The sequence below is a fragment of the Cellvibrio chitinivorans genome (assembly GCF_035117775.1).
In the GTDB taxonomy this organism is placed as follows: domain Bacteria; phylum Pseudomonadota; class Gammaproteobacteria; order Pseudomonadales; family Cellvibrionaceae; genus Cellvibrio; species Cellvibrio chitinivorans.
The window spans coordinates 1326444-1441786 of record NZ_JAYKKN010000001.1 but is presented as its reverse complement, the minus strand read 5'-3'; the positions used below and the strand labels follow the sequence as shown (position 1 = coordinate 1441786).

The following is a 115343-nucleotide window of genomic DNA, read 5'->3' as shown; positions in this document are numbered from 1 at the left end:
ACAGAGCATTCCATCAATAAAAAACGCCCGTGTGATTAGCACGGGCGCTTCGTTAAGCAATGCACACCTTATCGATTAGGGCAGACTGTTCATTAAGGCAGACCATCCATTAAGGCAAACTGTCCAGATGGTTGCCAACCGGAACCGAGAAGATGCGGCCATCTTTCACATCCCAGTTGATTGACCAGGTCATCACCCCGCGGAAATCCGCATAGGCGGTGAGCGGTACGCTGCTGCCGCAGTTAGTGCGCTTCACCAAACAATCCACCGCATTGTTGATATTCGCGGTAGTTGCCTGACCAGAACTTGCTGCGCGTGGGCCAGAAGGCAAACCAAGCGCCACTTGATCCGGGCGCAAACCGGCAAAGTTACCCGCAGTGCCACCCGCCAATGGGAAGCCTTCGATCAACATACGCGCTGAAGCTACCATCATGTCCACAGTACCGGCTTGATACGGCTGAGCCGCATAAGGTGTCGCCAGCGCGCCGTTGTTGTACAACTGCACGTGGAGCAAATCCAACTCATTGCGCAATTGATCGATCATCGGCAAATAAGCGCCCCAAATACCGGTGTAGGCCACAAAACCACCCTGCACATAGGGATGCTCAGGCGCCATAGAGACGTACAAATCCGGGAACATTGAGTGCAGTTGTTTGATCGCAGACACCATATTGGTGATCACCGGTGCGCCGTGCATTACACCCGCGCCAGATTCCAGATCAATATCCACACCATCAAACCCGTACTCATTCACAATCGCCGCCGTGCTGGTGACGAAGTTGGCCAGATTGGTGGAGTTATTCAGCGTCACAGTGCCTTTTTCACCGCCGTAAGACAGCACTATGTTTTTGCCCTGCGCGCGCTTGGCGGCGACATCGGCAATAAATTGCGCTTTATCCAAAGCAGGATCCAAACGGAATTCCACACTGCCATTACCCGCATCATCTACGAAGGCGATAACAATCACATCCCACGCCGGATCAACATCCGCCAAGCGAATCAGGCCGCTGCCGTTATCAAAGTTGTGCCAGTAACCTACCAATGCATGTTTTGGCAGAGGTGCCGCATCACCCGCCACACGCTCATTACCCGGCGCAGAACTGCTAGATGATGATTTGCTGGACGATGAAAGGCTGCTGACCACAGAAGATGAAGAAACCGATGAGACCACAGAGGATGCAACAGAAGAAGCGCTGGAAGAAACAACAGAAGAACTTGAAGCCACACTGGAGCTGCTAACAGAACTGGCCACTGCGCCACAGGCACCTGCCAACGTCCAAGCTTGCTGCCAATGCGCGCCAGTGCCGGGCGCATAAGCCCATGCCGCGGTTGAACCACACCAGCCCGCAATTGTGCAGCGATATTCACTGCCCGCATTTTGCACCAACTGCCCTGCGCTATAGGCCGTGCCCGCAACATATTGTGGTGATGTACAGCTGCCACCTGTCGCTACCGACGAGCTGGATGCAACAACAGATGAAACAACCGAGCTGGATGCAACACTGCTCGGCACCGACGATGCCACTGAGCTGACCGATGAAGAGGCAGTAACACCATCACAAGCCCCCAACAGCGACCACTCCTGCCACTGGCCGGAATAATTGGCCGGGCTGTGACCCGCATCAGACCACCAATTCGCTTTATACGCCTTACCAGCCTCCTGAACCTGCGAACCACCAGGATAGGCAGAACTGCTGTTCCACACTTGAACCCCTGAACAATTTACGGCAAACGCACTGGTTGATACGCCGCTTAGACACAAGGCGGCAAGTGCAATCATTGAATTTTTCATAGACCCGTCACTCTCTTTGTAATTTTTGGACAAAAGGGTGCCGTAAAGAAATCAGGTAATTTCTTTCGACGCGAACTTTCGATAATGGAGATAGTTGTTGGGCGCCCCGTGGATCAGTACATGGCTATTTTTTTATCGTCCGCTCAGGTAAGTGAGCGATTCAAATAACACGCCGTACTTTGGGAAACACACCAGTCCCGGTCACTCATTGCGAGTTCCTTCTGGGTACTGACATAGCGCTAGTCCGAGCACTACGGGTTGTTAAGTTGCTTTAATAACAAATGACAACGTTGCCATATATATCACTGGTTTTAGGAGCTGACAATCACCGATATGACAAAAAAATAAAAAGCTCCCAAATTTTTTACTTTATTAGAATAAAAAAGTTGGGATTTGGCAAAAAAGACTTGGGTGATAGATGATTGGGAAATAAAGGCAATTTATGCGCTACACAATACTGCAAGTATTGTTAAACCCCGATGAGCCATTATTGACTAGCAACTAGTTTTATTAAGTGATCGGCTAAATGATCATAAACCGCCCGAATCCGGGGATTAGTGCGCAACTCCAAAGGAGCGGTCAGCCAGATATCGGAATCCTTAATCCAGTCTTCCGGCAACACCCGCACCAGCTGGGGATATTGTTTGGCTAAAACAACAAACCCAAAACCAATTCCCATGCCGCTGAGCATGGCTTGCCAGCACACCATTTGGTCATCGCTGCGCACCGCAAAAGATTCACGCGTCAGCTCAATTCCCAATGCACGACAGCTATTTAAAATCGCGGGATTTTTGTCGTAACCAATCCAGTCAAATTCGCCCATAGTGACAGGGGAGAATGGAAGATTTTTTTGCTCAAGATAAGCTTTGCTCGCGAAGCCACCCACTTTTAACGCACCCAAATGGCGAGCGACTAAAGAATCCTGCTCAGGCTTGCGCATGCGAATCGCGATATCGGCTTCGCGCTCCAACAAGTTATCCACCGCATTACTGGCAACAATTTCCAATTGGATGTCAGGATATTTCCAGCGCAGACTGGCCAATATTGGCGGCAACAAAAATACGCTGGTTAACTCGCTGGCAGTGATACGAACTGTGCCGCGCAATGACTGACTTTGCCCCGATGCTGCCAATTGCAGCGCGTGGGCAGCATTTTGCATTTGTCGCGCGGGTTCAACCAAAGCAGCTCCCGCAACCGTAAGCACACTACCGCGCGCACCGCGGGTAAATAATGCAGCCCCTATTTCTGTCTCCAAAGCGGCTATCTGTCGGCTCAGCGTTGGCTGGGTCGTGCCTATGGCTTCTGCTGCGCGCGCCACAGCACCATGATCCACCACCGCTAAAAATGCCTGAATCAAACTCCAATCAAAATTCAACCGATTCGCATTATCCAATTTTGCCTTCCTCCTTTTGTCATCCCAGCCTTGCTATTCAATTTTGAATAACGCCTATACATATATCGATATTGTGGCGAGTCTCTGCGTCGCAGAAAATCCTCTCACCCGATGCATCGCAAACAACTCAATGATTACTCAACAAGGACTCGAGCCATGAGCAAACTCTACAGCTATTTATTGCACTCACCCAGCACACTAACACTGAGTCTATTAATGCCACTGCTTTATGCATTTAATTATTGGGCGTCATCAGCGCTGACCGCCAGCTATGCTGCATCTAAATTCCCAGTACCCTACTATGTAGCGCAACTGTCATTCAGTGCCGAAAAATTAAAGGCTTGGTACAGCGCCCTGATGGATTCAGGAACCTTTGATGTGTACCTGCAAACGCAGCATCTGGATTCATTATTTATATTATCGGTGCTGCTGTTACATCCGCTGGTATTGGTATTGATATCGCGTTTATTTTTAGTTGATAGCAAAGCAAGAAAGTTTATAGTTTTCTGTGCCCTCGCCTCTGCTATAGCGCCGATTAGCGATCAACTTGAAAATCTGGTGTCTTATATTATGCTCGCCAACCCGCAGAGCTTTGCAGGTGGTCTCGCCTATATTTACTCAAGTTTCGCCGCTATCAAATTTGGCTTTTTTATATTTGCCTACATTGTAGCCCCACTGGGCATTTTGTTCGGATTAGTGAGTCGGTTAGTTTATTGCTACAAAAATAAAGCGCATATGAAATCGGATATTTACCCATCGCCAAACTCTTATTAAACGAACCACGTAAAATTCAAATTCAACTCGCGCAGTAAAAAAATAAAAAAAGCGGAGCTGCAAATTTTGCAGCTCCGCTTTTTACTAATAAATCAAACTGTTATTACTTTGCTTGTCGCTGACGCACCGCCTCAAACAAACACACACCTGTTGCAACAGACACATTCAAACTACTCACTGTGCCCGCCATAGGAATATTCATTAGATGGTCGCAAGTATCTTGCGTTAAGCGGCGCAAACCATCACCTTCAGCGCCCATTAGAATACCAATCGGGCCGGTAAGGTTGGATTGGTAAACAGATTGAGTGGCCTCACCCGCTGCGCCAAACAACCAAATTCCCTGTTCTTGTAATTTTTTAAGCGTGCGCGCGAGGTTGGTGACCGGCACAAATGGCAGGACCTCCGCTGCGCCACAAGCTACCTTGCGCGCGACAGGGGTTAAACCGGTGGATTTATCTTTAGGCGCAATTACCGCATGCACACCCGCCGCTTCCGCTGAACGCATACAGGCACCTAGATTATGCGGATCGGTAACGCCATCGAGGATTAACAAAAACGCCGGCTCGCGCAGATTTTCCAGAAAATTAAAGAGCCAGGTTTCATCGTAAGTTTCACCGGGCGTACAGATTGCGACAACACCTTGATGATTTTCATCGCTCACCAAATCATCAAGCTTGTTACGCCCTACTTGCTGGCAGTGAATGCCATTGATCTCAGCTGCATTCACAATTTTTTGCAAACGCTGATCGCTGCGCCCTTGCAGCAAATAGATTTCAATTACGCGTTGGGGCGCACTTTTCAGCAGTGCCTGCACCGCGTGCAGGCCATAAATAATTTCTCGTTTCACACACTTACCTGATTAGTCATTAACGCTCGGAGATGCGCGTTTCACGTTCGCGCAACAGCCGGTCTTTCACTACAAAGAGTTCGCGATTTTCACGCTCATCGCTCACAAAATTATCGCTACGCAACCAGCGATCAAGTCTTTGTCTTAGCCTTAGCCACCGGCTTTTTAGCAGTTGCCTTCTTTGCCCCAGCGACAGCCTTGCTCTTTGTTGCCTTTGGCGCTGGCGATTGAACTGCTGCTGGTGATGCCTTGCTTGCAGCTTTCGCAGTTTTACGGCCATTTTCTACCTCATCTTTGGATTTCACACTTGCCGGTTTACTCGCAGCTGTTTTTTTCACTACTACTTTTTTTGCCGGTGCCGCTTTCGCGGTTTTTGGTTTGGCGCTAGCAGATTTTTTAGTCACTGCTTTTTTAGCAGATGTTGTTTTTACAGTTGCAGTTTTTGTAGCTGTGGTTTTTTTCTTGGCAGTTGTCGTTTTTTTCGCAGGTTTTTCAGCTGCTTTGGTTTTTGATGCGGTTCCTTTGGATTTGCTCGCTTTGCGTTTTTCTACTTTGGGTTTAATCGCTGATTTAGGGCGACGCACAGCGTTATCTGATTCCAGCTCAAAATCGATTTTGCGATTATCCAAATCGACGCGCACTACACGCACTACCAACTCATCGCCCAAGCCAAACACTTTGCGCGAGCGCTCACCTACCAAACGGTGTTGCGCTGGCTCAAAGCGATAATAATCGTGCGGCAGTGAAGTGATGTGAATCAAACCTTCGATATATAAATCATTTAATTCAACAAATAAACCGAAGCTCGTCACTGCACTCACATGGCCGCCGTAAACGGCACCCACCTGATCGCGCAGATATTCACACTTCAACCAACTCACCACATCGCGCGTGGCTTCATCGGCACGGCGTTCAGTACGCGAACATTGCTCACCAAAAACCAGCATGTCGCTTGCGCTGTAGGGATAGATAAATTTTTTGGGGATGGCTTTAGCAGTTTCAATGCGGCGCACATGGGTTGTAGGTTCTGTGCTGCGAATAACCGAACGAATTGCACGATGCACAAGCAAATCCGGATAGCGACGAATCGGCGAGGTAAAGTGGGTATAGGCTTCATAACCCAAACCAAAATGGCCGTGATTTTCCACCTGATACATCGCCTGACGCAAACTGCGCAGCATGACGGTCTGAATCAAATTCGCATCGCTGCGCCCCTGAATCATTTGCAACAATTGTTGGTAGTCACCGGGCGATGGCTTGTCACCACCAGCAAGTCCTAATCCCAATTCCGATAAATACGCGCGCAGATTGGTGAGCTTAGCTTCGGTCGGGCCTTCGTGCACACGAAACAAACCGAGCAGATTATGTTTCTCGATAAACGTCGCTGCGCAGACGTTGGCGCAGAGCATGCACTCTTCAATTAATTTGTGCGCATCATTGCGCTTGATGGGAACAATGCGTTCGATTTTACGCTCTTCATTAAATTGAATACGCGTCTCTACTGTTTCAAAATCAATTGCACCGCGTTCATCGCGCGCCGCGCGCAAACATTGATAAAGTTTGTGCAGCAATTCCAAATGCGGCACTACCGCTTTGTACTCGTCGCGCAGGGATTTACTCAGCTCGCCATCGCCTTCCAGAATTTCACCTACTTTGGTGTAGGTGAGGCGCGCATGCGAATGCATCACGCCTTCATAAAATTCATAACCGGTAATGCGCCCCGCTGTGCTGATCGTCATTTCACAGATCATGCACAAACGATCTACATGCGGATTCAGCGAGCACAGACCGTTGGAAATTGCCTCGGGCAGCATAGGCACAACATAATCGGGGAAATACACCGAGTTGCCACGCGCGCGCGCTTCCACATCCAAGGCGCTATCCACCGGAACATAGTGGGATACATCAGCAATCGCCACATACAAACGCCAGCCACCACGGCGACGCTCGCATAAAACCGCATCGTCAAAATCGCGCGCGTCTTCACCATCGATGGTGACAAACGGCAAATGGCGCACATCAACGCGATGCAGCTTATCCTTCTCTTCCACTTCATGGGATAAAGCCGCCGCCTCGGCCAGTGCCGCACTCGGCCACACATTGGGGATACCGTGCGCCTGAATCGCCAGTTCGATTTCCATGCCCGGCGCCATATGGTCGCCCAGCACCTGAATCACGCGGCCGGTTGGCAGGCGATTTTTGTCCGGCTGCATGGTGATTTCAGCTACCACGATCTGCCCGTGTTTAGCGCCGCCATAGGCACCAAAGGGGATCATGATGTCGTGAGTGATGCGCGGGTTTTCCGGGCGCACAAACTGTACACCTTCTTCATTAAAGAAACGCCCCGCCAATTGCGTGGTATTGCGGATGAGCACATCAACAATCGCACCCTCCTCTTTCCCGCGATACTGCTCGCCCGACAGCCGCACCAGCACCTCATCGCCATCGAACACCTTGCGCATCTGGCGATTGTGGAGATAGATGTCCTCGCCGCCATCGGCGCGAATCACAAACCCGTATCCATCGCGATGCCCCTGCACACGGCCACGCACCACATCGATCTTGTCGATGCGCACATAGGCATCGCGGCGATTACTGATCAACTGACCATCGCGCGCCATGGCAATCAAGCGGCGGCGCAAAGCTTCAATCTGATCGTCATCGGTCAGTTTCAGCATCACGCACATTTGTTCATGGGTCACAGGCTGATCAGCGCTGTCGAGAAGGTCGAGAATATACTCGCGGCTGGGGATAGGGTTTTCGTACTTTTCGGCTTCGCGCGCGGCGAAAGCATCGCGGGGCGGGGCTTTACGTTTAGTCAATTGGACATCCTATAGGCAATATTGGCGGTTTTTAAACGTTCCTGGCGCTATGAATTGGATTATAGGTCAGCAAAGATGACAAACCTACAAATAAAATTGAAACCAGCGTTGACAACCTGAAGTCGGATAATTATAGTGCGCGGCCTCAGCTAGCTGAGTATGCCCAGATGGTGAAATTGGTAGACACGCCAGCTTCAGGTGTTGGTGACGCAAGTCGTGGAGGTTCAAGTCCTCTTCTGGGCACCAAACATAAGATTCATAAAAAATTGAATCGAACCAAAAACCCGCTAAAACAGCGGGTTTTTGCGTTTTTAGCGTCCGAGATTGTCCGGCTAGCATCCTGCCAAATCCCCCTATCGAAATTATTTGTTGGTATCTGTGTTGATATCTGGGCTGGTACCGGTGTTGGCACTTTATAAACACTCTGCCGACAAACAGGGTGCGACTCAAAAACGACAGACTCGCTTTTAAGTTCGGCATCCGTCTTTCAATAAGTGCCCAACTTGAGCTTCATTTACCCCCAGCATAATTAATATTTGTTTTTGCGCAGCGTGTAGAATTTTTTGCTGCTCTTCTTCTTGCGAAATACTTTTAGCCAGCGTTACTGCACCTACCAGCGACGCAATAATTGTGCGCGCACTGTCAGCGATTTGATCTTTATCGAAAGGAAGTTTGTCCAGTCGTCGCAGCGCGGCAATACGTCTTTCCAACATTTTTTTCAGTTGGATATAGGACGCCTCAAGCAATTTTTTCACTTCAACATTGTCGGTACCGATTTCGTTAAATAAAACAGCTTCCGGCACGGAGATTGGATCTTGTTTCAACTCGCGCAGGCTTAAATAGTCGGTAACTAGCGCGGTTAAATGGCCGATAGCAAACGGCTTTTTGACCAGACGCGCAGCACGACTATTTTTTAGCGTGTCAATAAACGAGGCTTTAAATAAAGCCTCTTTCGACTCAAAGTGCGCATAAAACGCGCCGTGGGTGAGCTGGGCCAATTTCATAATCTGCCCGATGGACACTTTTTCAAATCCGTAGCGGGCAAATAAGTCGGCAGCTGATTTCAGAATGCGATCTTTGGATTGCAGCTTATGATGTTTTGGGTAAGGCATATGGTTCTTTCCGGCAGGCAGAATATTGTCTTGATCATAAATAGCTGGGTGCTAGGATTTTTCGCCTCAAGTCAGCTTTTGGAGAAATCATGAATTCACCCATCGTCATCACTGGAATGGGCATCATCAGCCCTTTAGGTTGCGGCGTCAAACCAGTGTGGAAGCGGCTTACCGCAGGCCAATCAGGTATCGGCTTTATTGACCGTTTCGATACCGATGATATGCCAATTAAGATTGCAGGTTTGGTACCAGACATCGAAAAAGATCCAGACGCAGGATTTGATATAGACCAATTGGTCGAGCCCAAAGAGCGCAAAAAACTCGATTTATTTACCATTTATGCACTCGCTGCCGCACAGGAAGCCTTAACCCAGGCGCAATGGTTTCCGCAAACAGAAGAAGATCAACAAGGCACAGCAACGATTATTGCCACCGGTATTGGCGGTTTTACCACTATCACCGAAGCGCAAAAAAAACTGGATGATCAAGGCTACAAGCGTATTTCGCCATTTACCGTGCCGGCCTTTTTGGCCAACTTGGCGGCTGGAAACGTCTCCATTAAATACGGTTTCAAAGGCCCCTTAGGTTGCCCGGTAACTGCCTGTGCGGCAGGAATTCAGGCTATTGGGGACGGCATGCGCATGATCCGCAGTGGCGAGGCAAAGGTCGCGTTGGTCGGCGGCGCCGAAGCCTGTGTCGATCCGCTGTCGCTCGCGGGTTTTAATGCGCTTAAAGCACTTTCAACCGAAGCAACCAATCCATCCAGCGCATCCCGCCCTTTCGACGCAGCCCGCTCAGGCTTTGTCATGGGTGAAGGCGCAGGATTATTGGTGATTGAAACACTGGAACACGCCCAAGCGCGCGGCGCTACACCGCTCGCCGTGTTATGTGGTTATGGCACCAGCGCCGATGCGTATCACCTTACCTCTGGCCCCAAAGACGGTGCGGGTGCAGCGGCGGCAATTACGACGGCACTGCGCATGGCAGGACTCCAACCAGACGATATTGATTACGTAAATGCGCACGCAACATCCACGCCTGTCGGTGACAGCGCCGAGGCTGCATCCCTACGCAAAGTATTTGGCGAACAGCTGACAAATATTCCCGTGTCATCCACCAAATCAGCGATTGGACATTTGTTAGGTGCGGCCGGTGGAGTCGAAACTATTTTCAGTGCGATGGCCGTGATCGAAGATTTGCTGCCACCTACGCTGAACTTCCAGAGTGCCGATGAAAATATGCAGGATTTGGATTTTATTCCGAACATCGCGCGCCAGCAGAAAACACATTATGCACTTTGCAATGGTTTTGGATTTGGCGGCGTGAATGCGGCACTGATTGTGGGTAAACCAACAAAACAAAACGCCCGATGAAGAACATCGGGCGTTTTGATAAATCATTTAGATTGAAGGTTAGCGCGCAATTAACACACGCTCTCCCGTCAGCATATCCAGTGCAAATAATTGATCGACGCCCGCATCCATAATCAGAGCAATATCATTGGGTACCAAGACTATGCCCGTTGGTTGATCAATTGCGGGGCCGCTGCCAGTATTCGCGCCTGAAAATTCCGTTCTATCGCCTGTTGTTAAATCGACGGCGATAATGGCGTGAGCTAATTGATCAGCAACCAGCAGGCGATTGTTAGCAATATCCAACACCATGGATGATGGCACTGAAAAATCAATTCCACTTCCTACACCTGCGCCAGAAAAAATGGTTCTGTTTCCTGTTGCAAAATCCACAGAGAAAATGAAATCACCACCAAATTCATCGTTAGCGGCCAATAAGCGGTTGTTATCTTTATCCACCACTATGGCTCTGACAGTTCTGAGTGTGGGGCCGGTACCTTTTGTACTGTCAGATAACAGAGTGCGGTTACCTGTTGTCATATCCACCGCAAACAACTTGGCATTGGTTTGCGTGGTGCCAACATAGGCAAGATTTTCTTCGCTATCGATTGCAATGGAAGTGGCTGCCGTTAATGTTGGACCAGTGCCTGCCCCCGCGCCCGACAACAGGGTGCGATTCCTGGTGATGTCGATTACAGACAGATCAACGGATAACACGCCTTTTGATCCATCAGCCACCAGCACGCGGTTATTGTTTTGGTCCAGGGCAAGATCAAAGGGTATGCCGAAATCGACAATGCCGGACGTAAATGCGTTGGACGATACAAAACTCGTTTGTGCTGAACTGTTCACGCTATACATCGCGCCACGTATATCATCCACGGTCAAGACACGTTGACCATCGAGCGCCAAACCTCTCGGCGATTCAAACTTCGTGCTATTGGTTTGGTTGCTAATGTTGGTGCGATTTCCGTTAGTCAAACTAACGTTGATAATCACATCGCTCGTTGTCTTAAGCACCAAGGCTCTGCCATCGATACTGTTGAGCGACACAGCAATAGCATCCGCTAACGACGCGGTGCTTCCTGTAGAACCGCCACCGGTGCGAGGGCCAGACAGCACACTGCGGAAACCGGTTGTCAGATCAACACCAAACACCGCGCCTTTATCGTCAATATTTTCATCCAATACGATAACGCGATTGTTGGCGGCATCCATGCTGAGCGACACGGGATTGGAAAACACATTTTGACCTGCACCTATAGTTCTGGTGCCATCCTTACCAGAGAGAACCGTTATCTGACCGGTAGCAAAATCAACCGCAACAATTCGCGGAGAGTTCTGCTCCACACCGCCGACGATAACAATCTGGCCAAAGTCAGCCAGTAGCGCGCGATTATTTTGGCTATCCACGACAATGGATGTCAGGTTATCGATTCGCTTGCCGCCGGTGTCCAAACGGCTGCGCTCACCGGTAGTTAGATCAATAGCGGCAACCGCTGCTTGAGAACCAAAACAATCAATCGCCAGCGCGCGATTGTTGGCCTCGTCTATAGCAACCGCCAGCGGGACTTTGTCTTTGATTCCACCCAGCGAACAGCTTGGGCTTGCAGAAAATGTACTTCTGTTTCCTGTTGCCAAATCAACGGCGATAATTTCTTTGCGGCCGATGTCCGTTACCAGTGCGCGATTGTTTGTGCGATCAAGCGCAACGGATGTAGGCGAGCTGAATGCGGGGCCAGTTCCGGTTGTATCGCCAGATAAAATAATTCTGCCGCGCGTTTCAAGGTCTACCGACACCAATACTTTCGCTGTTTGATCGACCACCAGTGCGCGATTATTTTCTGCATCAAATTCAATGCCGCGCGCCTGTTGGAAATCTTCCATCACCACGCCCGTGGTCACTGCAAAACTGGCCGCGTTAGCATCAATATTTCCATCCGCATCTTGAGTGCTGACCTTCAGAATTGTTTTGCCCAACGACAGCGGAACCTGCGCCTGCCAAGTTGCAAAACCATCGTTACTGGTAGCGGCAACACCCTCGATAGTGACTGAAGTAATTGGCGTATTTTCATCGTCCTGCGCTTCGCCACGGACCAAAAGTGTATTGCTTGAGGTCATGCTCACAGGAAATGGAAAACGTACGAGTGCGCGTGGAGCCTGAGTGTCTTTAATCGTGGTGACTTTAAAGTCCGCACTGGCATCGCCAACTATCAAAGTCGCTGTGGTAGTCGTACCGAAAGTGCTAGCCGATGTCGCTCGCACGCGAACACTTTCGCCGGCTTCTATCACGCCTTCTTCCGGCGTAAAACCTGCACCACCAATACTGTATTCACCGCCGGTGATACTGATGGCCACAGGCTCATCTATGCCGCTAATGGTTACGCTGTTTGATTCTATAAGCGTCGCAAAAGCCACATCGGTTTGTGCATCAAATGCAAACTCATCGGGCGTGATGTCGGCGTGAGTGGTCACGACAAAATCACTGCTGATATCGCCGATAGTTAAAGTCGCGCGAGTTGTGGTTAAGCCTGCACTTGCGGCCAAAACACGTACGCGCACGCTTTGTCCATCAGTGATATTGCCCGCAGCATCGGTGAATACAGCATCATCAATTGAATACTCACCACCAACTATCGAGACAGGAGCAAGTGTATTTATTCCGCTGATAGAGATGACTTCCGAGGTGATAAAAGCGCCCGGCGCTACATCATGTTGAGTCACAAAACTGAATAGATTGGGCGATGTGTCTGCAGGCGCACTGCTTGAACTGCTACTGATTGCAGAGCTGCTTGCTTCAGAACTACTTGCAACTGAGCTACTAACTTCAGAACTACTCGCTTCGCTGCTACTAGAGAGAGAACTGCTTGTCTCTGAGCTACTTGCCTCTGAACTACTTGTCTCTGAGCTATTCGCAACCGAACTGCTGGTTTCAGCGCTACTTGCTTCACTGCTGCTAACTTGAGAACTGCTAATAGCTGAACTCGCACTACTTACTACTGAACTGCTTGCTTCACTGCTACTGATAAGCGAGCTGCTTGCAGCTGAGCTTGCTGGTGCAGAACTTATGCTGCTAGAAGAAATTGGATTGCTGGACACAGAGGAGCTGCTCTGACTAATTACCGAGCTTGCACTACTGCTGGAAACTGGAGGAATACCGCCGCCAGTCGTCACATCAAATACTGCAGTAACATCACCCGCAAGTAGAGTTGCGCGAGTCATCGTTAATGGTAAGGCCGATGCTAACACCCGAATGCGGATCTGCTGGCCAGCTTCCACACTGCCTGCGGCACTGGTGAAATCACCATCATCAATCGAGTACTCACCGCCGGTGATAGAGATGGCAGTTGGTGCATCTATCCCGCTCAGGGTAATTGCCTCGGATACCACTGGCACGCCCAGTGCCACATTGAACTGTGCGGTGAAAGTAAATGCGTCCGGTGTGGTATCTACAATTGGCGCACTGCTTGAGCTGCTGCTGATCGCAGAGCTGCTCGCAACCGAACTGCTGCTGATTACTGAGCTGCTTGCTTCACTGCTGCTCGCTACAGAACTGCTCACGGATGAACTGGAAGAACTGCTAACAATCGAGCTAACTGAGCTGCTACTCACCGCAGAGCTGCTTAGAGCTGAACTCGCGCTGCTTGCGACTGAGCTACTTACTACCGAGCTACTCGCAACCGAACTTGCTGGTGCTGAACTTGTGCTGCTAGAAGAATTTGGGCTGCTGGATACTGAAGAGCTGCTTGCGACAGAGTTGGCAACACTGGAGCTGCTCACGCTCGCCAAACTGCTGGCTACTCCGCCACCGATCACTGAGCTTTGTACGCTGCTTGCGGTGCTATTAACGGAGCTACTGGTGCTACTGATTTGATCGACGCTACTTGCCTCGCTGCTGCTAGTGCCATCGCTACTTACGGATATAGCACTGCTGGCGATGTCGGAACTGCTGGCACTACTGATGGGCGTTTCACTGCTGGCAATGGAACTACTGGATGAAGTCGTAGTGGTGCTGCTTGGTGTAGTTCCGCCTCCACCACCTCCTCCGCCACCACAAGCCGACAGCACAGCTGCGAGAGATAAAACATATAAATGAGCCGAGAGCCTTCCGTATTTCATGTACTGAACCCAATTTTTAATGGATGAAAAATTGGGGATGTCAGTATAGAACCCCCAAGCTAAAGGGGGGCATATTACGAACGATTATCAAACGGTAGTACCCGACAAATGGAGGGGGCGCGGTAAATAGAGAGGGCGCGGCAAATATCACCAGAGATTCAGATGTATTTATCGCAATTAGAAACCAAGAATAAACCCGAGGCTGCGCGCTTTTAACACGGTTTGAGTGCGGTTCTCGCAGGAGAATATCAAGAGAAGGTCAGAGACATATTCGCGCACAGTGGCGGGCGAAATATGCAATTGCGCAGCAATTTCTTTATTGGATAACCCGAGCGCCATCAGCTCCAGAATCGTCACCTGCCGTGGCGAGAGCGAGAGCACATCGGTCGCTGCCTGTTCGCCCACAATGACTTTTTCACCGTTTAACACATCCTGCAGTGCTTTCAGCATGGTGGCTTTGGAGCAGCTTTTGGCGATAAACCCATCGGCGCCCAGATTCAACATTTGCTGGATGCTGGCGTAGTGATTCACCGATGAGACCACCACCAGCGGCAGCGCGGGATAGGCGTTTTTGATCGCCTCCAACCCCTCAAGGCCAGTGGTGCCGGGTATTTGAATGTCGAGCAGAATCAGGGCGATATCGGCGTGACTTGCCAGTGCAATACGCGCGCTGGGGAAGTCAGCAGCGGTGACCAGTTGTACGCCGGGAATGACCTCTTTCAGCAGGAGTTCCAACCCCTCGCGATAGAGTTCGTGATCCTCGATCACCAGTACTTTAAGCGTCATAGCCCACTCCGGTTATTGGCGCCGTCGCTGGCATGATGCGCCATTTGCTTGCGGCGCGCGGCGGCATTTAATAACGCACGAGTTTGCGATGGCAAGGCGTGAATCGACAGCGCTGACCAGTGTTCGGGCAGCGGCGTTGCCGGTTTACAAATGCAGGCGGTGATTATGCCGCGGGCGGGATAGTTCAGGCTTTCTGGTGAGCGATCACTGGCGATAAGTGCTTGATGGTCGCAGATCAGCAGCGCCGGTTTTAGCTCGCCCTGTTGTATGTAGGGCAGTGCTGCGGCGCAGTGCACTAGGCATTTCCAGTTGGTTAAGCGCTCAATCATCTCTTGCTCAAGTTGCTTATCGCTTAATACCAACAGCACTTGGGGTTCGGATTTATTCAGTGTCGCCACACGGGTAGTGTCATCGCACACACGCGGCAGTAGCAGGCTAAAGCGGCTGCCTTTGCCGGGGGTGGAATCCAGTCTGATGGGAATCTGTAGCAAGTCTGCGATGTGTTTAACAATCGACAAACCAATCCCCGCACCGTCTTTTTGTTCCGATTGTTCGGTCGAGCGCTGGTAGATATCAAAGATATGCTGGCGGGCATCTTCTTCAATACCGCATCCGGTATCAAACACCTCTATGGCGACCTGATGTTTGCGGCGCCGGCACACCACCAGTACGCGTCCTTCATCGGTGTATTTGATCGCGTTGGAGAGCAGATTGCGCAGCATACGCTCCAGTAGCATAGGGTCACTCATTACTTGCAATGAGCCGGGGTGAAATGCCAAACCTATGCCTTTGTCATTGGCCAGCATACGGTACTCCGGCTGCAGGCGTATAAACAGCTCACTGAGAATGATAGGTTTGATTTCCGGTTGGATGCGCCCTGCTTCCAGCTGGCTTAAATCCATCATGGCGTGAAAAGATTCATGCATCTGGCGATGGGTTTGCTTCAAGCGGCGGAAAATTTTATCGCCCGCAGGTTCCTGAATATAGGGCTGCAAATGTTCCAGAAATAGCTTCATGGAATTAAGCGGTTGGCTCAGGTCATGACTGCTTTGGGCGATGAAACGGGATTTGGATTCACTCATAAATTCCGCGCGCAGTTTTTGCTCGCGCAAGGCGCGAACCCGCAGGATCATCGCCATTGCATGCAGCAGCATATGGTTAATCTGGATATACAAGGCCCAAATCATTTTGTAAGACTCATCGACTACATGGTCTGACTGATACACACCCTGAGTGACTATCACCACCTCGATAACCGACAGAGCTACAGGCAACCAGCCCAAAATATAAATAATGTAGTAGCTGCCTTCGCTGCGCACTTTGGCGATACCCGAGCAGAGAATGATGGCTGTAGCCAGTAGATAATTGATGGCAAACAACATCATGTTTATCCGAAACGGCAGTATTGGGCTAAGCGCTCCCAACAACAGCGTCATTGCGACTACACCGGCGAACGCATAAAACCAAAAACCGGAATGGCGATTGATACTAAGAAAACTGGCGGCAAACGCGAGTTGAAAAAAAACGGTTCCCGCTGAAAGCATCCAAAAAAGTGCGCCTTTTTCATAATCCCACAACCAAAAAAGCGCGGGCAAACTGCTGTGCTCCAGATAGAACAGCAGCATCACAACCGCCGCCCCTGCCGCCCAGAAAAAAGTGGGCTCACGAATAATAAGCCAGCAGGCTACTCCGAGCAGAGCCATCCCCAGAATCATGCCAATGGCCATCTTGTAGATAAGGTCCATTGCCGTTTTCCATTGCATGTACTCAGTGCTGCTCATTAAACCTATGTAGGGGTGCCAGGTCGCATGATCGGCCTTTAACTCCACGATCAGCCAATAGGACTCCCCCGCGTGCAACTGCAGTCTGATGGCCCTACCAATGGTGTTGATGTCGGCATCGTCGGGTGAGCCATCATTGTGAAAATGGATAATTTTCTGGCCTGTTACTCCCTTAATCAGCACCGCCGGTTGGCGATAACCAAAGTTGCTAATGTGCAGCATCCAGTCGCTGGTATTGGTTTTGTTATCCACTTGAGTGAACAGCCAATAGCGGCTGTGTTTGCGAAAGTTTGGGCTCAGGTCGCCGGTATTGGATGCGAGAAAATCTGCAGCATCGACCAGCGCCATTCCTTCAGGTGCAGGTACAAATCCTGATGAGTGATCAATGGATGCCAGTGCATAGCGGGTGTCAGTGCGCACCAGCGAAGTGGGTGTGAGAGTTGTCATCGCTGCAATTGGCGCTGACCTTAAGGTGCTATCAAACAGCAGCGCCAGAATGCTCACCAACACGAGGATTCCGACCCCAAGGCAAGACCAAAGGCGGACGCTAGATCCGTGTGCAAACAGGGGTTTTGTATCCATTAAATGCCCGAGCAGAATATAGGGGGGTGGGGCAACATGCCTTCCGATGATAGCTGTGTCAATCATGCCTTATTTCCTTTTCCTCACTTAACCCGACATTTGTCGGGTACGCGGGCCAACACAAAAATTGTATTGTTGGTCAGTTTTTTGTGCCCATTTGAGCGGCACCCTCTCATGTTTGCTTGCGCATACTCGCGCCAAAATTCTCTAATAGGACACATTTGATATGGCATTTCTATACCCTCTCGCGCGCATTATTTGCGCCCTTAGTTACAAAACACTTCGATTATGGTGGCTAATCGCATCAGTAGGATTGCTGGTCGCTTGTGGCGGAGGTGGCGGCGGAGGTGGTGGCGGCGGCACCACACCAAGCAGCACCACTACGATTTCATCCAGTAGCTCCATTACCAGCAGTGAAACGCCCATCAGTAGTGCCAGCAGTTCCGACATCGCCAGCAGTGCTATATCCGTAAGTAGCGATGGCACTAGCAGTGAGGCGAGTAGCGTCGATCAAATCAGTAGCGCCAGTAGCTCCGTTAATAGCACCGCAAGCAGCGTACAAAGCTCAGTGATCGGTGGCGGAGTAACCAGTAGTTTGGCGAGCGTGAGTAGCTCCAGTGTTGCCAACTCTGTCGCAAGCAGCTCTTCAGTATCCAGCAGCCCAAATTCTTCTAGCAGCACAAGTTCAGCACCAGCAAGTTCGGTTGCGAGTAGCTCGGTAGTAAGTAGCTCAGTCGCAAGCAGCGCGAGTTCAGCTCTAAGCAGCTCTGCGGTGAGCAGCAGTTCAGTTAGCTCGATTGTTAGCAGTTCTTCCAGTTCATCCGTGAGCAGTTCTGTAGCGAGCAGCAGTGAAGCAAGCAGTTCAGTAATCAGCAGCAGTTCGGTTGCGAGCAGCTCTGCAATCAGCAGTAGCTCAAGCAGTGCGCCAATTGTAGATACCACACCGGATGCATTTACTTTCACCGCACAGTTCAATGTGGCACTGGGCGTGCCAGTGGTATCCGAGGCAATTACCCTGAGCGGGATAGATGCACCAGCTGCTATCTCCATCACCGGCGGTGAGTACTCGATTGATGATGGTGATTTCACCAGTGCCGCAGGCAGTGTGGAAGCTGGTCAGCAGATCCGCATTCGGGTGTTAGCATCGGCCTTACCTTTAACGATGACTCGCGCAACTCTACTTGCGGGTGATGTTACTGCAGTATTTGATGTGACGACTGGCGGCGGTATCCCTCCAGTTTCCAGCAGCAGTGCAAGCTCGGTAATTAATCAGAGCAGCTCCTCTGTATCCAGCAATCCAATTTCTTCTAGCAGCATAAGTTCTGCACCAACAAGTTCGGTTGCGAGTAGTTCAGAGGCAAGCAGTTCCGCAATCAGCAGTAGTTCAAGCAGCAGTTCAAGCCAACCGATATTTACTGCACCGGATTTGGTGGACGTAACTACCCTGAACTTAATTCAAGATCAACTCATCAACATAAGATTGGATAACATCGGCGGCGAAGACCTTACCGAGTGTTCGTCCGATTTGCCGGACAGTTTCACTGTTGCAGTATCAGCTGATGCAACCACCTGTGAAATCAGCGGCGATGCAAGCGAGCTGATCGGCCTCACCCAATTCACCGTGACGGCAGTTAACATTGATGGCAGTGACAGCGCACAAGTCTCGTTTCAAATTCAGGCTGCAACCCCTTTTGTAACCACGTGGAAAACCGATAACGAAGGCTTAAGTGACGACAACCAAATCACCATTGCCACCTCGCCGAATTTTGAATACAACTACAACATCGATTGGGGCGATGGCAGCATCGATGAAAATATTACCGGTGATATCACCCACACCTACGCCACGCCCGGCGAATATCAAATTTCAATAACTGGCCGTTTCCCTCAAACCTTTTTCGACTTTTTTAGTGAAAGCGACAATGATGCCAATAAACTCTTATCGGTAGATGCTTGGGGCAATCGGATTTGGCTGTCGATGGAATTTGCCTTTGCAGGCGCAGCGAATCTGGTAATTAACGACAACCAAGCACCGAATTTATCCCGCGTTACCAGTATGCTCGGCACCTTCGCCAGCGCTGCTAATTTTACTGGCGATGTCAGTCACTGGGATGTTTCAAATGTAACGGACATGACCGGATTGTTTTTTTCTGTAGAAAATTTCAACGGTGATTTGAGCAGCTGGGACGTATCCAATGTAACCAGTATGGAATTTATGTTCAATGAAGCAACTGCGTTTAACAGCGATATCACTCAATGGGACGTTTCTAGCGTAACGAACATGGCAAGCATGTTCTCAAATGCAACAGCATTTAATCAGGACATTAGTCAGTGGAATGTTTCCAATGTGACGGACATGTCAGATATGTTCTCAAACGCAACTACATTCAATCAGGACATCAGCAACTGGAACGTCGCCAATGTCACTGATTTTGAAGCCATGTTTGAAAGTGCAGAATCGTTTAATCAAAACCTTGGCAGCTGGAATGTCTCGAACGCGACAAGCATGAGGGACTTCGCGGAAGAATCGGGGTTAACGATACAGAATTATGATGCCTTGTTGATCGGCTGGTCGCTGTTACCCTTGCAAGAAGGGTTGTCTTTCAGTGTTTACCCCACTCCCTACAGTTCAGCCGCAGAAGCCGCCCGTTTTATTTTGACCGATACCTTTGATTGGGAAATATCTGATGGTGGCCTGTTAGCGCTTCCGGATCTACAAGATCAGTCCATCAATGCGCAAACCAATGACCAAGTTCTTATCAGCATTAAAAACAATGGTGGCTCACCCGATAGCTGTACAGCGGATACATTACCGGAAGGGCTTAGCCTTCAAGTAGCGGGCAGCACCTGCGAAATTATTGGCACAATCGCTACCGCACAAACAACATCATTCACCATCACCGCAACCAATGCAGTGGGCAACAGCTCTGCGCTTATTGAGCTAAGTGTCATAGAACAAACCCCGTTTATTACGCGCTGGAAAACCGATAATCCTGGCATGAGTGATGACAATCAAATCACTATCCTCACTTCACCCAACTTTGCTTATAACTTTCGAATTGAGTGGGGCGATGGTTCAGTGAATGAAAATGTGACTGGTGATATTACCCACACCTATGCATCATCTGGTGAATACAATGTCTCGATTACCGGTACCTTCCCTCAACCGTTTTTCAAATCAACAAGCGACTCAACACAAACCGATTCGCAAAAATTAATAGCGGTCGAGCAGTGGGGCAACAGAACCTGGCTTTCAATGAGTCAGGCATTTTTTAATTGTCGCGATCTAACAATTAATGACATCAATGCACCTGATTTATCACAAGTGCTTAGCATGGCGAACATGTTCGCTAATGCTGACAATCTAAGCGGCAATATCAGTAACTGGGATGTCTCTAATGTCATTTTTATGCAAAACATATTTAATGGTGCAGACAATTTTAATCTGGACATCAGCAGCTGGAATGTCGCCAATGTAACCAATATGACCAGCATGTTCAGGGCCACAAAATTCAATCACGCTATTGGCAATTGGGATGTTTCCAATGTCAACAATATGTCGAGCATGTTCAGGGAGGCTAGAGAGTTTAACCAACCCATTGGCAACTGGAACGTCGGCAATGTCACGAATATGAACGCCATGTTCAGAGAGGCCGATGTGTTTGATCAACCTATAGGAAATTGGAATGTCGCCAATGTCAGGAATATGGTCGATATGTTTTTTGGAACCAATGTGTTCAACGCTGACATTAGCAATTGGGATGTTTCCAACGTCACCGATATGGGCAACATGTTCAGAGAGACCGGCGCGTTTAATCAGCCTATTGGCAATTGGAATGTCGCCAATGTCAGGAGTATGCGCGAGATGTTTTTCCGCACCCCATTTAATCAGGACATTAGCCAGTGGAACACGTCCAAGGTTACCGATATGGGCAATATGTTCAGAGAAGCCAAAGCCTTCAATCAACCTATTGGTAATTGGGATGTCGCCAATGTCACTGCCATGAATCAAATGTTCAGAGAGGCTCTGGCATTTAATCAAGATATTGGCAATTGGAACGTCGCCAATGTAACCAATATGAGCGATATGTTTTTTGCGGCCAATGTTTTTAATGCGGACATCAGTAATTGGGATGTTGCCAACCTCACCAACATGTCACGTATGTTCAGAGGTGCAATAGCCTTTGATCAAAATCTCGGTTCCTGGAATGTTTCCAATGTTACAAACATGAGCGATCTGTTTGTAGCTGGTGCACTTTCCCGGGAAAATTACGATGAAATGTTACAGGGTTGGAGCCAACTACCCAGTCTTAAAAATGCGGTGGATCTCAATGTTGGTACAACAAGATTCTCCTCAGATGCACAAGCCGCGCGCGATACCTTGGTCAATAACTTTGGCTGGATTATTACCGATGGAGGCTTATTGCCCCCACCCTAATACAATAAAGCCCGGTTTGCTTAAGCTCACATGTAAAGCAAACCTGAAATATTGATCAATCAATGGCAGAAAAAAACGCCCACACAGACGCTCTGTGCTGGGCGTTTTTATTTAATTAAACGCTCCCGCCTTCACCAACCACGCTTTTAATTGCTGTAACGGCATAGCACCTGAAACCCGATCAACTTCTTTACCGCCCTTGAATAAAATCAGCGTAGGGATACTGCGAATTCCCCAGCGTTGGGCAATTGATGGCACAGCTTCGGTATTGAGTTTAGCGCAGCGCATATAAGGTTCTGACTCTGCCGCCAATTGTTCAAATACAGGCGCAAAACTCTGGCAGGGGCCACACCAGGGCGCCCAGCAATCTACCAACACTGGAATATCATTTTTTTCGATGGTACTCGCGACATTGCCCGGATTTAATTCCAAGGGCTTTCCGATAAATAAAGTGCGTTTGCATTTACCGCAACTCGGTTTATCGGTTAACCGCTCAGCAGGCAGGCGGTTAGTGGCAAAACAACTCGGGCAATTAATTTGCACTGCACTCATAACAACTCCAGATATTCAATAAATATGTAACGTTTGAATCTATTGTGAGATTCCAAGCGCCTGGATTTCAACCACTTGGATCGAAATGGTCCGACCTTAGCTATATCGATACATCAAATACAAAAAAGCCCACCATTGTAAAGGGGACAATGGCAGGCAAAAACAAATCAACCTCAGGTCAATGATAGGGTGCTATCGCCTGGCTACTGTTTGGCTACTTACTGTTTAGCTACTTACTGTTTAGCTACTACAGAAGGAGCAGCCAATTCCCAGCCTCCACCTAGCGATTTATAAACAGCAATCAAGTTCATCAACACTTGCATATCGCTCTGCGCTAATTCTGCACTGACAACCAACTGTGAACGCTGCGCATCCAATACTGCCAGAAAATCACCGCTACCTACTTCATACTTTTTGCTGGCAATTTCAGCTGCCTGATTGCTCGCACTCAGCGCCCGCTGCAATCCTGTGCGACGCTCTTCTTCACGCGAAAAATTTTGCAGGGCGTTATCGGTTTCTTCCAGCGCAACTAAAACCTGTTGTTCAAACTCAGCAATGCGTATTTGAGTGCGCGCATCGGCAGCATCGATTTGCGCATTAACACGGCCAAGATTAAATGCTGCCCATTGAATCCGTGGCGAAAATGAAAAGGTATCGGTTTCACTATTTCCCAAACGCGTCCAATCCGTTGATAAGTAGCCCAAGCCACCAGTAAAGGTTACGCTCGGATAAATATCAGCTACGCGAATATTGTATTCGGCGACCGCACCGGCCAGCGCCTGCTCTGCACGGCGAATGTCAGGCCTGCGCTTTAATAAATCCGCAGGATTTCCAACTGCAAATGATGCGGGAATTTCAGGTAGCGATTTCACCTGCGCCAATTCCTGCTTTAGCGCATCAGTTGGTTTTCCGGTCAGCACTCCTATACGATTCAACGCTACATTAACTCGTGCACTTAATGCTGGAATAGTTGAGCGAGTTAATTCCAATTGCGATTCAGCACGTGCAACATCCAATTGATCACCCCGCCCTACCTCTTCAAAACGCTGCGTGAGCTGCAAGGTTTCTTGCTGATTGAGTACATTGCGCAACGCTACATCGAGCAGATATTGATTGCCGCGCAAGCTGATATAAGCGCTGGCCACTTCGGCAGCAATAGTTACATGCGCCGCTTGCAAATCTGCTTCGCGCGCAGCCAATTGTGCTTGCGATAACTTCACACCGTTGCGCACTCGACCAAAAATATCCAGCTCCCAACTTGCATCAAAATCCGCCGCATAAGTTTCGCTAATGCGCGAACCTGTAGCGCCAACAACATCTGCACTTTGCTTTTGACGAACACCTGTTGCGCTAGCTTCAACTGTTGGATAGCGATCCAATTTACTATCGCGCAACAATGCGCGTGACTCCGTCAGTGACGCTTGCGCTATGCGAATCGAGTGGTTTTGCTGCAATGCGTCGGCAATTAATTGATTCAACTGCTCATCATTTAATTGTGACCACCAGGCAGCCACTGGCTGCTCTTGGGTCATTCCCTGCTGCAAAGCAAATGCAGCGGGAGCTTCCGATACATTTGCCAATTCACTGGCACGCTCAACGGATTTAAATCCACTACAGGCACTGATCGCCAGCGGCAACAATGCCAGCGCAAACAGTTTCATTAATTGTGCTTGTTTCATACTTGCACCTCTTTATGCTCTGCACTTTTATCTTCCAGTACAGGGACAGAATTATCTTCAACTTTATAGCTGCGCGAGCCTTCAAGTTTGCGCAGCAACACATAGAACATAGGCGTGAAAAACAAACCGAAGAAGGTCACACCCAACATGCCCGAGAACACGGCGATACCCATCACGCTGCGCATTTCGGCACCGGCACCGGTAGAGAACACCATCGGCAATACCCCCATGATGAATGCGAAAGAGGTCATCAAAATCGGGCGCAAACGCATACGGCTTGCGGTGATCGCCGCTTGATAGGTTTCCATACCGCGCATTTCCAATTCACGCGCAAATTCCACAATCAAAATTGCGTTTTTACTTGCCAACCCCGCGAGTACAAACAAGCTGATCTGAGTAAAAATGTTGTTGTCGCCGTTGCTGATCCACACACCAAAAAGTGCAGACAAAATCGACAGCGGAACAATCGTCACCACCACCAATGGCAAGGCCAAACTTTCGTACTGCGCCGCCAACACCAAAAACACCAGCAACAAACACAGCGGCAAAATATAAATTGCCGTATTGCCCGCAAGCACTTCCTGATAGGTCAAGTCGGTCCACTCATACACAATGCCGCTGGGCAAAACCTCATCCAGAATTTCCGCAATCGCATCCTGCGCTTGCCCACTGGAATAACCCGGTGCCGCGTTGCCATTAATATCAGCAGCCAAGTAGCCGTTGTAATGCGCCGCGCTCTCTGGGCCGTAACTTTCTTGCATGCTGAGCACAGCGCCGAGCGGCACCATATCGCCCTGCGCGTTGCGCACTTTTAATTGCAGCGCATCGTCTGGTGTGTTGCGATATTCAGCATCTGCCTGTGCAATTACTTGATAGGTGCGACCAAATTGATTGAAATCATTGATGTAGAGCGAGCCCAAATACACCTGCATAGTGTCGAAAATTTCTTTGACATTCAGGCCAAGCTGTTTGGCTTTAGTGCGATCCACATCGGCATACAATTGCGGCACATTAATTTTGTAATTGGAAAACACACTTGCAAGCTCAGGGCGCTGCATGGCTTTTTGCTGCACTTGCGCCACAACTTCCGCCAGCTTCTCGTAACCCAAACCAGCGCGATCTTCAATTTGCAATTTAAATCCGCCCGTTGTTCCCAAGCCGCGCACTGGTGGCGGCGGGAAAATCGCAATAAAAGCTTCTTCGATTCCGGCAAATTTCATTTGCAATTTGTGTGCGATAGCACCTGCCGATAACTCATCACTGGTGCGCTCGTTAAAATCTTTTAACGGGAAGAACACAATCCCCGCGCTGGAGCTATTGGTAAAACCATTGATGCTCAAACCGGGAAATTGCACCGCATTTTCCACACCAGCTTCCGCCAAACCTATCTCACCCATTTCGCGAATAACCTGCTCGGTACGCTTCAAGGTTGCACCGTCGGGCAATTGTGCAAAGGCGATGAGATACTGTTTATCCTGCGCGGGCACAAAGCCTTTGGGGATAATATTGAAACCCACCGCAGCGATTCCCAATAAAATCGCATAAACACCCACCGCTGCCATTTTGCGCCCGAGAATTTTTCCGACGCGGGTCGAATAATTACCTGAAGCGCGCGTAAAACTGCGATTAAACCACGCAAAAAATCCTCCAAATGCTTTATCCATTCCGCGTGTTAAAACGTCTTTTGGTTCATGGTGCCCTTTCAATAAGAGTGCGGCTAACGCAGGGCTTAAAGTTAAAGAGTTGATAGCGGAGATAACGGTAGAAATAGCAATCGTCAGCGCAAACTGCTTATAAAATTGTCCGGTCAAACCACTCACAAATGCGATAGGCACAAACACCGCAATCAATGTTAGCGAGATAGCGATAATCGGCCCACTCACCTCCTGCATGGCTTTATAGGTTGCAGCAATCGGCGTTAAACCTTCTTCGATATTTCGCTCAACGTTTTCTACCACTACGATGGCATCATCCACCACGATACCGATAGCCAATACCAAACCAAAAAGCGAGAGAGTATTAATTGAAAAACCAAACGCCCACATCAACGCAAATGTACCCACAATTGAAACGGGAACGGCAAGTAGCGGAATAATTGACGCGCGCCAGGTTTGCAAAAACAGAATCACAACCACTACAACTAATGCCAATGCTTCCAGCAAGGTTTTAATCACCGCTTTAATAGAGCTTTTTACAAACACCGTTGGGTCGTAAACAACTTGATAATCAACACCAACAGGAAAACGCTCTTTCAGCTGCGCCATAGTGGCACGCACATTGTCAGAAATTTGAATGGCGTTAGCGCCGGGCGCTTGAAAGATTGGAATAGCAACTGCGGGTTGGCTATCAAGCATGGAGTTCAATGCAAATTCCGATGCACCCATCTCCACGCGAGCGACATCTTTCAAGCGAGTGATCTCACCATTGCTGCCGGCGCGAATAATAATTTCACCGAACTCTTCCGGATTATCCAAACGGCCTTTGGCATTCACGGGCAATTGCACATCCACCAAATCAGTTACTGGCGCACCGCCGATAATACCGGCTGCGACCTGCACATTTTGTTCGCGCACTGCACTTACCACATCATTAGCGGTGAGATTTCGCTCTGCAATTTTTTCCGGGTTCAACCAGATGCGCATGGCGTAATCGCCCGAGCCAAACAAGCGCACCATGCCCACACCGGGAACCTTGGCCAACTCATCTTTAACATTCATCAATGCATAGTTGCGCAGATAGAGCTCGTCGTAACTTTTGTCCGGCGAAATCAAATGCACCACCATGGTTAAATCCGGCGAGCTTTTTACTACTGTCACACCTTGCTGACGGGTAACTTCCGGCAACCGCGGCAGCGCTTGTGAGATACGGTTTTGCACCATTTGCTGCGCAAGGTCAGCATCGGTACCAATTTTAAAAGTGACGGTGAGTGTTAAGCGGCCATCGGTAGTCGCTTGCGAAAACATGTACAACATATTTTCCGTACCCGCCAACTGCTCCTCCAATGGAGTCGCAACCGTTTCTGCAATCACCTTCGGGTTTGCACCTGGGTAAGACGCATTTACCACCACCGATGGTGGAGATACTTCCGGGTATTCCGAAATCGGCAACTGAAACATGGCGATGGCGCCCGCGATAAAAATCAGCAGTGAAATCACTCCGGCAAAAATGGGGCGATCCACAAAAAATTTGGATATGTTCATACTGAACCTGCCTGCTTGGCTGCAATAAAAAATAAAATAAATATCAAAATGTGGAGATGAGTTTGGAGACTGTTGGTGCGTTGCACCAACAGGACTCCTTAATCAATAACTCAGAAAAAACGAGAAAACTAAAAAGAGAAAACTAAAAAGAAATTGAAACGATGATTAGCTAGTGGGTGGATGCAACTGCCGCTGTCGAACCCTCTTGCGTTACATTCGGATTCACCACAGTGCTAGGTCGCACATGGGATAAACCATTGACGATAATTTTATCGCCCGCATTAACACCCGCGACCACTACTCGCTGACCTTGATAGTGATCACCCAAAGTGATTTCGTGATAGTTGGCAGTGTTGTTTTCATCCACCACCAATACATATTTTTTACTTTGGTTGGTGCCGATTGCACGCTCCGGAATTAACAGCGCCTGCATTTCCTCAGCCGAGCCCAAACGCACATTGGCAAACATACCGGCGGTTAGTGCACCGTCGCTATTGTCAAAAATAGCGCGGGCGCGAATGGTGCCGCTGGCGGTATCCAAGCGATTATCAAACGCAGAAATATGGCCTTTATAAGTAACACTCGCATCGCTCGCGAGTGTTAATTCCACCGGCATCTGCTGCGTATTTTGCGTATTGCGCACAAACTGAATGTAAGTCGCTTCATCCACATTGAACTCTGCATAGAGCTTGTCGTTAGCAACAATCTGCGTGAGCAGCGGCGCATTAGCTCCTGCTTCCACGACGTTTCCTGCAGTTAATTCAGCGCGACCGACACGGCCGGAAATAGGCGCACTGATGTGAGCATATTCCAGATCCAGTTTGGATTGACTCAGCGCCGCTTCAGCTTGTTTTACATCCGCCTGCGCGACCTGATGCGCACTCAAGGCAGAGTCGTAGACACTTTGCGACACCAACTTGGCTGCGATCAATTGTTGGGCGCGATTCAATTCATCCTTTGCTAGTTTTGCGCGGGATTGCGCCGTCGCCAGCTGTGCCTGCGCACGCTGAACCGATGCCTGATGCGGGCGCGGATCTATCACAAACAATGGCTGACCTTTTTTCACCTGCTGCCCCTCAGTGAACAGCACTTGCTGAATGGTGCCGCTGACCAGAGGTTTGATGGCAGCGCTTTCAACTGGAGCAAGTCGGCCGGAAAAACTGGCCCAAGCGCGAATGGCCTGCGGCTGCAAAATAACCACATCCACCGCTGGCGCAGGTGGTATGGCCGATGGGGTAGCTGCTGTTACAGTAGTAAGATGATGGAACCCGACAATACCTGTCAGTATGGTTAAAACACTAAGAGTGATTAGTTTGCGAGAAAGTAATTTGTGCGGATGAATTTTGTGACTCATGATGGTCTCCTGTTGCTCTTTAGCAAATCAATGACGTGTAACACTCCCTTAAAGGGAAAAACAGAGAGGCTTTACCAGATATTTCGGCAAACTATACATACCGGTCGGTATGTAGGTCAACAAAATTTTACACAGGAAGATTGAGCAGTCCGTTCGGCTGTGCGAGCAAATACGGAAAAACCAATAAAATCAGTGACTTTAGAGCTGCAGTCCCTTTTTGCATCACAGCAAATATCGATCATACCGGGGTTTGATGGGGCTATACGTGATTGAAAAACATACCGCCCGGTATCATAATAACCATAACGCATGATAGAGAAACCCGCTTATGAGCACCCCCGACACCCGCACACTGTTACTGGAAACCGCCTTAGGGCTGATCTGGAAAAGCAATTACGACTCAGTCGGCGTAAATGAAATCTGCAAAGAAGCAGGCGTCACCAAGGGCAGCTTTTATCATCACTTTGAGTCCAAGGCAGAACTGTTTTGCGAAGCGACTAATCATTACTGGGAAGAAATTCGGCAGGATCTGGATTGCATTTTTTCGCCCATTAACAGCCCACTTGAGCAACTGGAAAACTGGCTGCAATTTATTTTTATTAACAAGATTGGCGAAGACAAAGACAACGTACCCGGCTGCGCGTTTTTTACCGCTGGAATGCAGGCTGGCTGTGGCGAAAATCGCATTAGCAGCACCCTACAACTTATGACTGAGCGCAGCGCCAAATACAATTTGGCACTGGTGCGCAGCTTGCTGAGCAACAATTATTTACAAGAAGCCAAAGACCCGGAACAGCTCGCGCGCCTTATGCAGCAATATGTGCAAGGGGCAATTATGCACGCACGCGTCACACGCAATATCAGCAACATTAAACGCGATTTGCCAGAGGGGATTTATCGTATTCTCGGTTTAAAACCGGAATTTTGGTTTAGTGCAAAACCTACATGGCCGTGCACTGCAGAAAATTAAATTGCTATTATTTTTTTTATAATTTTTAGCGGCGATTAAAACGAGCAATTGATTTTTCAATCGCCGATGTGCTCACTCACATAATCCAAAAAACACGAAATACGCGATGAAAGCGCAGTATTTCGGTAGTAAACCGCATTGACCGGCTGCAAGACTTCCACCGTATCTGCCACTAAAACCTGCACCAAATTTCCAGTTTGTCGATCAATTCGCGTCATAAAATCGGACAGACAAACAATTCCCTCGCCAATCAACGCCAATTGCCGCAGCGTTTCTCCGCTTGACGCCCACACACTCGGCGCAATTACAAATCTATCGCCCTGTACGTTGCGCAATGGCCATGCATTGAGCGATTCCGGGCGCGTAAAACCCAGTAGGCGATGCCGGGATAATTCCTCCACCGATTGCGGCTCGCCGTACTCGCGTAAATAAGCGGGACTTGCAAGCACACGCAAACGATTCGTCATTAATGGGCGCGCATGCAGACTCGAATCATTCAAGGCGCCGTGGCGAATCGCGATGTCGGTGCGATGCTCCAACAGATCAATAATCTGATCGTTAGTATTTAATTCCAATTCGATATCGGGATAGCGCTCGCGAAAGCCACGCACCAGTGGCACCAATACATGCAACATAAACGGCGATGCCGCATTCACACGCAACAATCCCGATGGCTGATTGCGGCGAATTTGCATTTGCTCTTCCGCATCTTCAACCGCATTAATGATCTTGCATGCCTGCGCAAGAAACACCTGCCCTTCTTCGGTCAACTCCAAGCGTCGGGTCGTGCGGCGCAATAGCGTCACCTCTAACTTTTCTTCCAAGCGCCCAAGCGCACGGCTAATCGCCGAGACGGTTTGCCCAAGGCTATCGGCTGCGGCGGTGATGGAACCGCTATCCACCACAGCCACAAATACCTGCATTTCATCGAGAGTTGTTTTCATTATTGAATTTTATTCAAAAATCTTATGCAGATACACCTGTTTTTCTGCAAAGGTCACTTGGGGACAATAGCGCCATCATCTACTGAGGACTTATTTATGCGTATCCCCATAGCCTTACTGGCGCTAACCGTTAGCGCCTTTGCCATAGGCACTACTGAGTTTGTCATTGTCGGCCTGATACCAACTATCGCCAGTGATTTGAACGTGAGCCTGCCTTCTGCCGGTTTGCTCGTCAGCCTCTACGCACTCGGTGTCGCTGTAGGCGCGCCGCTACTGACTGCACTTACCGGCAAATTGCTGCGCAAATTATTGCTACTTGGCCTGATGCTGTTATTCACGCTGGGTAACCTTGTCGCATGGCAGGCGCCGGGTTATGAATCGCTAGTGCTTGCGCGGATTTTAACGGGGCTTGCTCACGGCGTTTTCTTTTCGATTGGCGCAACCATTGCGACTAATTTGGTCGCAAAAGATAAAGCCGCAAGCGCCATTGCGATTATGTTTTCCGGTTTGACTGTCGCCTTGGTGACTGGCGTTCCGCTGGGCACTTTTATCGGCCAACACTTTGGCTGGCGCGCAACATTTTTAGCGGTCGCGGCACTTGGAGTAATCGCTTTTTTTGCCAGCTTGCTTTTTATTCCGCGCAATTTGCAGCACTCGCAACCTGCATCGGTCTTGCAACAACTGCAGGTATTAAAACAACCGCGTTTGCTGTTGGTATATGCGATGACTGCCGTAGGTTATGGCGGCAGTTTTATCGCATTTACTTTTCTCGCGCCGATTTTGGAACAGATTACCGGTTTGAATTCCGGCAGCATTGCTCTTGTACTTTTGGTGTACGGCGTCTCAGTAGTTGCTGGCAATATTTGGGGTGGAAAACTGGCTGATAAAAAAGGCCCGATTGCAGCGCTACAAATTATTTTTGCGGGTCTTGCATTAGTGCTACTGATATTTACGTTTACTTCATCAACGCCTTGGCTTGCGATTGCAACAGTGTTGATTTGGGGCGCATTTGCGTTTGGCAATGTGCCCGGCTTGCAGGTGTATGTTGTGCAACAAGCGGGGCATCACGCACCACGCGCCATTGATGTTGCATCTGGCTTAAACATAGCCGCGTTTAATCTGGGGATTGCTTTAGGTGCATGGGGTGGCGGTTTAATTGTCGATAACTGGGGCTTGCAACATACACCCTGGGTAGGTGCACTTATTGTTGTGATTGCGATATTACTGACACGCTGGAGCGGCAAACTTGATCGCACCAATCCTATTTCCACCACGCTGCCAAACGACGCGATTATCAGCACGCATTAACATCAATCCACTTTTTTACTGGAGATACTTATGAACAACTCAACATCAAAAATTCCTGCGCTTGGTTTGGGAACTTTTCGCCTGAAAGAACAGCAAGCATTCGATGCAGTTTTCAACGGAATTGAACTTGGCTATCGCCATATTGATACCGCACAAATCTATGACAACGAAGCCGATGTAGGTCGTGCAATTGCTGCAAGCAAAGTCTCGGCTAGCGAATTATTTGCCACCACCAAAATTTGGACTGAACATTTAGCCGCAGGAAAACTCATTGCCAGCCTGAAAGAAAGCCTGCACAAACTACAGCTGGAAAAAGTAAATCTGACACTGATTCACTGGCCATCGCCCAACGACGACATTCCAGTTGCGGTTTATATGGAGCAGTTGCTGGAAGCGAAAAAACAGGGATTAACCGAGTTGATTGGAATATCCAACTTCACCATCAAACATACGCAAGAAGCGATAGCAGCGATTGGTGCTGAACATATCTCCACCAACCAAATTGAAATCCATCCGTTTTTGCAAAACCGCAAATTGGTTGAATTTTTACAACGGCAAAATATTCACATCACCGCCTATATGCCGCTTGCCTATGGCAAGGTCATGCAGGAACCGGTGATTCAAAAAATCGCTGAAACCCACAATGCCACTGCCGCGCAAATCGCCTTGGCTTGGTCATTACAACAAGGGTTTGCGGTAATTCCGTCATCAACCAAACGCGAAAATTTACAGAGCAATTTATTTGCAGCAAACATCAAATTAAGCGATGAAGAAATGCACGCGATTGCAGGATTAGACAACGGAGAGAGAATTGCAAACCCGGGCTTTGCGCCTGAGTGGGACTAAAAATTCTCGCAGCGCGCACTATGTAAGCTTTCCATTAATGCATTTGTTTCGAAACGCTTGAGCCATGGATGGCGAATGCGAACCCCATGGATGGGTTTATGTGGTTTCGAAATAAATGCATTAATGGAAGGCGCGCTACGCAGCAAGATGAACTTCGTAGCGTGCAAAAAAATTACAACTTAACTCGCAACCCTATACGCGTAAGCAAAGCACCAATTCCCATAATCACGCAGGCGAAAAATAAACTCCACAGAATCCCCAACACCCCCACATTAAACATTTCCGGGCGCAGTGAGAAACCGAAAATTCCGCACAGCGCCAAAATTATGTAGGGCAGGATATAAACCAGCAGCGGGTTAGTCGCTGAAGGCTCAAAAAATTTGGTCCAGGCGCGCTGTTGTTTTACATCCACCAACCAATACACCAAACCAAAAATCAGACAACAAAAGAACACGCTGAATAGTGCCCAACTCGGTGTCGCCCAAATCTTGGATATGGGTGATATCTGCCAACTGGCAAATGCCAAGACACCAACAATTCCAGTGAAGATAAGATAGTTTTTGAATTTACTCGCAGCAAAATTCGGCTGGTAAAACAATTGCGAGAGAATCACGCCCGCCAACACTATCGCCGCATGGGTGTAGTTGCAATTCAACTCAAAGACTTTGGTCATAAACAGACCCGCTGAGAAGTTGCCCTTTATCGCATCCATCGCAAAAAAAATTGCTATTAATGCCAACGCCGAAATCGCCAAGGTAAAAAATTGCGTCACAGGCGATACACATTGGCGCGTGATCAAAAACAAAGTGCCCGCAATTAAATACGCCCAACCGATCAGCCCGAGGATGCCCCACCACTGAGTGGTCATGCCCGTATCGTTCGGGCCTTTGTACAACCACCAGAGCGCAACCAAGCCAGCGACACCTATCAGCTTCGCCCCCAATGCAATGTTCGGGGAAATAGTGCGCGGGTAATTCGACCAGATCAACAGCACCGAAATAAACATCAGCAATGTCCACAAGGGCATGGAGATACTCATCGCCGCCGCGTCAAAACCGTATTCGGTATTCACCATAAATACGCCGATCACCATCAAGCCAAAACTGCGCAGGGCGATGTGTTTAAAAATCGCCAACGCGGAATCACCTTTATTTGCGCGCGCTTGAACAGCAAAGGGAATAGACATGCCAACGATAAATAAAAATGCAGGGAAAACCAGATCGACAAAGGTCATGCCATCAACATCGGCTGGAAGATGTTTCATCCATTGAGGGATATTGGCAACACCCGCCAATTCGTTCACAAACACCATGGTAAAAATAATGATGCCGCGAAAGACATCGATAGATAAAACGCGGTTAGCGCCAAGTGCAGGATTGTTCATCGTGTATGCCTGTTGGATATGTTGTTTTAATTTGAGCACCGAAATTCCACGATAACCGAGTGACGCCTTAAGCCGCAATTCAAATCTGACAACGTTGCCTTCCGATTTACAATTCCCTACACAGCTCGCGCCTGACACGCGCCCAATAAAAAGCCCGCAACTAAGTGCGGGCTTTTTAAGGGCAGAACCGGTTCGATATTAATCGTGGTGATGACCACCAACGCCGTGGGCGTGGCCGTGAGCGATTTCTTCATCAGTCGCATCGCGCACATCTACTACTTCCAATTCGAAGTCGAGGTTCTTGCCAGCCAATGGATGGTTGCTGTCGATATCGACATTGAATTTACCCACTTTCAATACGATGGCATCCCAAGGGCCGTGCTGGGTATTCACCGCGACTTTCATGCCCGGCTTGATTTTGCCTTTCAGTTTTTCATGACCGTGCAGGTGCTTGATTGGAATACGCTGCACCGCACCTTCCTGACGCTGGCCGTAGCCTTGCTCGGGGGTGATGCTGACGCTGACTTTGTCACCCGCTTGCTTGCCTTCCAGCGCAGCCTCTAGCGCCGCCAACAAACCATTGTGGCCGTGCAAGTAAAGGGTTGGATCGGTTTCGTAGGATGATTCCAGCAGCTCGCCGCCGGTTTCGCTTAAACGGTAATGAAAACTGACAACTTTGTCGGCAGCGATTTGCATAACAACTCCAAAATAGACGATTGTTTTACTAAAAATGGTTTTTTCGAGGGCGCGAATTGTCGCTGATTTGTCACAGGGGCGCAAAACAAAAACTCAACAGCGTATGATGCGCAAATTCATCTGCCGACCGATCTCATTTTATGTCGATATCTCTCCCCCCTCTGCCAACACCGATTTTTTCTGTCGCTATCGAATCCGCACAGAAAGAAATGGCTACAGGTACTGAGGCGCACCTGTGGCTGCTGGACACCAACCAGTTCACCGCCGCCCATTTTGCCGAGGCGGCGCAGATCATGAGCAGCCATGAGCAGGAGCGCGCGCAAAAAATGGTACGCGGCAAAGAAACTTACATCGCCAGCCGCTGGTTGCTGCGCAAGGTACTGTCGCGCTACACGAGCCAACATGCGCGGGACGTTGAGATACTGCGCACCGATAAAGGCAAGCCCTATCTCGCGCACAGCAATATCCACTTTAGCTTGAGCCATAGCGGTCGTTGGGCGGTGCTCGCGGTTTCGACAAGCGGCGCAATGGGTATCGATATAGAAGCAGCCGAAAGAAAGCGTGATTTGGCGGGCATCGCCGAAAGCTACTATCACCCGCAAGAATTTGCCCAATTACAGGCGCTAGCGGGCAATCAGCAAACCGACTATTTCTATCGCCTCTGGACTCTCAAAGAAGCCTTTTTTAAAGCCACAGGCACAGGGATTTCTGCTGGTTTGGACAAGATCCATTTCTCGCTCGATAACGATGAAATTCAGGCTGAGATCGACGCAGAACTGGCTACTGATAAGGCAGACTGGCAATTTCACCAGTGGACATTAACGGCTGACGAGAACAGTGCGCACAACTACTGTGCGTTGGCCTATACCGCACCACACAGGTTGGCAGTACGCTGGTTTGATGCCTTGGCCACGCCAGCTTTTTCTTGACTCGCCCGTCGTCACTGTTAGCATGGCGGCCTGCAAATTCCTGCCTTGAACCCTATCCATTACTACTGAATAAGAAAGAATCGCCATGTTGCCATTCCATCAGGCTGTCAAAGACGACTTCAGCGCCGTCAACCAACTTATCATCGACAAACTCCATTCCGATGTCGGCTTGGTTGAAAACATTGGCCATTATTTGGTGGAAGCGGGCGGCAAGCGCCTGCGCCCGCTGCTGGTACTGCTCACCGCCAATGCATTGGGCTACAAAGGCAAGGATCATTTATCACTCGCGGCGATTATCGAATTTATCCACACCGCCACCCTGCTGCATGACGACGTGGTGGATATGTCTAACCTACGCCGCGGCCGCCCCACCGCCAACGCCCAATGGGGCAATGCGCCGAGCGTATTGGTGGGCGACTTCCTCTATTCCCGTGCATTTCAAATGATGGTGGCCATCGGCAATATGGATGTGATGGCGATTCTGAGCGACACCACCAATGTGATCGCCGAAGGTGAAGTCCAGCAGCTGGTAAATGCCAAAGATCCGAATGTCGATGAAGAAAACTACTTCCGTGTGATCGACAAAAAAACCGCCATTTTATTTGCCGCCGCCTGTGAAGTTGCCGCCGTACAATGCGGCACCACAGCTGCACAGCGCGAAGCCCTGCGCGCCTATGGCCGCCATGTCGGCATCGCCTTTCAGTTGGTTGATGATGCACTGGATTACACAGGCGACGCAGCAACCCTTGGCAAAAATGTGGGCGATGACCTCGCCGAAGGCAAACCCACTCTGCCTCTGATTTACGCCATGCGCACCGGAACTCCGGCCCAGGCAGAGCTGATTGCCACTGCCATCCGCAACGGCGATGCCAGTCAGTTACCGGCAATTTTGGAAATCGTGCAAGCCACCGGCGGCATGACCTACACTTTGGATTCCGCCAAACAGCAGGTGCAACTGGCACTCGAACAATTGCAACTATTGCCAGACAACCATTACACCCAAGCGATGAGACAGCTGGCCGAGTTCTCGCTGGCGCGGACTTTCTAGTTTCGTTTTAGTCGCTTCCAGAAGCTTCGAGATGTTTCCGGCGCCATCCAGACCACTAGCCATCTAGCCCTAAACTGGACAAGCCAGCCACAGCGGTTAGAATGGCGCACTTTTGCGCGGGCTCAGCCTGCGCGCAATGATCACTAGCAGAGTAAATTCCATGACTCCCTTTGAACCTAAAAGCTCCTACAGCCGCGAAGAATTGCTTCTCTGTGGCGATGGCAAATTGTTCGGCCCAGGCAATGCGCAACTGCCAAAACCTAACATGTTGATGCTCGACCGCATTGTGCATATCAGCCACACCGGCGGCGAATTCGGCAAAGGTGAGATAGTGGCAGAGCTGGACATCAGCCCTGACCTCTGGTTCTTCGACTGTCACTTTCCCGGCGATCCGGTAATGCCCGGCTGCTTGGGTCTGGATGCCATGTGGCAATTGGTTGGCTTCTTCCTCGGCTGGAAAGGCAACCCCGGCCGTGGCCGCGCACTGGGCTGTGGCGAACTCAAGTTCACTGGCCAAATCCTGCCAACCGCAAAAAAGATCACCTACCACATCAATTTGAAGCGTGTAATTGAGCGCAAACTGATTATGGGTATCGCCGATGGCCGTGTATCCTGCGATGGCAAAGACATTTACTTCGCTCACGATCTGCGTGTAGGTCTGTTCCAGAACACCGACAGTTTCTAACTATCCAAAAAACGACTGTCCAAAATAACGATAGCGGGTGAGCACCTGACTGCCTGTGGCATAATGTTCACCCTTTTAACTGCGTCTGATCGCCCTTAACCGCGATCCCCGCGCTGTAGCTAAAGACAAATGAGGTAACCTATGAAACGTGTTGTTGTTACTGGAATGGGCATAGTGTCCTGTCTGGGCAATGATAAAGATGCCGTGTTGGATGCATTGCGCACCGGCCGCTCCGGTATCAAATTCCAGGAAGCCTATAAAGAGAAAGGCTTTCGCAGCCATGTTGCAGGTTCCGTTGACATCAATTTGTCTGAGCTGATCGACCGCAAGATTCTTCGTTTTATGGGCGATGCCGCCGCTTACGCTTACCTCTCCATGCAACAGGCGATTGCCGATGCAGGCTTGAGCGAAGAGCAAGTCTCCAACGAGCGCACCGGTATCATCATGGGTTCCGGCGGTGCATCTTCCATGAATCTGGTTGAGGCTGCCGATATTCTGCGCGAGAAAGGTCTGAAGCGTGTTGGCCCTTATCGTGTAACCCAAACCATGGGCTCTACCACCTCTGCATGTTTGGCGACTCCGTTCAAAATCAAAGGCGTTAACTACTCAATTTCCTCTGCCTGTGCGACCAGCGCCCACTGCGTTGGTGTAGCTCTTGAGCAAATCCAGCTCGGCAAACAAGACATCGTATTTGCCGGCGGCGGTGAAGAAGAGCATTGGACCCTGACCGCATTGTTTGATGCGATGGGTGCACTCTCTACCAAATACAACGAAACCCCTGACCAGGCTTCACGCGCTTACGATGCCAACCGCGATGGTTTTGTAATCGCAGGCGGTGGCGGCTGCTTGGTGATTGAAGAGTACGAACACGCCAAAGCGCGCGGCGCGAAAATTTACGCTGAGATCGTTGGTTACGGCGCCACTTCCGATGGCTACGACATGGTTGCTCCGTCAGGTGAAGGCGCGGTGCGCTGCATGAAGCAGGCACTGTCTACTGTTGAAGGCGACATCGACTACATCAACTCCCACGGCACCTCGACTCCTGTCGGTGACTTGGCTGAGTTGCGCGCGATTAAAGAAACCTTTGGCAGCAACATCCCCGCCATCAGCTCTACCAAATCCCTCACCGGCCACAGCCTTGGCGCTACCGGCGTACAAGAGGCGATTTACAGCCTGCTGATGATGGAAAACGATTTTATCTGCGCATCAGCCAACATCGAGACTCTCGATCCAGAAGCCGAAGGCATGCCAATTGTGCTCAAGCGCCAGGACGACGTGAAATTAAACCGCGTTATGTCTAACAGCTTCGGCTTTGGCGGCACCAACGCTACACTGGTGTTCCAACGCATCTAAGCATCGTTGAAATAGCCATAAAAAAACCGCGAGCCGCACCAGCGCCTCGCGGTTTTTTATTTTCGAATGAACACTTAGCTATTCACATTAGACCTCTGACGCCTGAACCTGTTGCCGCTGATGCAGCCACTGTTTCACCAAGGGCAATAAGCTCGGGCGCCAAGAGCGCGCCTGTATGCCGAAGTAGTCGCGCGCGCGGCGGCAGCCGAGAATGGCACTGAGGGGTTCGTCAAAGGGTTCGCTATCTTCAAGGGTAAGACTGGGTTCGGCGGTGAGGAGTTGCTGCTGGATTAGTAATTGCAATAAATGTTCGGCAAACTCGTCCTCGGTGCAAGCATCGCTGCTGCAATAGTGCATCACACCCCAATTATCGGCGCCACAGTTGATTTGCTTGGCCATGGCAACTGCCACCCGCGCCGCATCGGACAGTGAGGTAGGTGCACCACGTAAATGGCGATTCACACTCACTGAGGCACCTGCCAAAAAGGAGCCGAGCAAGCGAGTCAGCAGATTGTCACCATAAGCACCTATCACCCAACTCAAGCGCAGAATGATGTGCTTGGGGCAAGCTTCTGCAATCAATCGCTCCGATTCCACAAACGCGCGCCCGGTGTCATTGATCGGCGCGACATGGTCTTTCTCGCTGTGCGTTCCCCGGCTATCACCGCCAAATACGCTGTAACTCGACAAGTGAATAACTGGAATCGCCTTCTCTGTAATCGATGTGTCGGTACAGACTTGCGCAAGCTGGCGCACTGTTTCCACCAAAGTTGACTGCCCACCGGCTTGGAAGGCCTCCTCCCAACCGCGACAGTTGATAATCAAATCCGGCTGATGCTTGGTGAAATAGGCGCGCAGACTCTGTTCATCCGACCAATCCAGATCAGCAGCCGAAGGCGCCAGCAACTTGAATGGCTCGCGCTCCAACTCGTGCTCCAGCGCCTTGCCTAAAGGAGAAATTACATCGGTTAACAATAACTTGAATGACATTGTGCTCTGCATACCCGTAAAATTTTCCTGCATATTAGCAGTAGAACCCGCTGCCACTGCAAGGGCAAATCGAGGCGGAAAACCGTATACTGCGCGCCGCTTAAATCCGCAACCACCCAATTGGAAGGAATCAACCTCCCTATGCGCCAACCCCCGCTGAATATTTATCTCGATCTAGCCATTATTGGCGGCGGCATTGCTGGGCTGTGGTTGGCCAATCGCATCAAAAATGCTGGCTATAAATTCGCATTATTTGAAAGCAAAGCGCTCGGCAGCGACCAAACGCTGGCATCTCAAGGCATGATCCACGGCGGCATGAAATACACCCTTGCTGGCGCTCTTACCGGCGCCTCCGAAGCCATCGCCGACATGCCCAAACACTGGCGCGCCTGTCTGTGCGGCGAAGGCGATGTCAACTTGCGCCACACCCGCATTCTCAGCGATCACTTTTTTATGTGGTCGGGCGATGACTTGGGCAGCAAACTCACCAGCTTCTTCGCCAGCAAAATCACGCGTGGCCGGGTTGAATCTGTACCCGATGACCGCCGCCCGCCGCTGCTGCGCAACAAGGATTTCAGCGGCAGTCTGTATCGGCTGGAAGACATAGTCATAGACGCGCCCAGTCTGGTCACCAACCTCGCCCACAACATCGAAGGCAATTGCTTTCAGATCGATTGGTCGCAGGCGCAACTGCTCAAAGGCGATGACGGCACTGTGAGCTTATCAATTGATACGCCAGAGCAGCCGCTTATCATCCACGCCCAACGCTTTGTCTTTACTGCCGGAAAAGGCAACGCTGAACTTCTACAACAACTGGAACTGACAAGCCCGGCCATGCAGCTGCGCCCATTGCAACAGGTGATGGTGAAGCATCAGCACCCGTTCGATTTTTACGGCCACTGCCTCGGACGCGAGACAACACCGCGCCTGACCATCTCCAGCCACCGCCTGCCTGATGGCGCGCATGTGTGGTATCTGGGTGGCAGCCTTGCGGAAAAAGGCGCGCGCATGACAGCGGAAGACCTGATCGAACAGGCCAAGCTGGAGCTGAGCGAACTTATCCCCTGGATTAACCTTGAAGGCGCTGAATGGGCAACCTTGCCGGTGGATCGCGCCGAGCCGCTGCAACCCAATTTTGCACGCCCGGACAACGCCTTTATCGCCCCCGCTCAAGGGGTTAATAACCTACTGGTCGGCTGGCCGACCAAACTGACGCTGGCACCCAATCTCGCCAACCAGGCACTGGACATGCTGCAAGCTGCGGGCATTCAGCCGTCATCCAACACACAAAATTTTCATTTACACGATTATCTCGCCTACGCCGAACTAGCCAAAACACCTTGGGAACTGGCATTTCCACCGGCGATGAATGCGGAAGAGGCACTAGCACTGCGCTTTCGCGAACCCGATGAGGACAACCAAGAATGATGCCGCGCAAACGCCTCGGCCACACGGACGTCGAGATCAGCACTTTTGGCTTGGGCACCGTCAAATTCGGCCGCACCCAAAGCCTGAAATATCCACAACCCTTTTCACTCCCCAACGATGAACAGCTGCGCGAGCTACTCGCCTGCGCACGCGACATGGGCGTGAATTACCTCGATACCGCCCCTTCTTACGGCTACAGCGAGGAGCGACTGGGGGATTTGCTACGAAAGGAGCGTAAAGATTGGGTGATCTCCACCAAAGTCGGCGAAGAGTTTGAGGCGAGCAAGTTTTCAGATGAAGGCGTGTCCCGCTTTGATTTCAGCGCCAAACACACCCGCATGAGTGTAGAGCGCTCGCTGCGCCGCCTGCGCACCGACTATCTGGATTTGGTGATGATCCACTCCGATGGCAATGATCTGGACATACTGCTCAACAGCGGCGCCCTGCAAACCTTGCAGCAACTCAAGCAGGAAGGCTGGATTCGCGCGTTGGGCATATCCAGCAAAACCCTAGAGGGCGGGCTACTCGCTGCCGAGGTCTGCGATGCGGTGATGTTGATGTACCACGCCGATTACACAGATGAGGCGCCGGTAATCGCAAAATCTGCGCAACAAGGCACAGGCGTGCTGCTAAAAAAGGTTCTCGCAAGCGGCCATATCTGCCATGATGCGCCTCGCGCTCAGGCTGCAATTCACGCCACGGACGACTCTGAGCAGTCACAAGATCAGGAACAAGACCCCATCCAGCGCGCATTCAATTTTGCCTATGCGCCCACCGGGGTCACCAGTGCCGTAGTTGGCACCGTCAATATGCAACATTTGCGTGCCAATCTAATAAAAGCACTGCGCGCACAAAATAGAGCGTAAAATCCTACCGGACAAAATATGAGCAATTGGTTAGACACAGTAAATTGGAACAGCGACGGTTTGGTTCCGGCGATTGCGCAAGATGCCAAAACCGGCCGCATTTTGATGATGGCCTGGATGAATCGCGAGTCACTGCAACTTTCTGCCGAGCGCGGCGAGGCAGTCTACTGGTCGCGCTCGCGCAACAAGCTATGGCACAAGGGCGAAAGCTCCGGCCACATTCAGAAATTGTATGAAATCCGCCTCGATTGCGACGAGGACGTAGTCGTCCTGATGGTGGAACAACTCGGCGGCATAGCCTGTCATACCGGCAGGGAGTCCTGCTTTTATCGCGTATTAAAAGACGGCGAATGGCAGACTGTAGAACCGGTTCTGAAAGATCCGGCCGACATTTATCACCAGCACTAATTCTGTATCAGCAAGAACACGACATTTATGAGTAACGATATTCTCCAGCAACTGACGGAAATTCTCGAAGCGCGCAAAAACAACGCGGGCGCTGAAACCTCCTACGTTGCCAGCCTCCATCAAAAAGGGCTGAACAAGATTTTGGAAAAAGTCGGTGAGGAATGCACCGAAACGATTTTGGCCGCGAAGGATGCCCAAGCCAGCGGCGACAACTCTGACCTTATCTATGAAACCGCCGATTTGTGGTTCCATAGTTTGGTGATGCTGTCGCACCTCGGCGAAAATGCCGATGCAGTATTAAACGAATTAGCGCGCCGCTTTAACGTCTCGGGTCACGACGAAAAAGCTGCACGCACAACCAAATAACAATCACTACTTTATTTGCGAGGAAATCATCATGGGTCTCAGCGGCATCAGTATTTGGCAACTCCTTATCGTTCTGGCAATCGTGGTAATGCTGTTCGGCACCAAGCGCCTGCGCAGTTTGGGCAGCGATCTGGGCAGCATGATCAAAGGCTTCAAAAGCTCGATGAACAATGAAGAAGCGCAGAAAGATGAAGCTGAAGCGCAAAAAATCATTGATCAGAAAAGCACTACCGCCACACCTACGGGCGATAAAGTTGATCAAAACAACACCAAGGTTTAAACCGTGTTTGATATAGGTTTTACCGAACTGCTGGTGTGTATGGTGGTTGCGCTGGTGGTGATCGGCCCCGAGCAACTGCCCGGCACTGTGCGCACTGTCGGTTTGTGGATTGGCCGCTTAAAACGCAGCCTGCGCGATACTCGCCAGGAAATTGAGCGGCAGATAGGCGCGGATGACATTCGCCGCCAACTGCACAATGAAGAAGTGATGCAAAACCTTGAAGAAGCGCGTTTGCGGATTGAGCAGACCATGCGTGAATCCGAGGCGGCGATTACAGCAGCTCCAGCCAGCACACCAGCACCCAGCGCCAAAGATTATGGCCCGCCGGATGAGCTGCCGAATCACGCCCATGAAGCAGAGCAAGCGGCGCAGCCGTCGACCAGCACCACAAATACCACCACAACCAATGCCAACACCAGTGCGCAATCCGGTACAGGCCACTAAGCCCACATGAACCAATCACCTCAGGATAAAGAGCAGCCGCTGGTGCAGCATTTGATCGAGCTGCGCACCCGCTTGCTGCATATTGTGTATTTTTTGCTGGCGGTATTTGTCTGCCTGTTTCCATTTGCGACCGATATTTACGGCATCATCTCCGCGCCCTTGCAAGCGGTACTGCCGGTCGGCACCCATATGATCGCCACCGATGTCATCTCGCCTTTTTTAACGCCGCTCAAGCTGACGTTCTATCTGGCGATGTTTTTGGCGGTGCCCTTTATCCTCTATCAGATTTGGGCATTTATCGCTCCCGGCCTTTATAAACATGAGCAACAATTGGCGATACCACTGCTGATTTCCAGTGTGCTGCTGTTTTTTGCCGGTATGGCCTTTGCGTACTTTTTAGTTCTACCCATGCTGTTTAATTTTACGATGGGCATTGAGCTGGAAGGCGTAAGCACCATGACCGACATCACCAAGTATCTGGATTTGGTGCTGCACATGTTCTTCGCGTTTGGATTTGCATTTGAGATTCCAGTGGCAACTGTATTGCTGATCCACGCCGGTGTTGTCACCCCTGAAGGCTTGGCCGAGAAGCGTCGCTACATAGTGGTTGGCTGCTTTTTTATTGGAATGCTGCTCACCCCGCCAGATATTTTCTCCCAAGCTATGCTCGCCATTCCCATGTGGATGCTGTTTGAAGCAGGGTTATTTTTTGGCCGCATGGTTAAAAAGCGCAGCGAAGAACGTGATCAAACTACAGAACAAGACGAAAATCAGCACAGCTAGTCGATCGATAAAATTCGCGCCAATAAAAAACGGCCTGATTTGACTCCCAAAAGGATTACAAGTCAGGCCGTTTTGTTAGGGATCAAGTGATCCCTTAAACGCTGTTGGCTAACGCCTCCTGCAACACCGTTTTATTTTCCTCAAAACGCTTCCAGCCCAATTCGTGAAAGTAGAAAGCGACCGTATTAATTGCTGGCTCAACCAACGCCATAGTGCCGCCGATAACCACGCTACCGGTCAAGGCATAGCCTACGGAGAAAGCCACGCTGAAGTGAACTGCTGCGAATGTTGCGGTCTTTGCCATGATCTAATCCTCGCTTGCTTATGCCTATTTGGGCGGCTGATCTACGCTCTTGCGCTCAGCCCATGTGCCCATACTAGACAAGCGATAATCATTATCAAAGAAAATTGAGTGAATAAACCTAATAGAAAATAGCTATTTAAAGATTCTCTGTCTTTTACTAACGAGAGGCTGCCACTTACCACTGAGAGAACGGGTGTTTGGCGAGATTGGAGTTAAAGTAGCGCGCGTCACTCGTCACCTCCTCACTTACCCAAGCCGGACGCGTGAACAAGGTATCTTCCGCAGGTATCTCAATTTCCGCGACTACCAATCCCAAATTCTCCCCCAAAAACTCATCCACCTCCCAGATGAAGCCTCCATAGGCAATTTTGCGGCGATATTTCTCAATCAGCGGCTGTTCGCACAAGGCCAATAATTCGCGTGCATCTGCCAGTGGAATTGCATATTCAAACTCTACGCGGCTCGCACCTATCGATTGCCCTTTGATGGTAAGAAACGCCTCATCGCCCGCGATGCGCACTCGCACTGTACGCGCCTTATCGCGATTCAAATAACCCTGCGAATAAAACACCGCCGGCGCCGCGCGCCAGGCATCGCCCTGTACTAAAAATTTGCGTTCGATTTCAATTGCCATTGCGTAATTCCAAAACGAAGAAAATGTTAATTCCGGTTTTTCGCTTCAATCCATTGCCCCATGTACTGGGTACTTTTGAGTGAGTGATGGCGGAGCATTTGGCCGATAAAATTTTTGCTACGCTCACAAGCTACATTTTCTTCCAGCATCAATAGGCGCTGTTTCAAATTAGCGGCATAGTCTTCGCGATAAAAATAATCGCGTAGAATCGCAAAGCCCTGTTGCTGTTTTTGTTGCCACAGATGTTCATTGTGATAATTCGTAACCGCCGCCGCTGCAAACTCTTCGGCAGTGCCAGCAACAGCGCCCGCCCAAGGCAAATCGCCACACATGGATTCAGCACCGATACTGGTGGTGATCGATGGCGTACCGCAGTGCATCGCATCCATCAACTTACCTTTAATACCCGCTCCAAACCGCAAGGGTGCAAGACAAACGCGCGCAGATTGCATCACCGCTTGCGCATTCTCCGCCCAGCCTTTGATGTGAAAACCTTCTTTGGGATTATGTAATTGCGTCGCTTTTGGTGGCGGATAAGCGCCATAAATATGCAGCTCGACTTGAGACATCCCCACCGCAGACATTTGTGCGCGAATCAATGGCCACAATTGATGTTTAAGCCAGAGCACTGAATCCCAATTGGGTTCATGGCGGAAATTGCCGATGGCGATAAAGTTTTGTCGCGCCGAAAAATTCGGTGTAGAAGTCGTATCGATTTCTGGCTGCGATAAAAATGGACAATAAAACAATAACTGCGCAGGTACAGAAAAATAATCTTGCAGCAGCGAGATTTCAACCTCGGAAATCATTAGCGACAAGTCGCAACGAAAAATCGCCGCCACTTCACGCAGCGCCATATCCTGCGAGCACATCTGCTCATACAAGGTCGCTGCATCTGCAGTGACTACACCGACAGATTGTTTTTCCTTTTCAGACGCGCAGTGTTTTTGCTCTGCTTTTAAAAACTGCTGGCGCGCATGGCGCAGGCTGTGAAAATCTTCTGTGTCGAGAATACGCAACGCTTGCGGGCAAGTTTGTGCAACACGCCAACCAAATTGTTCTTCAGTAAAAAAGCGGTCAAACAACACCAAATCCGGTTTTAGCTCGCGCACAAATTCATCAAAGCTACTGCAATTTAACGCTATGGCTTTTTCTGCAACGCCTAATGCCGGCAAATCAAAACGATGCTCGGATAGCGCCGCTGCCGATGCAAAAGTGACATCACATTGCATCTGCAAAAACAGCTGCACCAACTCCAACATGCGTGTTCCCGCCGCAGAGGATTTTGGCTCAGGCCAGACGTAACCTATGACTAATACTGTTTTCATCGCTTGCTCTTTTGGCGGCCGCTTGGAGTAGCTTTTAGATAATTCACTACGCCCTGCCCCGCAGTACGGCCAGACGCAAAACAGCCCGTAAGCAGATAGCCGCCGGTTGGCGCGTCCCAATCCAGCATTTCGCCCGCGCAAAAAACGCCGGGCAACTTTTTCAGCATAAACACGCTATCCAACTCTTTGGCGATGACACCACCCGCACTGCTGATAGCTTCATCAATCGGGCGAGTCGCGGTTAAGGTCAGCGACAGCTTTTTAATCGCGCGCGCCAAGAGTTCGGTTTTTTCGTAAGTATTTTTGGCCGTCAGTTCACGCAACAACGCTACTTTTACTGGCGAGAGATTTAATTGCTTGCGCAAAAAATTACTCATGGAGTTTTTCTCGCGCGGCTTATTCAAACGCTGAATAATTTTTTCCAGCGATAAATCTGGCAGCAGATCGATATTCAATATCGCCGAGCCCTGCTGCTCGATTTGTTCACGCAACTCTTTTGAGAGCGCATAAATTCCGGTGCCTTCAATGCCATAAGCACTGATAATCGCCTCGGACAAAATACTGCGCGTGCGCCCCTGCGCATCAACACAACTCAAACCAACACCGTGCAGTGGCTCGCCGGAAAACTGCTCGCGCAATAACTCGCTCCACTGCGCATCAAACCCACAATTACTCGGCACCAGCTCATTCACCTGCACATCCAACTCGCGCAGCAGCGGCACCCAAGCGCCATCGGAACCCAAACGCTGCCAACTGGCACCGCCTAACGCCAACAAGACTGCATCCGCAGCGATGGCTTTGGTTATGGTCGCGCCTTCTTCATGTGCAGATTCATGCGCAGAGAAAAGCAGACATTTATTTTCATCCCACCCGAGCCAGTGGTGACGCGGATAAATTTTTACCCCCAACTCACGCAAGCGATGCAACCATGCGCGCAACAGTGGAGCTGCTTTCATCTCTTTGGGAAATACCCGCCCCGAAGTACCCACAAAAGTTTCAATCCCCAAGCCATGCACCCAATTGCGCAGCGCATCCGCATCAAACGCATTCAAGCTATTGGTGAATTGATTGTTTGCGGTGTAGCGCGAGAGAAAATCCGCTTTGGGTTCAGCATGGGTGATATTCATTCCGCCCACACCAGCCAATAAAAATTTGCGCCCGACAGAGGGCATAGCATCGTAAACCGATACCGCATGGCCAGCAGACGCAATCACTTCCGCCGCCATTAAACCTGCGGGGCCACCACCGATAATCGCTACGGTTTTTTGCGGAGGGAGATCAAAAATATCGAGTTGATTCACAATAGGGTTCACAAAAAAATGCCGATGAGAAATTAATTCTGCATCGGCATTTTTTTTATTGGCACATTGTGAGCCGGATGGATTCCGGCACTCTCTCTGAGACCGTTGCCCGCAAGGACGCGGGCAATGAGCCTCCATGGATGGATTTACGGCGAGTCTCAGAGAGAGCGCCGGTGTCCATCAGGCGGAATCGAAACTAGGGGCTAACACTGGCCTCAAACGGCGATGCAGGCAGACCGGCGCTATTATACAGATTTGCCCCCGCAGGGTTATCCGCCCAGGCATAACGCACATATTTCGGCTCGCTGATAGTATCTGCCCACACAATCACCTTATCCTTTTTAACTTCCGCCTTGGCCCAGACAAACTTCTTATCTGCACCCGCAAGCGCGATTTGCTGTAAATCGCCACCCACAGCCTGCAAACCTTTGCCCACATCCGCAAAACTCAATACCAGCTTATTGCCCTTAACACTGACTTTTTTCAGACTAGGCCCAGAAGCCAACAGCGATTTTTTACCGTAAGCCAACTTCATCGCCCCCAGCGCCAAACGCTCACCCACGGCCTGTTTATTTAACGGGTGAATATCGTTCCACTCGCCTACATCAATCGCCACCGCCATAGCAGTATTTTTTAATGCCAAGGTTTTGCGCTGCGCTTCGCGCAATTGCGCCCAACCACTTTCAGACGGCTGCGACTGTGCCGGTAAAAAATTCGCCAACTGCGCAAAAATAAACGGGAAGTCGCCCTGCTTAAATTGCGCGCGCCAATCCACAATTAAATCGCTAAACAATTGTTGATATTCATCAGCCTTGGCGACATTGGACTCACCTTGATACCAAATAACACCTTTGATTTTTAACGGCAGCGCCGGCGCCAATTTCGCGTTAAACAAAGACGATGGCAAATAATGCAAAGTCGTACCAGGTTGCATGCCATCGACCCGCGCCGCAATTTTATATTTCCACTCACCTTTTAGATCGATGCTTTCATCACCCAGCATTCGATTCGCTACCGTGGTTTCACCCAACAAGAGCGCGTAGCGTTTATCTTTTACAAAACCGGGGTTCGCTGAATAGCTGGTAATACGGATGGCGATAGTATTTTCGCCCGCTTTTAACACGCCCTCTGGCACTGCATAAATGCGCGGCGGATACATATAGCCCGTCTGCCCAACCAGCTGGCCATTAACATACACCTGATCGCCATCCACAATACAGCCCAACCAAAGCATGGCTTTTTTTGCGGCCTGCGCAGCAGTCAAGTTAATAGTTTTGCGCACCCATAAAGCACCATTAGTGAAATCTTTATCTGCCTGGTTTTGTGCCTGCTCTTTTAAAAAGCCGGGAACTTGTAGGCTGTTCCAATCTGCAGTGTTTAATTTTTCCTGTTGCCAATTATTTTTTATGCCCAGATCAGCAGCGGCCAAATTCGCATACCATTTATCGCTATTGGCTTTATCTTTTGCGATAGTTTCTTGCACATGCGCTGCGTTTTTAAATGGCTGCAATTGCTGTTGATAATGCGGATATTTTTCCAACACAGACTCACTCACCCAAGCTTGCGCAGGCGAACCACCTACAGGAATTGTTACCAACCCGATAGGCACATTATTTTCAGCGTGAAGCTTTTGCATAAAGAAAAACCCTACCGCAGAAAAGCTTGCCATATTTTCCGGCGTTGCGGTTTTCCACTGCCCCTGGGTGTAATCCTGCAACGGGCCATTAAAGGCATAAGCGACGGGAACATTAAATTCGCGAATATTGGGCTGATTGGTGGATTCGATTAACCCGGGATACTGATACTTCACGCGATTGAGCGGCAGCTCCATATTGGATTGACCGGCAGCTATCCATAAGTCGCCCATTAAAATATTGCTGCGTTTAATTTCATTGTTGCCCTTCACCAGCAACTCGTAAGGCCCACCCGCTTTAAATGCAGGAAAACTCACCGACCAACGGCCATCTTTTGCCTGGGTCGATTTTGTCTTACCCGCAAAACTGACGGTAACTTTTTCCCCCTCATCGGCCCAGCCCCAAATAGTCAGAGGCTTATCGCGCTGGAGAATCGCACCATCGCTTAACAACCGAGGAAGGGATGCATCGGCAAATGCCGGAGAGGCGAGCAGAACAAGCAGTAAACAGGGGAGCCAAGTTGATGCACCGAAAAGCCGAGCATAAGTATTTTGTAGAGTTCTCATAAGCAATCACTTTTTATGGTTATAAATGGAATGATCCGAGCAACCAATATACTTGTATACCAGACAAATGAAAACCTTATCAGCACCAATGACGATGAACAGGAACGTTTTAATTACTCAAGTTATGATTTATTTATACGAGTTTTGCTTTTGGCAGTAATACTGCCTTCGCGCATCAATTAGTAATACAAAGTAATTTCCTTTGTCGCAAAAATAAGCAATACTCGCGCTGACCTCAGGATTCCCCCAGCGAACCTTTGTCGCCTCCTCTGCAGGAAGCAAGGACCCCATATGCGCAGACCCGCTCTAATAATCAGCATCATGCTAGTGTCGTTTTTGCTAAGCGACATTCAATCAACCAGTGCTATAACCGGCGTATTATTTCCACTGCTGTTTGCGGCAGCAACACTCACGTTTATTCTTTGGTTGCTTCGGCGAGCACATCAGAAAAACATTGCGAGCAATGGTACTGATGATAGAGGAAGCACCTACCTGATTAATGACAAACACAGCAACCGAGACGTTACTGATAGCACTGATGGCGGCAGCGATTAAGTTTGTACGCGCTGATGAAAACTATTCATCTTTAAAACAACAGGCGCGCGTATTGATAAACAAGCACCACCGCAAATGATAGATACAACAAATGCACACAGGTTATTGCGTGCTTGTTGTGGATAGAAACCGGCAGCGCCGCACTGCCAAGCCCGATTAACACTCCTAACCCCGCTCCCGCCAAAACATCCGCCGGCCAATGCACGCCCAGCGCAATACGTGAAATACCAACAGCGACCATAGCGATCACAATCATTATTTTTGCAAGAACATTCAACTTCACACTCAAGAAAATAAATGTGCCCATCAAAAACGCAGTAAGCGTATGCCCCGACGGCATAGAGTAATTAGTTTCCGCCATTGTCTGCGCCAGAAAATGAAAAGTGCCCTTAAAATCAGCCGTGTATTCCGGGCGTGCCACTTCAAATACTTTTTTTAACCCTTGCGATGCAATCGTCCCCACCACTGCACCAGCCAAACCTTTTACTAAAAAATCATTGTGGGTGCGAAACAACACATAAAACAAACAACCCGCCGCCGCACCATCGCCAAGGGTAGTGATCGCACGCCACAAATAACCATTGGGAAAAACAGAATTGATATAAAGAAAAAAGGAATGATTAAGATCAACTGAAAAATGCAGTGCAGCACCGCCAACAATTAATCCAATCGCGATCAATACAACTGCAATCAATTCAACCTTATGCGACAACTTCATACTCACTCTTTGCTTGCACCAATAATGGCTGCATTGTGACAAATTTCATAAAACCAACACAACTCACCAATCCCCAAATACAACGCGATATACTCAGCGCGCACCAACGCATTAACTTTAAAAACTTCAGTTTAAAACCCATCGCAATCAAGGAATTGCCAAGGAGGCAATATGAATACAGGAATATCAAAATCCGTAGGCCGCTACGGAATTAACTCGCGCAGCGATGTGCTTTTCATCCAATCCGCATTAAATGCCTACGCAAAAAAACACGCAAACAACAGCTTCCCCCTTAAAGTCGATGGCTTATGTGGCAACAAAACCATTCAAGCGATTTTTAATTTTCAAAAAAATCACGTCGGCATCATCACCCCCGATGCCCGCATAGACCCAAACGGCAGAAGCTTCCGCCACCTAACCGCAGGCATAACATCGCCCCTTACAACATCAAGCCTGGCATCCAATAATTTGCCTATCAGCGCCGCGCTAAATCATGTCCACGTCACCTACGCCAGCGACATAAAAGAAAACCGCCGCATTGTCTCGCCTTACGCCATCAACGTAGTAAAGCTAGCTCTGCTGGAAAGCGGAATGACCCATGCGGTGATTACATCGACAGCTCGAACCACACAGGCTCAAGCAGAGATTATGTACAAAAATGCACAGCTCAATTTAAAAGACCAATATGATCTGTACAGCGTGAACGGTGACAAAGTGTTAGACGTTTATAAAAACAACAAAAACAAGAGCAGGGACGAGGTAATTAAGCTTATGAAAGAAAAAATTGATTCTTTCGACAGGAAAGGAATACGAGTTTCCCAACACTGTGTTAGTGATGAAAGTTACAAGCGTCTAAATACTTTTGATATAGTTGTAAACTCAACCCATTCTCGAAATAGTAGCTTTGATAAAAACGCATTAACGCGCTCTTTCAAGCAACTCGAAAAACAAGGATTTATAAATAAATTTATTGATGAGACCATGAAGAAAAACTCCTGCTGGCACCTCGAAATTTCGCCAAACGCAAAAGACATTAACCTTTACAAATAAAAAATTCCAACCCAATCAAAATATCAATATGAGAAATTAAACATGAAATATTTAATATTCATTTTATCGTTGGTAGCCGCAAGCAGCTGCTTTGCCGAAAGAAAATGCGAATACACCACTAAAAAGCTTAGCTTTCCAAACCCAACCTCAGCAGAGGTTGATAATATTTTTTGGCAAGACGCCGAAGACGGCTACGAAACCATTAAACGTCTTTACATCAGTTACAAAGATGGTTCAACCGCTGTAATCGAACACAAATTTTGTTCAATGTATAATTTTCAGATTGCTTACTACACAAAAGATAAAGAGTCACTTAAACAGCCGGATCAGGTTTATAGAAAAATGAAATCGCTATTTGGCTACGCATCTATAAAAGACGACACATTGAGAGACGCGATAGAGGTGTTCAACAAAAATTTGGTTGAAGAAGAATATGATTACGAAAAAGAGTTTTTTACAAACCATGATGATTCAAATGAAAAAAGCCAAGGTGCAGAATTTCAACTTGAATATCTTCCAATAGAAGGCCCCGCACTCCATGAGGCTGCATTATTTATCTATATGGGCATAGGCGGAATGCACTAACTCCCCTCTCAATAACCAACAAAGGCGACCACGAGTCGCCTTTGTTTTATCTGTGAATACTCACCACGTAGGTACGATTAGCGCAGCGTAATCGTACGCATGCCCCCCCACAGTTAAAGCAACCGCTTATCCTCACGCTGCAAACACCACACCGCCCCCTCCGCAAATGTCGCATGTTTCAACATTTTTCATCCTTTAGTCATTTCCCTATGGCGCCCAAGTCATCTGCATGCTTATTATTGCCCCAATAATGCCAACTGGATCACAACAGGAACCCGAAAACACCAATGGCGAGCATCATGGAAACTCAGGAAGAAGATAAAGCCAACGGCAATGCCGCTTATAAATCCTTTCTAATTTCCTCGCTCTAAAAAATAAAAGCCACCGTGTGTTTTTTATTTTCCATTTCAAAAAGACAAATCACTCGAAAGTATTTATACGAAGGCTGCTTGTGAAGCGTGACCGTCAATAATGACAAGAGAATTTTTAGTGCGGACGTTTAATTTTACCCTGATCCAATATATCGAAGGAAAAAAGCTATGCATTTAATTAGTGAAATGGAAATAATTAACTTCAAGTCTTGTAAAAATTTAAAAATAAAATTAGAAGGATTTTCACCTCTTGTTGGATATAACAACGCAGGCAAGACAAACATTCTCAAGGCAATAGACGCGCTAGTAAAAGGGAAAGCTATCGGCGAGGATGGCTTTAATGACATTACACAGCCATTGATAATAAGGGCTGAGCTAACAGGTCTCAATGATGAGGTTTTGTCTCACCTGTCTGCGCCTCAAAGATCGAGCTTGCAGCCCTACATCGAAAATGACTGTATTCACATCCAATTTAAGCAAGATGGTTTAGGAAAAACTGCTTTAACACTTGGAGTTAGGGCTCCTAGCGATCAATATGGTGAGTGGGTTAACCCAAATGGCATACCTCAGGCTATTTCTACACTATTCCCTGAACCCACTTTTATAAATTCGATGGAGGATGCAGCCGAGGATGTTTCCAAATTCAAGGCAGGCAATACTATTGGGAAATTAATATCCAACTTACAAAAAGAAATTTTGAAAACAAAGCTAGAAGAGCTTTCTACTGCATTGTCTGCTGTTGGTAAAAAATTAAATCTAAATGGTAGTGAACGCCTTCAAGAGTTGTCTGATTTTGATGGTGCCATTAACGCTAAAATAGGTGATTTTTTTCCTGGCATTGAATTGCATGTTGATATACCCACCCCCGAAATTTCAGATCTTTTTAAACAAGGTACGATCAAAGTTTCAGAGAGAGGAAACTCTAACACACGTGACTTTAGCAGCATGGGACACGGAGCACAGCGTGCGATTCAAATGACATTGATTCGGCATTTGTCAGAAATCACCAAAGATATCACCAAAGAAGGAAAAACTAATCTATTGCTAATCGATGAACCTGAGCTATTTCTTCACCCGCAAGCTATCGAGCAAATAAGATCATCGCTAAAAATTCTTGCTAAAAAAGGCTATCAAGTAATATTTTCTACGCACTCACCTTTTATGATTGAACCAGAAGATATCCCCATAACAAATATTGTGCGAAAACACGACGAGGGAACGAAAGTTGAAGCAAGATTGACTGACGCAATAGAAACAGTACTTGGTGATCATGACGCACAAGCAAGATTGCTATTCGATACATACAATCTCGGACAAATATTGTTCTCTGATATGGTTTTAATTGCAGAAGGCGATACAGAAAAGCACGTATTACCATCCCTGTTTAAAGCAATCAGTGGAAAATCCCTCGGGGAATCAAGACTTGCTTTGGTAATTGCTACGGGAGCAGGAAATATTCCTGGCATGCTAAATATACTAAAGGAGATGAAGATACCCGCTAAAGCGTTGGCAGACCTTGACTTTGCATTCACCGCAGCAAAAAAACAAAATTTGATTGCCGTTGATAACGAAGATATAAATGCATGTTTGGATATTATTGCAAAAATGCAACCAACCCACGGATTTGAATTACAGGGACGCCTACCCAAAAATTCATCAAGCCATCGAGCATCAGACATATATGAGCTACTTGCTGGCGAGAGCGACGCATTAAATCATCTATGCACGATCCGCGATGAATTAAAAACCAAGTCGATTTGGATTTGGTCAGCGGGAGCAATTGAGCCACACTTATGTCTCGAAGCTAAAACTACAGGTGAATGGTTCAAATTCAAACAAAAACTCGCTGTAGACCGCGTTGAGGATGTCGTCCATGATTTGGTTTACATAACTGATTTCGTGAACTGGTGCCAAGAGCCCTAATTATTCTTTCTAATTAATTGAGCAGCACGTAGGTACGATTAGCGCAGCGTAATCGTACGCATGAAAAATCAATCATCAGGAGGCAAGGAAATGCCCAATTATCGCCGCTTACAAATACCAGGCTCCACTTGGTTTTTTACCGTCAATTTACTACAGCGACACAATAACAATTTATTGATAGAGGAAATGCCGCTTTTAAAAGATTGTATTAAAAAGGTTCATCGCACTCGTCCGTTTGAGATCATCGCATGGGTGGTTTTACCTGATCACATGCATTGCCTTTGGCGACTCCCAGAGGGTGACACTGACTACGCCACTCGCTGGCGATTGATAAAGTCGCATTTTTCCAAAAACATTCCCCCAAAAGAAAATCGATCTCTCGTGCGAATTAAAAATGGCGAACGCGGCATTTGGCAGAGACATTACTGGGAGCATTGGATACGTGACGAACATGATTTTAAGCAACATTTTGATTACATCCATCGCAACCCTGTAAAGCACAAATTGGTCAACCGTGTTGTTGACTGGCCTTACTCAACATTTCACAAATATGTAAAGGCAGGGATTTATCCCGAAAATTGGTGTGGGGATGACGGCGTTAAAATTGAGATGGGAGAATAGATGCGTATGATTACGTGTGCGTTTATGCGTACGATTACGCTGCGCTAATCGTACCTACTTGAATATCTTGCAGCGATAAAAAATCGAAAACCGAAAATAACAAAGGCGCCAATTGGCGCCTTTGTTGTTTCATCTTACAAAAAATCAATCCATTTTAAAAAATGTTGCGCGGTAGTGTTGCAACTCTGCGATGGAATCTTTGATGTCATCTAACGCTAAATGTGCGCCGGATTTTTTTACTCCGGCGATTACATCGGGGCGCCAGCGGCGGGCTAGTTCTTTTACGGTGCTTACATCTAAATTGCGGTAGTGAAAATAATCTTCCAATTTCGGCATGCCGCGCACTAAAAAGCGGCGGTCTTGGCAGATAGAATTTCCGCAGATAGGCGACTTACCTTTTGGTACCCATTGCTCCAAAAATTTAATGGTTTCGGCTTCTGCTTGTTCAATGCTGATTTGGCTTTCGCGTACGCGCTGGGTGAGGCCGGATTTGCCGTGTTGGTTGGTGTTCCAGTCGTCCATGTTGAGCATGATGCTGTCGGGTTGATGGATGGCGTATACGGGGCCTTCGGCGAGGATGTTGAGGTCGGCGTCGGTGACTATGGTGGCGATTTCGATAATCACGTCGGTATCCGGGTTGAGGCCGGTCATTTCCAGATCAATCCAGATCAGGTTGTTTTCATTTAGCATGGGTTTTTCCTCGGCAACATGGGTTTTTACTTCGTAAATGAGGCACAATTGCGCGCAGCTTAAAGTAATTATCCAGTCTAGCCAAACCAACCCGTCCAACCACCCCCACCGCAGGTTAAAGCATCCACGCATGTCTAAACGCAAACTCACCCGCCGCCAGCAGTGGCGTATTGAAAAGGTTCAGGAAGAGCGCACCGCGCGTGCAGCCAAACGCGATAAACAGGCCGATGCGCAGTTAAATGAGAGCGATTTGGGCGCGGAGCAATTGGGGCTGATCATTACCCACTTTGGTACTCAGGTAGTGGTTGAGGCGACTGAAGGTGAAAACGCCGGGCAACATCAGCGCTGCCATTTCCGCAGCAATCTGGGTTCGCTGGTGACGGGCGATAAAGTGGTTTGGCGGCCGGGCAACCCTATGGGTGTGGTGGTGGCGGTAATGCCGCGTGAGTCTGCCTTGCAGCGCCCCGATTCGCACGGCGATATGAAAACCGTGGCTGCCAATATCGACCGCATTATGATTGTGGTCGCGCCCTACCCTGAACCCCACGCCAATTTGATCGACCGCTATTTGGTCGCAGCTAATGCGATTGATATTGAGCCGGTGCTGGTGATTAACAAAATCGACCGCATCGATGTGAGTACACGCGCCAAAATTACCTATCTTGAGACTACTTATCGCAACTTAGGCTACAAGGTGCTTATGGTATCCACCAAGACCGACACAGGTTTGGATGAGCTGCGAGAGTATTTGACGCATTACACCAGCGTGTTTGTGGGGCAGTCGGGCGTGGGGAAATCATCGTTGGTGAATGCGCTTTTGCCAGAGTCGAATCTTCGTGTGGGCGATTTGTCTGCGCGTCAGGAGGGAACGCACACCACCACCAGCGCGACCCTGTTGCACTTTCCCGACGGCGGCCATTTGATCGACTCGCCCGGCATCCGCGAATTCGGTTTGTGGCATATGGATGAAGATGAAGTGCTGGAAGGGTTTATCGAGTTCAAACCGTTTATTGGTTACTGTAAATTTCGTGATTGTTCACATCGCCACGAGCCGGGCTGCGCGATTTTAAAAGCGCTGGCCGATGGTGATATCAGTGAGACACGCATGGATTCTTATCGGTATATTTTGCGCACGTTAAATGAAAATTGAATCCCTCCCCGGCCCTCCCTTTTTCAAAGGGAGGGAGTAATCACCCACTTTGAAAAAGGGGGTCGGCGCAGCCGGGGGGATTATTAATCGGTCACTACAGGAATAAGAAAATGGCATTACCTTTTGTCATCGAGCCGACGCAGCTGGCTGCGCTTTTGGCTCAACCCACGAGCAAATTATTGGTGATTGATATGTGCGCCGAGCAGACTTATCTGCAGGGGCATATCGACGGCGCGATTCATGTGCCGCCGCATAAAATCCTCAGCGGCCAACCGCCGGTGCCGGGCAAGATCGCGCCTATCGAGCAGTTGAATCGTGTATTTTCATTTTTGGGTTTAACCCCCGACACTCATGTTGTGGTGTACGACGATGAAGGCGGCGGCTGGGCTGGGCGGATGATCTGGACACTGGATGCCATAGGCCACAAACACTACTCCTATTTAAATGGCGGATTGCATGCATGGCTTGCCTCCGGCCAATCGCTCTCCAAAGAAATCCCCGTGCTTAGCCCCACGCAGGTGAACGCAAAAATCGACCCGCGTGTGGTGATCGAACTGACCGATATTCTGGGGGAGATGGATCGCGCTGACTTTCTGGTGTGGGATGCACGCAGCCCGGGCGAATACACTGGCGAGCGCATGACCGCGCAGAAAAACGGCCATATTCCCGGTGCGATCCACTGTGAATGGACCGACCTGATGGACCGCGACAATGCGTTGCGCATCCGCACTGATGCGCGCGAGTATTTGGCTTCGCTGGGCTTCACCACCGATAAAAAAATCATCACCCACTGCCAAAGCCACCATCGTTCCGGTTTTACCTATTTAGTGGGCAAAGCGGTCGGCCTGAATGTGCGCGGCTACCACGGTTCCTGGGCGGAATGGGGTAATCACCCCGAAACTCCTGTTGAACGCTAACTGGTTGAACGCTAAAGCACCGCTTTAAATACATCACCACAAGCCCGCTTTTGCGGGCTTTTTATTGCGTATTGGTCTATCAGGTAGTTTTACCTATTGCTAAATCGTTATTAAAAGTTGCCAGCTCACTCTCATCTGCTATCCTTCCCCCTGTGTGACATATGTCACAGTTAGACTGGCATTTACAGATCGTAAACCAGTTATAGCTGTACTTATAAGTAATTGGCGCTTGGGGCTAGATTGTCGCCAACGACTGAAAAATTCGAATCAACGAAGGAAATTCTCATGAAAAAAACGCTCTTGAGTGTCGCGCTGGTTAGTGCATCACTGCCAGTTGTGGCAGACCAGTTTCACGGCAGTTTGTCAGGTGTGTCGGGCGCAGCCTACTCCACCGGCAACTACTCCGAAGGTGTATTGCTCAACCCAAGTTTGGGCGCTGCTTACAACCCCGAAAAAGACGACTTTGCCCTGTTGCTGGGCGCAGGCGCGCTCTACAACGATAAAGACGATTTGATCGATCAAGCCGATGAGCTGGTTGACCTGTTTGATGACATCGACAGCTCCAGTACCCTGAGCCAAGACCAAGCAGAGGAATTGAAAGAGCGACTGGAAGCGATTGATGGCGACCTGACTGTGGCGACCCTTGGCGCAAACATGGTGCTCTCTATTCCAACCGATTTGGTATCTGTGGCGTTTATCGCCAGCGCGCATGGCAACCTGCTCCTGAGCCCTGATATCGCCCAAAGCGATATCGATTTGATCGATGATTATTTGAATCAAGACCCATCCAATCTGGAAGACGACCTGGACTCAACTATCACCGGTAAAGGCGCTGTAGCCACCGAGATTGGTGTGTCTTTCTCAAAAGCGTTTAAGTTGGAAGGTGGCAATCACTTGTTGGTGGGCTTCAAACCGAAAAAACTGGAAGTTGAAAGCATTATCTACACATCAAAAGTTGCAGACTTTGATGAAGATGACTTCGATGCGGATGACTACACCCACAAAGAAGACATGATGAACTACGACCTGGGCTTGACCTATATCGCTGGCAACATGCGTTACGGTTTTGTGGCTAACAACCTGCAAGAGAAAGACTTCAAGACCATTGATGCCGATGAAACTATTTCAATCGAGCGTCAATTTATTACCTCTGTGGGTTATGTGAACGGCAACCTCAAAGCAGAAGTGTCTTATGACCTGAACCCGATTGAAGCCATCGGCCTCAACCAAGACACTCAAATGCTGCGTGCCGGCGTTGAGTACAGCGCTTGGGATTGGATTCGCTTGCGCGCAGGCTATGCCAAAGACCAGAAAGATACCTTTGATAAGACCTATTCATTTGGTGTAGGTGTTGGCGCACTCAATCTGGCGTACATCACCGGCTCAAACGAAACTGAAGGTTTTGCTCTGAGCGGCGGCCTGCGCTTCTAATCGCGTCGGCCTCTAAGCTGCAAATGAAAACGCCCCGGCAGATACGCATCTGCCGGGGCGTTTTCAATATCAGACTAAATGATTAGTTGGTGCGACGGCGAATAGCGCCCAAGCCCATCAAACCCAAACCAATCAATAACAGCATGGATGGCTCGGATACCACGACAACAGGCGGAGTAAAGCCGTACACATCCTGTAAATTGCCCGAGATGCCCGCCCCCAAAAAGCGTACGCCATCCAAATTCAAACCATCACCCAATTGCATATAGGCATCAGGTGAAATGTAGGTGCCCTGCATTGAACCGGCGGCTACGTTTACATGGCCGTTAGTCAAAGCGCCATGCATGTTAAACAGTACGTTCTCGGCACTCAGACCATCGAGAATAATGGACGCGCCGCCACCCAGCATAAAGCCGTAGTAATCGACATTGATGATAAATACATCGTCAGCATCGCCACTCAAGGTCAGACTGTTGCCCGCACTTAAATTCAAGCCGAGGATGTTAAATACCGACAAATTACCTTGGCTGGTAAAGGTCTGGGTAGAGGCAATATAACCGGCATTCACACCGCTCAATGCTTTGGCAGCAAGCGATGCGGATTTGACATCGCTATAGAGCGAATCCCAAAAAGCGGCTCCCTGTACACTCGCATCACCTTCAATAGATGAACCCGGGTTTTGCGTAAGCGAGCCAAAATCGGCATCGCCGTAGACTACTGCGCCATGCGCCATATTCAGTGAGTTGCGCGCGCCTACATCGCCGTAGATGTATGCCTCGGAACCCAAGATCAAATCGCCATACATAGGCTGACCGTGGTGTATGTTTGTCCCTGTTGCCAGCAAGGTGTAATTGCCCGCGTTGTCTAAATCTACCGGCAGCGCCATAGCCGCACCCGAGGTTAATGCACAAGCCAGTAATACCGATTTACATAATTGATTGATCACACAAACACCCTTGGTTGATTTGACCGCTTACGTCTTTTTGTTGGTTTTGACCGAATACCACATTTATAAGATTTGTATGTAACAGCTTTTCTTTTAATACACATATGCCATTACAGTGACGCTAAAATCAGCAATTCTTACGCCAGAATCAAAACATCGAACAAAAACAAAGACTTGAACCAGATCACAAAAAACCGGGCGATTGAATCTGTAAAACTTATCGACAACGTTGTCTAGGGGCTTATAAAAAAGCCGGAGGTGAGTCCGGCCAATTAACCATCTGATGCACAACCTACAAAGGTCGAAGCATTTCTTCGTAAAACTTGATGACCTCATCCGGTACACTGTTGTCAAAATCACCTAATCCTAATTGAGTCCGGCGCTGCTGCAAGTCATCGTAAATTTCTTGGGCTCGCTTTTGAATTTGACTCTTATCAAAGTCAGTAAGATCCATAGGGTAGCGATTCAATAGTGAATCACTATAAGAAATATTCCCCCACCAATCACCTCTCAACTGTGCGGCTTCGTAGTAAGCAAGCGATTCCATTACATAGGGCTTTCTGTCTTCTGCTGATTTATTTCGCACATCAAACTCAGTCTCCAAAGACAATCCGATTTCCGATAATGCACCTGTCGATCCATGAATAGCTGCATTCAAAAGAATGCCATTGCTTGCAGCGATGTTGTCCGCTTTTTTAGCAAGTAAATGCATAGCGCGGATATCACCTTGAGCACTTAACGTTTGCAGGGTTGCTAAATCGTAATTTTGATAGTCATTCTTTTCATCCGGCCCACGAAAACTGTAAATACCACGAGATTCAAACCAACCTATTATTTTTTCTCTATTAGCCTCATCCCCCATAGGGCTCCAACTCTCTGTAGCCGCAACTTTTTTATCATTAGAAATCGCGCTTTGCTGTACTGCTGACACAGATTTCTCATGATTAACTTTTGAGTCACTTGTTTTATCCACTGAATTATTTTGTGGCTCATGTTTAAAACTACTAAATGAAATCGGCACAAAACCATTGTAAAAAGCCAACCCCAACAGAATTAAAAAAACTGTAAAAACAGCCAGTTTGATCTTTTTAAGTCTCTTTTCCAGAAACATTATTTACTCCTATAGATATCAACAGGCTTGAGAGCCACAAGCCTGTTGACAACTTTTTTGTTAGTTGACATCAACGTCACATCGACTAACAGAAGCATCTCTAGTTTGCCCCTCTCGACCGGCAAGCTGGGCTAGGTGTTATCAAAACGATGAGGGCATTTTCTAACCCCTTTTCCCCCAGGAGTTTGACGCTGCCTCAAATGCCCGGCTTTTTTAATGCCAGCGAATAGGTCTCAGTCATTTTTTTCGAAAATAACCTCCTGACTTTCAAAAAACTTTTTAACAGAATCTGGCACTGAATTATCAAAAGCCCCCAATCCCAGTTCTTCTCGTTTCAGCTGCAAACTCTCGTAAATTTCCTTACCTTTCTGTTTCACCATCAATTGCTCTTCTGGTGATAATTCTATTTGGTAAGTTTCTTTGAACACCCTGGCATCATTTATGTTCGGATACCTATTGCCTCGATAAGAAGCAGCATCATATCTAGCCAATACCTCTATAGCAGCAATGCGTCTTTCAGAATTGGAGAGGTTTGGGGAGCCGAACACGCGGGCATCGTGGATTAGCGCTAGATCAGCAAGGGCTTTAGAAGCCCCCTGAATAGCAGCCATCCATAGATACCCTTCAGCCGCATTGAATCCATAACCTTCACGCATGAAATGGTCGCTATCCAGACTGATTTCAGCTAATTGATGTAGTGCTCGAATATCACCGCCACTCCCTAATTCCCGGAGTGTTTGCTCAGGGTAACTTTGATATTCAGAGTCGACCTCACCAAATAGTTCACCATGAGTAGAAAACCATGCCTTCACCTCGGCAGTTTCAGCAGGTGTCCCCATAAATCCACTCAATGTAGCTTCTTTGTTATCAACCGAAGGAAAAACCCTGGGACCTTCAGCTTCCGCCAATACCAATGCTTTAGCATCTTCTTTTATGTGGGTGTTATCTTTTTTGATTGCTAGCTCAGAAAACTCAGAACGCTTTGCAATAAACCAATACACACCAATACAGCACCCAACCAATATTAAAAAGATAAAAGATTTACTCTTGAATAATTGCACGATTGATTCCTTATCCCAGCTTAATTATTTGCACTGATTGACATAGTTAATATTAGGAGAGGGGACAGGATCAGGAATCGTGCGACAACTTACTATCAGCTGACAGACACGCTGGTAGTAGTAAGCACCAGAATTGTGATACGACAATGGGCAGATTTCACCCGACACATAACAAATTTCGCGGGCGCTTAATGTTGTCAACGAGCTCACTGAGAGTAAAACTATCGAGCCACAAATGTTAAATCCTAAATTTTTATAAAATTTCTTCACGCTGTAGATCCTTTATTTCTTAATTAGATATTTTTTGCCCTCTCCTTGAGGGGAGCGAATGATACCGGTTACATAAAAGCTATTTCAACCTTTAAGCCTGCTGGCATCCAATCCCCTATCAGCCTACAATTCCCACCCATATTTTTATTCGGCTGTTGCGGCCAGAGCGCTATGAGTTCATCCCTGATTCCTGAACGTCCACTGCTGGTTTCCCCTTCCCTTGCGGCCACTATCGGGCTGGAAGAGGCGTGCATGTTGTCGATTTTGGGGGATATGGCGTCTTACCTGCCGCTCACGCCAGCGAACGGCAGACAGTGGCTGGACGTAGATGCCAGTTGGGTGAATCGCCTTATGCCCTTTTGGGGCGATATGGACATACAGCGCATCAGCCGCAGCCTGAAAGATAAGGGCATTATTCTGCTGGTGTCCGCGCCTTATACCGAGAGCCAACGGTTAACGCTGGCGTTTGATGAGGTCGTGCCGCAAGCGCAAGCCCCATTACAACCAGAACCAATTGCAGCGTCGATCAATACCAATTCAGCTAATACCGGCGCGACCCTGATATCGCCCCACTGGCAGCCGGATCAGGAATTGCTGCGCCAAATTGCCCAATACAATATCCCCACCGATTTTGTGCGCTTGCAGGTGCCGGAGTTTGTGACCTACTGGCGCGAGCGCGGCGAGAGCAATCACTCTTGGGGCGCGAAGTTTTTAAAAGATTTGCTCCATAAATGGCGTCACCACGAAACCCAAATCGCACGCCAACAACGTGAAGATAATGAACGCCAAGCGCGCGACCGCGATACCGAGTTTTTAAATCGCGATTTGGAAACTGCGATGCACAGCGGCTGGCGCCCGAGCCGCGATGCACTGGAAGTGTTGGTAAAACATGCCGGTATTAGCCTTGCGTTCGTGGAGGATTCAATTCCTGAGTTTGTGGTCTATTGGCAGGAGCGCGGCGATGTTGGCCGCACCTGGAACAGCAAATTTATCCAACACGTAAAACGCCAGTGGCTGCGCTACAACTCGGCACTGGAACACGACACCGAGCCCAAACGCATTCCCGACAATTGGCAGCCAAGTAGAGATGTTTACGATGTACTTAAGCTCGCCAATATCGATTTGAAATTTGCGCAGCAACAGGTCGCGGAATTTGTGTTGTACTGGCGCGACAGCAATCAATTAATGGCCAGCTGGAATACCAAATTTTTGCAGCACGTAAAATTTCACTGGGCTAAACAACACGCATTAACTACCGTCAATTCGCAGCAGGTTAACCAGCATGCAGGACAGCAATTCAATAATCCAACAGGTCGCACAAGAGATAGCAGCCTCGCAGAACAGCTCAACGACCGCAGCTGGGCAAGCTGATCAGAGCTACAAACAAGGCAGCTCCCAGCAAGAGCGATCCGTACCGGGCGATGCGCATATCGATGCAATCAATCAGGTATTTGCGCTCTTTCGTGTGAATTATCACAACCAGTATTACAGCGCATTTAAAGATAACGAGCTGCTTAATCAAGCGCGTCGCTTATGGCTAAATTCGCTCGCACAATTTGCGCCGGAAACTATTTTGCGCGGTGCGCGTAAAGTGATTGAAGAATCGGAATACTTGCCGACCTTGCATCGCATGATTCGCGCTTGCCAAGGTGAGCCGGAGAAATTCGGTTTGGTCGATGCGCATCAAGCTTATGTTGAAGCCTGCCGTGCGCCCAGCCCGAAAGCGGCGTATCAGTGGAGCCATGCGGCGGTGTATCACGCTGGCTGTGCGAGCGATTGGTTTTTTCTGTCGAGCAATAGCGAAAAAGTCGCCTTCCCGATTTTTGAACGCCATTATTTGAAATTGTGCGAGCGCGTGATGAACGGAATTGAATTGCCCGCACCTAATGTGCCGGCGCTACCTGAAACTATCGAACGCCCTTTGAGTAAAGAAGAAAACGCCAGACGCATGGAAGAGCTGCGCAAACAACTCGACATCTAATTGTTCATCTCTTTTTTGTTAATCGCCTGGTAAATCGTTTTATGAGTAAAAATGCTTCGCAATGGCTGCTGGGTTTCTTGCTGGTCGCCTTTCCTTTGGTAACCTTGGTGTTAGTGCTTGGACTTGCTAATTTACCTGTCAGTTTTTTTACGGCGGATACAGAACTTGCTACAGATGATCTCAGTAGCACAACCTTGCTGCCCGATTTTGCCGCTATAGATCAAACACCTGAACGCAAAGCGCAATTTCTATCAATGCTGCGCCCAATGATCGACGAAAAAAATACCAAGCTATTAAAATCCCGTGAACGCTTATTAAAAATAAAAGCCGAATGGGATGAAAAACAAAGCGTCAGCGGCGTTAACAAACGCAATCTGGAAAAACTGCGCGAGAAGTTTCACGTCACTTATGAAACCTATCCCGAGGATGACAAAGCTATCGAGATTTTATTGCTGCGCGTAGATGCGATTCCCCCCGCGATGGTCTTGGCGCAAGCAGCGGTAGAATCCGGCTGGGGCACTTCGCGCTTTGCTGAGGAGGCACACAACTTGTTTGGCCAGTGGTGCTACAAACCCGGCTGCGGCATAGTGCCAAACAGACGCGCGAGCGGCGCCAAACACGAGGTTAAGAAATTTAACAATGTAGAAGAATCGCTTACGGCATACTTCAACAATATCAACACCCACAATGCCTATCGCCCCTGGCGGCAACTGCGCGCACAATTGCGCGAAACGCCCGACCAGTTTACCGGCAAGGCGATGGTGGCAGAATTGGGCAAGTATTCCGGGCGCGGCAGTGTGTATATTGATGAGTTGCGCACCCTTATCCGCAGCAATAATCTGGAATAATTCAAGTTCAGATCGCGAATAATTAACTAACGTCAAATGGCAGGGAACTTTTATGTATAAACGATTAGCACTAGTCATGGGCGCCATCGCGGGTCTCAGCAGCCTGCACGCTCAAGCAGAAAACACGCTGAAGTTTCACGCATCCGGGCAAGCGGTTTATACACAAATCAAAACAGCAGGCGAGACGTTTTCACCTTCGCTGTTTCAGATCAAAGCGGACATCGAGTTTACTGATGGCCTGATGGATGGCATCGGCCTGCAAGGTATGATCGCCCTGCCCATCAGCGACGACAGCGCCAATGGTATGACTCTGGAGGTTGATCAACAGAGCGGCATCTACCTCACCCTCACCAATCCCAATACTGAACCAGACGACATCAAAATCAGCGTGTTACTCGGTTATGCATCTACCGATATCACCACCATTTCACCTAACCTGAATGATGAAAACACGGAAAGCTTTTCCGATTTCAGCTGGGGCTTTAGCTTGCAGGATCGGATTGTAGAAGGTCATCCGGTTTACTGGACGCTCGATTTCTTGCGCTACTATCGCGACGACAATCTGCGTGTTGATGGCCTTGGCTTTGGGGTGACCTATGCGTTCTAACACCAGTATTTATTCGCTCGCCTTGCTGATAGCGATGAGCGTAGCGGGGTTAAGCGGTTGTGGCGGCGGTTCCAGCAGTGATAGCGAACGCCTTGAGCAAACAGTTGATGCCAGCAAAAACGGCGTGGTAAGTGTTGCGCTGGCCGATAACAGCGGCTCGGTTCACATCAAAGGCAGCTTGCAATTTAATTTGATCGGCACCGACAAAGACGGCAACACTACCAATCTCAACAAAATGGCGAGCTGGAGACTGAGCGACGCCAGCCTCGGCACCATCAAAGATGGCTTGTTTACCGCTTCTGGCAAACTGGGCAGCCTGACGCTGAATGTATCCTACGCCGGGTTAACCGACACCCAGCCCATCACCCTGACCGACGCCAATCTCACCAGCATCACCGTTGAGCACAGCAGCGGCTCGGTCGATGTGTGCAAAAACACCAGCTTCACCGCCAAAGCACTGTTTAGCGACGGCATGTACTACGACTACCCAATCACTTGGGAGCTTGCGGATTCCGCAAGTGCAGAACGCGCAAGCTTTGCCGATGCAACCAAGCCCGACTTGAGCACCCGCAAAAGCGGTGTGATCAATGTAGTTGCTAAAGGGAAGGACAACAGCGACCTGACCGTCAGCTCACCCGCGTACCAATTTCAAATCGATAGCACTTTGACCAACCTTGCGATCACCTCCGACAAAGATGTGACAATGAGCCAAGGCCAAACTGCGACCGCGACAGTAACGGCGACTTACACTAACAACAGTACTGCCGCCATCACCGCCAACGCCTCACTGGAAAGTAGCGACACCAGTGTAATGACCGTGAATGCCAGCACCGGCCTGATTACCGCCGTCAGCGGCACCCTTCGCGGCACTGAAGTCGATCTCAATGCCAGCTGCGATGATATGCCCGCAACGCTGGTATTAACCATCACCAAACCCAAAATCAAATCCATGTCGATTGTTGGCCCCAATAGCACAGCAGCAACCGAAAGTTTGTCGGTTTCTATTGGCGGCAGCATTGATCCACGCATCAAAGTCAGCTTTGCCGACAGCGGTGTGAGCGATGAAATTTACGAAGGCACAGATGTTGAATGGATTATCGATGAAACCAACTCGCCCGATTACGATGAAAGTAAAATTACCATCGATGGCGCCAGTGGTTTAATTACTGTGGATGATGATTTGAGCTTGGTGCAGGATTTAATTCTCACCATTCAAGCGCGCATCAAAAAGGTGAACAACTCAACTGAAGTCGGCTCCGACGGCAACGAATTGCTCGACACCATCAAAGTCACTATTAAAGCTTGATAACTCAGCCGTCTAGTAACAGCACCTGGAAACAATGTGTTACTAGACACTATTGTAAAAACGCTCTTGTGCCGATGTTCTTATGAAAGACATTTCACAAGAGCGTTTTTTATTAATCGCGGTAAGCCCAACCTCCATTTTTATCAGTCACCAACCACTGTTGGGTGTACCAATAAAAACGACCTTTTTCTCCCGCATAAGCCGTGCAGTTATACCTAACCCGACCGGGTTTTAGCGGTTGTTTGGCTTGTGCCCACACTTGATTGCTGATAATTTCCACAGTAATTGCACCCTGCCCGGTGGCAAAACAATTTATTTTCTTCAGTAGATTTTCATCTTCCAGCGTTAATACTAACCAGGGTTTATTGCCTTCTTTCACTGTCAGATTTTTTTGCTGTGTATTTTTATCGCGATAAAACTCAACGCGTTTGGTTGGCATAGGTTTGGTATTGACCTTCATGATGAAATCATCCAATTCGGTAAAGCTGCCACCAAAAGGAAAACGTGACACCGCTTGTAAATCGCCATGTTCATAAAGTGCGCCCGACTGCTGTCCGAACGCGATATAGCCTAAGCGCTTGGCGATTTTCTGAATTTCAACATCATACTCACCAAAAGGGTAAGCCAGTATCTTGGGCGCGCTGCCGATTTCAGCTTCAATTTTTTCTTGCGCGCGAAAAATCTCAGCGGCGATACGTTTGCGCCACTGATCTTGCGATTCGTTTTGTTCGCGTCTTGGCAAGTGATTGTGCTGCGTAGTGTGATTCGCAATAGTCACACCCTGCTTTGACATCTCGCGCAGCTGATCCCAGCTAACAAACGTTTTTGATGTACCGACCGCATCGGTATTCACAAAAAAAGTAAACGGCCAGCCGCGTTTTTTCAAACGTGGATAAGCGGAGTCATAAACAGATGCATAGGAATCATCAAAACTGATTGCCACTGTTTTATCTGGCAAAGGTTCGCCTTTGCGCAGTTTTTCAGTCAACTCTAGCAGCGGCACGACATTGAAATTATTAGCAGCCAGATAATCCATTTGCGCTTCAAACTGCACAGGGCTGATGCTGGTGGACTTGGGAGTTTTATCGCTAACGTGGTGATACAAAATCACCACAGCGGCCTGCACTTTTATCGCCGCAAAAAAACTCAGCATCAAACTTGTGACGAAGATGGAAAATAGTTTTTGCATACTCTGCTTTATCACATCAAAAAAGATTATTGCTGCGCACGCAACTCAAACGGAAATTCAGCGGTTTTTTGATTGCGCGCAATACTGAATTCAATCGTTGCGGGGCGCTGGGAAATTAGCAATTCAACCTGAGTCACTCCAAGGTTGTTGAGCAGTTCAGCTGCTTGACTCACTACAGCGCCATTGTCATCCAGCGCCGTAATCGCCATCAACTCGGGAAAGCTGCCCTGAATATCAAATAGCAATCGACCCGCTTCCCAGCGCGCAAGAGTGAAGGATGATTCAGCACCGTTCCACTGCATTCCAAATTGAAATGGCAATGGAATCGCAATTGGATCAGCCGCCGCCAAAAACACCAGTTTTCCCCAAAACGCCACTACATCGCTCACACCTAAATCCTGACCGCGCAAATCCAATTGGCCGCGCAACCAAGGCTGTGCAGGATCAGGTTGATAGGTGCCATCAGCCCAAGTGCCACCCTGATAATCCAGCGCAATCGGCGCCTGATAATTTACCGAATGAATATTGCCCGCCGAATCTTCCACTTCGGTAATCAACAAACGCACCGCGCTGAGTTGACGGCTTAACGGATGATGGTTGCGCAGATAAATATCGGCCACTAGCGACATTTGCTGTGCATCAAAATTCAATTGATTTACCGCAATCAACGCAGGCCCGGCAACAATGGTTTGCTGTGGTGATTGATAGGGATATTGAACATCGGCTGGCGGAGAATCTTTTTGCAGCTCCGCAAGTGCAGTCGCAGTTAACATTTCCGGCGCTGGTTTGATTACCGAAAACGCTTGCTCAAGCGGTTGAATGCGGCCAAAACTAAAAGGATAAGTTTTCAGCTCCATTTTTTTAGCCAGAATAATTTCAACAGATTTCACATCGCCTTGCACATCAATGCGAGTGGTATTACCCGCGGCAAAAAAATTGGGGCCATGCATTTTGTTGCTTGTCGCAAGCACCTTACCTTCCGCATTTAATGCATTGACCTGCAGAAGCGCGCCCGTGTTTCCCGCGGACTGAAAATGCAAACGGTTTGATTCACTCGATAGAAAACGTAAGTTCAGGCCATGGGCGTTAATTAATTTCCCGGCAAAAGGCGCTTCAATTTTTATCCGTTCAATTTCAAGCGGTAGCTGATAAGTCAGCTCGCCTTTGATCGCACCAATGGCAGAAAGGTTAATTATTTTTGGCAGCACTATTTTTTTGGTGCCCTGAATGCCTACATAGGAATTTGGTTTTCCCTGTTCAAAATGAACGCCATCGTAAACTGCATCTATATTGGTTGGATGAGTAATGCCGCTAGGATCGCAACTACTGCCGCTTAATAACGACTTATCCTGATGATCAACAATATCAAGAATGCGCAATTGAATTGCGTCGCCGCCCTTACCCACATTGGGCAAATTAAAAGCATTCACATCCAGATTAATAGCAAAGCCATCCGCCGTTGATTCAATATTGTTAATAGCAAGTCCAAAAGGCCCAGTTGTAGTTTGCGCAGCAATCATCGGATTTAAATATTTATTGCTGGCAAAGCCTAATAAATCGGGAGCAGCTAACGACGAAAAATCACGCGGATTTTCCTCTACACGCATTTCGGTAGTAGGCGCAGGGCCATCGTTCATTGCAAAGGTTTTTGCCAAGAGCGAATTTGCCCACAGCTGTAATTGCGCATGGAATTGCTCGTCAAAATGAACTGATGCACGCAATTGCTGATCGGCAGTTGTAAGCTTCATGCGCTCATAAATCGGCAGGGTTTCTGGCCAATCTTGCACGATGGTATTTTTCGCTGTGGTGATGAGCTGTGTAATATTTTGTTCGGATGCAGTAATAAATTCCTGGTTAACGCCAGTCATCACCGCTGAAAACTCCAGCATGGGCGGTAACATACGCGGTGCAACACCAAGGTAAATACCCTTTACCATTGCGGCATCAACCGACAGTTTTGCCAGCGCCATAGACGTGGACGCTTCTGAAAACTGCGCAGGATTAAACAACGCAGCAGCAAACATTTGTTTTTCACTGATCGTTTGCCAATCTGACATATCCCGCTCTGCCGGAGCAGCCGCGCCCATACGCCCATGAAATGCGGCAACTCGCTCGGGCGCGCCCAACAAAATCCGATTCGGTTCAATGATGGCCATTACTACTGGTGTTTGTTCACAGGTATTTTCATCAAGCGATGAAAATACCAAGTGCTGTGGCGACTCCTCGTTAATCACATAATGCTGCTTCAACCAATTGCGAAATTCATCTGCATCAAACGAACCCGTCATCACCCACAAGGGTTGAGTTTGGTTATTAGCGTGATAGGCCGCTATCCACAGCTGATCAAGTTGTTGCGTAATGGCAAAACCGGATGACTCCAGTTTTTTCCAAAAATCTTTTTTCGGTTCAGGCAAATTATTCAAACCTGTTCCCGGTTGAAACGCATCTGGCAATTGTTGCAAGCGAGGCACATTAAAATGCGCAAGTGCAAACAGATTACCCGTTGCCAGTGCATTAACTGTTTGATCAGCAAATTCAGGTTTGTTGGCTGGCATCCACAGCGGTTTTTTCAACCACAGAATGGTTGATGCCGTGACTAATATCGCCAACAGAATAACCATCATTCCCCACAGGAATGATGATTTATGCCAGTTAACATCCGCTGCCTCTCCATCGGCAACAGCTTCTGTTTCTGTTTCTGTTTCTGTTTCTGTTTCTGTTTCTGTTTCTGGAAAAGTCTCGGCAACTTTTGTTTTGGCGGCTACTTCCGGCTGGCCACTTAAGACTTTTGTTTCTTCTTGTTTTAGTTCTGCTACTTGTTTAGCGATGGCCGGTTTGCTTGGCGATGTAGGTGGAGACACAACAACTGCTGGTGCTGGTGCTGGTGCTGGTGCTGGTGCTGGTGCTGGTGCTGGTGCTGGTGCTGGTGCTGGTGCTGGTGCTGGTGCTGGTGCTGGTGCTGGTGCTGGTGCTGGTGCTGGTGCTGGTGCTGGTGCTGCAGGAGCATTGATCTGTGCCTTTTCGCTTGCAACAACAGCCTCTTCAGGGGCGATAATTTTTCTAACTAAAAATTGACGCGGAGGTTCGTCGTCCTCATCATAATCATCAAGACTATGCAGTTCCAAATCCAATTCGATTTGATCAGCAATAGAATCAACATCAGGTGCTTTTATACTGATTGCGTCAAGGTATACGCCGGCATCTAAAAATGCTTCGCGCCAGGCTTCAACTTCAGCAGTATCCTCTACAATTTTTATCACGCTGGGGCGTTGCGACAAAAACACCAAGCGTACGGTCTTTGGCTTTAATTGCAGCAGCTGCGCCAAATTGCCCACGATCTGATCTTCATCAAACCCGGCGACAAATTGATGTTTGTAGATAAGCTTGTACACTCAGACTCCTTCACATTTCAGAGCTATGCTGCGATTTTATTAAAATTTTTTGCCGGTGCAGCAGACACTATAAGCATCCAAAACAATGAAGGCATGTTGCAAAGGCACTAGCACAAAACTGTGCGCAAGACGCACATTAGGAAAAGATTAAAACAATTAAAAATTATTCTTCTTGTACAAAACGCAAGCCAACGCCCGACGCCTCTACCCGCACCACTTCCAATTGCAGGATTGGTGCATCATCCATTAAGCCTTGCACCTGACCTGTAAGCAGGGTTCCAATGGGAGGAATTTGATCAGGCTCCAACACTACAAATACGCCACCATCGGAAATATCGCGCGTTTTCACCAAAATTTCGCCAATGGATTCGTGAGAAATTTTAATCCGGCAAGAAAAGGAAGTACGCACATGCTGACGTTGGTCTTTTGAGCTCATAAAAACTCCTTCATTGTTATGACCTGCAATCTTATATATGCCGTTTGCGCAATTAATAAAGGCGGAAAACCGCCTTTATTATGGGTGCTACTATCAAGTACTACTTATCGGTTACTTCTGCTTTATCCACTTTTTGGAAACCACGCGGCAACTTGTTACCACGGCGGCCGCGCTCACCTTTGTAATGTTCCAGATCGGACATCTTCAACGTGATATGACGCTTGCCCGAATGCAGAGTAAGGCACTGCCCCGCATTAATCACATTCACCGATACAATAAACTCTTCACGCGCTGCCGCACGCGCCGATGGAATGTTCATGATTTTATTACCCTTACCGCGCGCTAATTCCGGCAATTCGGTAATCGGGAATACCAATAAACGACCATCGTTACTCACCGCGGCAAGCAGTGCTTGCTCGGGATTATCGATTAACTGCGGCGGCAACACCAGCGCAGCCTCAGGCAGTGTTAACAGCGCCTTGCCTGCTTTATTTTTACTGACCAGATCATCCAACTTGGCAATAAAACCATAGCCCGCATCAGATGCCAGCAGTACGCGCTGCTGATCGGCGCCCATCAAAGCACCTTCAAAAGTGGCACCACTCGGCGGACTGATGCGGCCACTTAATGGCTCACCCTGACCGCGCGCAGATGGCAAATTGTGTACAGGTAATGAGTAGCTGCGTCCGGTTGAGTCGATCAAAATAACTTGCTGATTGCTCTTGCCGCGCAATGCAAATTTGAAACTGTCGCCCGCTTTGTAGCTCAATCCTTCCGGATCAATTTCATGACCTTTGGCAGCGCGAATCCAGCCTTTGTCGGAGATCACAACAGTAACAGGGTCAACGCTTAACAATTCGGTTTCAGTCAGCGCTTGCGCTTCTGCACGAGCGACAATCGGTGAGCGGCGCTCATCGCCAAACTGCTCTGCTACTTGCATTAATTCTTTGCGCACCAGATTTTTTAATTTAATTGCGGAATCCAAAATCTTCTGCAAACCATCGCGCTCTTTAATTAACGCCTCTTGCTCTTCGCGGATTTTCATTTCTTCCAAACGCGCTAATTGGCGCAATTTGGTTTCCAGAATATATTCCGCTTGCATCTCAACTAAATTGAAACGCTCCATCAATACCGGTTTTGGATTTTCCTCTTCGCGGATGATGCGAATTACTTCATCCACATTGAGGAACACAATCATCAAAGCCGCTAAACGCAGCAAACGTTCATCGACTTTTTCCAAGCGATGCTGCAAACGGCGGCGTGTAGTAACAGTACGGAAACTCAGCCACTCATTTAAAATTTTATTGAGCGCTTTAACCGCTGGACGACCGTCAATACCGATCATATTCATATTGACGCGGTAGGTGCGCTCAAGCTCGGTAGTAGCAAACAAATGTTGCATCACCTGCTCTATATCCACGCGATTGGAACGCGGCACAATCACCAACCGTGTTGGGTTTTCGTGATCGGATTCATCGCGCAGATCAGCGACCATCGGCAATTTTTTTGCCTGCATTTGCGCGGCGATTTGCTCAAGAATTTTTGCGCCGCTCACCTGATGCGGGAGTGCGGTAATAATAATATCGCCTGACTCTTCGTCTTTTTGCCAGACCGCGCGCATGCGCACACTGCCGCGCCCGGTTTCGTACATTTTGATCAGTTCATCGCGCGGCGAAATAATTTCCGCTTCGGTTGGCATATCCGGCCCGAGAATGTGTTCGCACAACTCGCTCACAGTTGCCTGCGGGTTATCGAGCAAATACACGCAAGCATTGACCACTTCGCGCAAATTGTGCGGCGGAATATCGGTCGCCATACCTACCGCAATACCAGTGGTTCCGTTTAACAATACATTGGGAACGCGTGCGGGTAACACAATGGGTTCGTCGAGTGTGCCGTCGAAGTTAGGCTGCCAATCAACAGTGCCCTGCCCCAATTCTTCCAGCAACACTTCACTGTATTTGGTGAGGCGCGATTCGGTGTAACGCATGGCAGCGAAAGATTTCGGATCATCCGGCGAGCCCCAGTTACCTTGCCCGTCTACTAATGTGTAGCGATAGGAAAAAGGTTGCGCCATTAACACCATGGCCTCGTAGGATGCAGAGTCGCCGTGCGGGTGGAATTTACCGATCACATCACCCACGGTACGCGCGGATTTTTTGTATTTGGCGCTGGCTTTTAAGCCCAGTTCGCTCATCGCATAAACGATGCGGCGCTGTACTGGTTTGAGACCGTCGCCAATATGCGGCAGGGCGCGGTCGAGAATCACATACATGGAATAATCGAGATAGGCCTTCTCGGTGTAATCTTTGAGCGCAATACGCTCATCGGCCTCAGGCAGGGTAATTAGGTCACTCATTGAATATCCTGAAAATACAAAATTCAGATGGCTTTTATTTATTGATAAAAATCAACCGCGCGTTACTTATACTTTGCTCAAAAGCGTCCGATATTTTATTGAACATTTTTTACTGAATGATTAGTTATCAGCGCTTTTTGGCCGCCAGCGGAATCGAACCTTGTTCATTAATTCTCAGCGCGGGCAACCAGGCACTGAAATCCAGCTTGGCAGAAAAATTGTAATTTACAGTGTCTTTTACGCCATTGCGACTGAAGTGTTCAACCAATCGCACTAATTGCAGCACATTTGCAGAGACTACAACCTGCACCGGTGTTTCCTGATAAGCGGTGAGCGTGGGCAATTGATCACTCACTCCACTTAATACATCAAAGTTTTCAATTCCCACGGTATACGACATGCCGCGCAGCGTGAGGTCACGATCATTAGGATTGCCAATCAATAAATTGATTTGAATCGGTTGGGTCAGCCCTTGCGCTGGCAACATTTGCAGCCCGACTACTTTTACACTTGGCTGCTCCAACTTTGGCTGCAAACTTGAACAGGATGACAACATTAAACTACAGGTTATAAAAAAACCGATTGCTGCAGTTTTAACATTTATTCTATGGATTATTTCACCCGCTGCACGCAGTTTTTCATGGAAACTGAAAGCAAAACCCATTACCAACTCCTTTAACAACTCAAAATGTGAAAGCACGCACTTGCGCAATAATGTCAATGTGGTCTAATCGATCCTCTTTTTACTGACTATTTGTCTTTATTATTAACCCAGACACCGCAGTAAAATAATAAATCCGTAAAACTAGCGCAGTAAAATGAAATCCCGGGATAAGCAGCCAGCTGCTGGATTCACCCGACCAGTGACGGTCAGACTCTAGGTTTTATTAAGTGTAACTGACTATAACTATGCTAAATCCACCCAGTAAAACACTCATCAATCCGGATGATTTATTCGGCAGTCGCGATCTTCGTTTGCAAGAGCGCCGTGAATCCCAGTATCCGCAACTTATGCATTTATGCTCGGGGTTTAATTTTTCTGTTTTGCAATTGCAGCGCAAAACTTTTAGCCATCTCAGTCGCAAAATGGTGCCGAACGCGCTGGAATTTGTGTTGGCAGTTCACGATGAAACTACCAACTATTGGTACAGCATGACTCCCAGTCTGTCATGTTTAAAAACGCTGAATGATTACGCCAAACACTATGAGGTGGATATTCTGCATATGCATTTGTTTGGCGATGAGGATGAAGAGTACAACCAGTTTGCACAGAGCAGTTTTTATTGAGGCGATTTACTCGCCCATTTCCTGTTCAAACTCTTCTAACAGATCCAGCGGCTCTATTTCTTCACCTTCCAAATTTTCATTCCAGTTGACGCCGACCAAGAGCACATCGTCGTGCATGCCCGGCAGCCAATCTTCCAAAAACTCCATCAGATCCACGGCTACTACTTTGTAATCTTTCCAGTCGTCTTGACAGTGCGCGAGCGCAAAACTTTCTTGTGACCAGAATGGCATTACGTCCACATCGTCGTGCTCTTCAGAGCCGGTCAGCGCCCAACCATCAGGCCCTTCAAGACCCCATACGCAGCCTAACTCCATAGACTCCACAATAAAGCGATCCAGATTTTCTGCCAGATCATCACTTAAAGGGTCGGTGGCGATAATGTCACTCATACTAAATCCTCTGCCATTTATAAATCGAATTGCTATAAATTTAGCTGCGCCCCATTTGCCTTGAGCCAGGCGCGATCACCTTTAAAGCTCGGGCAGACGCTGGCAACCAGCGCCCAAAAATCAGGACTGTGGTTGTGATGGCGCAGGTGGCTAACTTCGTGAGCGACAAGATAATCGACTATAGCTTCCGGGGCTAGCAGTATCTGCCAGTTATATTGGATCGCCCCTTTGCTGGTGCAGTGACCCCATTTTGAGCGAGTTGCTTTGATGGTCACCTGTGAGCACACCAAGCCCATCGCACGAGTGAGCGCGATAGTTTTTTGCGTAAGGATGTTCAATGCCTGCTGTTGATACCAGCGTGCGAGCAGTTGGCGAATTTGCGTTTCATCGCTCTGGCGCGAGCGCGATGAGAGCAGCAGATGCAATTGATTATCGCGCCGGGCGATTGCAGCGACTGTACCACGCCCCAGCACCAGCGTTAATTGCTCATCCATAAACGGGATCTGACTACCCTGCGCATAGCCGCGCGGCTCAGGCAGATTGGCCAATGTTTGTTGCTGCTCGGCGATTTTCGCTCTAACCCAAGCGGCTTTTTGCTGCAAAAAATCCAGCAGCACAGATTGCGCCACACCCACAGGTGCGCGCACTACCACCTGCGCTTGGCGAATCTCAATACTCACGCTGCGTCGGCGCGCTGAGCGGGCGATAGAAAACTCAAATCCCAGCGGCGCGGCGGGCGGAGGCGACTTTTTCAGGCCAAACCACTCAGCCATTGTTATCGCCCGATGCAACAGCACTTGTTGCAGCAACACTTTTTACAACAACACTTTTTACAACAACAAAGGAAGGGAAATTCAGGAAGGGCACGGCACACCTCGCAGTCATCGAGGCAGCAACCATATCACAGTAGATGCTAGTCAGATGGCGCAAAATTCCAAATTCAATAAAACCCTAGCAGATGCGCTTTGCGTGCGACATAAACAGAGGTCATGCCCACCTCCATGCGGCGGGCGATAGCGGCTTCGCCTTTGAGCTCGCCATCGCGATAACGCTCCAGCGCATCGTAAAACATCGCAGTGAAATAGTCGGCATCGGCATCGCGCGGGGTAAACACCTCGATCCGACACATAGTCGCGTGGCAGCTAATGCTATTAACGCTGACCCGCTGTAAACCTTGGTGATGGGAAAACATCTCGCGCAGGGATTGCTCATAAGCACTCGCCCAAGCTGGATCGACAGCCTCCCGCTCGAACAGCGCTGTCGCTCGCTCATAAACCCCGTTTTCCACCTGATGAACCGCTGCGCGCGCGCTTTCCACATCCAGTGCGGCAGGTTCTTTTTCATCCACCGGATTTTCTACTATCGGCTCCACTTTTTGCGCAATAAACACAGCCGGTGCAGGTATTTCTGCAGTGGATGAAGGTGCATCAAAATGAGATTCATCAGCGCTAAGTTGCTCTACAGAAGCAGCCTTGCGCGGCTGATCAAACACCAAATAGCTTACCAAGGTCAGCAATGGCAAGGCCAATAACACCAACCAGAATGGCAAGGATTTGTACGCTACTTGTCGCTGCACAACACACCTCAACAACTATTCAATACCAACTATAAAGAACAAACATTTGCGACAGCCTTTCAGACAACAAACCGACAGCCACCCTCAAGCCGCTGCCGGTTGTTTTTCACAAGCTGCGTTTACTGGCAGGTCACCGCTGGCGTTTCAACGCTGCCGCCATTGGTAGTGCCTTGGAAGCCAAACTCGGCGGTTTGCCCTGCGCCCAAGGTGCCATTCCAACTCAAGTTAGTCGCTGCATAAGGGTTACTGCCGCTGAAGCTGGCATTCCAAGCATTGGAGATGCGGTTACTGCCCGCAAACTGCCAATTTGCCGCCCAACCAGACTTGGTTCCCGTACCGGTATTGGTCACGCGAATCACGCCAGTAAAGCCAGTCCCCCAAGAGTTGGTCACCACATAGCTGCAACTCAAACTACCTGTTCCTGCCGCGCTGGATGAACTGCTGGATATAGGCGCAACAGATGAAGAGGCAATTGAGGACGCTATTGATGACGGTATGGATGAGGAAGATCTGCTTGAAGACACTGAACTAGGTAATGAGCTGGGAACAGAACTTGAAACGACACTTGAGCGGCTGGACGAACTGGGAGCAGGTGTCGAACTAGATGCAACCGAACTATTACCGCCACCACCGATCTGCACATCGATACAACCGTGGAAGCGCTCATAAGTCGGCGGCTCACGTCCCCATTCGGCATAGATCACATGGCGGCCGGTGCGCGCTGGAACCGTACAAGTCGTGTGGATGTGAGCATTGCCTTTATCGGCGCGCACATTGGGATAAGCACCGGGGTTGTCATCGTTATAGGGGAGATCGCAGAAAGGCTGATCTTCAAAATCTGCCCAGGTCAGCTCGCGCCCTTCTTGGTAGACAAAGCCCGGCTTGGTGATCCAGTAACGGAAATCAGAGGTGTCATCAAAGTGCGGGCCGTTGCTGATATCCCAGGAAAACTCCTGAGCGCCTGAATTGATATTGTTCACCGGCCAGTTGATCGCATTATCCCAAGGCGTTTTTCCGCCTTGCCAGGTTTCACTGTCAAAGCCGCACACGTTTTTGGAGACTGGCCCCAGCACCTTGCGCCCTTGATGGTGATTCAACACGCTCATGTAGGAGTAACCGCCATTGAAATCATTGGCGAATGCAGCGCCGCATTCCGGGTATTGCGCAGTGCCGTTAAGCACCTCATCGGGCTTGGTCACCTTGCCACAGAAATAGTTGCGCGCACCGGGCTTATCGACAAATCCATGCCCGAAGCTCAATGCAGAAAAAGCGAGCAAGGCTGCGCCAATTCCACCTGTTTTGATGTAGTTCTTATTCATTTTTTATCCTCACTTAACCGAATGTAGACACGATTCCCGCGATCGGGAACCACCGTCACCATCGAGACGCCGATTGCTGCGCAAGCAGAAATGACCCGCACCAGCTGGCGAACCAGAAGGCGATGCACAATCAGAAGTCCAGCGAGTGCTTATGAACAGCTAAATCATAGGAGAGAGCACAACCATTTTATTATTGTTAAATCCGTCACCAGCACTTGGCAGCATGGCGACAAGTGGACAACCGAGTGGAGGATGTTCCGCCCCTGCGACAGCGCTGTCAAATCAATCGGGAACTGAGGCGCCAGAAAAATTTGCCGCATCCACCTGACCATCTAACAGTATGCGCACATAGAGCGATTTTGCCTGCGCCGCATTATCCACCTTCACCCAATAATAGCCGCGGCCGTTCTCGACTATCTGTGCCGCCGCTTCCGGCAGCTCGCGCCAGCTTGCGTCCAGCTGCGGCAAAGCCAGCGCCGGCAGCGGCTTGAGCGATGCAGCATGCGCGGTTGATAAAGCGATACCGACGGCTTTTTTCATGCTCACCGGCTGATGTTCATGCCCTTCGTGGGCAGATACTTGTACCGGCAGGGATAAGATCGCAACCACACCAAAAACCGCCCCCAGAATTACAGCCATAGATGCTAACCAAGGCTTCATACATCCTCCTTCGCTATTTGTTATTGGAATGGCTATTCGACCAAATTTTGAGCAGCGCAAACAGCGCCGGGTTCGCAAAAAACTCTGTTGAAGCCTACGCCTCTGGTCTGGGGAGTTTGTTACACTGCCGCATCTTTTTTCAGGCAGAGCCCTGCAGTCAGGAATATAAAAAATATATGAGCCCAAAATTCTTTATCGGGATGCAACATCTGGCACCACAACACACTCTGTCACGCGCTGCCGGCTGGTTGGCCAGCACCGAGACTGCGTTTATCAAAAACACCTTTATCAAATGGTTCGTCAAACGCTACAACGTGGACATGAGCCTCGCCGCAGAAGAAAATCCGCTCGCGTATAGTTGCTTCAACGACTTTTTTACCCGCGCGTTAAAACCCGGCGCACGCCCTATCGATAGCGCTGCCGATTCCATTGTCTGCCCCGCCGACGGCGCCATCAGCCAACTGGGCGATATAGTCGATGGCCGTATCTTCCAAGCCAAAGGTCAAACCTACACCACCTTGGAATTGCTCGGCGGCGATGAAGCCCTCGCCGCTGAATTTGATGGCGGCAGCTTTGCGACTGTGTACCTATCGCCGCGCGATTACCACCGCGTACACATGCCCTATGGCGGCAAATTGCGCTCGATGGTGAGCATTCCGGGCGAGCTGTTCTCGGTCAATACCGTCACCGCAGAAAACGTACCGCGTCTGTTTGCCCGCAACGAGCGCGCCGTCGCTATCTTTGATACCGACATAGGTCCAATGGCGGTGGTATTGGTAGGAGCCATGATCGTCGCAGGTATAGAAACCGTGTGGGACGGTCAAATCGCGCCCTTCGCCAGCCGCGAAATCGCCACCTCGCTCTACCCCTACCAAAACATCACCCTAAACAAAGGCGATGAAATGGGCCGCTTCAAACTCGGCTCAACCGCCGTAGTGCTCTTTGCCAAAGACAAAATGCGCTGGGACGAAAGCTACAAAGCGCTCAGCCCCACAAAAGTGGGCGAGAAGATGGGTTCAGTTAGCCAAGCTTGAATGCAAACAGAATAAAAAAGGCCGATCACTGATCGGCCTTTTTGCTAACAGGGGTGGACACTTACTGCGGATCACCCGGCAAATCTTTACGCAGTTCTACCGGTTTATCCTTCACTTTGCGCATTTTGATATTGATCATCTCAACTCCCAAGGAGAAAACCATCGCGAAGTAGATGTAACCTTTCGGCACATGCACATCGAAGCCTTCCACTAACAGGGTGAAACCGACGATCACCAGGAACGATAGGGCGAGAATTTTGATGGTCGGGTGAGCATCGACAAAGTCGCCAATCGATTTAGCGGCGAACAGCATCACACTCACGGCGATAATGATTGCAACCGCCATAATTTCTACTTGATCAACCAGACCAACCGCAGTGATCACCGAATCGAGCGAAAAGACGATATCGAGTATGGCAATTTGCAACAAGATGATCATCAAGCCATTAGCGGCCACCTGACGCTCAGACTCAACCGCACCCTCAAGGCTGCCGTGAATTTCGTGGGTTGCTTTGGCGATAAGGAACAAACCACCGCCGATCAGAATAATGTCGCGCCCGGAAATTTCCTCCCCAAGTACGCTAAACAGCGGGTCAACCAAGCCCATAATCCACGCCAACGAAAACAGCAGCGCCAAGCGCGTAATCATCGCCAGCCCCAAGCCTACATTGCGCGCAAACTTGCGCTGCTTCTCGGGCAGGCGCCCCACCAGAATCGAAATAAAAATAATATTGTCGATCCCCAATACAATTTCCAAGGCCGTCAGTGTTGCCAGAGCGATCCAGGCTTCCGGACTTGCTAACCATTCGAACATGTTTTTGTACTCATTGATTGATAACTCATAACCGCGCTGCGATTAAAAAAAACAGCACGGTTATCCGAAATTACGACCTTGCCTAAAATGGCGCAAAGCGGGCGGATTGTAGCCTTTCCCCTACACGGAGAAACATCACCCCGATGAAAACATTTTTACGAAAACCACTCGCCCCAAAAACAAAAACCGCAAGCTGGGCTTGCGGTTTTGAGGAGTCAGCAATACAGGATTGTTTAATTGCGATTGGTCAGTTTACTCAGCAGCGCCATCAGACCTTTTTTCTCAGTTTTCATCAGGTAGTGATCGCGAATGCCGGCGATATCCACATCGTAACTGCCCGGTTCCAGGTCACGCGCAATTTCGATCTTTTCAATTTCATAGCGAGTTTTTTTACCTGAATCTACCAGTTCCTGTTTGCGCTTATCATCATCGGACAAGTCCAACAGCAGATATTCCGGCATAGGCTGTTTGAACGCATCCAGCACCACAATCACGCGCGGCTTGAGGCGGCGTTCAAAGTTTTGCTCAACCACTACCGCGACTTCACCCGTGCTCAATTCGACCAAAGTGCCAGTGGGATAAAGGCCGATAGCGCGAATAAACTCCACTACCAGCTCTTCCTGAAATTGGATATTACGCAGCTCGTAAAGCTTGGCGACTGCTTTGGAGGGGGCGATAGGATGGCGCGAGCCGCGCGGATTGGTGACAAAATCGTAATAGGTCACGATACCGGCAATCTTGCCCAGCAATGGAATCTTGTCGCCCGATAAGCCCTGCGGAAAGCCGCTGCCGTTCAAGCGTTCACAGTGGGTTTTCACCACGCTAATTACACGCGGCTCCACCCCTGGAGTTTTGCGCAGGGTTTCGCAGCCTAACTCCACAAAGGTTTCGTAGAGTTTTTCTTCTTCAGGTGAACGTTCGGCTTTGGCTAGCAATGCCGAATCCAGCATCACCTTGCCCACATCTTTAAGCAAAACGCCCATTGCGAGCACGTCCAGATCGCGTTTAGGCAGGCCAATGTGGCGGCCAAACAAAATCGCCCACACCGATGAACGCACCGCGTGGCTGTAAGTATATTCGTCTTTTTCCTGTACGCGCGACAACCAGGTAAAGGCATCAGGATTGCGCAGTACACTATCCACCATTTCACTGGCGGTGCGTTTGGTTTCACCGAGCGACACACCATCAAACTGGTTTTTCTCCAGCTGATCCATGACTTCAACGACGGCACCGTAGACCTTTTGATGTAATTGGCGCGCTTTTTTCACCTCGCGCTGCAGAGGTTCCACTTCGCGGTACAGACCGCGTTGGATTTTGAGTGGGGCGACAGATTCGGTAAACGAGCTAACCCGCTCACGGGTAGTTTGCTTTTTGGCGGAGGGAGCTATGGTTTTGAGGTTGGCCGCAATCGGGCCGCGGCCTTTTTCAACATCGATAAAAACGTAATTACACAGTGCTTTGAGCTGATTGACCTCACCCAAATCGCGCAGATAAAAACCTTGCAAGGGAAACGGGGTTTGCGACCAAGGGCGGTCCAACCCGGATACATACATGCCGATGGTCAACTCATTGACATCAACTTTAACCTGCTTGATTCCCACGCCTAGTCTCCACATCACCCACAGGTGCGAATTATCTGCCTTATTAAAATCGAGTGCCGGAAACCCGGTTTGCACAGCAGCTCGCCGATCCAAGTCTGCTGCGCCACCTGATTCAGGTTCTAAATCTTCCTAAAAACCACCTTTATATTGCGTGGAGTGTAATCAAGAAATACGCGCCATGCCAGTTCCGACAAGGTAAAGGCGCGCCAACCAGCCCACAAGGTGCAGATTATTAGCAATCCTATTGATGATATTGCGCTGACAGCTCATGTACTGCGCTGATAAATGCACCTGCGTGAGCCGGGTCAACTTCAGGAGTGATGCCGTGGCCGAGGTTAAACACATGGCCTGAACCGGTGCCGTAAGCAGCGAGGATACTGCCTACTTCAGCGCGAATTCGGTCAGGGGATGCATAGAGGATCGTCGGATCCATATTGCCTTGCAGCGCCACCTTATTGCCAACGCGCGCGCGCGCTGCGGCTATGTCGGTGGTCCAATCTAGCCCCAGCGCAGTTGCGCCAGTTTCGGCCATCATTTCCAACCATTGACCGCCGCCCTTGGTAAACAGGATCACTGGAATCTGGCGACCTTCATTTTCCCGGATCAAGCCAGACACAATTTTCTGCATATATTTGAGCGAGAACTCCTGATAAGCCGCGTGCGATAAAGCCCCGCCCCAGGTATCAAAAATCTGTACCGCCTGCGCGCCCGCTTTGACCTGGGCATTGAGGTACACGGTTACCGAATCGGCCAGCACATCGAGCAAGCGATGCATCACTTGCGGCTGGTTGTAGAGCATTTCTTTGGCGCGACGGAAATCGCGGCTGGAACCACCTTCGATCATATAGGTCGCCAGCGTCCATGGGCTGCCAGAGAAACCGATCAGCGGCACACGGCCATTGAGTTCGCGGCGAATGGTTTTTACCGCATTCACTACGTAGGGCAAATCCTGCTCAGGGTTTATCACCTTGAGCGCATTGACATCAGCCTCAGTGCGCACGGCTTTCTTGAATTTAGGACCTTCGCCAGTTTCAAAGTACAACCCCAAGCCCATAGCATCGGGAATGGTGAGAATGTCGGAAAAGAGGATTGCGGCATCCAGACCGGGATAGCGATCCAGCGGCTGCAAGGTCACTTCACAGGCAGCATCGGGATTAGTGCAAAGCCCCATAAAATCGCCCGCGCGTTCACGGCTGGCGCGATACTCAGGTAGATAGCGACCGGCTTGGCGCATCATCCACACAGGAGTAACGTCAACGGGTTGCTTGAGAAGTGCGCGCAGGAAGCGATCGTTTTTGAGCTCGGTCATTTTCTCATCCTCAGCCAGCTGCATATGCGCCAGCAAATTCAAACCTTACATAGCATTAGCCCCGCAGGTGCGGGGCTAATGCATCTTACCGAATGACAATCCAGAACTTATTGCGCCAGATTGGATTCTTAAAACTTGTTTTGCAGACAATCAGATTTGCAGCCAATCACACTTTCAGATAGTCCAGAATACCATCAGCCGCTTCGCGACCTTCCCAGATGGCAGTTACCACCAAGTCGGAACCGCGCACCATATCACCGCCCGCAAACACTTTCGGGTTGGTAGTCTGGAACTTGAACTGTTGATGCTCAGGTGCAATCACACCGCCCCAGTCATTGGTTTTTACACCATTGGTTTCAAACCAAGGTTGCGGGCTTGGGCGGAAACCGAAAGCGATCAGCACTACATCCGCCGGCAGAATCTCTTCTGAACCTGGAACGACTACAGGGCTGCGACGACCTTTGGCATCTGGCTCACCCATTTTGGTAGTAACCACTTTAACGCCTTCCACTTTGCCGTTACCAACCACTTCAACTGGCTGACGGTTGTAGAGGAATTGCACGCCTTCTTCTTTGGCGTTGGCTACTTCGCGCTTGGAGCCGGGCATGTTTTCTTCATCGCGACGGTATGCACAGGTCACACTGCTAGCGCCCTGACGAATCGAGGTGCGGTTACAGTCCATCGCGGTATCACCACCGCCAAGAACGACTACCTTTTTACCTTTTACGCTGATGAAATCTTCGGCGTTTTTCTCAAAACCGAGGTTACGGTTTACGTTGGAGATCAGGAATGGCAGTGCATCGTAAACGCCTGCCAGATCTTCACCAGGGAAGCCGCCCTTCATGTAGTTGTAAGTGCCCATGCCCATGAATACTGCATCGTAATCGCGCAGCAATTCTTCCATGGTGATGTCTTTACCTACTTCGGTATTCAAGCGGAATTCAACACCCATTTCGGTGAAGATTTCGCGGCGACGTGACATCACCGACTTTTCCAGTTTGAATTCGGGGATACCGAAAGTCAGCAGGCCACCAATTTCAGGATACTTGTCGAATACCACCGGCTTAACGCCGTTGCGTACCAGTACGTCCGCACAGCCGATACCGGCAGGGCCAGCACCGATAATGGCGACTTTTTTGTCAGTCCAAACCACTTTGGACATATCCGGCTTCCAACCCATCGCAAACGCAGTGTCGGTGATGTACTTCTCGGCGTTGCCGATAGTCACAGCGCCAAAACCGTCGTTCAGGGTACAAGCACCTTCGCACAAACGGTCTTGCGGGCATACGCGACCACAGACTTCTGGCAGCGAGTTGGTTTGATGGCTGAGTTCAGCCGCTTCAAAAATATTGCCTTCGGAAATCAGCTTCAGCCAGTTAGGGATGAAGTTGTGTACCGGACACTTCCACTCACAATAGGGGTTACCGCACTCCAGACAACGGTGTGCTTGGCCTTCCACTTCTTCTTTGGCAAAAGGCTGGTAAATTTCCACAAAGTTGCGTCTGCGGGTTTCTATGTCTTTCTTGGTGGGGTCTTGGCGACCCACATCGAGAAATTGAAAATCATTGCTTAAACGAGTCATATAGAGATCCCCAGCCTTATTCGCCGCGCTTGCGGAAGCTGTTTAACAGGCCGCCGATGGCTGCTGCCTTGGGTTTAACCAACCAGAACTTGCCGATGTAGTCATCGAAGTTGTCCAGCAGGTTTTGGCCCCACGCACTTTCAGTCTCTTGCGTAAATTCTTCGATCACGGTGCGCAGGTGGTGACGATGCGCTTCCAGTGCTTCGGTATTGATGCGGTGAATATCCACCAACTCGTGGTTGTAGCGATCCACAAAGTCGTTGGCTTCATCCAGTACGTAAGCGAAACCGCCGGTCATACCCGCGCCAAAGTTCACACCGGTTTGACCAAGAACAGTTACCACACCGCCAGTCATATATTCACAGCAGTGATCGCCTGCACCTTCAACAACGACGTGCGCACCAGAGTTACGTACACCACAGCGCTCGCCCGCAGTACCGGCTGCAAACAGCTTACCGCCAGTTGCACCGTATAGACAGGTGTTACCCAGAATACTGGTTTTGTTCGATTGGAAGCCGGAGTTGCGCGGTGGACGAATCACCAACTTGCCACCCGCCATGCCTTTACCAACGTAGTCGTTGGCATCGCCGTCGAGATACATATCCAAACCACCGGCGTTCCACACCCCAAAGCTCTGACCCGCAATACCGGTCAGTTTCAGCTTCAGCGGTTTATCGGCCATGCCTTGGTTGCCGTAGCGTTTGGCGATTTCACCACTGATACGCGCGCCGATTGAACGGTCGCAGTTGGTGATATGGAATTCAAACTCACCACCGGTTTTGGCTTCAATCGCGGGCAGCAATACCTTAACCATAGCTTCGGCGGTTTCGCCTTTGTCGAATGGCTCATTTTTGCTGACGGCGCACAATTGCGGCTTGGTTTCAAGGAACGCATCTGTGTGGATGATTGGTTTCAAATCCAGCTGTTGTTGCTTGGTGGTTTCACCTTCAAGGATTTTTAACAAATCCACACGGCCAACCAAATCACCCAAGGTAGCTACGCCAAGGCGTGCCAACCACTCGCGCGTTTCTTCAGCCACGAACTTGAAGTAGTTCATCGCCATTTCAACGGTGCCGATGTAGTGATCCTGACGCAGTTTGTCCTGCTGGGTAGCAACACCGGTCGCACAGTTATTCAAGTGGCAAATACGCAGGTATTTACAGCCGAGCGCCACCATCGGGCCAGTACCAAAGCCGAAGCTTTCAGCACCCAACATAGCGGCTTTCACTACGTCCAGACCGGTTTTCAAACCGCCGTCGGTTTGTACGCGAACTTTATCGCGCAGGTCGTTGGCGCGCAGGGTTTGGTGAGTTTCGGACAAGCCCAACTCCCACGGCGAACCAGCGTACTTGATAGACGTCATCGGACTTGCCGCAGTACCACCGTCGTAACCGGAGATGGTGATCAAATCGGCATAGGCTTTAGCTACACCGGCAGCAATAGTACCTACACCCGGACGCGATACCAGTTTCACCGATACCAGTGCAGCAGGGTTGACTTGCTTCAAGTCATAAATCAGCTGCGCCAAGTCTTCAATCGAGTAGATATCGTGATGCGGCGGTGGCGAAATCAGTGTCACACCGGGAACCGAGTGACGCAGACGCGCGATCAATGCATTCACCTTACCGCCGGGTAACTGGCCGCCTTCACCGGGTTTTGCACCCTGAGCGACCTTAATTTGAAGCACTTCGGCATTAACCAGATAAGCCGGAGTTACACCAAAGCGGCCGGAAGCAACCTGCTTGATTTTGGATGTTTTCACCGTGCCATAGCGCGCCGGATCTTCACCACCTTCACCTGAGTTAGAGCGACCACCCAAGCGGTTCATAGCTTCAGCCAAGGCTTCGTGCGCTTCAGGCGACAGAGCACCGAGCGACATGCCCGCTGAGTCAAAGCGTTTAATAATCGCTTCAATCGGCTCTACTTCGGAGATAGGAATGGGCTTGCACACATCCTCGCGAATGGCCAACAAGTCGCGCAGCATCGCCACCGGACGCTTGTTCACTACATCGGCATAGTTGCGCCACAGCGCGTAATTACCGCTTTGCACCGCCTTCTGCAGACTTTGCACTACGTCCGGGTTGTAAGCGTGATATTCAGAGCCGTGTACGTACTTGAGCAGACCGCCCTGCACGATTGGCTTGCGCTCAATCCATGCAGTTTGTGCAAGGATTTTTTGATCTGTTTCCAGATCTTCAAAGCGCGCTCCGCCGATACGGCTTGGTGTGCTTTCAAAACAGGTATTGACGACTTCTTCGGACAGGCCGATAGCTTCAAACAGCTGGGCACTGCGGTAAGAAGTGATGGTGGAAATACCCATTTTCGACAGGATTTTCAGCAAGCCCTTGTCGATACCCTTACGGTAGTTTTTGTAAGCGGTATCTACATCGCTCAGCAATTCGCCGGTTTCGATCAGGTCGTTGAGCACGTAGTAGCTCAGGAACGGATATACCGCTGTCGCACCATAGGCGATCAACGCAGCGATTTGATGTGGATCGCGCGCGCTACCGGTTTCGACGATCAGGTTAGCATCGCAGCGCAGACCTACGTTGGTCAAATGCTGGTTAACCGCACCCACCGCCAGCAGCGCAGGAATTGGCAGCAGACCTTTTTCAAAGCCGCTATCACTCAACACAATCAGAACTTTGCCCGATTTCACTGAGGCAGCAACGTCTTCGCAGAGCTTGTTCAGCGCAGTTTTCAGGTTGGTTTGCTCAGCGTTGTAGTAGAGCGAGAAAGTCGCCTGCTCGTAGCCGGGGCGATTCAACGTCATCAAGCCGCGGAACTTCTCAGGAGAGAGTACAGGCGAGGTCAGAATCACGCGGTCGGCGTGCTCTGGCAATTCATCGTATACCGGCAATTCGCGCCCAAGACAGGTCTCCAGCGACATCACAATCGCTTCGCGCAACGGATCGATTGGCGGGTTGGTTACCTGCGCAAACTGCTGGCGGAAGTAGTCGTAGAGCGAACGCTGTTGACGTGACAGCACGGCCATTGGGGTATCGTCACCCATGGAGCCAACGGCTTCCTGACCACCTTCCGCCAATGGGCGCAACAGCTGGTCGCGCTCTTCAAAGCTGACCTGGAACATTTTCATATTGGCTTTCAGCGCAATACCGTCCAGACCATTCTCTTTGGCGTCGGTGTTCAAGGTAGATTCGATACGCAGCGCACGTTCTTTCAGCCACTTTTTATAGGGCTGGGTGGATTTCAACTGATTGTCGATATCCTTGGTGTTGTGCAGGGTGCCGGTCAGGGTATCAATCGACATAATCTGACCTGGGCCAAGGCGGCCTTTAGCCACTACGTCCGCTGGATCATAGGCGTATACACCCACTTCCGAAGCCACGGTGATCATATCGTCTTTGGTGATAACCCAGCGCGATGGACGCAGACCGTTGCGGTCGAGGGTACATACCGCGTAGCGACCATCGGTAATTACCAAGCCTGCGGGACCATCCCAAGGCTCGATATGCATAGAGTTGTATTCGTAGAAGGCACGCAGATCCGCGTCCATGTTTTCTACGTTCTGCCATGCCGGCGGAACCAGCATACGGATTGCACGATGCAGTTCCATGCCGCCCAACGTAAGGATTTCCAGCATGTTATCCAAGCTGGATGAGTCAGAACCAGTGCGGTTTACCAGCGGCGTTACGCTGTGCAAATCGGGCAACAATGGCGTTACAAATTTAGGGGTACGCGCCACCGCCCAGTTGCGGTTGCCCACAATAGTGTTGATCTCACCGTTGTGCGCAAGCATGCGGAACGGTTGCGCCAGCGGCCAGCGTGGAGAAGTATTGGTAGAGAAGCGCTGGTGGAATACACAGATCGCCGTCTCCAGACGCTCATCAGCCAAATCGCTAAAGAAGCGCGGCAGATCAACCGGCATCATCAATCCTTTATAGGAGAGAATACCGGTGCTCAGGCTGGCAACGTAAAAAGAAGAATCATCAGCAAGACGCAATTCAGCTTTGCGGCGCGCCATGAACAATTTGGAATTGACCTGTTCGATGGTCAGATCAGGGTTGTTCACAAACAGGTGATTAAAAGTCGGCAGCGAGCGCATGGCAATTGGGCCAAGGCAGCTTGGATCAACTGGCACTTCGCGCCAGCCAGCAACGATCAGACCTTGGGCAACCAACTCTTCGCTCACAATAGCGCGCGCTTTGTCGGCTACCGCTGGATCGCGGCTAAGCATGATCGAGCCTACACCATAGATAGGAGTCAACTCTGCGCCGCAGGCTTCTTTGGCCACGGCACGCAGGAAGCTGTCCGGCTTTTGAATCAGAAGGCCGCAACCGTCACCGGTTTTGCCGTCCGCATTAATACCACCGCGGTGGGTCATGCAGGTCAGGGCTTCGATTGCCGTAGTAAGCAGACGATGGCTGGTTTTGCCCTTTAAATGGGCAATCAAACCAAAGCCGCAGTTATCTTTGAACTCGTCTATCTGGTAGAGGCCAGTGGTCATAGGCTGAATCTCAACTTAAATCACTATCAAGGGAAGTGCTGCAAGTTCTGGCAGGCTATTGCGTTATGCGAAAGCCGCGCCAGTTCACTTCCCAGACAAAAAAGCCCCTGGTATCCAGAGGCTAGGCAAATGGGCGCAGGATATTACCCGCTTGAAGGGGTATTAGCAAGACGAAAGGGGCTAGGATGGATTGCGCCAGTCCTCGGGAGTCAGGATTTTTTTGGCGCCAAATGTCTGCTGATCCGCCTCGCTTGCACCATCTTTGCACTCGCCGCGCACCCATAAGTCATAGCGCGAAATCTTGCGATCCAATTCAAAAAAACCGTCGCGACAATAACCTGAATGCTCGACCACATAACCGGCATTGGTAATCAGGCGATCATAGGTGTCGCGCCCCATATCGATACCGCCGCGCGCAAACTCTCTGCCGGGGCGATTATCGCCACGCGCCACATTGATATGACTGGGCACCTGGGCTTCAGGTATACGCAGGCGATAGGTAAACATTTTGCTGGTATTGGGCAGAATTTCTATCTCCAGTGTTTCTGCCATCCCGGAATCAACATAACTGCGACCATTGTTGGTGCTACAGCCCAGCATCGACATCGCCATTAACGACGCTGATACCAACCATAAAATCCCGCTGTGCTTCATAGGGTTGCCTTATTTTTCTGGGTGAGGTCTTGTGACCGGCATTCGCCGCGCGAGTTCAGACCGATGATTTTGATGCCGTAGCATCTGCGCCCTACTGCTCTGCCCGACCATAATGTTCTGCTAAATACTCATCGTGCGAGGGCAAGCTTTTCACCATGTTAAAGATGGCTGAACGCGCGAGCTTTAAGGTATCGCTGATTTGCTGATAATCGAGATTATCCACCCGTGGATTGTATTTTTGCGGGCGAATACCCATGCCCTCGAATACCGATTGCCAGCTGGCAGCGCGAAATAATTCATCGTTATCTTCGCGCAGAATTCCGTGTCCGCGAAACAACTCTATGCGCTCCTGCAAGGATTCCGGTAGTGCCATAGTTTTGCACCAGCGCCAAAATTCGCTGTCATCGCGCTCGGTTGCACAATAGTGCAGCACAATAAAATCGCGCACTTCTTCATAGTCCGCGCCCATGCGCCGATTGTATTCGCGGCGCAAGCTTGGGTCGCAATCAGCATCGGGAAAGAAGCGCAAAAAGAAATCCATGCCGCGCGCGATCAAATGAATCGCCGTTGACTCCAGTGGCTCGATAAAACCGCCAGACAAGCCCAAGGCGAGGCAATTATCCTTCCAAAATACTTTGCGACGCCCGGTATTAAAACTGATCAGGCGCGGGTCACTGATGCGCGGGGCATCCAGATGCTTGAGCAATGTGGTTTTGGCCTCGGCATCGCTGCAAAAACGACTGGAATAGACATAGCCGTGGCCAGTGCCGTTGCGCAACGGAATGCGCCAAGCCCAACCGGATTTACGCGCGGTTGCAGTGGTATAAGGCATGCGCGAACCGGCCCTTTCGGTTTTGACAACATAGGCGCGGTCGCAAGGCAAATAATGCGACCAGTCGTCAAACTCCACTCCCATGGCATCGCCAATCAGTAGCGATTTAAAACCAGAGCAGTCGATAAAAAAATCGCCCTCGATACGACGCCCGTCAGATAATTCCAGCGCCTCGATAAAACCATTATCTTTGCGCAGCACATTCACACAATTACCTTCGCTGCGCACCACGCCACGCGCTTCGGCGTAACGGCGCAAATAAGCGGCGACCAACTTGGCATCCAAATGCACTGCGTAGCCAGCACCGCCAATGGGGGTATTCATCGCTTGCGCTGGCAAAAAGAATTTTTCTTGCGCTGCCATGACTGCACAAGGGGAAAAATCCTGCAACTCGTAAGCGTCACCGGCTTTAGTCGCCTTGAGCCAACACTGGTAAAAATCCTGCGCGCCAATACGTTTGCCCAAGGCACCATAAGGATGAAAATAGGATTGGTTTTTTGCACGCCAATCGACAAATTTAATACCGAGCTTGTAACAGGCTTGGGTTTCACGAATAAATACCTGCTCATCGATCCCCAAACTGGTGATCAACTTGACCACCGGCGGGATGGTCGATTCCCCTACACCGATTGCACTGATCTCTTCCGACTCAACCAATTCGATTGTGCACAGATCGCGCTTTAAATGCGCTGAGAGCATAGCGGCTGCAATCCAACCGGAGGAGCCGCCACCGAGGATGACGATTTTTTTCAGGGGATTAATACTGGCAGTCATAACACTGGACTCGCAGGTTCATATCAGTGCAGAGAAAGCATGGTTTGCACATTGTCGTCCGGCTCGGTGGTGAAACTCCAGTAGGCACCACTGCAAGTTTGGATAGCCTTGCGCAGCACATCAATAGCCTTGTGCCGCGGAAAACTCGCGCGCCACGCCAAGGCCAAACGTCGCTGGCAATCAGGTGATGCCAGTGGCCGCGCTACTAGTTGATGCAAGCTGCACAGTCCGCCCTCCGCTGCCGAGCGCGGCAATATACTCACCCCCAAACCGGCGGCGATCATATTACGCAGGGTTTCGAGACTATTCGCCTCCGTCATACGCGCGGACTTTCGATCAGGAAGTTCGCCCTTGTCATCAACGACTGCAAGCAATTCAGGACAGAGCCCTAATACCTGTGCGCGCAAGCAATGCCCTTCGCCCATTAAAATAAACGGCTGCTGGCGAATATCATCCAACTCGATGAGATCTTTGTGCGCAAGCGGATGGTGTTTTGGCACCACCAACACCAAAGGCTCATCAAACAATTCTTGCGTGACCACATCCGGTTCACTGAACGGCAGGGAGACCAGGATTACATCCAATACCCCGTCGCGCAGCTTTTTGCGCAGATTGTCGGTGTAATCTTCCTGTACCAGCAGCGACATTGAGGGTACTTGTTTTTGCAAATGCGGAATCAATTGCGGTAGCAGATAAGGCCCCATCGTAAAAATGGAGCCCAGCGCCAGCTCACCAGCAAGTTGGTCTTTCCCCGCATCAGCCAGCGCTTTGATGTTATCTGCGCCGGCGAGCAACAACCTGGCTTGAGCAGCAACACGCACTCCCATCGCCGTAGGCTTAACACCGTTTTGAGTACGCTCAAATAGCGCCACCCCCAACTCATCTTCCAGCTTGCGCACCGCCACACTCAAGCTCGGCTGGCTCACGTGGCAGCGCTCGGCGGTACGCCCAAAGTGCTGCTCGTCGGCAAGAACCACTATGTAACGCAATTCAGTCAGAGTCATAAGAGGCAGAAAGTGGAGGAGATTTGCGCCAGTGTGCCCGTTTGCAATGCAAATGCAAGGCAGTCGGGATTTTTTACATTTTTATCCCGCGTCGCTTAAACCCCTCACAGAATCGCCGTGTAAATCAACAAGTTGCAAATTGCGGTACAAAAAATGCTCTTAGGCGCTTGAGCAGTACCCCTTCACTCTTTAACGGACTAATCACCATGTTAAGAATTAAATTGCTTTTTGCAGGGTTAGCGATAGCACTGAGTTTCGGCAATGCCGCTCATGCTGCCACGATTAACTTTGATCTTACCGACCCCGACAGTCGCAACAACATTTATAACAGCACTTACGCCAAACAATATAACTATCAAGAATCAGGGCTAAACCTCTCTGTAACAGGCTGGTCGTACAACAGCAACAAGGTGGTTGTGCAAGATTGGGTTGGCAAGTGGGACGGTTTGGGGGTCGAGAAAGTAGACTCACCGAATCACGCAGTTGACAATGAGAACGGCGATTTCGATATGTTGCTGCTGTCATTCGACAAGGCGGTAACGCTTAAATCGATTGATCTGGGTTGGATCAGTGGCGATAGCGATATGTCATTTATGGCATTTAATGGCGGCGGCGCTTTTGATTCCAACAGCTTGCTTGGCAAGAAATGGGAGATGCTGATCGGCAACGGCTGGCAATCTGCCGGGAATTATTACAATGTTGACTATGGTGCCAATTCTGGCACCATCAATCACTCCAACATCATCTCGCAATATTGGCTCGTCGGTGCTTACAACAATGCACTGGGCTCATTCAATAACTTCAACCAAAATCTCTCCAGCAAAACCGACTATTTCAAAGTAAAAGGCGTAGGACTTGAACTACCACCAGACTCACCACCAGTAAGAGTTCCCGAATCCGGCTCACTGATGCTGGTGCTGTTGGGTTTTGCCGGTTTACTGCTGGCTCGTCGCCGTAAGGTCTAGTTCTCAGCGTTGTGAGTTCACTCCCAGAAGGGCGCCCAAGGCGCCCTTTTTTATTGCCTATAAATCTGTATCGCTTATGATGGCGCGGACTTAAACCCGATAAAAAGACTCAGGGACAAGAATAACAATCCATCCAGCGAGGCTACTTTTATGTTCAGACGATTCGCTTTATCCCTTGCACTTACCTGTGTATCCCTCTGCACCGCGTTAAGCGCTCAGGCGCAACAATTTAACGTGCTGCTGTTTACCAAGATGAACGGTTTCCATCACGTATCGGTCAACGAAGGTGTAAGCGCCATGCGTGAACTGGCCAAGCGCCATGATTTCACTATCGATTGGCAAGAAGATGCAAAAGTCTTCAGCGATGAAAAACTCAAAAATTACCAAGCCGTCATTTTCCTGTTAACCACAGGCGATATCCTCAACGACGAGCAACAAGCGGCGATGGAGCGTTTTATTCGCTCCGGCAAAGGCTTTGTGGGGATTCACAGCGCGTCCGATACCGAATACGACTGGGATTGGTATACCAAAATGGTCGGTCGCACCTTTCACATTCATCCCGCCAATCAAAGTGCGGATCTGTTAGTGCTGGATCGCAAATTCCCCGGCCTGGATCGTATGCCCGACCGCTTTTTGTGGACCGATGAGTGGTACGAATTCGGCGCAGAGCGCATCAAAGGTTTGAATTACATTCTCGCGGTTGATGAGCAAACCTATGACGCCAAAGTACAGTGGGGCGAGAAAATAGGCGCAGGCATGGGCAAATTTCATCCCATCGCCTGGTATCACAATTTCGACGGCGGCCGCGCTTTTTACACTGCACTCGGGCATTTACCCGCAACCTATAGCGACCCACTGTTTCTTGAACATATCTACGGTGGAATCTACTGGGCCGCAACCGCCAAGGGCATGCGCAAAAAATAACTCCTGACCATCATTAAACATAACAACAGACATTATGAAAAACTTCTTAAAAAACTACGCACGATTTATTTATCCCGCCGTAATTTTGCTGATTTCTTTGGGGGTTTATTTCCCCTTTTACGGCTCGCCACAGGCAATGTTTTGGGATGAAAACTACCACGTTGCCTCGGCGCAAAAACACATCGATGGCGTGATGTACATGGAGCCACACCCACCGCTCGGCAAACAGCTGATGGCGATTGGCGAAGTGCTGTTTGGTGGCAATGGGAATGTCGATAAATCCAAATTATTGGAAACCGACTACCTCACTGGCGATAACGCACCACCCACCATGACCTACAAAGGTTTCCGCTGGCCGTCGGTAGTGATGATGGCATTTTCGGTGTTGTTTTTTTACGGCATTATCAATTGCATTACCCAGCGCGCTTGGCTCGCTGCTGCGTTTACCAGCATGGTGATTTTTGATAATGCGCTGGTAATTCACTCGCGCGCGGCCATGCTGGAAGGCATTCAACTCTTTTTTATTCTCGCGGCACTTTATTATTTTGTGCGCACCGCAACGCAATTTATTCATCACCAAAAACCAATCCTGCTCAAACACTACGCCATTCTCGGTGCATTAATTGGCTTGTCGGTAGCAGTGAAAGTAAACGCATTTATATTGCTTTTGTTGTTTGTGATGTTATTTGGCGTTGATCAGTGGAGTGCAATTAAAAGCTGGAACTGGGCTGCATTATTAAAACGTTTGGCCACCACTGTTCCCGCCGGTGTAATTCCGGTTGCGGCGGTATTTTTTGCCGTGTTTTATGTGCATATCGGCATGGGCACCGAGGTTTATCAAAACCGTACCTACAAAGCATCGCCGGAATATCTCGAACAAATTCGCATGGGCAATACCTGGTCACTCAAAACCTTTAAATTAGGCATGCGCGACAATTGGAAATACATGAGTGAATACGCCGACGGTGTACCGCGCTTGGATGTGTGCAAGCCCGACGAAAACGGCAGCTACGCAATGGGCTGGCCACTGAGTAAAAAAACCATCAGCTATCGCTGGGATAAAAACACGGTCGATGGCAAAACTGTCACCAAATACAAATACTTGATCGGCAACCCGATTGTGTGGTTCTCGGTTGTTGCGGGGATTATTTTGTCATCTGGTTTGATCATCGGTCGCTTCGTCTACAACAGCCCAATCAAAGATGAAAAATTGTTTTACTGGATTTGCGCCTTCACCGGTTTGTATCTCAGTTACATGATTGCGATATTGCAAATCGAGCGGGTGATGTATCTCTACCACTACTTGGTGCCGCTGCTGTTTGGTGCCATCAACCTCGCGCTGGTATTTGCCTACATTTACCGCGATGAAGTCATCGCCAACAACAAACACACCATCATTAACGCCAGCCTGTTTGCACTGCTCGTCATTGCCGTCTTTGCGTTCTTCGCCCCCTTCACTTATGGCTTGGGCTTGACCGAAGATCAATTTGAATTGCGCAACTGGTTCAGTTTCTGGAAATTACAGGTGGTGAGATAATGAACATTCAAAAACTATTAAATAAAAATACGATTTTCACCGCCCTGCTCGCGCTGGTCACCATTCTTATTCTGGTGCGCATCACGCCGGTTTCTGTCGATTCAGTAGTAAAAGTGGTGATCAGTAAAAACCGCACCAGCATCACTAATATTTATCAGGCGCGCGATATCGAATTCACGCGTGAGGTGATGATCGACCGTTTAAACCTGCTCGATAAAAGCCGTTTCAGCCACCCGAAGCTGGGCAACATCGCCACCTACAGCGATGACTTTTTTGTCGATGTAAACCACACCATCGATGTCAAAAAAGCAGGCAACTTCCGCTTTTTAATCGGCAGCGATGATGGCTTCTCACTAAGCATCGACGGCAAAAAGATTTGCGAACACTTGGGTGATCGCCCTTACTCAGTGCAACCCTGCTTAATTCAATTAAGCGAAGGCAAACACCAAGTGTACATCTCCTACTTCCAAGGCTTCGGCAACTCCGGCTTCACCGTGGAATACGCCTACAACGACGAAAAACCCCGCTGGTTCGGCGACGACTCGGCGAGCGTGAAGTTTTAATCACATCTGCATCACCACGAAAAACGCCCGCAATGCGGGCGTTTTTCATTGTTATAAAAAATCAATCTCCTGCCCACTCACGGCAACAAATCAATCTCTTTCTGTTTTGCTTCTGCGCTGATATGCAGTTGCGATTTTCCGCTGCGAACACGCTTTTCGCCTAACCATTTCACGATGGGTGCGGCGATCAAAATTGAGGAGCTGGTGCCGATCACTATGCCGAATAACATGGGCAGTGAAAAACTCGCTACTGCGCTGCCGCCGGCGATTGCCATTGGCAATAAGGCGAGAAAGGTGGTGACGGACGTAAACACTGTGCGTGTTAGTGTTGAGGTGATGCTTTCATTGAGTAGTTGCACTAAAGGCTTATCCGGTGTGTTGCGCAGGTTTTCGCGGATGCGGTCAAACACTACCACTTTGTCATTCACCGAATAACCAATTAGTGCGAGCAGTGCAGCAACAGCAGTGAGATTAAATTCCACGCCTGCAAGTGCAAAAAAGCCGATGGTTTTGGTTAAATCCAGCGCGAGTGTGAGTGTGGCGGCGAGTGCAAAATGCGATTCAAAACGCAGCCATAAATAACCGAGCATTCCCAAGCCGGCAATAATAATGGCGAGGATTGTGGCATCGCCAAAATCGCCACTTACGCGCGGGCCGACCATATCCACACGCGGAAATTCTGCCGCTGGCGAAACACTTTGCACTGCGGTTTTAACCGCTTGCACACTTTCACCGCTGGCAACATCTTCCGCGGATTGCATGGGCATGCTAATTAAAAAATGGCCGTCGCTGCCAAATTCCTGAATCGCCACTTGTTCGCTATTGCCTTGTGCTAAGGCTTTACGCAGATCAGCAACAACAGTATCTGGCGCGCTTACTTCGATCACAGTGCCGCCACTAAAGTCCACACCGTAATTCAGCCCCGGAGTAAAAAACAAAACGACTGCTGCAAGTGATAACACCGCCGATGCCGTCAAACCAAAAAAGCGCGCGCGTAAAAATGGAATGGTGTTTTCGCTGATTTTATCCAGCAGTTTGATGCCCGAAATTACCAGAGGTTTTTCGCCTAACTTTTCAACGCGCCACTCCATTACCAAACGGGTAAACGAAATCGCGGTGAACATGGAGATGATTAACCCAACCGCCATAGTGACCGCAAAACCGCGCACAGGCCCGCTGCCAAATAAAAACAATAAGCTAATGGCAATTAACGAGGTGATATTGGAATCCAGAATTGTGCTGTAAGCGCGTTGAAAACCTGCGCGCAGTGCAGTCATCGCCGTGGCACCGCGCCGGGTTTCTTCGCGAATGCGTTCATTAATTAAAATATTGGCATCCACCGCCATGCCGACACTCAAAATAAATCCGGCAATGCCTGGCAGCGTGAGTGTTGCACCGAGCAAACTCAACACACCAAAACTCAAGCCGATATTGATGGCTAAACCAACGCAGGCGATTAAACCCCAGCGGCCATAAATGCCCACCATAAACGCGAGCACCAGCAGCGCGCCAGTAATGCCAGTGCTGATTCCCATTGAAATAGCATCGCTACCCAAATCTGGCCCTACAGTGCGCTCTTCAATTACTTTTAATGGTGCAGGCAATGCGCCTGCACGCAGCAACAATGCCAAATCATTTGCGCTGGCGCTGGTAAAAGAGCCGCTAATTTCACCGCTGCCACCTTGAATTGCGCTGCGAATTACCGGCGCTGTTACTACTTTGTCATCCAGCACAATGGCGAGCACGCGGCCAACATTGCGTTTGGTCATATCGCCAAAACGGCGCGCGCCGTCGTTATCTAATTTAAATGTAACAACGGGCTCGCCGGTTTGCTGGTTAAATGCCAAGCGCGCATCGCTGATGTGTTTTCCTTCCAGCGCGACTCGCTCCTCCAATTGATAACGCGCGCCCCGAACATTGTCAGGAGCATCGCCTTCTACAGAAATTATCTTTGTATGCAGAGCGGATTTTTCATTCGCTGCCCAGTGGAAAGTCATACGCGCAGTTGTGCCTAACAATTCGCGAATATGTTGCGGATCACTCACACCCGGCAATTGCACCAAAATGCTGTCGCTGCCCTGCTTTGTAATCATCGGCTCCACCATGCCGGTTTCATCCAAGCGGCGGCGCACCACTTCCAAACTTTGATCCACTGCATCGCGCACTATTTGCTCGTGCAGAGCAGGGTTTTTATTTGCCGTTAATTCGCTGGTGTCCACTTCCAACAACAAATGGGAACCGCCGCGTAAATCCAAGCCCAAGGTGAGTTGGTTTTGCGTGTACCAATCGGGTAATTTTTTTGAAACTGAATCAGGTAATACATTGGGCAGTGCGCAGAGCAGCCCAAATAAAATAATCAGGCCATACACTATCGCCCGCGAAAAACGTGTTTTCATCGCCAATACTCCACCACGCATTCAAACTTCTTTTTAATAAAAAGAATGAAATGCAAAAAAATTTTAATGTGTTTTGTGAACGGGAGTAATTAAACGAAGGGCGGTGCGCGCGGCGAATCGAGCGATTGCAGTTGCTGTAAATAGACGCGCGGCGATGAACTTTCCGCAACAGAAAACGCAGCAGTTAGCGATGGAGTAACAACAAACTCACTGGCGATTAACACCCAAAGTGCGACGGGTGTTTCTGTAGCAGCAAGGTGATGAGATAAATCAGTTGATGGGGGATTGGATGTGCGTTTAAAAAAGCGTTTCAGCGCGCGCGAATGTTCTGCCGGAACATGCAGAGGCATTTCCAGCGAAGCGGCAACACTTTTGCTCCCAGCATCACCTGCCACATAAACGCCGTTATTCGATGCAAGCGCGAGCAGCCACAAAATACTCGCAGCCAGCAACCCGCCCCAAAGGAGCCGCATACTGGACTGCGATAATTGTGGAGTGTGATGATTCATAGTTGCGCACGCAGAATTGAACCCCTTGGATATGGGGTGCGTCAGCACTAATTCAAGGTTTTTAATCTCCCCCAGCCCCTCTTTTGCAAAGAGGGGAGCCAGTTCCGCGCCTTGCCAAGAAGAACCAGCACCTCCCCTTAACGGAGAGGAGAGCCAGTTCCTCCCTTTAGCAAAGGGAGGTTAGGAGGGATTACAACTATTAAAACGTGTAGTTCGCACCCACGTAGTAAGTACGGCCAAACCATTGCAGGGTACGGGTTAACTGCTCGTCGAACATGTAACTGCGGTTGGGTTCGTTGGTGAGGTTGCTGATGGAGAAAATCAGATCCAAGCCGTTATCGAATTTGTACGAGGCTTGATAATCCAACAGCGTTTCTGGTGCATAGACAATCGGTTGCAGATTGACGTTGCGCGTCTCACCTACGAACGAATCCTGAAAGGTAGTCGACAGGCGAGTTTCGAATCCGCCGTAACTGTAGAAGAGCGTAAAGTTCGCAGATTTTTCTACCAATCCGGGGAACGGCAATGTGCTTGAACCGCCCTCTACACTTTCGACGGTATTTGCTACGGTGATTTCACTATCCGTCCAGGAATAGGAACCGCTTACGCCCAAGCCCTGCCATAGTTCCGGCAAGAAATTAAAGGTTTGGGTGTAGGAGACTTCCAAGCCGCGAATAAAACCGCCATCGCTGTTGTTGATCGAGGTGGAGTAATCGCCGTTTTGCACTTCCTCTTCAACCACTACGCCGCCGACGGTGACATCCCAGGTATCGGGCACATCAAAACCGGCTGCGCGGAAATCAAAGTTCTCATAGGTGATGTCCTGAATAAAGGATTTGATTTCACGGTGGTAAACCGCCACCACAAAGGCACCGTTGGTATCCGGCATATAGTGTTCAAATGACAGATCCACTTGGTCGGCAATAAACGGCGTCAGGAACGGCGATGTATTGCTGCCGTAGTTGAAGTAAGGAATGTTGCCTTCCAGCGATACAGTGCCTTCCGAATCCGGCGCAGCCAAACGATTGATCGGCGGACGCGACAACACACGCGCCAACGCCAGACGCAATTGGTTGTCTTCGGCCAGGGTGTAATTCAGGTTGAGCGATGGCAGGTTGTAATCGTATTTGGCGCCGAGGGTTTGATAGGCGTAGTCAGATTTGCACTCGCCAACTTCGTCGCAAATTTCGGTTGCGCCTTTGCTTTCATCGCCATTCACATTTACCAGCGCCACACTCGACTGGTCGGTGCGCACATGGCGCAGGCCGATGTTGCCCACCAAGTCGCGGTCAAACAGGGTGGTTTCGATATTGGCTTGCAGATAAAACGCAGTGATATTTTCATCGATATCCGAACGCTGTTTCATCGACCAATCACGCCCTTCACCCCAACGCGCCGCCGGTTCAATGGAGCGCGGCGATGCGGTTGGATTGAGATTATCTTCCGAGATCGCAGGCACTGGTCCGAGCACTAATCCATCGTCATAGGCTTGCTGGATAATCTTGTCGCCATCAATCGCCAAAAAGGATGGGAAGTTAGCGAAGTCACCTTTCCAATGGACTATATCCGAATTCTCAGTGGTGATCGGCAATGACCAGTCAGTGAGAATATTGCCGCCGCCGTCACCGTAGACAAACACTTGGCGACGGTCGGTGTGGTTGCGCTCGGAATAGCGTGCACCTGCCTCAAAGGAGCGAATCAGCGGCATCTCGACTTCGTATTCCATATCCAAGCGCACCGCATCAATCACATCGTCGTTGATACGCGGATAGCGCTCGTAATTGGCCAAACGCAAATTGCTCACGCCGTTTTCGTCGTACTCGGCGTAATTGCGGCTGAGGTTGATGCTGGGCACGTTGATGCCATCGAGCAGATAGGTCATCGACTGGTCGGTATCGCGCTCGTAGGGATCGGTGTTGGGCGCAACTGAATCCTTGGGTGTGTACATATAAGCACGCACTACCCCGTCAGCCTGCTCACCAGAGGCTTCAGAGTGCGACAAATCGAGCGCCACACTAAATGCATCCTGACGCCACTCCACATTCAATCCGCCCGACAACAACTCGTTGGTCTGAGTCACGTCATTGCTGTTCACTTGCAGGTTGAGCGCGTTAGGGTTGGCGTCATCCACCAAAAACTCACCGCCCACTACGGCGCTGTTATTCCACAGCACCATGCTGGGAATCTCGGCGTTTTTCAGCGGTTGGATACGAATACCGCGCGAGTAGCTGTCGGATTCAAATTTGGAGTAGAACAAATCGGATTGGATCGACCAGTTTTCATTTGGCTCGAACTGCACCGCGGCAACATAACCATCGCGCGTTTCTTCACCGCCGGTTTGGAACACCTCAAAACCTTCGGCCATGTACACCGAGGTGGGGCGATTATCTGTCGGCAGTGCATTGAAGTTTTCATCGACAATGGTGGTACCCAAGCCCTTTTCATTGATCAGTGAATAGGGTTCGTTTTCGTAGTTGTATTGTTCAAAGCGGGTGGCCGAACGAGGCTGCACCAAGCGTGCATAACCCAGCGCAACACCGAGGGTGTCATCGAACAGTTTCTTCTGGAACGACAGCGACAAACGCTGACCGTAGGGTTCAGCGCCGTAAATGTCGGCGGCTTGGTCGTTGTAGCTACCGCGCACACCAATCGAGACTTTTTGGTCTTCGCTCATCGCCAGCGGGTTGGCAGTTTTCAGCTCTACCGTGCCCGCCACACCGCCTTCAATCAGCGATGCCTTGGGCGACATATACACCTCAACCGATTGGATCAGCTCCGAGGGGAACTGGCTGAATTCCATCGCGCGGGTGCCGTTGGGCGATACCTGCTCGCGGCCATTCAGGGTGGAGAACACAAAGCCCTCGCCCATACCGCGCACTTGAATCGTGCCCGCCTGACCGCCGGAGCGGGTGACGGTAATGCCGGGTACACGGCCAAGTGCATCGGCGATGGACACATCAGGCAAGCCGCCGATGTCGGCAGCAGAAATCGCCTGGACTACAGTATCGGCGTTGCGTTTGGTATCGAGGCTATTCATGATCGAACGGGCGTAGCCAGTGACCAGAACTTCTTCTACTTCCAGCTCGGGCTGGGGAACTGTGCTTGCGTCGGCGTCGGTTTGCGCCAGCAAGGATTGGGAGAGCGAGGCCATTGCCAGGGCAGATACGACCGCTGCCAAGGGTTTTAAGGTAAATGTTTTCATGTGCGTAATCTCAGCGTGTTATTTCGTTGTTATTCCGGTTCTGATGGCAGCCTGCGCACTGCAGGCTGCCGCACTCATCAATTAATTAGGAGCGATGGTCAGAATCGGTGCCGTTGGGTTATTTGCATTCAACACAAAGCTGTAGGTTCCCGAGCTGGCAACATTGATTTGCGCATTAACGCTGCCGGTATCGCCGCCGCCCACTTGCAGGGTTGCAGGAGTACCAATCACTACAACCGGGTTCTCAGGAGCAATGCCGCGATCTACCGTGGCCCAATCTTCTGAAGCCACCTTGAACTCGTAGTTATCAAGCTGTGCAGTCAGGGCGATATCGGCGGCATAGGTACCATCGCCCTGATACACCAACTGATTGGCTGTGCCCCAGCCGTTGAATCCACCGCGAACAAAGATTGCTGTCCCGCCAAATATTTCTGGAACAAACACTTTTACCGTCGGCAGCGCCGGATCTTGCACGTTCACTTCAAAGCGATAGGTTGCCGCCACTGCAAAGTGAATTTTGATGTTGTCATTGGAGCCTTGGATCAACGGCAACTCGCTATTAACCAGCGCGGACTGAGGGTTGCCCATGTTCACCGTTGACCAGTCGGAACTGGCAACTTTGAATTCATAGTCACCCTCAGACGCAATCGGCAACTCCAGCGCGTAGATACCATTGCCCTCGTAGGTGAGTTGGTTGTTGATATCCGCATCCCAAGAGGCAACCGAACCGCGCACGTGTGCAGCAGCGCCGCTGAAAGGATCAATGAACAGTTTTAAGGTCGGAGCAGTAGTGCTGGTAGAAGCATCCAACTCAAAACGATACTTACCGGCAACAGGAATAGTGACACTCATATCGCCGCCACCCGCAGCCAATGCAACTGAGCCACCCGCAACCAATGCTTGGCCACTTGAACCCAGGTTAGGCTCACTCCAATCGGCCGCAGCTACTTTGAAGTTGTAAGTCTTGGCTTCCAGCTCCAGCACCAGTGAATAGATGCCCTTACCGTGGTAGGTCATTTCATTGCCGCTGCCTGCATTCCAGCCGTCGTACAGATCGCCACGCACATGCACGCTCTTCGCGTATGGCGGTGGAGCTTCGCTGGATTGATTGAGCGTTACGCGCGCATCCAAACCATCGCCTTGCGCGCCGGATTGCGCTTTCACAAATACTGCCGTGGTGTAAGCCGGTACGGTGAATACGCCGTTGTCACCATCAACTGCAAAGCTCGCATCGCGCACTACCGAATCCACCGAGTTCTGCTGGATTTGATGCAAGGTAAAGCCAGTAGCAGTTGCCACTTTGGGTGATTGCGCGGTGGCGGTGCTGTTGATAACAACTACTACGGCATCGACTGCTGCATCCAAATCGGCACGTGCAGTTTCGGTTCCGGCAACAGTGCCTGCACCGTCATCGATACTCATCACAATCAAACCAGCAACCTGGGTTTTGCCGCCGTCGTGGAAGCCAACGCGATCCATCACCTCTTCAGCGCTTTGCAGGCTGAATAGCGGGCTGCTTGATGCGATTTGCAGGAACTCGTTAAACACCGCGCCGGATTGCATGATGTCTGCCGCTGCGGGCTTGGTATTGGGGTTGGCGAATTGCGACTTCACGAACTCGTCGGTGATGCCATCGCGCAGCTCTGGTGGCAGACCTACACCCCAGTTATTGCTCTGCATGGTGAAATCCACCGCGTTAAACCAATCGCCCGCGTTGTAGCTGTTAGGCGACATGGATTTGGAGCGCAGCAGGTCGCTACCCATTTGGATAAAGGGCACGCCTTGGCTCAATACCGGCACAGATAAGGTCAGGCTGCTCACACGCACACGGTCACTGAGCGACATATCCTCAGGTACTGCGTTGGGGCGATGCATCCAATCCCACAGGGTTTCGTTATCGTGTTTTTCGACGTAGTTGATGGCTTCTTGCGGATCGAGATTGTAGGCGCCCACACTCGATGCCTTGATCACCGAACCGGATTTGGTTTTCAGTTGGAAGTCGGCCAGGTTACCTGCCAAGCCAGCGCGCACCGCATCCAGACTGCCGCCATTTACCAGCGCTAACTGTTGCAGCGGATTGCGCATGCGGTCGTTGAAGGTGCCAATGCCAGTACCGGCCAGCGCTTCTTGTACAGCGCGCTCGGCAATGCGGTCGCCCGAGGTGCCGCCCGCAGGTGTCCAGGCTTCAGCGTAGAAATAAGTATCTGGATCGATTGCTTTTACCGCGTTGTAAGCATCAACCAAAACGGCTTTTGGCATGTAGCCGGATTGGTCAAAACGGAAGCCATCGACCTGATACGCCTGCGCCCATTGCACCACTGAGTCAGCCACAAACTTGCCCATCATGCGATGTTCGGTTGCGGTATCCGGGCCAGCAAAAGTGCCTGTCTCCGGCTCACCAGTTGCAGGGTTGGTGCGATAGTAATAACCGGGCACAACCTTATCGAACACAGAGTTAGCCGCTTCGCTGCCTGAAGATACTGTGTGCGGATAAACCACATCCATCACCACGCGCAAACCCATGCTGTGTAGCGCCATATTCATTGCGCGCATTTCTTTTACGCGGGTAAAACCCTGCGGATCAGTAGCGTAGTTGCCATCGGGCGCGTTGAAGTGCTGCGGGTCGTAACCCCAGTTGAAACCATCCAGGTCAGCAATAGCCGCAATCAGCTCGCGCGCATCGGCAGACATAGGGTCAAAACCTTCGAGCACACTGCGCACAGTGGCGCCGTTGCTCACCGAGCCATCGCACACTTTTACCGAATTTTTATCGGACACTTTTTGACACAGTTGGAAAATGTAGCTATCCAGATTTACCTGTGCGCTGAAGTCTTCGTTCATGTTGGAGCTGTCGTTGCTCGGCAGCACATGGAAGTGGGTCAAGCCTGCATCCACCAGCGATTGCAAATGCTCAACCGGCGCAGTGCCTGACTGGGTAAAGGCCATGTACTTACCGCGATAAGCTTCAGGAGTGCTTTGATCATTGATACTGAAATCGCGCACATGACCTTCATAAATCGTCATAGCTTCAGGTGCGACCACTTCCGGCACATGGTGGCCATCCCAACCAGCGGGTTTGGTATCGGCATCGTTCAAGTTGACGAATTGTGAATAGCGGCCATTGGTTGCCAGAGAAACCGAGTAAGGGTCAGTCACTTCCAAACGCTGTACTTTTTTCGCCATAGCGTTGTAAGTGGTTACGCGGAAGCGATAAAACTTGCGGTCCAATTCACTTGCAGTGCCGGTGTAAGTCCACACACCGCTGGTGGAATTAAATTGCATGGCTTTGGTGTCGGCCACGCGCAATGGATCGCCAGAATAAATGCGCAGCTCAACATTTTGTGCGGTTGGCGCCCACACAGAAACGCCCACACCATTTTCATAACTCACACCGAGTTTTGCTTCATCGGCATCCATATCGCCCGCGGTATAAAGTGCATCCAACACATGTGGCAATTGAATGCGCGTTGCGCGGCCGCGTTCAACGGTTACTGACGCACCGCTTTCATCTTCTTCAACAGAATCGTAACGGCCAACAATTAATAGCTCGTCTTTTAATGCAGATTTAATTGTGTCAGTTGAAATATTTGCGGGCAGGTCGTAAGCAAAATAACCCGACAAATGTGGCACCAATGCAGTTTCTTCTTCCGTCATTGGGCGCGCTGCGCTCAAGGTCGCAAGCAAGGTTCCGCCAGCTAAACTGCCATCTTCCGCTGCATTCATTCCACCAGCAGTTGATTGAAATAACTCAACGGTTTTGCTCGCGGAAATTTCGCGGCTCCACAAAATAGTGTGCGGGCTAATCCAGTGAGCTTCCGCATCGGTAATGCTCAGCAGCGGACGCTCAAGAGTACATTTGTCGCCAATACAAATAGGCAAACTGCTCACACGGCTGTTGCGCATATTTTCAGTATTGATAATCACCCACGCCATGCGCGCGTAGTCGCTGTTATCGCGCTTGATGTTGAGTTGCAAATCGTTAGTTTGCGCTGCACCGCCAGGGGTTTTAATAATGTAATTACCGCAGCTACCCGCTTCGCTGACCGGAATTACAAAATAAGCACCGTAGTAGGGATCATGTCTTATACCCGGTTCGCCATCATCTTTACTGGCAACGCCGGGGCCGTTCGGCCAAGTGGTGGGAATTGCAAAGGTTGAGCCTTTGCCATCGGTAACGGAACTGCCCCAACCATTGCCGCAGTCTTGCCACAAGTGCAGGTTGTAACTGGCGAAGTCATCCAATTTTGTGTCGCTATCCACGTTCACAAAAATCACCGCTTCATTCGGGCCGGCAATGCGCTCAGGGATTGGAAAATCTGGTGTAACGCATACACCCAAGTCGTTATAAATTTGCCCTTCAGGACAAGCAGGGGGAACAAATGGCGGGCGCGGATCGCCACAGGTGCCGTTATCCAAAACCACTTGCGGATCGCGACAAGTCGGCAGTTCGACTTTTTTATTATCGGTACCACTGCCGCCACCACAACCACTCAAGAGCAACACACCAAAAACCAGGGTTGAAAACCCTAGCCGCTGCTGTGTAGAACTAGCGCGTAAACTGATCATTTTATTTATCCTCTCTATCATTATTTTTGAAATAAAAAGTGATGCTTGTCACGCCAGTCTATGAGTGCATTTTTTCATCCGCAATTTACATACGTATGCAAAAAAGGCACTTAAAAAAACGCCCCATTGCATACGTATGCAATGGGGCGAAACTGGAAAAAAAGTAACACTTTTAACAGAGTGTTTTAAAAATAATCTCTACAAACGCAATCCATACTCACACAAGGTAATTACTCCAAGGTAATGGCGATGGACTCTAGCGGTGCAAGCTCCAAAGTTTTATCGAGCTTAATTGCTTTACCCGAGATAATATTTTTCCCAACTGTGCTATTACCCAGAATGGATTTAAACCGAGCCAGTTCCAGATGCGAGGATTGTTTATTTTTATTCAGGATAACCATTAAGCGCTCATTGCCATGCAAGCGAAAATATACATAGTGCCCCGCCTCTGGCAGATAATGAATCAGTTTGCCAGAGCTGATTGCGGCACTGGTTTTGCGCCAATTAAGTAAACGCTTCAAATAGCGCTGCGCCTCCTGCTGCTGCGCACTTAAACCCTTACCGCTAAATCCGCTAATTTTATCGCCCTGCCACCCGCCGGGGAAATCAGCACGCAACAACCCGTCATTGCGCACAATAGGGCTGCTAATCAACACCTCTGTGCCATAATAAAATTGTGCAATACCACGAGTGGTGGCGGTAAATAACATAGAGGTTTTCCATAAATCCAGATTTTCATTCAACAGAGAATAGATGCGCGACATGTCGTGATTATCGGGAAACACCATTAGATTCATGGGATCAGCATAGACAAAATCATTGGCCAGCATTTCATAAAGTTTTATCCAACCAGATGAATAACTCTCTTCTGCGTTTAAGACTTCTGGCATTAAAAAAACAATGGGAAAATCCATCAAGCTCGGCAAATAGGATTCATAACCATCACGATTTTTCATGCCCTTTTGCCAGTAAGCGAGAATATGCGGATTGGAGTTCATCTCCTCGCCGACAATATTCAAATCAGGATATTCAGCCAATACCGCTTTAGTCCAGCGCGCTAAAAAGGTTTTATCGGAATAGGCATAAGTATCTTCACGAATGCCAGACAAATTGGCGTATTCAATCCACCAAATTGTATTTTGGATTAAGTACGTGGCCAGCAATGGATTGCGCTGATTCATATCCGGCATGCTTGCCACAAACCAGCCATCGGTGAATTGTTTTTTATCCTCCGGCGCCGCATGAATATCCAACACAGTAGTGTGTTGATTATTGGTAGGCGCAAAACCCGTTTGATGATTTAACCAATCACTTGCGGGCAAATCCTGCATCCACCAGTGACCTGTACCTATGTGATTCAGCACTATATCCTGAATGACACCAATACCTTTTTTATTCGCACTCGCAACCAGTTTTTTATATTCATCATTGCTACCAAACCGCGGATCAATGCGATACAAATTCGTTGGCGAATAACCATGATAGGAATACTCCGGTTGATTATTTTCCACCAGGGGTGTTGGCCACAGCATGGTAAACCCCATAGCAGCGATGTAATCCAAATGCTGCGCCATTCCTTGTATGTCGCCACCATGACGCCCTACAGGACTATTTCGATTTGCCTTTTCGCTCATATCCGGCTGCGAATCATTACTGCTGTTGCCATTAGCAAAACGATCAGGGGTTATCAAATAAACGGCATCCTTGGCAGAAAATCCTCGGCGCGTTTTAGACTCCTTGCGTCTGGCATCCAACTTGTAACCGTAGGTCAATTCCTGTTTATTATTTTTCAGAAATTGAATATCAAATTTACCGGCTTTAGCTTGTGTAGAAATGTTCAGATTTACAAACAAATAATTAGGATTAGATGTTCGCTCCACGCCCGTTATCGACACACCGGCATAATCAATTTGCGGCGTTAACTCCGCTATCTTTTCTCCATGAATCATCAACTGTAACTGCGGGTTATCCATACCCGCCCACCAATGCAAAGGCTCCAAGTGATCGACTTTATAATTTGCAGCGACAGCAGAATTGCACAGCGCAATCAATAGAATGAATAATCGCATAAGCTCTCTCAATTTATTATTAATGATTAGGGATGGAATCACCCAGCAATAAAACCTTTGACTCCAAGGGAACTAATTTTATTTTTACACTGGCTTGCTGGTGATTAACCCGCAAGACAAGGGGGGAGGATTTATCACCAAGACAGGAAAGCATTTCATAGTCGCCATCTTTCAGGTTCCACTGCTCGAGCAATTCCTTCGGCAACTGCAACTCAAATTCACGTGTATCCACTGCACTGAAATTGCTGATCACCAACCATTTCTGTTGTTCATCCCAGCGAGCAAATGCAAACACACGATTATCGTATCCAGAGGTATGAGCATTCGCGTTATGCAATTCACGATACTGCCCATTAAACCCGGATTGCTCGGCAGATAGTTTTAACACTTGGCGATAAAATTCACGTAGCGACTGTTCAGCAGGAGATAATTGCCCGCCATCGAACTTGCCATTATTCATAAAGCGCTGATGTGCAGGCACACCTGCATAATCAAAAATTGTCGTGCGCGATGCACTGCCAAAACCGGAGTTCAATGCTCCAGCCTCACCAACCTCCTGCCCAAAATAAATCATCGTCGGCGAGCGGCTAATTAATGCGGACACCACCATAGCCGGTTTTGCCAATTCTGCACTGTCCGCAAATTCAGGACTGGCGATGCGCTGCTCATCGTGATTTTCTAAAAAGTGCAGCATATGTTCTTCAATGTCACTCATGCCCGTTTGCACTTTTGCAATTGAATCTGTGCCAGATTTATTTTGCATTATGGCTTTCAAGCTATCGTACATTTCCACTTTGTCGTAGAGGTAATCCATTTTCCCAAGGCGAATATAGTTGCGATACTCCTGCGGGTTGTAGACTTCAGCCAACAAAAACGCATTCGGATTTTTATGTTTGATCGCAGAGTTTAAATAGCTCCAAAATTCCACCGGCACCATTTCCGCCATATCAAAACGAAAACCGTCTACACCTTTACCCAACCAATACTCGGCAATCTGGCGAAACTTAATCCATGAATCCGGCACCGATTTTCCTTGCCAGAATTGATAGTGTGCTTGCACTGATTGCTGCGCATAACCAGCAGGAAGTTCAGGAAAATCTTTACTGCCATCGGGGCGAACACCGTAATTAATTTTGACCGTTTCATACCAGTCATCAAATTTCGGCTGTGCGAGGCGCGAACCATTGCCCGTCCATTTCGCGGGTTTTTCATCAAACTTTCCGTCACTCAACGCATGATCTTCGCCACCGAGCGGGCGATAATTATTTAACGGCTCAGGCACTGCAAAATTTTCACCCACCACATAATAAAAATTATTGTCGCGGGCGTACTCGACCGATGTATTGTCTTGCTCACCAAAATCGCTTACGCCTGCTGGCTTGCTGAGTGATTGATAAGTACGCGCAACATGGTTGGGTACTATATCGATAATAACTTTCATATCCTGCGCATGGGTGCGTGCAATCAGTGCTTCAAACTCTTGCAAACGTTTGACTGGGTTAACCGCAAGGTCAGGGTTTACGTTGTAATAATCTTTCACCGCATAGGGCGAACCGGCGCGGCCTTTTACTACGTCAGGGTCATCATTGGAAATACCGAATGCCGTGTAATCGCGAATCACCGCATGGTGCGGAACGCCGGTGTACCACACATGGGTAACGCCAAGTTCTTTAATCGATTTAAGTGCGGTTGCATCTATATCGTTAAATTTCCCTACACCATTTTCCTCAATGGTTCCCCAAGGTTTGTTGGTGGTATTTTTATTACCATATAGACGAGTAAAAATTTGGTAGACAACAGGTTTGCCTTGCGCAAACGTTTCAGGTGCTGCTTGCTTCGGCGGTGAAGAACAAGCCTTCAACACATACAATGCGATTAATGAGCAGCCAATGAGTATTTTTTGTTTCATAAAAAATCCAGTGTCGCAATTCCAACGCTATAGAAAACTGAATTGCATAAAAGTGATCGGAAATTAACGCTGACAATACTGCGCAAGAAATGCATCGTGCTCAGGTAATTGAGATAAAGGCTTTTGTTTTATCTTTTTGATATTGGCGAACATCTCAGCCAATTGCTCTTGAGTTGGAACAGCAGCTAAAGGATGAAAATCCTGCGGCATAACACCCTGCCCCAAGAGCACTTGCAACCAGGAGGAATCCTGAAACAAATCGTGCGTGTTCTGCACCAGCATTCCAGTTTCACGGAAGGTTTGTATTTTGTTGACCAAGCTAGTTGGCAAGGGGATATTTTTCATATCGCGCCAAAACTGGCTGTCATTTCGCTCGGTGGCGGTATAGTGAAAAATTAAAAAATCGCGTACAGCTTCAAACTCAAGTTGCGATAGGTGATTGTAATTATCTACTGCGGCAGGGCTAACTCCCTGATGCGGGAAAAACTTTAACAGCCGCACAATCGCCGACTGAATCAAATGAATACTGGTGGACTCCAGCGGCTCTAAAAAACCACTCGCTAACCCGACCGCTAACACATTGCGATTCCACGGCTTTACTCTGCGCCCGGTTTTGAATCGAATTAAGTTGGGTTCGGCTAATGGCTCGGTATCGAGATTTGCAAATAAACGGCCAACCGCTTCATCATCCGAACAATAACGACTGCAATAAACCAAGCCATTTCCATTGCGGTGCTGCAATGGAATTCGCCACTGCCAACCTATATCGTGCGCAATCGCGCGGGTATAGAGCAAGGTTTTATCCAAACGTGCCGATGGCACTGCCACTGCGCTGTCGCAAGGCAGCCAATGGCTCCAATCTTCATAACCGGTATTGAGCGTTTGTTCGATTAGCAATCCGCGCAACCCTGAACAATCAATAAAAAAATCGCCCTCAATTATTTTTCCATTTTGCAAATACAGCCGCTGTACATTGCCAGAATCAGGATTGAGCTCAACCTGCTGAATCATTCTCTCTGTGCGCTTCACACCATGTTTTTCGCTGTAACGGCGCAAATAGGCCGCATAGAGTGATGCATCAAAATGATAAGCATGGAGCATCGCCAGAATAGGCTCACGGCTAACAATGGGCGCAAATTTATTGGCAGTTGCGCAGAGATAATTGAGATCAAAATCCCATAGGCTAGAACTGTCGCCTAGCTGTTTGGCTCTCACCCAATAATGATGAAATTGGCAAAAGGCACTACTACTACCCGCCGTGCCAAAAGTATGAAAATAACTCTCGCCCTGCTTGTGCCAGTTTTCAAATTTGATCGCGAGTTTGATGGTTGCTTGGGTTTCGCGCAGGAATTCTGCCTCATCTATTCTCAAGGCTTCATTAAGATGGCGAATGGGCGGAATGGTGGCTTCACCTACACCTATGCGCCCAATTTCTTCTGACTCTATTAATTCGAAGTCAATTGCATTGTCGAGTGTTTTTGCCAAGAGCGCAGCACTAATCCAGCCTGCAGTTCCACCGCCGACAATGACCACTTTTTTAATTTTATTATTCATAAAGCATCACCTGAAAAAAAACCCTGCCAGCACTGCTAGCAGGGTTTTAGTGTTACAGACGAAAAAATCACATTAGAACTTGTAGTTAAAGCCTAACAAATAGTTAGCACCAAAGTGCTGGTATTTGCTGACTTGACGCGAGTCATCCAATGCGGCAGTAACTGTGTCTTCGTCGGTGAAGTTTTGTGCTTGCAAGGTAATGGTTAAACCTTCCAAACCACGCACACCGCTGTCGGCAAAGTTATAGCCA

88 protein-coding genes and 1 tRNA gene (1 of these 89 only partly in view) are annotated in these 115343 nt (G+C 49.4%); 37 read left to right on the top strand and 52 right to left on the bottom strand.

Annotated elements, in window-relative coordinates; translation table 11 throughout:
- Window positions 1-109 precede the first annotated feature (109 nt).
- Window positions 110-1792 (bottom strand): glycosyl hydrolase family 18 protein, encoded by a 1683-nt coding sequence (locus SPL68_RS06045; protein WP_323814177.1) that lies wholly within the window; start codon window positions 1790-1792, stop codon window positions 110-112.
- A 487-nt stretch (window positions 1793-2279) separates the two neighbouring features.
- A complete protein-coding gene (locus SPL68_RS06040) occupies window positions 2280-3185 on the bottom strand; it encodes a LysR family transcriptional regulator (protein WP_323814176.1) in 906 nt (301 codons plus the stop codon).
- 156 nt (window positions 3186-3341) lie between these two features.
- Here SPL68_RS06040 and SPL68_RS06035 point away from each other — a divergent pair, with 156 nt between their 5' ends.
- Window positions 3342-3959, top strand: coding sequence for a hypothetical protein (locus SPL68_RS06035; protein ID WP_323814175.1), 618 nt, complete (start codon window positions 3342-3344; stop codon window positions 3957-3959).
- A gap of 103 nt (window positions 3960-4062) precedes the next feature.
- On the opposite strand, the gene rlmB is transcribed toward SPL68_RS06035, so the two are convergent.
- A complete protein-coding gene (gene rlmB / locus SPL68_RS06030; protein WP_323814174.1) occupies window positions 4063-4806 on the bottom strand; it encodes a 23S rRNA (guanosine(2251)-2'-O)-methyltransferase RlmB in 744 nt (247 codons plus the stop codon).
- A gap of 131 nt (window positions 4807-4937) precedes the next feature.
- Window positions 4938-7628 (bottom strand): ribonuclease R, encoded by a 2691-nt coding sequence (gene rnr, locus SPL68_RS06025; RefSeq protein ID WP_323814173.1) that lies wholly within the window; start codon window positions 7626-7628, stop codon window positions 4938-4940.
- A 161-nt stretch (window positions 7629-7789) separates the two neighbouring features.
- Between rnr and SPL68_RS06020 the strand changes: the two genes are divergently transcribed.
- A tRNA-Leu gene (locus tag SPL68_RS06020) sits at window positions 7790-7874 on the top strand.
- Window positions 7875-8095: 221 nt separating this feature from the next.
- On the opposite strand, the gene SPL68_RS06015 is transcribed toward SPL68_RS06020, so the two are convergent.
- Window positions 8096-8740: a TetR/AcrR family transcriptional regulator gene (locus tag SPL68_RS06015; protein ID WP_323814172.1), complete on the bottom strand. Its 645-nt coding sequence runs from the start codon at window positions 8738-8740 to the stop codon at window positions 8096-8098.
- Window positions 8741-8829: 89 nt separating this feature from the next.
- On the opposite strand from SPL68_RS06015, the gene fabF reads away from it, so the two are divergent.
- Window positions 8830-10113, top strand: coding sequence for a beta-ketoacyl-ACP synthase II (gene fabF / locus SPL68_RS06010; protein ID WP_323814171.1), 1284 nt, complete (start codon window positions 8830-8832; stop codon window positions 10111-10113).
- A 39-nt stretch (window positions 10114-10152) separates the two neighbouring features.
- Here the strand turns inward: fabF and SPL68_RS06005 are convergent, their stop codons facing one another.
- From SPL68_RS06005 to SPL68_RS05995, 3 genes are all read right to left on the bottom strand, one after another.
- Window positions 10153-14211, bottom strand: a complete 4059-nt coding sequence (locus SPL68_RS06005; RefSeq protein ID WP_323814170.1) for a hypothetical protein — start codon at window positions 14209-14211, stop codon at window positions 10153-10155.
- A 177-nt stretch (window positions 14212-14388) separates the two neighbouring features.
- Window positions 14389-14997 carry a response regulator transcription factor gene (locus SPL68_RS06000; RefSeq protein ID WP_323814169.1) on the bottom strand — a complete coding sequence of 203 codons (609 nt, stop codon included), beginning with the start codon at window positions 14995-14997 and terminating at the stop codon, window positions 14389-14391.
- A complete protein-coding gene (locus SPL68_RS05995; RefSeq protein ID WP_323814168.1) occupies window positions 14994-17426 on the bottom strand; it encodes a sensor histidine kinase in 2433 nt (810 codons plus the stop codon). Before SPL68_RS05995 ends, SPL68_RS06000 begins: the two co-directional genes overlap by 4 nt.
- Before the next feature lie 160 nt (window positions 17427-17586).
- Between SPL68_RS05995 and SPL68_RS05990 the strand changes: the two genes are divergently transcribed.
- A complete protein-coding gene (locus SPL68_RS05990) occupies window positions 17587-21798 on the top strand; it encodes a BspA family leucine-rich repeat surface protein (RefSeq protein WP_323814167.1) in 4212 nt (1403 codons plus the stop codon).
- 111 nt (window positions 21799-21909) lie between these two features.
- Here SPL68_RS05990 and trxC read toward each other — a convergent pair whose 3' ends face one another.
- The 4 genes from trxC to SPL68_RS05970 form a co-directional block, all read right to left on the bottom strand.
- Window positions 21910-22350, bottom strand: coding sequence for a thioredoxin TrxC (trxC, locus tag SPL68_RS05985; RefSeq protein ID WP_323814166.1), 441 nt, complete (start codon window positions 22348-22350; stop codon window positions 21910-21912).
- Window positions 22351-22583: 233 nt separating this feature from the next.
- Window positions 22584-24029: an efflux transporter outer membrane subunit gene (locus SPL68_RS05980; protein ID WP_323814165.1), complete on the bottom strand. Its 1446-nt coding sequence runs from the start codon at window positions 24027-24029 to the stop codon at window positions 22584-22586.
- Window positions 24026-27229, bottom strand: coding sequence for an efflux RND transporter permease subunit (locus tag SPL68_RS05975; RefSeq protein ID WP_323814164.1), 3204 nt, complete (start codon window positions 27227-27229; stop codon window positions 24026-24028). Before SPL68_RS05975 ends, SPL68_RS05980 begins: the two co-directional genes overlap by 4 nt.
- Window positions 27230-27398: 169 nt before the next feature.
- Window positions 27399-28583, bottom strand: a complete 1185-nt coding sequence (locus SPL68_RS05970; protein WP_323814163.1) for an efflux RND transporter periplasmic adaptor subunit — start codon at window positions 28581-28583, stop codon at window positions 27399-27401.
- A gap of 328 nt (window positions 28584-28911) precedes the next feature.
- Here SPL68_RS05970 and SPL68_RS05965 point away from each other — a divergent pair, with 328 nt between their 5' ends.
- On the top strand, window positions 28912-29553 hold the full coding sequence (locus SPL68_RS05965; RefSeq protein WP_323814162.1) for a TetR/AcrR family transcriptional regulator: 642 nt from the start codon (window positions 28912-28914) through the stop codon (window positions 29551-29553).
- Between the two features lie 56 nt (window positions 29554-29609).
- On the opposite strand, the gene SPL68_RS05960 is transcribed toward SPL68_RS05965, so the two are convergent.
- Window positions 29610-30497: a LysR substrate-binding domain-containing protein gene (locus SPL68_RS05960; protein ID WP_323814161.1), complete on the bottom strand. Its 888-nt coding sequence runs from the start codon at window positions 30495-30497 to the stop codon at window positions 29610-29612.
- A 96-nt stretch (window positions 30498-30593) separates the two neighbouring features.
- Here SPL68_RS05960 and SPL68_RS05955 point away from each other — a divergent pair, with 96 nt between their 5' ends.
- Together SPL68_RS05955 and dkgB are read left to right on the top strand one after the other, a co-directional pair.
- Window positions 30594-31805 (top strand): MFS transporter, encoded by a 1212-nt coding sequence (locus SPL68_RS05955; RefSeq protein WP_323814160.1) that lies wholly within the window; start codon window positions 30594-30596, stop codon window positions 31803-31805.
- 30 nt (window positions 31806-31835) lie between these two features.
- Complete coding sequence (dkgB, locus tag SPL68_RS05950) at window positions 31836-32651, top strand: 2,5-didehydrogluconate reductase DkgB (RefSeq protein ID WP_323814159.1); 816 nt, start codon at window positions 31836-31838, stop codon at window positions 32649-32651.
- A 172-nt stretch (window positions 32652-32823) separates the two neighbouring features.
- Here dkgB and SPL68_RS05945 read toward each other — a convergent pair whose 3' ends face one another.
- Window positions 32824-34035, bottom strand: coding sequence for a DUF5009 domain-containing protein (locus SPL68_RS05945; RefSeq protein ID WP_323814158.1), 1212 nt, complete (start codon window positions 34033-34035; stop codon window positions 32824-32826).
- Window positions 34036-34233: 198 nt separating this feature from the next.
- A complete protein-coding gene (locus tag SPL68_RS05940; RefSeq protein ID WP_323814157.1) occupies window positions 34234-34731 on the bottom strand; it encodes an FKBP-type peptidyl-prolyl cis-trans isomerase in 498 nt (165 codons plus the stop codon).
- Window positions 34732-34871: 140 nt separating this feature from the next.
- On the opposite strand from SPL68_RS05940, the gene SPL68_RS05935 reads away from it, so the two are divergent.
- From SPL68_RS05935 to fabB, 4 genes are all read left to right on the top strand, one after another.
- Window positions 34872-35660 carry a 4'-phosphopantetheinyl transferase family protein gene (locus SPL68_RS05935; protein WP_323814156.1) on the top strand — a complete coding sequence of 263 codons (789 nt, stop codon included), beginning with the start codon at window positions 34872-34874 and terminating at the stop codon, window positions 35658-35660.
- Window positions 35661-35745: 85 nt separating this feature from the next.
- On the top strand, window positions 35746-36708 hold the full coding sequence (locus tag SPL68_RS05930) for a polyprenyl synthetase family protein (protein ID WP_323814155.1): 963 nt from the start codon (window positions 35746-35748) through the stop codon (window positions 36706-36708).
- A gap of 160 nt (window positions 36709-36868) precedes the next feature.
- Window positions 36869-37393 (top strand): 3-hydroxyacyl-[acyl-carrier-protein] dehydratase FabA, encoded by a 525-nt coding sequence (gene fabA, locus SPL68_RS05925; RefSeq protein WP_323814154.1) that lies wholly within the window; start codon window positions 36869-36871, stop codon window positions 37391-37393.
- 141 nt (window positions 37394-37534) lie between these two features.
- Window positions 37535-38746: a beta-ketoacyl-ACP synthase I gene (gene fabB / locus SPL68_RS05920; protein ID WP_323814153.1), complete on the top strand. Its 1212-nt coding sequence runs from the start codon at window positions 37535-37537 to the stop codon at window positions 38744-38746.
- Window positions 38747-38833: 87 nt separating this feature from the next.
- On the opposite strand, the gene SPL68_RS05915 is transcribed toward fabB, so the two are convergent.
- Window positions 38834-39736 (bottom strand): SDR family oxidoreductase, encoded by a 903-nt coding sequence (locus SPL68_RS05915; protein WP_323814152.1) that lies wholly within the window; start codon window positions 39734-39736, stop codon window positions 38834-38836.
- A 141-nt stretch (window positions 39737-39877) separates the two neighbouring features.
- Between SPL68_RS05915 and SPL68_RS05910 the strand changes: the two genes are divergently transcribed.
- The 7 genes from SPL68_RS05910 to tatC are packed head-to-tail and all read left to right on the top strand — an operon-like array spanning window position 39878 to window position 44311.
- On the top strand, window positions 39878-41164 hold the full coding sequence (locus SPL68_RS05910; protein WP_323814151.1) for an FAD-dependent oxidoreductase: 1287 nt from the start codon (window positions 39878-39880) through the stop codon (window positions 41162-41164).
- Window positions 41161-42030 (top strand): aldo/keto reductase, encoded by an 870-nt coding sequence (locus SPL68_RS05905; protein WP_323814150.1) that lies wholly within the window; start codon window positions 41161-41163, stop codon window positions 42028-42030. Before SPL68_RS05910 ends, SPL68_RS05905 begins: the two co-directional genes overlap by 4 nt.
- 18 nt (window positions 42031-42048) lie before the next feature.
- Complete coding sequence (gene hisI / locus SPL68_RS05900; RefSeq protein WP_323814149.1) at window positions 42049-42438, top strand: phosphoribosyl-AMP cyclohydrolase; 390 nt, start codon at window positions 42049-42051, stop codon at window positions 42436-42438.
- A gap of 27 nt (window positions 42439-42465) precedes the next feature.
- Entirely contained in the window at window positions 42466-42804 is a 339-nt protein-coding gene (locus SPL68_RS05895) for a phosphoribosyl-ATP diphosphatase (RefSeq protein ID WP_323814148.1), read from the top strand.
- A gap of 31 nt (window positions 42805-42835) precedes the next feature.
- Window positions 42836-43084: a twin-arginine translocase TatA/TatE family subunit gene (gene tatA, locus SPL68_RS05890; protein ID WP_323814147.1), complete on the top strand. Its 249-nt coding sequence runs from the start codon at window positions 42836-42838 to the stop codon at window positions 43082-43084.
- Between the two features lie 3 nt (window positions 43085-43087).
- Window positions 43088-43528 (top strand): Sec-independent protein translocase protein TatB, encoded by a 441-nt coding sequence (gene tatB / locus SPL68_RS05885; RefSeq protein ID WP_323814146.1) that lies wholly within the window; start codon window positions 43088-43090, stop codon window positions 43526-43528.
- A 6-nt stretch (window positions 43529-43534) separates the two neighbouring features.
- A complete protein-coding gene (gene tatC, locus SPL68_RS05880; protein ID WP_323814145.1) occupies window positions 43535-44311 on the top strand; it encodes a twin-arginine translocase subunit TatC in 777 nt (258 codons plus the stop codon).
- A gap of 94 nt (window positions 44312-44405) precedes the next feature.
- Here tatC and SPL68_RS05875 read toward each other — a convergent pair whose 3' ends face one another.
- From SPL68_RS05875 to SPL68_RS05855, 5 genes are all read right to left on the bottom strand, one after another.
- On the bottom strand, window positions 44406-44615 hold the full coding sequence (locus tag SPL68_RS05875; RefSeq protein ID WP_323814144.1) for a DUF2061 domain-containing protein: 210 nt from the start codon (window positions 44613-44615) through the stop codon (window positions 44406-44408).
- A gap of 175 nt (window positions 44616-44790) precedes the next feature.
- Window positions 44791-45249, bottom strand: coding sequence for a CYTH domain-containing protein (locus SPL68_RS05870; protein ID WP_323814143.1), 459 nt, complete (start codon window positions 45247-45249; stop codon window positions 44791-44793).
- A gap of 26 nt (window positions 45250-45275) precedes the next feature.
- Window positions 45276-46577 (bottom strand): glycosyltransferase, encoded by a 1302-nt coding sequence (locus SPL68_RS05865; RefSeq protein WP_323814142.1) that lies wholly within the window; start codon window positions 46575-46577, stop codon window positions 45276-45278.
- Window positions 46574-47878 (bottom strand): TIGR03862 family flavoprotein, encoded by a 1305-nt coding sequence (locus tag SPL68_RS05860; protein WP_323814141.1) that lies wholly within the window; start codon window positions 47876-47878, stop codon window positions 46574-46576. Before SPL68_RS05860 ends, SPL68_RS05865 begins: the two co-directional genes overlap by 4 nt.
- A 196-nt stretch (window positions 47879-48074) precedes the next feature.
- Entirely contained in the window at window positions 48075-50078 is a 2004-nt protein-coding gene (locus tag SPL68_RS05855; RefSeq protein ID WP_323814140.1) for a sialate O-acetylesterase, read from the bottom strand.
- A 291-nt stretch (window positions 50079-50369) separates the two neighbouring features.
- On the opposite strand from SPL68_RS05855, the gene SPL68_RS05850 reads away from it, so the two are divergent.
- Window positions 50370-50633, top strand: coding sequence for a hypothetical protein (locus SPL68_RS05850; protein ID WP_323814139.1), 264 nt, complete (start codon window positions 50370-50372; stop codon window positions 50631-50633).
- Window positions 50634-50664: 31 nt separating this feature from the next.
- On the opposite strand, the gene SPL68_RS05845 is transcribed toward SPL68_RS05850, so the two are convergent.
- On the bottom strand, window positions 50665-51351 hold the full coding sequence (locus SPL68_RS05845) for a phosphatase PAP2 family protein (protein WP_323814138.1): 687 nt from the start codon (window positions 51349-51351) through the stop codon (window positions 50665-50667).
- Between the two features lie 171 nt (window positions 51352-51522).
- Here SPL68_RS05845 and SPL68_RS05840 point away from each other — a divergent pair, with 171 nt between their 5' ends.
- The 4 genes from SPL68_RS05840 to SPL68_RS05825 all read left to right on the top strand — a co-directional run bounded on the left by SPL68_RS05840 (window position 51523) and on the right by SPL68_RS05825 (window position 55901).
- Window positions 51523-52401 (top strand): peptidoglycan-binding domain-containing protein, encoded by an 879-nt coding sequence (locus SPL68_RS05840; RefSeq protein WP_323814137.1) that lies wholly within the window; start codon window positions 51523-51525, stop codon window positions 52399-52401.
- Window positions 52402-52443: 42 nt separating this feature from the next.
- Window positions 52444-52986, top strand: coding sequence for a hypothetical protein (locus tag SPL68_RS05835; RefSeq protein WP_323814136.1), 543 nt, complete (start codon window positions 52444-52446; stop codon window positions 52984-52986).
- A gap of 539 nt (window positions 52987-53525) precedes the next feature.
- A complete protein-coding gene (locus SPL68_RS05830; RefSeq protein WP_323814135.1) occupies window positions 53526-55280 on the top strand; it encodes an ATP-dependent nuclease in 1755 nt (584 codons plus the stop codon).
- A 60-nt stretch (window positions 55281-55340) separates the two neighbouring features.
- The gene (locus SPL68_RS05825) at window positions 55341-55901 is read left to right on the top strand and encodes an REP-associated tyrosine transposase (protein WP_323814134.1); all 561 of its coding nucleotides are present in this window, start codon (window positions 55341-55343) and stop codon (window positions 55899-55901) included.
- A gap of 144 nt (window positions 55902-56045) precedes the next feature.
- On the opposite strand, the gene orn is transcribed toward SPL68_RS05825, so the two are convergent.
- Window positions 56046-56591: an oligoribonuclease gene (orn, locus tag SPL68_RS05820; protein WP_323814133.1), complete on the bottom strand. Its 546-nt coding sequence runs from the start codon at window positions 56589-56591 to the stop codon at window positions 56046-56048.
- A 130-nt stretch (window positions 56592-56721) separates the two neighbouring features.
- On the opposite strand from orn, the gene rsgA reads away from it, so the two are divergent.
- The 3 genes from rsgA to traF all read left to right on the top strand — a co-directional run bounded on the left by rsgA (window position 56722) and on the right by traF (window position 60089).
- Window positions 56722-57741, top strand: coding sequence for a small ribosomal subunit biogenesis GTPase RsgA (rsgA, locus tag SPL68_RS05815; RefSeq protein WP_323814132.1), 1020 nt, complete (start codon window positions 56722-56724; stop codon window positions 57739-57741).
- A 110-nt stretch (window positions 57742-57851) separates the two neighbouring features.
- Complete coding sequence (locus tag SPL68_RS05810) at window positions 57852-58658, top strand: sulfurtransferase (RefSeq protein ID WP_323814131.1); 807 nt, start codon at window positions 57852-57854, stop codon at window positions 58656-58658.
- Window positions 58659-58943: 285 nt separating this feature from the next.
- Window positions 58944-60089 (top strand): conjugal transfer protein TraF, encoded by a 1146-nt coding sequence (gene traF, locus SPL68_RS05805; protein WP_323814130.1) that lies wholly within the window; start codon window positions 58944-58946, stop codon window positions 60087-60089.
- An 82-nt stretch (window positions 60090-60171) separates the two neighbouring features.
- Here the strand turns inward: traF and SPL68_RS05800 are convergent, their stop codons facing one another.
- The 3 genes from SPL68_RS05800 to SPL68_RS05790 all read right to left on the bottom strand — a co-directional run bounded on the left by SPL68_RS05800 (window position 60172) and on the right by SPL68_RS05790 (window position 63207).
- Window positions 60172-61035 (bottom strand): PEP-CTERM sorting domain-containing protein, encoded by an 864-nt coding sequence (locus SPL68_RS05800; RefSeq protein WP_323814129.1) that lies wholly within the window; start codon window positions 61033-61035, stop codon window positions 60172-60174.
- Window positions 61036-61327: 292 nt separating this feature from the next.
- Window positions 61328-62146 carry a hypothetical protein gene (locus SPL68_RS05795; RefSeq protein ID WP_323814128.1) on the bottom strand — a complete coding sequence of 273 codons (819 nt, stop codon included), beginning with the start codon at window positions 62144-62146 and terminating at the stop codon, window positions 61328-61330.
- Window positions 62147-62379: 233 nt separating this feature from the next.
- Window positions 62380-63207 carry a hypothetical protein gene (locus SPL68_RS05790; protein ID WP_323814127.1) on the bottom strand — a complete coding sequence of 276 codons (828 nt, stop codon included), beginning with the start codon at window positions 63205-63207 and terminating at the stop codon, window positions 62380-62382.
- A 441-nt stretch (window positions 63208-63648) separates the two neighbouring features.
- Here SPL68_RS05790 and SPL68_RS05785 point away from each other — a divergent pair, with 441 nt between their 5' ends.
- The 5 genes from SPL68_RS05785 to SPL68_RS05765 are packed head-to-tail and all read left to right on the top strand — an operon-like array spanning window position 63649 to window position 68219.
- Window positions 63649-64848 carry a DnaT-like ssDNA-binding domain-containing protein gene (locus tag SPL68_RS05785; protein WP_323814126.1) on the top strand — a complete coding sequence of 400 codons (1200 nt, stop codon included), beginning with the start codon at window positions 63649-63651 and terminating at the stop codon, window positions 64846-64848.
- A complete protein-coding gene (locus tag SPL68_RS05780; RefSeq protein ID WP_323814125.1) occupies window positions 64760-65458 on the top strand; it encodes a replication protein P in 699 nt (232 codons plus the stop codon). The genes SPL68_RS05785 and SPL68_RS05780 overlap by 89 nt, the downstream gene beginning before the upstream one ends.
- Window positions 65459-65499: 41 nt before the next feature.
- Entirely contained in the window at window positions 65500-66306 is an 807-nt protein-coding gene (locus SPL68_RS05775; RefSeq protein WP_323814124.1) for a glucosaminidase domain-containing protein, read from the top strand.
- 52 nt (window positions 66307-66358) lie between these two features.
- The gene (locus SPL68_RS05770; RefSeq protein ID WP_323814123.1) at window positions 66359-66913 is read left to right on the top strand and encodes an outer membrane beta-barrel protein; all 555 of its coding nucleotides are present in this window, start codon (window positions 66359-66361) and stop codon (window positions 66911-66913) included.
- Window positions 66903-68219, top strand: a complete 1317-nt coding sequence (locus SPL68_RS05765; RefSeq protein ID WP_323814122.1) for a hypothetical protein — start codon at window positions 66903-66905, stop codon at window positions 68217-68219. The genes SPL68_RS05770 and SPL68_RS05765 overlap by 11 nt, the downstream gene beginning before the upstream one ends.
- A gap of 112 nt (window positions 68220-68331) precedes the next feature.
- Here the strand turns inward: SPL68_RS05765 and SPL68_RS05760 are convergent, their stop codons facing one another.
- The 5 genes from SPL68_RS05760 to SPL68_RS05740 all read right to left on the bottom strand — a co-directional run bounded on the left by SPL68_RS05760 (window position 68332) and on the right by SPL68_RS05740 (window position 76259).
- Window positions 68332-69408: a polysaccharide deacetylase family protein gene (locus tag SPL68_RS05760; RefSeq protein ID WP_323814121.1), complete on the bottom strand. Its 1077-nt coding sequence runs from the start codon at window positions 69406-69408 to the stop codon at window positions 68332-68334.
- Between the two features lie 26 nt (window positions 69409-69434).
- Window positions 69435-72800 carry a hypothetical protein gene (locus SPL68_RS05755; RefSeq protein WP_323814120.1) on the bottom strand — a complete coding sequence of 1122 codons (3366 nt, stop codon included), beginning with the start codon at window positions 72798-72800 and terminating at the stop codon, window positions 69435-69437.
- Between the two features lie 163 nt (window positions 72801-72963).
- Entirely contained in the window at window positions 72964-73236 is a 273-nt protein-coding gene (locus SPL68_RS05750; RefSeq protein WP_323814119.1) for a PilZ domain-containing protein, read from the bottom strand.
- Window positions 73237-73336: 100 nt separating this feature from the next.
- Window positions 73337-75595 (bottom strand): DNA topoisomerase IV subunit A, encoded by a 2259-nt coding sequence (gene parC / locus SPL68_RS05745; RefSeq protein WP_323814118.1) that lies wholly within the window; start codon window positions 75593-75595, stop codon window positions 73337-73339.
- A 127-nt stretch (window positions 75596-75722) separates the two neighbouring features.
- On the bottom strand, window positions 75723-76259 hold the full coding sequence (locus tag SPL68_RS05740) for an LEA/WHy family protein (protein ID WP_323814117.1): 537 nt from the start codon (window positions 76257-76259) through the stop codon (window positions 75723-75725).
- A 245-nt stretch (window positions 76260-76504) separates the two neighbouring features.
- On the opposite strand from SPL68_RS05740, the gene SPL68_RS05735 reads away from it, so the two are divergent.
- Window positions 76505-76882, top strand: coding sequence for a hypothetical protein (locus SPL68_RS05735; RefSeq protein WP_323814116.1), 378 nt, complete (start codon window positions 76505-76507; stop codon window positions 76880-76882).
- A gap of 6 nt (window positions 76883-76888) precedes the next feature.
- On the opposite strand, the gene SPL68_RS05730 is transcribed toward SPL68_RS05735, so the two are convergent.
- From SPL68_RS05730 to SPL68_RS05710, 5 genes are all read right to left on the bottom strand, one after another.
- A complete protein-coding gene (locus SPL68_RS05730; protein WP_323814115.1) occupies window positions 76889-77272 on the bottom strand; it encodes a DUF2750 domain-containing protein in 384 nt (127 codons plus the stop codon).
- 32 nt (window positions 77273-77304) lie between these two features.
- Complete coding sequence (locus SPL68_RS05725; protein ID WP_323814114.1) at window positions 77305-78045, bottom strand: M48 family metallopeptidase; 741 nt, start codon at window positions 78043-78045, stop codon at window positions 77305-77307.
- 167 nt (window positions 78046-78212) lie between these two features.
- Window positions 78213-78848 (bottom strand): hypothetical protein, encoded by a 636-nt coding sequence (locus tag SPL68_RS05720; RefSeq protein WP_323814113.1) that lies wholly within the window; start codon window positions 78846-78848, stop codon window positions 78213-78215.
- 119 nt (window positions 78849-78967) lie between these two features.
- Complete coding sequence (locus tag SPL68_RS05715; RefSeq protein ID WP_323814112.1) at window positions 78968-80167, bottom strand: lytic polysaccharide monooxygenase; 1200 nt, start codon at window positions 80165-80167, stop codon at window positions 78968-78970.
- A 282-nt stretch (window positions 80168-80449) separates the two neighbouring features.
- Window positions 80450-80827, bottom strand: a complete 378-nt coding sequence (locus SPL68_RS05710; RefSeq protein ID WP_323814111.1) for a DUF6488 family protein — start codon at window positions 80825-80827, stop codon at window positions 80450-80452.
- 176 nt (window positions 80828-81003) lie between these two features.
- Between SPL68_RS05710 and asd the strand changes: the two genes are divergently transcribed.
- Complete coding sequence (asd, locus tag SPL68_RS05705; protein ID WP_323814110.1) at window positions 81004-81861, top strand: archaetidylserine decarboxylase; 858 nt, start codon at window positions 81004-81006, stop codon at window positions 81859-81861.
- A gap of 61 nt (window positions 81862-81922) precedes the next feature.
- On the opposite strand, the gene SPL68_RS05700 is transcribed toward asd, so the two are convergent.
- The 8 genes from SPL68_RS05700 to SPL68_RS05665 all read right to left on the bottom strand — a co-directional run bounded on the left by SPL68_RS05700 (window position 81923) and on the right by SPL68_RS05665 (window position 94899).
- Entirely contained in the window at window positions 81923-82675 is a 753-nt protein-coding gene (locus SPL68_RS05700) for a TerC family protein (protein ID WP_323814109.1), read from the bottom strand.
- Between the two features lie 233 nt (window positions 82676-82908).
- Window positions 82909-84276: an HD-GYP domain-containing protein gene (locus tag SPL68_RS05695; RefSeq protein ID WP_323814313.1), complete on the bottom strand. Its 1368-nt coding sequence runs from the start codon at window positions 84274-84276 to the stop codon at window positions 82909-82911.
- A gap of 241 nt (window positions 84277-84517) precedes the next feature.
- The gene (gene hemE, locus SPL68_RS05690) at window positions 84518-85585 is read right to left on the bottom strand and encodes a uroporphyrinogen decarboxylase (RefSeq protein WP_323814108.1); all 1068 of its coding nucleotides are present in this window, start codon (window positions 85583-85585) and stop codon (window positions 84518-84520) included.
- Between the two features lie 166 nt (window positions 85586-85751).
- The gene (locus SPL68_RS05685; RefSeq protein WP_323814107.1) at window positions 85752-87167 is read right to left on the bottom strand and encodes an FAD-dependent oxidoreductase; all 1416 of its coding nucleotides are present in this window, start codon (window positions 87165-87167) and stop codon (window positions 85752-85754) included.
- Window positions 87168-87183: 16 nt separating this feature from the next.
- Window positions 87184-91635, bottom strand: a complete 4452-nt coding sequence (gene gltB, locus SPL68_RS05680; RefSeq protein WP_323814106.1) for a glutamate synthase large subunit — start codon at window positions 91633-91635, stop codon at window positions 87184-87186.
- Window positions 91636-91815: 180 nt separating this feature from the next.
- On the bottom strand, window positions 91816-92289 hold the full coding sequence (locus SPL68_RS05675; RefSeq protein ID WP_323814105.1) for a hypothetical protein: 474 nt from the start codon (window positions 92287-92289) through the stop codon (window positions 91816-91818).
- A gap of 91 nt (window positions 92290-92380) precedes the next feature.
- Window positions 92381-93895, bottom strand: a complete 1515-nt coding sequence (locus tag SPL68_RS05670) for a tryptophan halogenase family protein (RefSeq protein ID WP_323814104.1) — start codon at window positions 93893-93895, stop codon at window positions 92381-92383.
- Window positions 93896-93918: 23 nt separating this feature from the next.
- A complete protein-coding gene (locus SPL68_RS05665; RefSeq protein ID WP_323814103.1) occupies window positions 93919-94899 on the bottom strand; it encodes a hydrogen peroxide-inducible genes activator in 981 nt (326 codons plus the stop codon).
- A gap of 206 nt (window positions 94900-95105) precedes the next feature.
- On the opposite strand from SPL68_RS05665, the gene xdp1 reads away from it, so the two are divergent.
- From xdp1 to SPL68_RS05645, 4 genes are all read left to right on the top strand, one after another.
- Window positions 95106-95864, top strand: coding sequence for an exosortase-dependent surface protein XDP1 (gene xdp1 / locus SPL68_RS05660; protein ID WP_323814102.1), 759 nt, complete (start codon window positions 95106-95108; stop codon window positions 95862-95864).
- A 150-nt stretch (window positions 95865-96014) separates the two neighbouring features.
- The gene (locus SPL68_RS05655; RefSeq protein ID WP_323814101.1) at window positions 96015-96788 is read left to right on the top strand and encodes a ThuA domain-containing protein; all 774 of its coding nucleotides are present in this window, start codon (window positions 96015-96017) and stop codon (window positions 96786-96788) included.
- Between the two features lie 34 nt (window positions 96789-96822).
- Complete coding sequence (locus SPL68_RS05650) at window positions 96823-98325, top strand: phospholipid carrier-dependent glycosyltransferase (RefSeq protein WP_323814100.1); 1503 nt, start codon at window positions 96823-96825, stop codon at window positions 98323-98325.
- Window positions 98325-98888: a PA14 domain-containing protein gene (locus SPL68_RS05645; RefSeq protein WP_323814099.1), complete on the top strand. Its 564-nt coding sequence runs from the start codon at window positions 98325-98327 to the stop codon at window positions 98886-98888. The genes SPL68_RS05650 and SPL68_RS05645 overlap by 1 nt, the downstream gene beginning before the upstream one ends.
- A gap of 77 nt (window positions 98889-98965) precedes the next feature.
- Here SPL68_RS05645 and secD read toward each other — a convergent pair whose 3' ends face one another.
- The 8 genes from secD to SPL68_RS05605 all read right to left on the bottom strand — a co-directional run.
- Window positions 98966-101284: a protein translocase subunit SecD gene (secD, locus tag SPL68_RS05640; protein WP_323814098.1), complete on the bottom strand. Its 2319-nt coding sequence runs from the start codon at window positions 101282-101284 to the stop codon at window positions 98966-98968.
- Between the two features lie 89 nt (window positions 101285-101373).
- A complete protein-coding gene (locus SPL68_RS05635) occupies window positions 101374-101793 on the bottom strand; it encodes a hypothetical protein (protein WP_323814097.1) in 420 nt (139 codons plus the stop codon).
- Between the two features lie 199 nt (window positions 101794-101992).
- The gene (locus SPL68_RS05630; protein WP_323814096.1) at window positions 101993-104995 is read right to left on the bottom strand and encodes a TonB-dependent receptor; all 3003 of its coding nucleotides are present in this window, start codon (window positions 104993-104995) and stop codon (window positions 101993-101995) included.
- Between the two features lie 81 nt (window positions 104996-105076).
- Window positions 105077-109561 carry an alpha-1,6-glucosidase domain-containing protein gene (locus SPL68_RS05625; RefSeq protein WP_323814095.1) on the bottom strand — a complete coding sequence of 1495 codons (4485 nt, stop codon included), beginning with the start codon at window positions 109559-109561 and terminating at the stop codon, window positions 105077-105079.
- 230 nt (window positions 109562-109791) lie between these two features.
- Window positions 109792-111630 carry a glycoside hydrolase family 13 protein gene (locus SPL68_RS05620; RefSeq protein WP_323814094.1) on the bottom strand — a complete coding sequence of 613 codons (1839 nt, stop codon included), beginning with the start codon at window positions 111628-111630 and terminating at the stop codon, window positions 109792-109794.
- Between the two features lie 19 nt (window positions 111631-111649).
- Window positions 111650-113539: an alpha-amylase family glycosyl hydrolase gene (locus tag SPL68_RS05615; protein ID WP_323814093.1), complete on the bottom strand. Its 1890-nt coding sequence runs from the start codon at window positions 113537-113539 to the stop codon at window positions 111650-111652.
- A gap of 63 nt (window positions 113540-113602) precedes the next feature.
- Window positions 113603-115093, bottom strand: coding sequence for a tryptophan halogenase family protein (locus tag SPL68_RS05610; RefSeq protein ID WP_323814092.1), 1491 nt, complete (start codon window positions 115091-115093; stop codon window positions 113603-113605).
- A gap of 72 nt (window positions 115094-115165) precedes the next feature.
- Window positions 115166-115343 carry the end of a TonB-dependent receptor gene (locus SPL68_RS05605; protein ID WP_323814091.1) on the bottom strand. 2612 nt of this gene lie beyond the right edge of the window, so only the last 178 of its 2790 coding nucleotides appear in the window; the start codon falls outside the window, past its right edge; it ends in the stop codon at window positions 115166-115168.

What these genes read in the sequence shown, in the direction of transcription:
- SPL68_RS06045 (WP_323814177.1), bottom strand. Translation starts at nt 1,792, where the DNA reads ATGAAAAATTCAATGATTGCACTTGCCGCCTTGTGTCTAAGCGGCGTA.
- SPL68_RS06035 (WP_323814175.1), top strand. Translation starts at nt 3,342, where the DNA reads ATGAGCAAACTCTACAGCTATTTATTGCACTCACCCAGCACACTAACA.
- SPL68_RS06015 (WP_323814172.1), bottom strand. Translation starts at nt 8,740, where the DNA reads ATGCCTTACCCAAAACATCATAAGCTGCAATCCAAAGATCGCATTCTG.
- fabF (WP_323814171.1), top strand. Translation starts at nt 8,830, where the DNA reads ATGAATTCACCCATCGTCATCACTGGAATGGGCATCATCAGCCCTTTA.
- SPL68_RS06005 (WP_323814170.1), bottom strand. Translation starts at nt 14,211, where the DNA reads ATGAAATACGGAAGGCTCTCGGCTCATTTATATGTTTTATCTCTCGCA.
- SPL68_RS06000 (WP_323814169.1), bottom strand. Translation starts at nt 14,997, where the DNA reads ATGACGCTTAAAGTACTGGTGATCGAGGATCACGAACTCTATCGCGAG.
- SPL68_RS05995 (WP_323814168.1), bottom strand. Translation starts at nt 17,426, where the DNA reads ATGATTGACACAGCTATCATCGGAAGGCATGTTGCCCCACCCCCCTAT.
- SPL68_RS05990 (WP_323814167.1), top strand. Translation starts at nt 17,587, where the DNA reads ATGGCATTTCTATACCCTCTCGCGCGCATTATTTGCGCCCTTAGTTAC.
- trxC (WP_323814166.1), bottom strand. Translation starts at nt 22,350, where the DNA reads ATGAGTGCAGTGCAAATTAATTGCCCGAGTTGTTTTGCCACTAACCGC.
- SPL68_RS05980 (WP_323814165.1), bottom strand. Translation starts at nt 24,029, where the DNA reads ATGAAACAAGCACAATTAATGAAACTGTTTGCGCTGGCATTGTTGCCG.
- SPL68_RS05975 (WP_323814164.1), bottom strand. Translation starts at nt 27,229, where the DNA reads ATGAACATATCCAAATTTTTTGTGGATCGCCCCATTTTTGCCGGAGTG.
- SPL68_RS05970 (WP_323814163.1), bottom strand. Translation starts at nt 28,583, where the DNA reads ATGAGTCACAAAATTCATCCGCACAAATTACTTTCTCGCAAACTAATC.
- SPL68_RS05965 (WP_323814162.1), top strand. Translation starts at nt 28,912, where the DNA reads ATGAGCACCCCCGACACCCGCACACTGTTACTGGAAACCGCCTTAGGG.
- SPL68_RS05960 (WP_323814161.1), bottom strand. Translation starts at nt 30,497, where the DNA reads ATGAAAACAACTCTCGATGAAATGCAGGTATTTGTGGCTGTGGTGGAT.
- SPL68_RS05955 (WP_323814160.1), top strand. Translation starts at nt 30,594, where the DNA reads ATGCGTATCCCCATAGCCTTACTGGCGCTAACCGTTAGCGCCTTTGCC.
- dkgB (WP_323814159.1), top strand. Translation starts at nt 31,836, where the DNA reads ATGAACAACTCAACATCAAAAATTCCTGCGCTTGGTTTGGGAACTTTT.
- SPL68_RS05945 (WP_323814158.1), bottom strand. Translation starts at nt 34,035, where the DNA reads ATGAACAATCCTGCACTTGGCGCTAACCGCGTTTTATCTATCGATGTC.
- SPL68_RS05940 (WP_323814157.1), bottom strand. Translation starts at nt 34,731, where the DNA reads ATGCAAATCGCTGCCGACAAAGTTGTCAGTTTTCATTACCGTTTAAGC.
- SPL68_RS05935 (WP_323814156.1), top strand. Translation starts at nt 34,872, where the DNA reads ATGTCGATATCTCTCCCCCCTCTGCCAACACCGATTTTTTCTGTCGCT.
- SPL68_RS05930 (WP_323814155.1), top strand. Translation starts at nt 35,746, where the DNA reads ATGTTGCCATTCCATCAGGCTGTCAAAGACGACTTCAGCGCCGTCAAC.
- fabA (WP_323814154.1), top strand. Translation starts at nt 36,869, where the DNA reads ATGACTCCCTTTGAACCTAAAAGCTCCTACAGCCGCGAAGAATTGCTT.
- fabB (WP_323814153.1), top strand. Translation starts at nt 37,535, where the DNA reads ATGAAACGTGTTGTTGTTACTGGAATGGGCATAGTGTCCTGTCTGGGC.
- SPL68_RS05915 (WP_323814152.1), bottom strand. Translation starts at nt 39,736, where the DNA reads ATGTCATTCAAGTTATTGTTAACCGATGTAATTTCTCCTTTAGGCAAG.
- SPL68_RS05910 (WP_323814151.1), top strand. Translation starts at nt 39,878, where the DNA reads ATGCGCCAACCCCCGCTGAATATTTATCTCGATCTAGCCATTATTGGC.
- SPL68_RS05905 (WP_323814150.1), top strand. Translation starts at nt 41,161, where the DNA reads ATGATGCCGCGCAAACGCCTCGGCCACACGGACGTCGAGATCAGCACT.
- hisI (WP_323814149.1), top strand. Translation starts at nt 42,049, where the DNA reads ATGAGCAATTGGTTAGACACAGTAAATTGGAACAGCGACGGTTTGGTT.
- SPL68_RS05895 (WP_323814148.1), top strand. Translation starts at nt 42,466, where the DNA reads ATGAGTAACGATATTCTCCAGCAACTGACGGAAATTCTCGAAGCGCGC.
- tatA (WP_323814147.1), top strand. Translation starts at nt 42,836, where the DNA reads ATGGGTCTCAGCGGCATCAGTATTTGGCAACTCCTTATCGTTCTGGCA.
- tatC (WP_323814145.1), top strand. Translation starts at nt 43,535, where the DNA reads ATGAACCAATCACCTCAGGATAAAGAGCAGCCGCTGGTGCAGCATTTG.
- SPL68_RS05875 (WP_323814144.1), bottom strand. Translation starts at nt 44,615, where the DNA reads ATGGCAAAGACCGCAACATTCGCAGCAGTTCACTTCAGCGTGGCTTTC.
- SPL68_RS05870 (WP_323814143.1), bottom strand. Translation starts at nt 45,249, where the DNA reads ATGGCAATTGAAATCGAACGCAAATTTTTAGTACAGGGCGATGCCTGG.
- SPL68_RS05865 (WP_323814142.1), bottom strand. Translation starts at nt 46,577, where the DNA reads ATGAAAACAGTATTAGTCATAGGTTACGTCTGGCCTGAGCCAAAATCC.
- SPL68_RS05855 (WP_323814140.1), bottom strand. Translation starts at nt 50,078, where the DNA reads ATGAGAACTCTACAAAATACTTATGCTCGGCTTTTCGGTGCATCAACT.
- SPL68_RS05850 (WP_323814139.1), top strand. Translation starts at nt 50,370, where the DNA reads ATGCGCAGACCCGCTCTAATAATCAGCATCATGCTAGTGTCGTTTTTG.
- SPL68_RS05845 (WP_323814138.1), bottom strand. Translation starts at nt 51,351, where the DNA reads ATGAAGTTGTCGCATAAGGTTGAATTGATTGCAGTTGTATTGATCGCG.
- SPL68_RS05840 (WP_323814137.1), top strand. Translation starts at nt 51,523, where the DNA reads ATGAATACAGGAATATCAAAATCCGTAGGCCGCTACGGAATTAACTCG.
- SPL68_RS05835 (WP_323814136.1), top strand. Translation starts at nt 52,444, where the DNA reads ATGAAATATTTAATATTCATTTTATCGTTGGTAGCCGCAAGCAGCTGC.
- SPL68_RS05830 (WP_323814135.1), top strand. Translation starts at nt 53,526, where the DNA reads ATGCATTTAATTAGTGAAATGGAAATAATTAACTTCAAGTCTTGTAAA.
- SPL68_RS05825 (WP_323814134.1), top strand. Translation starts at nt 55,341, where the DNA reads ATGAAAAATCAATCATCAGGAGGCAAGGAAATGCCCAATTATCGCCGC.
- orn (WP_323814133.1), bottom strand. Translation starts at nt 56,591, where the DNA reads ATGCTAAATGAAAACAACCTGATCTGGATTGATCTGGAAATGACCGGC.
- rsgA (WP_323814132.1), top strand. Translation starts at nt 56,722, where the DNA reads ATGTCTAAACGCAAACTCACCCGCCGCCAGCAGTGGCGTATTGAAAAG.
- SPL68_RS05810 (WP_323814131.1), top strand. Translation starts at nt 57,852, where the DNA reads ATGGCATTACCTTTTGTCATCGAGCCGACGCAGCTGGCTGCGCTTTTG.
- traF (WP_323814130.1), top strand. Translation starts at nt 58,944, where the DNA reads ATGAAAAAAACGCTCTTGAGTGTCGCGCTGGTTAGTGCATCACTGCCA.
- SPL68_RS05795 (WP_323814128.1), bottom strand. Translation starts at nt 62,146, where the DNA reads ATGTTTCTGGAAAAGAGACTTAAAAAGATCAAACTGGCTGTTTTTACA.
- SPL68_RS05785 (WP_323814126.1), top strand. Translation starts at nt 63,649, where the DNA reads ATGAGTTCATCCCTGATTCCTGAACGTCCACTGCTGGTTTCCCCTTCC.
- SPL68_RS05780 (WP_323814125.1), top strand. Translation starts at nt 64,760, where the DNA reads ATGCAGGACAGCAATTCAATAATCCAACAGGTCGCACAAGAGATAGCA.
- SPL68_RS05775 (WP_323814124.1), top strand. Translation starts at nt 65,500, where the DNA reads ATGAGTAAAAATGCTTCGCAATGGCTGCTGGGTTTCTTGCTGGTCGCC.
- SPL68_RS05770 (WP_323814123.1), top strand. Translation starts at nt 66,359, where the DNA reads ATGTATAAACGATTAGCACTAGTCATGGGCGCCATCGCGGGTCTCAGC.
- SPL68_RS05765 (WP_323814122.1), top strand. Translation starts at nt 66,903, where the DNA reads ATGCGTTCTAACACCAGTATTTATTCGCTCGCCTTGCTGATAGCGATG.
- SPL68_RS05760 (WP_323814121.1), bottom strand. Translation starts at nt 69,408, where the DNA reads ATGCAAAAACTATTTTCCATCTTCGTCACAAGTTTGATGCTGAGTTTT.
- SPL68_RS05750 (WP_323814119.1), bottom strand. Translation starts at nt 73,236, where the DNA reads ATGAGCTCAAAAGACCAACGTCAGCATGTGCGTACTTCCTTTTCTTGC.
- parC (WP_323814118.1), bottom strand. Translation starts at nt 75,595, where the DNA reads ATGAGTGACCTAATTACCCTGCCTGAGGCCGATGAGCGTATTGCGCTC.
- SPL68_RS05740 (WP_323814117.1), bottom strand. Translation starts at nt 76,259, where the DNA reads ATGGGTTTTGCTTTCAGTTTCCATGAAAAACTGCGTGCAGCGGGTGAA.
- SPL68_RS05735 (WP_323814116.1), top strand. Translation starts at nt 76,505, where the DNA reads ATGCTAAATCCACCCAGTAAAACACTCATCAATCCGGATGATTTATTC.
- SPL68_RS05730 (WP_323814115.1), bottom strand. Translation starts at nt 77,272, where the DNA reads ATGAGTGACATTATCGCCACCGACCCTTTAAGTGATGATCTGGCAGAA.
- SPL68_RS05725 (WP_323814114.1), bottom strand. Translation starts at nt 78,045, where the DNA reads ATGGCTGAGTGGTTTGGCCTGAAAAAGTCGCCTCCGCCCGCCGCGCCG.
- SPL68_RS05715 (WP_323814112.1), bottom strand. Translation starts at nt 80,167, where the DNA reads ATGAATAAGAACTACATCAAAACAGGTGGAATTGGCGCAGCCTTGCTC.
- SPL68_RS05710 (WP_323814111.1), bottom strand. Translation starts at nt 80,827, where the DNA reads ATGAAGCCTTGGTTAGCATCTATGGCTGTAATTCTGGGGGCGGTTTTT.
- asd (WP_323814110.1), top strand. Translation starts at nt 81,004, where the DNA reads ATGAGCCCAAAATTCTTTATCGGGATGCAACATCTGGCACCACAACAC.
- SPL68_RS05700 (WP_323814109.1), bottom strand. Translation starts at nt 82,675, where the DNA reads ATGTTCGAATGGTTAGCAAGTCCGGAAGCCTGGATCGCTCTGGCAACA.
- hemE (WP_323814108.1), bottom strand. Translation starts at nt 85,585, where the DNA reads ATGACCGAGCTCAAAAACGATCGCTTCCTGCGCGCACTTCTCAAGCAA.
- SPL68_RS05685 (WP_323814107.1), bottom strand. Translation starts at nt 87,167, where the DNA reads ATGACTCGTTTAAGCAATGATTTTCAATTTCTCGATGTGGGTCGCCAA.
- gltB (WP_323814106.1), bottom strand. Translation starts at nt 91,635, where the DNA reads ATGACCACTGGCCTCTACCAGATAGACGAGTTCAAAGATAACTGCGGC.
- SPL68_RS05675 (WP_323814105.1), bottom strand. Translation starts at nt 92,289, where the DNA reads ATGAAGCACAGCGGGATTTTATGGTTGGTATCAGCGTCGTTAATGGCG.
- SPL68_RS05670 (WP_323814104.1), bottom strand. Translation starts at nt 93,895, where the DNA reads ATGACTGCCAGTATTAATCCCCTGAAAAAAATCGTCATCCTCGGTGGC.
- SPL68_RS05665 (WP_323814103.1), bottom strand. Translation starts at nt 94,899, where the DNA reads ATGACTCTGACTGAATTGCGTTACATAGTGGTTCTTGCCGACGAGCAG.
- xdp1 (WP_323814102.1), top strand. Translation starts at nt 95,106, where the DNA reads ATGTTAAGAATTAAATTGCTTTTTGCAGGGTTAGCGATAGCACTGAGT.
- SPL68_RS05655 (WP_323814101.1), top strand. Translation starts at nt 96,015, where the DNA reads ATGTTCAGACGATTCGCTTTATCCCTTGCACTTACCTGTGTATCCCTC.
- SPL68_RS05650 (WP_323814100.1), top strand. Translation starts at nt 96,823, where the DNA reads ATGAAAAACTTCTTAAAAAACTACGCACGATTTATTTATCCCGCCGTA.
- SPL68_RS05645 (WP_323814099.1), top strand. Translation starts at nt 98,325, where the DNA reads ATGAACATTCAAAAACTATTAAATAAAAATACGATTTTCACCGCCCTG.
- secD (WP_323814098.1), bottom strand. Translation starts at nt 101,284, where the DNA reads ATGAAAACACGTTTTTCGCGGGCGATAGTGTATGGCCTGATTATTTTA.
- SPL68_RS05635 (WP_323814097.1), bottom strand. Translation starts at nt 101,793, where the DNA reads ATGAATCATCACACTCCACAATTATCGCAGTCCAGTATGCGGCTCCTT.
- SPL68_RS05630 (WP_323814096.1), bottom strand. Translation starts at nt 104,995, where the DNA reads ATGAAAACATTTACCTTAAAACCCTTGGCAGCGGTCGTATCTGCCCTG.
- SPL68_RS05625 (WP_323814095.1), bottom strand. Translation starts at nt 109,561, where the DNA reads ATGATCAGTTTACGCGCTAGTTCTACACAGCAGCGGCTAGGGTTTTCA.
- SPL68_RS05620 (WP_323814094.1), bottom strand. Translation starts at nt 111,630, where the DNA reads ATGCGATTATTCATTCTATTGATTGCGCTGTGCAATTCTGCTGTCGCT.
- SPL68_RS05615 (WP_323814093.1), bottom strand. Translation starts at nt 113,539, where the DNA reads ATGAAACAAAAAATACTCATTGGCTGCTCATTAATCGCATTGTATGTG.
- SPL68_RS05610 (WP_323814092.1), bottom strand. Translation starts at nt 115,093, where the DNA reads ATGAATAATAAAATTAAAAAAGTGGTCATTGTCGGCGGTGGAACTGCA.